The following is a 109,758-nucleotide window of genomic DNA, read 5'->3' on the forward strand; positions in this document are numbered from 1 at the left end:
GGTCGTCGAGCGACGGCTACTCCCCCTCCTCGCAGGCGATGCCGTTGCCGTTGGGGTCGAGACCGCTGCGGTAGCCGGGCGAGCCCTGGTAGATCGGCGCGGCGCCGTCCTGACGGGCGGCGTCGCAGTTCCAGTACCACCACTGGCCGCCGCCGTCGTCGTCCCTCTTGTCGTTCCCCTGCTGCTGTTGCTGCTGCAGCTGCTGCTGCTGGGCGGCCTGGTCGTCGAGCTCGGCCTGTCGGCTGACCAGCTGCGACTCCTTCTCCGCGATCTCGGACTCGCGCTCCTTGAGGGACTTCTCCCGTGCCTCGAGCTCGGCGGCACGCTCGGAGAGCGCCGCCTTGTCCTCGGTGACCTCGGCCTCCAGCGCGGCGGCCTGCTCGACCTGTCGTTCGGCGTCGGCGATGGCCTGGCGGGCGTCACCGGTCTGCACCATCGAGAACATCACGCCGACGATGACCCCGAGGGCCAGGCAGGCGACGGCGACCCCCGCGACGAGCACGGTCGCCGGACGCTGCCGCCGACCGGTGCGTGCCTCGCCCCGGTTCGTGTCGTGCCCCGGTGGGTTCGGCGGCGCGGCGGCGGGCTGCTGCGGCGGGACCGGCGTCGTGGCGCGCGCGGTGGGGTGCGGGTCGTGCACCGGCCTCGCGGACCCGTGCGCCGAGGCCCGGGTGGCCGACGGTGCGGGCGGCGGACCGGCGTCGGGTCGCACGGGTGCCATGACCGTGGTCGCCCCCGGGTCGCCCGCACCCTGGGGCGGGGCGGAGGGCACGGCTGCGGCGCGCGTCGTCGCAGCAGGCGCAGGCTGGGGCGGGGGCGGGGAGTCCTCCACCCAGTACTGCCATCCCGGAGGCGCCGGGGGCCACGAGGGGTCGGGTGCCCAGTGCGCGTCTGGCCGGAACCCTGGGGGGACCTGCCAGCCGGGCGGGGGGTTGAATCGCACGGTCATGGGTCTCCTTCGGCGTCGTGCGGCCCCACTATGGCGGAAACATCCCCTTCAGGTCCATGTCGGCGGTCGCTGGTAGACCTGGGACATGTTCCTCCTGGACGGCCCCGGTGAGCCGCGGCTCGTGCACTCGGCCAGCGACCTGGTCGTGGCGGCCGAGTGCGAGCACGCGCTCCTGCGGCGTCTCGACGAGGTCCTGGGCCGGGTGCCGGCGAAGCCCCGGGACGCCGACGAGATGCTGGCGCGCACCGTCGCGCTCGGCGAGGCGCACGAGGCGTCCGTGCTGGAGGACTTCCGGGCCCGGTTCGGCACCTCGCCCGACGACGGCGGCCCCGGCGGGGTGCTCGAGGTCCCGGCGCCGCGGCGCATGGCGTACGACGACCTCGTCGCCGCGCACTCCGCGACGCTCGCCGGGCTCGAACGCGGGGCCGACGTCGTCTACCAGGCGGCGTTCTTCGACGGGAGCTTCCACGGGCGGGCCGACTTCCTGGTGCGCGACGCCGGCCCGGGCGACGGGAGCCCCCGTTACGGCGTCTGGGACACCAAGCTCGCCCGGCGGGAGAAGGTCCGGGCCGTGCTGCAGCTCGCCGCGTACGCCGACCAGCTCCTCGCCGCCGGGATCGACCCCACCGACCACGCCCACCTGGTGCTCGGCACCGGCGAGATCACCGAGCACGCGCTCGCCGAGGTGCTGCCGGTGTTCCGGGCGCGGCGTGACCGGCTGCTCGACGTCGTCGCCCGGCACGTCGAGGAGGGAGCGCCGGTCGAGTGGGACGCCCCGGGGCACGTCGCCTGCCAGCGGCTCGGCGTCTGCCCGGACTGCGCCGAGTCCGCCGCCACGCATTCCGACGTGCTGCTGGTCGCCGGCGTCTACGCCCCGCAGCGGGCAAGGCTTGCCGGGGCCGGGATCACGACGATGAAGGACCTCGCCGGTGCCGAGCAGCCCCCGGCGGGGATGGCGGCCGACCGGTTCGCCGGCCTGCAGCAACAGGCCGGGCTGCAGCTCGGCACCGACCCGGGCGACGGCTCGGTGCTGCTCGAGACGCCCGAGGGGTCGCGTGAGCTGCGCTGGGCGCTCACCGACCCGGCGCCCGTGGAACGTCTGCCACCACCGAGCGACGGGGACGTGTTCTTCGACTTCGAGGGCGACCCGCTGTGGGCTCCCGCGGACGCGCTCACCCCGGCCGAGTCGGGGATCGACTACCTCTTCGGCTGGGTCACCCGGGACCTGGACGTCGAGGGGCGGCCGTCGTTCCACGCCCTGTGGGCGGACACCTGGGCCGAGGAGGCCGACGCCCTGGTGCGGTTCGTGGACACGATGGCCGAACGCCGTCGTCGGTGGCCCGACATGCACGTCTACCACTACGCGGCCTACGAACGGACGCACCTGCTGTCCATCGCGGCCCGGCACGGGGTGTACGAGGACGAGGTCGACGAGCTGCTGCGTTCCGGGGTGCTCGTCGACCTGTACGCGACGGTGCGGTCGGCGATCCGGATCTCCGACCGCTCCCGGTCGATCAAGAAGCTCGAACCGCTGTACATGGGCGACGAGGCTGCCCGGTCCGGCGTGACCGACGCCGCGACGTCGGTGGTCGAGTACGCCGAGTACTGCGAGCTGCTGGCCGCGGGGGAGCACGACGAGGCCGCGCAGCGCCGCGAGGAGATCCTCGACTACAACCGGTACGACTGCCTGTCCACGCTGCGGCTGCTGGACTGGCTGCGCTGGGCGCACGACGAGGTGGTCGGCCCGGTCGAGCGGCCGGTCGCCGAGCCGCTGCCCCTGGAGGAGCCCACCCCCGAGAACCCGGAGAGGGCCGCCCGGGAGGCGCTCGAGGCCGAGATCCGGGACGCCGTCGCGCACGCGCACCCCCACGAGCCCGCCGAGCGGGCGGCCGCCCGCGCACTGAGCCTGCTGGGCGCCGCGGTCGGCTACCACCGGCGCGAGGGCAAGCAGTTCTGGCAGGCGCACTTCTCCCGCATGCAGCTCCCGCCCTCCGAGTGGCCGGGTCGTCGTGCGGCCGCTGTCGTCGAGGGCGGGCGCGTCCTCCGGGGCTGGGAGGTCGAACCGGGCAAGCGGGCACCGTCGCGTCTCCTGGCCCTGACGTGTTCCGCCGTGGAGGGGAGCGAGCTGCGCGCGGGAGCGAGCGCGTTCCTGCTGTACGACGTGCCGTGCCCGCCGGTGGTCACGAACGTGGGACCGCTGGCCGAGCGGTGGTTCCACGGCAAGATGGCGATCGCCGAGGTCGAGCGGGTCGTCGACGGCGACCGTGAGCTGGACGTCTTCACCGTGCGGGAGCACGTGGGGGCCGGCCAGGAGACGCACGACGACCTGCCGTGCGCCCTGAGCGTCAACAGCCACGTCCCCGCCGGCCCGCTGGAGACGGCCACCGAGGAGGCCGGGCGGGCGGCGCTGGAGGCCTGGCGTACCGAGGAGACGGCAGGCGTGCCGATGGCGGACCGGCTGCCCGCCGGGCCGATGACCGACCTGCTCCAGCGACGTCCCGCCCGGGTCGCCGGGGGACTGCCGACACCGGCGGTGGGGCCGGACGGCGAGCCCGACGTCGTCGCGGCCGTGGAGCGGGCGGTACGGGCGCTCGACCGGTCGTACCTCGCCGTGCAGGGTCCGCCCGGCACCGGCAAGACCTACCTCGCCTCACACGTCATCGCGGCGCTGGTCGCCGACGGGTGGCGCGTCGGCGTCGTGGCGCAGTCGCACGCCGTCGTGGAGAACCTGCTGCACGGGGTGCTGAATGCCGGCGTCCCGGCCGAGCAGGTCGCCAAGAAGCTGCCCTCCGGCGTCTCACCGGCGCAGGCGGGGACCCCGTGGCAGGACGTCAGCGCCGACGGGCTGCAGGTCGTCGCCGCCGAGGCCGGCGACGCGGGCCGCGGCTGCGTCGTCGGAGGGACGGCCTGGGACTTCGCGCACGAGAGGTGGGCGCCGGAGGGCCTGGACCTGCTCGTCATCGACGAGGCCGGGCAGTTCGCGATCGCCAACACCGTCGCGGTCGCGCGGGCGGCGGCACGGCTGCTGCTGCTCGGCGATCCGCAGCAGCTGCCGCAGGTGTCCCAGGGGGCGCACCCCGACCCGGGGGTCGCCGGGTCGGCGCTCGGCTGGCTCGCCGACGGCCACGAGACGCTGCCGGAGGAGTTCGGCTACTTCCTGCCCGCGTCCCGGCGGATGCACCCGGCGCTGTGCACGGCGGTGTCCGAGCTGGCGTACTCCGGTCGGCTGCACGCCCACGCCTCGGTCCACGGGCGCTCCCTGGACCCGGTGGAGCCCGGTGTGCACGAGGTGCTCGTCGACCACGCCGGCCGGGCGGTGTCCTCGGCCGAGGAGGCCGAGGAGGTGGTCCGACAGGTGCGGGCGGTGCTGGGCCGACCCTGGGTCCGGGCTCCCGGCGCGGAGCCGCGGGACCTCGGGGCCGCGGACGTCATCGTGGTCGCGGCCTACAACGCGCAGGTGCACACGATCCGCCGCGCGCTGGCCCGGGCCGGCCTGGACGACGTGCGCGTCGGCACGGTCGACAAGTTCCAGGGCCAGGAGGCGCCCGTGGCAGTGCTGTCCATGGCCGCCTCCTCGCCGGAGGACGTGCCCCGGGGCATGGGGTTCCTGCTCAGCCGGAACCGGATCAACGTCGCGGTCTCCCGGGGGCAGTGGCGGGCGGTCGTGATCCGCTCGCCGCGGCTGACCGACTACCTGCCGACGTCGGTGACGGACCTGCAGCAGCTCGGGGCGTTCCTGCGCCTCACCGCTCGCTGAGGCGTCCCCCGACCCCGACCACCGACCCGCGAGTCAGCACACCCCTCCGCGAGTCAGGACGATCTGGGACGAGTCAGGACGATCTGCAGCGAGTCAGGACGATTTGCGACGAGTCAGGACGGGACTGCGCGAGTCAGAAGTCGAAACCGCCGCCGTCGCCACCGAAGAAGTCGCCGAGGCCGCCGCCGCTCTCGTCGCCGCCGCCGAAGAACCCACCGAACATGCCGTCGTCCCCGGCGGCCTCCGCGCCACCGGCATCCGTGCCCGCGGCCTCGGTGTCGGCACCGGCGTCCGCCCCGGCCTCGCCGGCTTCCCCCTCGCCCGCAGCGGCCGCGTCCTCGGCGACCGGCGTCGTCGGGTCGCCGAACGCAGGACCGAACATCGCGTTGGCCACGGCCGAACCGATGACGACACCGGCGACCGTGCCGAGGAGGCTGGATCCCATCATCGAGCCGAAGCTCGGGCCCCTGGCACCGGTAGCAGCCCCCGGCCCGCCGGAGCGGAACGTGTTCTCCAGGGTGCCCGGGTTGCGCATCTCGGCGCGGGTCGCCATCCGGGCCAGCGACTGCGGGTCGTCGGTGGTGGCGCGCTCGGAGGCAGGCACCGTGGCGCCGACCTCGGTGAGGACTTGGCGGCGCTGCTCCGGAGTGAGCTGGGCGAACGCCTCGGCATGGGCCTGCTCGACGGCGTCCGGCGGGGCGGTGCGCAGCAGGTAGCGGTAGCGGTCGATCGCCACGTCGTCGGGTGAACGGTGCGAGGTGGGACCCGCGCTTCGCGGGTCCGCGGACGACGGTGCGGGCGTGGCGTACCCGCGCGGGGTGCCTCCGCCCGTCATCCCGGGGATGGAGCGCTCGTCACGTGACCTGCCGAGGAGTCGGTCGAGGAATCCCATGGTGGTGGAACGGTTCGTGGTCCCCCGGGGTTCCCGGGGGAACCGGGTGGGGCGGGCGGTCCCTGGAGACGACAACGGCCCGCACCCGCCGCCGTGAGGCAGCGAGTGCGGGCCGTGCGAGTCTCGGGTGCGTGCCGCCGTCAGGAAGCACGCGGACGAGAGATCAGAGCGGGCGAACGTTCTCCGCCTGCGGACCCTTCGGGCCCTGCGTGACGTCGAACTCGACCTTCTGCTCCTCGTCCAGGCTGCGGTAGCCCTGCGTCTGGATCGCGGAGAAGTGGACGAACACGTCAGCGGTGCCGTCCTCGGGAGCGATGAAGCCGTAGCCCTTCTCGCTGTTGAACCACTTCACGGTTCCGGTGGCCATGGGTACTCCTTCAAGAGCTCGCAGTCCCCGCCTGTCGGGGACCGCGCATCACGGTGTTCGTCGTCAAACTCTTGTGGAACCAAGGTCCGCCGGTGCGCCGGGGTCAATCCTGAACGACCCCGCCTCCCGACGCAGGACGGGGGTCCGTCCGGTACGAGCAAGACACTGCAACGGCCCTAACGGTACGCGAGCGGAAGTCCTCGCACCAGCACATCGGCGAGATTCTCGGTCCGATTGTCCCGAACATCACCCGCGACGGCGTCCGGAGGCCGGTCCCGACCCCAGCTCGGGTGCCCCGTGAGTCGATCTGTACCCGGTGTGAGCTCCCGTGGTCCGGTCCCGGACGGGGCGGCCGCCTCGACGCGGGCGGTGCCGTGACGGTGGTGATGGGGAGGTCGGCAGCACCGTGACCAGGCTGTTCGCCCGGAATCCTGCGGAATCCGCCAGCCCGGCAGGCCTATCTCGCCGGGGTGAGCCAGATCACAGGTTCGTCACGATCTGTCGAGAGTGACGGATCTGACACATGTATGTCACACATGAGGACTAGTTTCAGCGCCACTACATGCGGCATTGAGTGCCGTGGCACGCCCGACCCCGAAAGGGAAACTCATGACTCGACGCATGACGGCCGCGAAGGGCCTCGCCCTCGCCGCGGCGCTCAGCCTGGGCCTGACGGCCTGCGGCTCCGACGACTCGGCCGACGAGGCCGCGGACACCTCCGAGGAGTCGATGGACGAAGGGTCGGCCGACCCCCTGACCATCGGCACCATCCTCCCGGTGACCGGGACGCTGTCCTTCCTCGGCCCGCCCGAGATCGCCGGCGTCGGTCTGGCCATCCAGGACATCAACGAGGCCGGCGGCGTGCTCGGCAACGACGTCGAGGTCGAGTGGGGCGACTCCGGTGACAACACCGACCTGACGGTCGCGAACTCGACCGCGACGGACCTCATCTCCAAGGGTGCGGACGCCGTCATCGGCGCTGCGTCGTCGTCGGTCTCCCTCGGTGTGGTCGACGTCTTCGCCGAGGCCCAGGTGATGCAGATCTCGCCGGCGAACACCGCGGCCGACCTCTCGGGCTACGGCGACTTCTACACGCGCACCGCCCCGCCGGACACCGTCCAGGGCGCCGCGCTGGGCTCGCTGATCCTCGACGGCGGACACCAGGACGTCGCCATGATCGTCCTCAACGACGCCTACGGCACCGGTCTGCGCGACCACACCCAGAGCGCGATCGAGGCCGGCGGCGGCACGGTCGTCTACGGCGCCAACGGCGCCGGCGAGGAGTTCCCGCCCGGTGAGACGAACTTCGGTTCGCAGGTCTCCGCGGCGCTGGGCACCGACCCGGACGCCCTCGTGGTCATCGCCTTCGAGGAGACCGTGGCCGCGGTGAACGAGCTCGTCGCCCAGGGCTGGGACTTCGACGGCACCACCTACTTCACGGACGGCAACCTGTCCGACTGGAGCGGTGACTTCGACGAGGGCACCCTCGCCGGCGTCCAGGGCACGCTGCCCGGTGCGCAGGCCGAGGACGACTTCAAGGAGCGCCTGAACACCTGGCACGAGGAGAACGAGGGTGCGCCCCTCGACGGCTACTCCTACGCGGCCGAGTCGTACGACGCCACCATCCTGGCGGCCCTGGCGGCCGTGCGGGGCGAGGGTACCGACGGCGTGACGATCTCCGAGAACATCGCGGCCGTCTCCGGCGCCGAGGGCGGCACCGAGGTCACGACCTTCGCCGAGGGCGTCGAGGCGCTCGAGGCCGGTGAGGAGATCGACTACACCGGTCCGTCGGGCACCGGCCCGCTGAACGAGGACAACGACCCGTCGTCCGCGTTCATCGGCATCTACGAGTACGGCGACGACAACACGTACACCTACGTGCGGCAGATCGAGGGCCAGATCGGCGGCTGACGCCCCGGTCGAGCCTGCCGGGAGGTTCCTCCCGGTCTGCTGACGACGGCCCGGTCTCCTCTGCGGAGGGGACCGGGCCGTCGTCGTCCACACGCTGTCCCTCGGCGTTCGCCCTCCGCCGCGGGTCAGGGCGCTCCGCCCGCGAATCAGGGGGCTGCCCGCCGAGTCAGGGCGCTGCCCCGCGGGTCAGGGGGCTTGCCGCCGAGGCAGGGTGCTGCCCCGCGGGTCAGGGGGCTTCCCGCCGAGTCAGGGCGCTGTGCCGCGAGTCAGGGCGCTGTGCCGCGAGTCAGGACGAGTTCCGGCCGGGCAGGAGCCCCCGGGAGCGCACGTCGCCCCTGAGCGGCCGTGCGGGCTGTCGGTCGTCCACAGCGCCGTTCGTCCACCGAAGGCCCGCACGACCCGCCCTCCGCGGGCCGTGTCGCGCGAGTCTCGTCGCATGAGCGATCCACCGCACCTCCCCGCCATCCACCGCCTCGAGCAGATCCTGTCGACGATGGCGGTGCCCGGATCACCGCTGCGCACCATGCTGTCTGCCGACCGGGCGTGCCCACCGACGGTCCCTCGAGCGGTGGACCTCTCCCGCGCGGACCGCGACCGCATCGCGGCCCAGGTGGCGCAAGGAGCACTGAGGTCGGACCGCGGTGTCGTGACACCGACCGGCCACGGCGACACCGAGCACGCCGAGGCCGTCCTGGCGGGTGTCCGGGCGCTGGTGAGCTCGTCGCGCAGCCGCATCTGGTTCAGTCATGCGACCGCCGCGATCCTGCACGGTGCGTGGAGCTATGCGACTCCTGCGCTCGTCCATGTCACGCACGTCGTGAAGCCGCGGGTCTCCCTGACGGCGGAGCCGACGGTGCGGCGGCACTTCACGTGCCTGCCGACCCGGGAACAGGACCTGATCGAGGGCGTTCCGGTGACTTCGCCCGAGCGGACGCTCGTGGACTGTCTGCGGACGTTGTCGCCGGAGGGAGCGCTCGTGGTGGCCGATTCCCTGTTTCGCCGCGGCGCCGACCCGCGGGAGGTCTCGCGGATCATGACGGCCTCGGCGGGCAAGCGAGGAATGATCCAGGCGCGCCGGCTCCTCGACGTCTGCGACCCACGATCGGGATCCCCCGGCGAGACCGTCGCGCGGTTGATCGCCATCGATGACGGCCTGCCTCGGCCCGAGTGCCAGATGGAGGTGGCGACGACGTCGGGCACGCGGTTCGTCGACTTCGGTTGGCCGGAGATCGGCGTGGGTGTCGAGTTCGACGGTGCCGTGAAGTACTCGGGAGGGTCCTTCGGTGTGCCGATCGAGGTGCTGCGGCGTCAGGAGCGACGCCACGCCGAGATCGCCGAGGCCGGTGTCGAACTGGTGCGGCTGGGCTGGGACGACCTGGCCGATCGGTACGACCCGGGAGCGTCCATGCGCGAGGCGTACTACCGACGGCTGGGACCCCGCCGGAGCGCCGCCGTCGGCCGCGCTTCTTGACGGCGGATCCGGGCGGAGACGGTCCCGGGCCGTCATGCGTCACGCCCCGCAGTCGACCGACGGGCGACCATGCGCCCCGAACACGGGTTCTCGACGGAGGACGGCGACGGCGGGCGCCCGGGTGAACCCGGACGCCCGCCGTCCTCACTCGTCCGTCAGGACTCCTGACTCGCGCGGAGGGGTCCTGACTCGCGCTGGGCTGCCCTGACTCGTGCAGGGCCGCCCTGAGTCGCCGGGGAGAGGTCCCTCCTCAGGCCTCCCCGTCCCGGGAGGCCCGCGGGGTCTCCGTGGCCGGCTCGGCGTCCTTCGTCCGCTCGGTCTCCGAGGCCGGCTCGGCGACGTCCGTGCGCTCGGCCTGGTCCGTCGCGTCGCTCTCCGGCAGCCGGTCGGCCCCCCGGGCCTGGTCCGCCTCCCGGGCCTGGTCCGCCTCCCGGGCCTGATCTGCCTCCTCGACGTCCTCGGCCAGCGTGCCCAGGTAGAGCGAGATGACCTTCGGGTCGTTGAGCAGCTCGCGCCCGGGGCCGGAGTAGGCGTCGGTGCCCTGGTCGAGCACGTAGCCGCGGTCGCAGATCTGCAGGCAGCGACGGGCGTTCTGCTCGACCATGATCACCGAGACGCCGGCCTTGTTGATCATGCGGGTGCGCAGGAACGTCTCGTCCTGGCGCACCGGCGACAGGCCGGCGGACGGCTCGTCGAGCAGCAGCACCGACGGGTTCATCATGAGCGCCCGGGCCATCGCGACCATCTGACGCTCACCACCCGACATGGCGCCGGCCCGCTGGGCGCGGCGGTCGTGCAGGACGGGGAACAGGTCGCCGATGAACTGCCAGCGCTCCGTGAAGATCTTCGGCTTGAGGAACGTGCCCATCCGCATGTTCTCCTCGACCGTCAGCGAGGGGAACACGTTGTTGTTCTGCGGCACGTACCCGACACCCTGGGCGACCAGTTTGTTGGCCTTCATCCCGGTGATGTCCTTGCCCTGCAGCGTGACGGTGCCCGAGTGGATCTTCACCAGGCCGAACAGGGCCTTGAGCAGCGTCGACTTCCCGGCGCCGTTGGGGCCGATGATCCCGACGAGCTCACCCTGACGGACCTTCAGCGAGCACTCGTTGAGGATGTTCACCCCGGGCAGGTAGCCGGCCACGAGGTTGTCGGCGTGGAGCAGGAGATCCTCCGTGGGGACGTCGTCGATCGGCGTCTCCCGCGGAGCGGTGGTGGTCTGGCTCATCGTTCCTCCTCCTCGGCCTCGTACCGGGCGAGGACCGCCGGGTCGAGCAGCGAGTCGTCACCGAGGTCGGTGTCGTGGTGGGCGCCGAGGTAGGCGTCCACCACGGCCTCGTCCTTCATCACGCTGCTGGGCGGCCCCTCGGCCACGATCCGGCCCTCGGCCATGACCACGACCCAGTCGCTGATGTGCCGGACGGCGTGCATGTCGTGCTCGACGAACAGCACGGTCATGCCCTCGTCGCGCAGCGCCTGGACGTGCCCGAGCAGGGACTGGACGAGCGCCGGGTTCACGCCCGCCATGGGCTCGTCGAGCATGATCATCGTCGGGTCGGTCATCAGCGCGCGGGCCATCTCGAGCAGCTTGCGCTGACCGCCGGACAGCGAGCCGGCGTAGTCGTTCGCCTTCGTGTCCAGCTTGAACCGGGCGAGGATCTCCATGGCCTTCTCGGTGGAGTCGGCCTCGTGCTTCTTCCACAGGAACGGCAGCCAGGACAGCCACAGGTTCTCCCCGGGGTTGTCCCGGGAGGCCAGCAGCATGTTCTGCAGCACGGTGAGCCGTCCCAGCGCCTTGGTCAGCTGGAACGTGCGGACCACACCCGCCTTGGCGACCGCGGCACCGCTCTTGCCGGACAGCGACCGTCCCTGGAAGGTCCACTCGCCGGTGTTCGGGGTGTCGAACCCGGTGAGCAGGTTGAAGAACGTGGTCTTGCCGGCACCGTTCGGCCCGATGAGGGCGGTGATGACGCCCTCCTGGACCTCCAGGTGGTCGACGTCGACCGCCGTCATGCCGCCGAACCGCCGCACGACGTGGTCGGCGACGAGGATCGGGTCGGGCTTGGCCGCCCCGGGCTCGTGGGCGACGTCCGCCAGCGACGTGCTGCGGGCCGTCGTCGTCTCGTCAACGGACATTGAACGCCAGCTCCTTCTTGTTCCCGAGGATGCCCTGTGGCCGGAAGATCACCAGGCACATCAGGGTGATGCCCACGAGCATGCCGCCGATGTACTCCACCTGGGTGGTGGAGATGACGTTACCGACGGCGGTGTCCTCGGACAGGGCGCGCATCCCGGTGCGCATGAACATGTAGGCGGTGAAGAAGATCATCGACCCGAGCACCGGACCGAAGACGGTCGCGGCACCACCGAGCAGCAGGACGGTCCAGACGAAGAACGTCATGGTGCGCCCGCCCATCGAGTCGGGGGAGATCGCCAGGGGTATCGCGTAGACCACGCCGGCCAGCGCACCGATCGCCCCGCCGAGCACGAGGGCCTGCAGCTTGTACGAGTAGACGCTCTTGCCGAGCGCCCGCACGGCGTCCTCGTCCTCACGGATGCCCTTGAGCACGCGGCCCCAGGGGCTGCGCGTGATGAGCCAGACGAAGATCAGCACCAGCGCGACGAGACCCCAGGCGAAGATGCGGGTGAACCAGGAGTCCGACCCGGTGTTGATGTACTCGAACGGGCCGAGGGCGAAGCGGCCCTCCGGCAGGAACGACAGCGCGTGGAACGGGTCCTTGTAGTAGCGGCCCTGCAGACCGGAGGCGCCGCCGGTCCACTCCTGCCAGAGGGTGGACCGGCCGAACCATCGGACGATCTCCGCGGCGGAGATGGTCACGATCGCCAGGTAGTCGCCGCGGAGCTGCAGCGTGGGCATGCCCAGCAGCAGGGCGAACACGACGCCGGCGGCGATCGCGATGAGGAACGCGAGCCAGATCGGGCCGCCGAGGGTCAGCGTGATGCCGAACCCGTAGGCGCCCAGGAGCATGAAGCCGGCCTGGCCCATGTTGAGCAGTCCGGTGTACCCGAAGTGCAGGTTGAGGCCGATCGCGGCGATCGCGAAGGCCGCCGTGGTCGGGGCGAGGATCTCGCCCGCCGACTGCGTGAGGATGCGCAGGAACTCTTCCATGGTGTGACTCCTTTCAGCCGACCCGCTCGCGGCGGCCGAGGATGCCCTGCGGCCGGAACAGGAGCACGAGGATGAGGATCACCAGGGCCGACGCGTAGCGCAGGTCGCTGGGGATGACGAGGTTCGACAGCTCGACGACCTGGCCGATGAGCAGCGATCCGACGAACGCCCCGAGCGCGGTGCCCAGGCCTCCGAGGGTGACGGCCGCGAACATGAGCAGCAGGAGCTGGATGCCGAGCTGCCAGTTGAAGGAGCCGAACGAGGTGCCCCACATCAGGCCGGCCAGCGCGGCGAACCCGGTGGCCATGACCCACACGAGGCGGATGATCTTGTCGGGGTCGATGCCGGTCGCCGAGGCCAGCGCCGGGTTGTCCGACACGGCACGGGTGGCGCGGCCGATCCGGGTCCGGGTGAGGAACCAGGCGATGCCGAGCACGCACACCAGGGCGACCAGCATGGAGATCCACGAGGCGGCGCTGAGGGTGATGCCGACGATCGTGATCGGTCGCGGGTTGGACGACAGGATCCGCTCGGAGCCACCGCCGATCAGCAGCTGGATGACGTACTGCAGCGTGATCGAGAGGCCGATCGAGACGATCATGAGCTGCATGACCGGCACGTTGCGCTTGCGCAGCGGGCGCCAGATGCCGGCGTCCTGGGCCCAGCCCGTCATGCCGCACACCGCGATCGTGAGGATGCCGCCCAGCCAGATCGGCATGCCCATCACGTTGATGGTGAGGAAGCCGAGCGCGGCGCCGAGGGCGAACTGCTCGCCGTGGGCGAAGTTCGACAACCCGGTCGTGCCGAACACGAGGTTGAGGCCGATGGAGGCCAGCGCCAGCAGGAGCCCGAACCGCAGCCCGGAGCCGATCTGCTGCCACAGCTGACCCCAGTTGAAGTCGCGCTGGGAGGCGTCGCCCTCCGGGGCGGCGCCCACGCCTTCGTCGCCGCCCTCCGGGGCCGTCCCGGCGGTCGCGGAGTCCTCGGCGGTCTCCGACGGCGCCGCAGGTGCCTCGGCACCGCTGCCGACCCGGAAGGCGGCGCGGGCCGTGGCGCCGGTCTGGGCGACGACCTCTCTCTCGAGCTCGGCGCCCTCGGGCAGCTGTTGGTCGTCGGGGAGCGTCGAGGGGTCGATGGCCACGACGTAGCGCCCGACCTCCGGCACGGCGACCGCCACGGGCCGCTCGTCCGTCGTGATCAGGTCCGCCGTGAAGCCTTCGCCGGTCACGAGCAGCTCCACCCCCGCGACGTGGTCGTTGTCGGCGGTCAGGACCATGCCGGCCACGCAGGCCGTCTCGTTGTCGGGCTGGCAGGTGGCGTCGTCGGTGCTTGCGGTCGCGGGGTGCGCGACGAGCATCGCCGGTAGCAACGCGAGAGCGACGGCGGCGATCGCGCGCCGGGTCCTCCTCGCGAGGTCGAGTCGGTCCGCTGTCATCGGACGAGTCCTCCGGTGGGTCAGGGTCGTGCGCCCGGGTCCACCCGGGACTGCGCTGCACCCCTCGACAGCCATGCAGCGGCGCTGAAGGCCCTGTTGACGATCTCGTGGTGCGAGCGTGCCGGGCAGTGTAGCCGCGTGGTGTGACCTGGATGACACTAGTAGGTCACACCGGGGCCTCCGAGGCGCCCGTGGAGGCGGGCAGAACCGCCACGACGGGCCGATTCGGCCTCGGGGAGCAGAAAAACTGTTGCCGAGACGTGATCAACCGTGTGCGGCGTGCCGACCGCCGTGGCCAAGCGATGCTGTCGGGCCCTGCACCCGTCACGGCGTCTGCGGCGGGTATCCGCGAGAGTCCGCACCGGGGACACGGCGGCCGGACCCGTACGCTGGCCGGGTGCACGACGACGCCGCCACCGCAGGCCCGCCCGAGCCCGGCACCCCGCCGGCCGCCGACCGCCGACCCACCACCCGGAGCCACCACGGCCACTCCTTCGTCGACGACTACGAGTGGTTGCGCGCCAAGGAGGACCCCGAGGTGCTCGCGCACCTGGAGGCCGAGAACTCCTGGACCCAGGACCAGCTCGCCGGGCTGCGGCCGTTGCGCGAACGCATCGTCGGCGAGATCAAGGACCGCACGCTCGAGACCGACCTGTCGGTCCCGACCCGCCTGGGCGGGCACTGGTACTACGTGCGCTTCACCGAGGGCGAGCAGTACCCGGTGCACGCGCGCGTGCCGGTGACCGACCCCGAGGACTGGACGCCGCCGGTCCTCGAGCCCGGGCAGGTGCCCGCCGGCGAGCAGGTGCTGCTCGACCAGAACGAGGCGGCGGCCGGGCACGACTTCTTCTCGCTCGGGTCGTTCGCGGTGGCCCCGCGGGGCGACCGGCTCGTCCACGCGGTCGACACCACCGGCGACGAGCGCTACACGCTGCGGGTGCGCGACCTGAGCACCGGGACCGACCTGCCGGACGAGATCGACGGAACGTTCCCGGGAGCCGTCATCACCCCCGACGGGCGGTACGTGTTCTACCCGACCGTCGACGACGCGTGGCGGCCGTGCACGATCTGGCGGCACGAGGTCGGCACCCCGGTGGCCGACGACGTCCAGGTCTTCCACGAGCCGGACGAGCGGTTCTGGGTGGGGGTGGGGCTGTCGCGCTCCCAGCAGTACCTGCAGATCGAGCTCGGCTCGAAGATGACCGGCGAGTGCTGGCTGCTCGAGACCGACGACCCGACCGGCGCGTTCCGGCCCGTCTGGCGGCGGCGCGAGGGCGTCGAGTACACGGTCGAGCACGCCGTCCTGCCCGGCCGGGGCGACGCCCTGCTGGTGCTGCACAACGACGGGGCGCAGAACTTCGAGCTGGCGGTCACGGACGTGCCGCCGCGCCACGACGGGCACGACGACGGCGGGGCCGACGGCCTGGACCCGGCGGACGCGACCGTCGTCGTGGCCCACGACCCCGGGCTCCGTCTGGAGTCGGTGGACGCGTTCGCCGACCACGTCGTGCTGGGCGTGCGCCGGGACGCGACCCCGCGGGTCGCCGTCGTCACGCTGGCGACCCTCGCGCCGGACGCCCCGTGGACGCCCCGCGAGCTGGACTTCCCCGAGGCCCTCTTCTCCGCCGCGCCGGGCGAGACGCCCGAGTTCGCGGCGCCGCTGGTCCGGGTGGAGTACACGTCGTTCGTCACGCCGGCCACGGTGCTCGACGTCGACCTGGCCACCGGGGAGCGCCTCGTGCGCCGCCAGCAGCCGGTGCTGGGCGGCTACGAGCCCACCGACTACGCGCAGCAGCGCGCGTGGGCGACCGCCGAGGACGGCACCCGTGTCCCGATCTCGCTGGTGTGGAAGCGGGACGCCGTGACGCTGGACTCCGCCGGGACCGGTGCGGACCCGGCGCCGCTGCTGCTGTACGGCTACGGCGCCTACGAGATCAGCGTCGACCCGTTCTTCTCGGTGCCGCGGCTGTCGCTGCTGGACCGGGGCGTCGTCTTCGCCGTGGCCCACGTCCGTGGCGGCGGCGAGCTGGGGCGCGCCTGGTACGAGGGCGGGCGGCTGGAGCACAAGCGCAACACGTTCACCGACTTCGTCGCCTGCGCCCGCCACCTGGTCGACGCCGGGTGGACGAGCCCGGAGCGCATGGTGGCCGACGGCGGCAGCGCCGGCGGGCTGCTCATGGGCGCGGTGACGAACCTGGCGCCGGAGCTGTTCGCCGGTGTGCTGGCGGGCGTGCCGTTCGTCGACGCGCTGACCTCGATCCTGGACCCGTCGCTGCCGCTGACGGTGGTCGAGTGGGAGGAGTGGGGCAACCCGCTGGCCGACGCCGAGGTCTACGCCTACATGCGCTCGTACAGCCCGTACGAGAACGTGCCCGACGACGCCTCCCACTACCCGCGCATCCTCGCGGTGACGTCGTTGCACGACACCCGCGTGCTGTACGTCGAGCCTGCGAAGTGGGTGGCCCGGCTGCGGGCCGCCGGCGCCCCGGCGCTGCTGAAGATCGAGATGTCCGCGGGCCACGGCGGCGTCTCGGGCCGCTACGCCCGCTGGGAGGAGATCGCCTTCGAGCACGCCTGGACGCTGGACGTCCTGGGCCTGGCCGACGACGAATGAACGGAAGATGAACACTCGGTGAACTCGGCGTCGACGGGGGCCTGAGTGGTCACGACCTGTTCACCGCGGGCGCAACCATGGGCGGCGTGACAGAGACGCTCCTTCTCGTGCTCGTCGTCGTGACCGCGCTGGCCTTCGACTTCACGAACGGATTCCACGACACCGGCAACGCGATGGCGACCTCGATCGCCACCCGGGCGCTGCGGCCCCGCACCGCCGTCCTGCTGTCCGCCGTGCTCAACATGGCCGGGGCGTTCCTGTCCCTGGCCGTGGCGGCCACCATCGCCAAGGGGCTCGTCGACGCCGGCGCGATCAGCCTCGAGGTGGTGTTCGCCGGTCTGGTCGGCGGCATCGTGTGGAACCTGGTCACGTGGTTGTTCGGGCTGCCCTCCAGCTCGTCGCACGCCCTGGTGGGCGGCGTCGTCGGGTCGGTGCTCGCCGCCGCCGGGACCGAGGGCGTGCTGTGGACCGGGGTCGTGGCCAAGGTGCTGGTCCCCGCCCTGCTGGCCCCGGTCGTCGCGATCGGCGTGGCCGCCACCGGCACCTATCTGGTGGCACGCCTGACGCGCGGCATCGACGACAAGGTCACCGGCCGGGCGTTCCGGTGGGGTCAGGTCGGCTCGGCCTCGCTGGTCTCCCTCGCCCACGGCACGAACGACGCCCAGAAGTCGATGGGCATCATCCTGCTGGCGCTCATCACGGCCGGTGCCGTGCCCGCCGACTCGAGCGTGCCGTTCTGGGTCATCTTCTCCTGCGCGTTCTTCATGGCGCTCGGCACCTACCTCGGTGGATGGCGCATCATCCGCACTCTCGGCAAGGGGCTCGTCGAGATCGACAGCCGGCAGGGGATGGCCGCCGAGACCTCGTCGGCCGCCGTGATCCTGCTGTCGAGCTACTTCGGCTTCTCGCTGTCGACGACCCACGTCGCGACCGGGTCGATCATGGGGTCGGGCGTCGGCATGCCCGGGGCGACGGTCCGCTGGGGAGTCGCCGGGCGGATGCTGTCTGCCTGGGCGCTGACGCTGCCCGCCGCCGGGATCGTCGGCGCCGCCTGCTACGGGATCCAGCACGGCGTGGGCGGTCTCCTCGGCACCCTCCTCGTCCTCGCGCTGCTGGTCGGCGCCGCCACCGCGATCTGGGTGGCCTCGCGTCGACGGCCCGTCAACCACACCAACGTCAACGAGCAGTGGGACGAGCGGCACGACGGCGGTCTGCGCCGGAGCGTGACGGCCCCCGACGCCGCGGCCCCGGACGTCACGACCGCTGACGCCGCCGGCACGGACGCCCCGAGCGAGGACGAGATCCACGCGCGCCGCGCCAACGCGCTGGCGTACACCACCGACCGACCGAGCGACGAGGAGCAGCGGTGAACGAGTACATCGAGTGGGGTGCGCTCGGCCAGGTCGTCGGCGCCGGGCTGGTCGTCGGCGCGGGGATCCCGGCGCTGTTCGCCCTCGCCCTGCGGCTGCTGGCCGGCACCACCGCCCCGCCGCAGGAGCGGCACGACGCCTCGACCGGCCCGGCCGAGGTCCCGGGTCCTGTCGTCATCGCCCGTCCGCCGCTGTGGCGCCTCGTGGGTGCCCTGCTGTGCTTCGCGGTGGTGATCGGCGCCGTCGCGAGCGGCATCGTCTTCCTGGCCGCGGGCGGGCACAGCTAGGGACCCGAACGGCGCGGTCAGTCCGCCTTGGCCGCGAGCACCCGCGCGACGGAGGCGTCGACCTGCGCGGCGAACTCCGGATCCTCGCGGGCCCGCTCCACCAGGGCGTCCGCCATCGCGGGCACGACGGAGGGGTCGGCGGAGGCCAGCACGAGGTCCACGCCGGCCTCGACGGCGGCGACGGCACGATCGGCCGGGGCCACGTCGTCCACGGCGGCCGCGGCGGAGACGTCGTCGGTCATGACGACGCCGTCGAACGCGAGGTCGTCGCGCAGGATCGCCACGACGGCGGGGGAGAACGTGGCCTGCTGGTCCGGGTCGATCCGCGAGTAGACCGCGTTGGACAGCATGACGAACCGCGCCCCGGCGTCGATCCCGGCGGCGAACACCTCGACGTCCTTCGACCCGGCGGTGATCGTGTCGTCCACGACGGACGCGGTGGTGTCGGTGTTCTCGGTGACCCGGCCCAGCCCCGGGAAGTGCTTGATCACCGGCTCGACCCCCGCGGACTGCATGCCGGCCGAGAAGGCCGTGGCCCCGTCGACCACGGACCGGGCCGTGTTGCCGTAGTTGCGCGAGAAGTAGCCGATGGGGGCGTTCGCCTGCTGGTTGCCGGCCGGGACGAGGTCCATCACCGGCGCCAGGTTGAGGTCGACCCCCGCGTCGGCGAGCTCGGTGCCCCAGCGGGTCGCGAGGCGCTCCAGCCGTGCGCGCGGCCAGGTCGCCTGCCGGGTGGCCGCCGGGATCTCGGAGAACCCGGCCCCGCGGAGCACCTGCACCGCGCCGCCCTCCTGGTCGGTCGCCACCAGCATCGGCGGGGCCGACGACGGCGCCAGCGCCCGGTAGGCGTCGACCAGCTCGCGGGTCGCGGCGAGCCCCGCCTCGCTGCGGCCGTGCAGGAACACGTTGCCGACGTGGTGGTCGACGACGGCGGTCCGCGTGGGGGCGTGCACGCCCCCCTCGGCGACCGGCGCGCCGACCACGAGCAGCTGACCGACCTTCTCCTCCAGCGGCATCCCGGCCAGGGCATCGTCGGCGTCGGTCCTGCCCTCCGCCGCGGCACCGGGCGTGCTCGACGCCGACGGCGTGGGCGACGGGCTCGGTCGGGGGCTCGCGGACGGCGTGCCGGACGGCGTCGGCCCCGCGCTCGACTCCCAGGGGCCCGCGCTGGGGGTGGGGGTCGTGCCGGGCGTGCTGCAGGCGGCCAGGGCGAGCACGGCCGTCGTCAGCACGGCCGTCGTCCACCGGGAGGTGGGGGTCATGACCCCGCTGTCGGGGCGGTGTCGCGGTGGGCGAGGGTCGCCAGCGCCTGGCACCAGTGCTGCTCGGCCCGGGTCGCGTGCTCGGCGGTGTCGATGTTCGCCTGGACCACCTCGACACGCGTGCCGCCGTCGTCGGGCTCCAGCGTGATGCGGATCTCGTGGTAGCTCTCGGGCACGTCCGGCAGGTCGCCGAGCGGGGAGTAGTGCGTGAAGTGCAGCAGCCGGGGGCGTTCGACGGCGATGATCCGGCCCGTGTCGGTGAACTGGCGGCCGAAGAAGTGCCCCTCGAAGGTGACGGGGCTGCCCGGGCGGAAGTCGGTCTCGATGTTGGCGCCCAGCATCCAGCGCGCGCCGGGGTGCATCAGCTCGGCCCAGACCCGCTCGGGGGGCTCGGCGATGTGCGTGGACGCGGTGGCGGTGTGTCCGGTGGTGCCCCCGTCGGTCATGACGCCTCCTCGGCCTGGTGTGCGGTCCGGACCGCACCGTCGCGACCCGTCGGCACGACGTTAACCCCGGTCGGTACCGGAGACGTAATCATCCGGGGTGGACCCGGACCCGTTCAGGACAGCTCGGCGGCGACGGCCGCGACGAAGGTGTCGACCGCGTCGGCCGGGGTGTCCCACGAGCACATCCACCGCACCTCGACGCGGTCCGGGGTCTCGCCGGCCGCCCAGTCGTAGAACCGGCTCCGCTCGCGCAGCCGGTCGGCGGCCTCGCGCGGCAGCGTGGCGAAGACGGCGTTCGCCTCGACCGGCCGGGTCACCCGGATCCCCTGGGGCACCACGAGCTCGTCCGGTTCGGTCCCGGCCGGTCCCGGCGTCACGTCGAGCACGTCGGCGGCCCCGAGCCCGTCCCGCAGCCGCCGGGCCATCGCGTTGGCGTGCGCCGCGTTGCGGTGCCACAGCGGTGCTGCCGACCCGTCCGCGGCGTCGACCGGCTCGCCGGGCTCGCCGAGCAGGGCCAGGAGCTGGGCGGAGACGTAGCGGGTCTTGGAGACGAGCTGCATCGTGGCCTTGCGCAGGTAGGGCACCGCGTCGGCCGCGGCGCGGCGCCGGGCTGCGCCGTCGTACCCGGACCCGGGCACCTGCGGGGCGTCCTCGGGGGCGAGGACGACGACGGCCTCCCCGATCATGCCGCCGTTCTTGGCGGCGCCGAACGAGAGGACGTCCACGCCGAGGTCACGGGTCAGGGCGCCCAACGAGCAGCCGAGGGACGCGGCGGCGTTGGCGAGCCGGGAGCCGTCCACGTGCACGGCCATGCCGAGGCCGTGGGCCGCCTCGACGAGGGCACGCGTCGCGTCGACGGAGTAGACGGTGCCGAGCTCGGTCGACTGCGTCAGCGTCAGCACGCCGGGGTGGGCGCGGTGCACGTCGTGGCGCTGTCCGGCCCAGCGGGCGACGTCGTCGGGCGTGATCCGCCCGTCCGTGGACGGGCAGGAGAGGATCTTCAGCCCGCCCACGCGTTCGGGGGCGCCGTTCTCGTCGGTGTTGGCGTGCGCGACGTCGGAGGCGACGACCCCGCCCCACCGCTCGGACAGCGCCATGAGGGACACGACGTTCGCGCCGGTCCCGTTGGTCAGCGGGAACGCGAGCGCCCCGGGGCCGAACACCTCGGCGGTGCGCTCGTCGAGTCGCGCGGTCCACGGGTCGTCGCCGTACGCGACGCTGAACCCGTCGTTGGCCGCGGCGACGGCGGCCAGCACGTCGGGGTGGGTGCCGGCGTAGTTGTCGGAGGCGAACGGCGGGAGGGCGGCGGGTGTCTCGGGCACCCGTCCAGACTACGGGTGACCGGAGAGCCCGCCGCCGGGCCGGCGCCGTCCCGACTCGCCCCGGTCTGGGTCGTTTCGTCCGCCGGTGGTGTGCGACACAGCGGCCGGGCGGAACGGCGGGCGCCGCTCGACCGTCCTACTCTCAACAACGGGTGTCCTGCGGGACGCCCCGGCCGACCGTCACGCGCCGGTCCGGTGACTTGTCGTCGTTCCGGCGTCGCGCGGGCGTCCGGATGTCTGGAGCTCGTGTGACTGGAAACGCCACCACCCGGTTCGCCGACGTCGCGCTGCTGTCCGTGACGCGCCGGCTGCCGTCCCTCGTCACGACGTCGTCCGCGATCCAGGAACGCCTGGCGCCCGCCCTGAGGCGTCTGCGGCTGCCGAGCAACCTGCTCGAGCGGGTCGCCGGGGTCGAGGAGCGGCGCAACTGGGCTCCCGGGGAGGACGCCGACTCCGCCACCGTCGCGGCGGGGCGGGAGGCCCTCGAGCTGGCCGGGGTCGAACCCGACGAGGTCGGCCTGCTCATCAACACCTCGGTGACCCGCAAGCACCTGGAGCCGTCGGTGGCCGTCGGGCTGCACCACGGCCTCGGGCTGCCGAGCTCGGCGGTGAACTTCGACGTCGCCAACGCCTGCCTCGGGTTCATCAACGGCATGTCGCTCGCCGCCGGCATGATCGAGTCGGGTCAGATCCGGTACGCCGTGATCGTCAACGGCGAGGACGCCGACGACATCCAGCGCACCACCGTCGACCGGCTGCTCACCCAGGACCGCGGTCGCGAGGGCTTCATGGAGGAGTTCGCCTCCCTGACGCTGGGGTCCGGGGCGGCCGCCGCGGTGCTCGGCCCGGCCGACGCCCATCCCGAGGGGCACCGGGTCCTCGGCGGGGTGACCCGCGCCGCCACCCAGCACCACCGCCTGTGCATCGGCAGCCCGGAGGGCATGTTCACCGACGCCGAGGGGCTGCTCGAGGGCGGCCTGGAGCTCGTCGTCGACGCCTGGAAGGACGCCATCCCCGAGTGGGACTGGGAGGCCATGGACCGCTACGTCACCCACCAGGTATCCCGGGTGCACACCCGCGCCATCGTCGAGGCCGTCGGCCTGGACCGCGCTCGGGTCCCCACCACGTACCCCACCCTCGGCAACGTGGGACCCGCCTCGGTGCCGATCACGCTCGCCCAGGAGGCGGAGACCCTCGGCGCCGGCGACCGGGTGCTGCTCATGGGGGTCGGCTCCGGCATCAACACCGCGATGCTGGAGCTGGCCTGGTGACGCCGCATCCCGCGAGCACCGTCCCGCCGGGGCTGCCCGGCCTCGCCCGGTTCAGCCACGTCCGCGGCGACTGGCACTACCTGGACAACGGCGCCGAGCTGTCCGCGCACGGCATCCGGCCGGTCGGCACCGTGCTGGCCGTGCACGGCAACCCCACCTGGTCCTACCTGTGGCGCGACCTCCTCGAGACGGTCACCGACCGGGCGATCGAGGCGGCCGCGGCGGTCGGGGAGTACCCGGACGGCGTGCAGGGCGCCTGGCGCGTCGTGGCCGTCGACCAGCTCGAGATGGGGCTGTCCGCCCGCACCGGCCGACGCCGCACCCTGGCCGACCGCGTCGCCGACCTGTCGGCCCTCACCGCCGAGCTGGACCTGGAGGGTCCGGTCGTCACCCTGGGGCACGACTGGGGCGGCGTCGTCTCCCTCGGCTGGGCGGTCGACCACCCCGACCGGCTGGCCGGCGTCGTGCTGCTCAACACCGCCGTGCACCAGCCCGACGACGCCGCGATCCCCGCTCCGCTGCGCCTCGCCCTGGCCCGGGGCGTCCACCGGTGGGGCACCCGGACCACCCGGGCGTTCCTGGAGACCACGCTCGGCCTGGCCCGCCCCCGGCTGGCCCGCGACGTCGCTGACGCCTACCGGCTGCCCTACCGCGCCGCCGACGACCGGGCCGGCATCGAGCAGTTCGTCGCCGACATCCCCGCCTCGCCGGAGCACGTCAGCCGCCCCGAGCTGGACCGCATCGCCGACGGGGTGCGCCGGCTCGACGTCCCGGCCCTGCTGCTGTGGGGAGCCCGGGACCCGGTGTTCTCCGACCGCTACCTCGACGACCTCGTCCACCGCCTGCCGCGGGCGAGCGTGCACCGGTTCGAGGACGCCGGGCACCTGATCGCCGAGGACGTCGACTACGCGCCGGTCGTCCTGCGTTGGTTGGGATCGGCGGTCTCGGGGGACGACGCGTCGGCTTCGGGTTCGACCGCCGCCGGCGTTCCAGCGTTCCGGCCGATGTGGGCCGGGCTGGACGAGCGCGCCGCGGACCCGGCGTCGCGCACGGAGCCGGCGGTCCTCGACCTGACGACCACCGGTGCGGGTCGCCGCGTGAGCTGGCGTGCGCTCGACCGGCAGGTGCGGCGCATCGCCGCCGGGCTGCACGAGATCGGGGTGCGCCGCGGCGACCGCGTCTCCCTGCTGGTCCGGCCCGGGCCCACCCTCACGGCCCTGGTGTACGCGTGCCTGCGCATCGGCGCCGTGGTCGTCGTGGCCGACGCCGGGCTGGGTGTGCGCGGGCTGACCCGGGCCCAGCGCGGCGCCTGGCCGCAGTACCTCGTCGGGGAGACGACGGGGCTCGCGGCCGCTCGCACGATGGGCTGGCCGGGGGTGCGGATCGCCGTCGACCCCCTGGACCCGGTGCGGCGCCGCGTGCTCGGGGTGGAGCACGAGCTGATCGACGTCGCGCGCACCGGCGAGGGCGTGGACCTGCCGCCCGAGCCCGGGCCGGACGACGACGCGGCGGTGCTGTTCACCTCCGGCTCCACGGGTCCGGCCAAGGGTGTACTGTACACGCACCGTCGGCTGTCCGCGCTGCGCGACGCCCTGGCCACGCACTTCGCCGTCGGCCCCGAGACCGGGCTGGTCACGGGGTTCGCGCCCTTCGCGCTGCTCGGCCCGGCGCTCGGGACGCGGTCGGTGACACCGGACATGGACGTCTCCGCCCCGCGTACGCTCACCGCCCGCGCGGTCGCCGACGCCGTGAAGGCCGCCGACGCCCGGATGGTCTTCCTGTCCCCGGCGGCGATCCTGCACGTCGTCGACACCGCGGACCGGCTCACCGCCGTCGACCGGGAGGCGCTCGGCCGCGTGCAGACGTTCCTGTCCACCGGCGCGCCGATCAGCGCCGGGCTGCTGGAGGCCGCCCGGTCGCTGATGCCGGCCGCCGAGGCGCACACCCCCTACGGGATGACCGAGTGCCTGCTGGTCACCGACATCACCCTCGACGGCATCCGCGAGGTCGCCGACGCCCCGGACGCGGGCGTGTGCGTGGGGCGGCCCGTCGGGGCCGGCCGGGTGCTGGTCAGCGCCCTGGACGACGACGGCGCGGCCACCGGGACGCCGTCGGACGCGCCGGGCGTGCTGGGCGAGGTGCTGGTCAGCGCCCCGCACCTCAAGGAGCGCTACGACCGGCGCTGGCTCACGGACGTCGCCGCCGAGCGGGACACCCCCACGGGGCACTGGCACCGCACCGGCGACGTCGGCCACCTGGACGCCGCCGGGCGGCTGTGGATCGAGGGGCGGCTCGCGCACGTGCTGACGACGCCGGCCGGACCGTTGGCGCCGGTCGGCCCGGAGCAGGCGGTCGAGCGGGCCGACGGCGTCCGGCGGGCGGCGGTCGTCGGCGTCGGGCCGACCGGGGTGCAGCAGGCCGTGGCCGTCGTCGAACCGGTCCCCGGAGCGGGGTCGGCCCGACCCGGGCGGGCCCCGGAACGGCTGGACGCCGCCGTGCGCGCGGTGTCGTCGGTCCCCCTGGCGGCGGTGCTGCTGGCGCCGGAGATGCCCACGGACGTGCGGCACAACTCCAAGATCGACCGCGCAAGGCTCGCGGACTGGGCGGCCGGGATCCTGGCGGGCGGCCGGGTGACCCTGCCGTGACGGTGCTGGTCACCGGTGCGTCCGGGCTGCTGGGGTCGGCGGTGGCGCGCGCCCTGGTCGCCCGGGGCGAGACGGTGCGCACCCTGCAGCGTCGCCCGTCCGGCGTGCCGGGCGCCGAGGACGTGGCCGGGTCCGTGACCGACCGGGCGACCGTGGCCGCCGCCGTGGACGGGGTCGACGCCGTCGTGCACCTGGCCGCGAAGGTCTCTCTGGCCGGGGACCCCGCCGAGTTCACCGCGGTGAACGTCGAGGGCACGCGCACGCTGCTGGACGCCGCCGAGCGGGCGGGGGTGCAGCGGTTCGTGCAGGTGTCCTCGCCGTCGGTGGCGCACACCGGGACGTCGCTGGTCGGCGTGGGGGCCAGGCCGGCCGACCCGGACCGGGCCCGCGGGGAGTACGCGCGGACCAAGGCCGCCTCCGAGCTGCTGGCCCTGGGACGGGACCGGGCGGGCGCCGGCGGCGGGCTGCGCGTCGTGGCGGTCCGGCCGCACATCGTCTGGGGCCCGGGGGACACCCAGCTCGTGGAGCGGGTCATCGACCGGGCGTCGTCCGGGCGCCTCCCGCTGCTCGGGCACGGGGCGGCGCTCATCGACACGACCTACCTGGACAACGCCGCCGACGGGATCGTCGCGGCCCTGGACCGGTTGGCGGACCAGCCGTCCGCGGTGCACGGACGCGCCTACGTCATCACCAACGGCGAGCCGCGTCCCGTGGCGGACCTGCTCACCGGCATCTGCCGCGCCGCCGGGGTGGAGCCGCCGCGGTGGCGGGTCTCGGCCGGGTTGGCCCGGGTCGCGGGCGGCGCGGTCGAGGCCGTGTGGCGGGTGCGTCCGGGCGACGACGAGCCGCCGATGACACGGTTCCTCGCCGAGCAGCTGTCCACCGCGCACTGGTTCGACCAGCGTGAGACCTGGGCCGACCTGCGATGGCGTCCGGCCGTCAGCCTCGACGAGGGGATGCGCCGGCTGGCCGCCCACTACGGGGGCACGGCGCGCTGAGGGCTGCGGCTGCCCACAGGGGCGGGCCGTCGCCGGGCCGGTCGCTGTCGGGTCGACGATGTCTCGCCACGGGGTGTCAGCACGCACGAAACGGCGTCACCACGGCGTGAGGCGATCACGGATGGCGTGAATCTCACGCCATCCGTGATCGCCGGGCGCTCAGCGGACGCGGATCCGGCTCCGCCGACACCCCAGGATTCGCCACCGCCCTGGGCACGTACACCTCGCGGTCCGGGCACGCACGCACCGTGCCCGGGGTACCCACACCTCGCGCTCGGGCCACGGACACCTCGCAAAACTGCGTGCGCCCCGTGGTCGCCGCCCGGCAGACTGACCCTGTGCCGATGATCCTGCGCCCGCCCCGCCCCGACGACGAAGCCGCCCTGCGCCGGATGCACGCGGAGATGGCCGCCGAGCACTTCGACGTGCTGCTGGCCGAGGGCACGTGGGACGAGATCCTCGCCGAGATCGCGCGCGAGGCGGCCGGGACGGACCTGCCCCGGGGCCGCGTGCGCGCCGACTTCCTCGTCGCCGAGGTCGACGGGGAAGTGGTCGGTCGCGTCTCGATCCGGCACTCCCTGACCCCGTTCCTGCACGACATCGGAGGGCACGTCGGCTACGGCGTGGCCCCGGAGCACCGTCGTCGCGGGTACGCCACCGAGATGCTGCGGCTCTCCGTGGAGCGGCTGGCCGGCCTGGGCGTCGAGGAGGTGCTGGTGACCTGCGACGACGACAACCTCGGGTCGGCGAAGGTCATCGAGGCGTGCGGCGGCGTCCTGGAGGACGTCCGACCCGTCCCGTACGGCGTGCCGAAGCGGCGCTACTGGATCGCCGCCCGCTGACGCGCCTGTCCCGGCTGCCCGGCCGGTGGCGGCCGGGCAGCCGGGACCGGACTCACTGCAGGCCGGGCGTGAAGGTGTACTTCACGAGCTGCCCGTCGGGCGGGACCCCGTCGCCCGACAGCACGTTGACCGTGGCGAGGAGGCCGTGCTGGGTGACGTCCACGTCGCCCGGCAGCGGAACCATGTCGAGGGTCGACCTCGCTCCGTCCCGCTCGACCATGGTGATCTTCCCGGCGAACATCTCGGCGACGTACACCGTGCCCTGACCATCGACCGAGACGCCGGTGGCGCCGAGGAACCCGGACGCGACCAGCGCGACGGCGCCGGTGCGCGGGTTCACGGTGACGACGGCGCCCCGGGCACCCAGCGACTCGTCCTCGGGACCGCCCGGCAGCAGGGACACGTAGAGCATGCCGCCGGGTCCGAACTCGACGTCGGTGGGCACCGGTTCGAACCAGTAGGTCTCGCCGACGAAGCAGTCCGGCAGGCCCTGCGCCTCGACGATCTCCTCGGTCAGGGTCGTCGGCATCGGCGGGAGCACCGCCACCGTGTGGATGTCGCCCGTGCGGCTGATCCCCAGGATCGCGTTCGCCCCGGCGTCGGCCAGGTAGGTGGTGGCTCCCCGGGTCGTCGTCGAGTACGGGTGCGAGTCCACGATCCCCGTGTACCGGCCGGGGAAGTCGGGCGGCAGCTGGCCGACGCACTCCTGCGGGGTGTCGGTGAACCCGTAGGTCACCCCGCCGTCCGGGTTCTCCGCCTCCTCGTAGGCGCCGACGTCAGCGAGCACCTTTGGGTCTCCGGCCGGACCGCCCTTGCTGTTCAGCCGCTGCGTCATGACCGTCTGTGTCTCACCGGTCTGGGTGAACGTGACCGTGCGGTTGTGGTAGCTGACACCACCGACCTCCGCGCCGCCGGAGCTGTAGAGGTCCATCGTGCTGCCGTCCTCGTCGACGGCGGTGAGCAGGCCGACGAAGTTCTGGCTGACGAACGTGGTGCCGTGCGGGCCGGCAGCGAGGCTGAGCGGGGTGATCAGACCGTCGGCGATCGTGTCCGACGGCACGTGGCTGTCCGCGACCGCCGGGGTCGCGGCGAGGACGAACGCGGCCACGGCGGCCGCGCTCACGGAGAGAACGCGCTTCATGGTGGGCTCCTGGGAGGCAGGACGGCGGTGTCGCGGCCGGGTGGCGCGACGGGGGCGCTCGCCGCGGTGCCCACCGCGGGTGCGTCGGTGCGGCCCTCGAGGGCCGGGGACGGGGCGTCGCCGCGTCCACACTGACGCGGTCTTCTCCGGCCCACTGTGCGCCCGCCTCCGGGCGCTCGCCACGGCTCCCCCGGGTGAAGTTGTCGCTCGGCTCCCGGACCGGGACTACTCGCCGTCGGCCGGGATCGCGCCCTTGCCGCTGGGGCAGTTCAGGTGCGGCACCTCGAAGGTGACGGGATAGATGACGACGTCCCCGCTCGTGGCGACGAAGAACGAGGCCGTGGTGGCCTTGGTGTTCTTCTCGCCGGAGACGACGCGCATCGCGGCGGAACCTCCGAGCGTGCCGGCGGGGATGAACCCGGAGTCGCTCTGACCCCAGACCTCCAGCGTCGGGAAGAAGTCGAAGAAGTTGACGCCCTCGTCGGTGGCGTCGAACCGCACCGCCACGGTGGCGTCGCCGTCGGGCGAGCAGGACGCCCACAGCGTCGCCGTGTTCCCCGGGGCCCACGTGGAGGAGGCCTGGTAGGTGCCGTCGGCCTGGAAGACGCCGTCGGACTCGGTCACGACGACGTCGTCGGCCTGCGCCGGGACGGCCGTCAGTCCGAGGGCGACGAGGCAGGTGGCGGTGACGGCGAGCAGGCGTCGGCGGACGGACATGACGGGTCCTTTCGGGAGCGGTCTCGACGGAACCCACTCTTTGCCGGGTCCCGAGCACTCGCCGACGGGGAGCGGGGTGAAATCGACTCAGGCTCGCTGGGCCTGCACGAACACCACCGAGTCGCCGAGCAGGGGCATGCGCTCCACGGCGCAGGCGTCCCGGAGACCTGCCTCGGTGAGGAGCTTCTCGATGCCGCCGTCGGCGTTGTCCGCGTCGTAGGCGGTGCTGCCGGGGCCGTGGCCGGGCTGGTGCTCGGCACCGCCGTGACCCCGGTGTCCCCCGCCGTGGCGGTGCCCGCGTCCTGTGCGGTGGGCGTGGCCGTGCTGCGCGTCCGCAGTCCCGCCGTCGTCCCCGTGGTCCGCGGCGTGGTCGCCGGCGAAGTCCGCGATCGTGACCCGCCCGCCGGGCCGCAGGACGCGCAGGATCTCGGCGGCGAGCTGCTGCTTCTCCTCGAGGGGCACGTGGTGCAGCGCGAGGGAGGAGACGACGTGGTCCTGGCTGGCGTCCGGCACGGGGAGGCGGTGCGCGAAGCCGCGGATCAGGGTGACCTCGCCGGAGTCGCCGCGGCGCAGCTTGCGGGCTGCGCGGCGCAGGGCGTCGCCGTCGGGGTCCAGGCCGGTCACGACGGCGTCGGGGGCGGCGCGCAGCACCTCGCGGCTGAGGTTGCCGGTGCCGCAGCCGACGTCGAGCACGTGTGCGTCGTCGACCACGCCGGCGATCTCGACGGTGCGCCGGTACATCCGGTGCACGCCCCGGACCCGGGCGACCAGGTCGTACCAGGGCAGGAGCCAGCGCTGGGGCAGACCGGGCAGGTAGTCGTGGTCGGCCTCCTCCGGGCGGACGTCGTCGCGTCGGTGGACGGGGCGGGGCATCGGACCTCCAGTCGGTGGGCGGGTCCATGGTGCCGTGCTCCTCGACGCAGGGCACCTGGGCCGGGGGTCCGCTCGCGATGCCCCCTCATCCGCACGTGCGCTCGTGGCGTCCGATAGCATGTGCTATCGGAGGTGGTTCCCGTGCAGTCGGACGAGTCGGCCGTCGAGCGCGCGTTCGCGGAGTACCTGGCGGGCCTGGGGGCTCGGGCGGACGAGCTGCGCAGGGAAGCGAGCCGGACGCTGGAGCGTGGCGCCCGCCAGGCGCGCGATCTCGGGTGGAGCCAGCGTCGGATCGCGCGGTCGCTGGGGCGCAGCCAGCCGGAGGTCAGGCGACTCCTGGGCCGCGAGGTTGGGTTCGATCATGACGATCGCCGCGAGGCGAGGCGCGGCTCCGTGCTCGACCTCGTGCTCCGCCAGCACCGGGACGAGGTCGTCGACGTGGCGGCGCGCCACGGGGTGCGCAACGTTCGTGTCTTCGGTTCCGTGGCGTCCGGGGATGACCGGCCGGACTCGGACGTCGACCTGCTGGTCGACGTCGACGACGGCGTCGGGCTGTTCGCGCTGGGCAGGCTGGAGGCCGAGCTCAAGGGAATCCTGGGGCGGCGGGTCGACGTCGTCCCGGAACGATCCCTGCGTTCCGCCGTGGGGGACACCGTGGTGGCGATCCCGCTCTGATCGGCTATCCCCGGCGCGCGGTGAGCGTCGGGGCGCCCGCGCCGGACAGCTCGGCGGCGTCCACGGGCCGCCCCGAGGCCGCCAGGAGGAGCGAGATGGCGCTGCCCCGGACTGCCGCGCCGTCGCCCAGCCGGTGGTCAGTGTCCACCGGACGCAGGCACAGCCCGGCGACACGTTCCCGGCCGCCGCCGAACGTCGCGCCGGTGCGGGTCATGTACTCCAGAGCCGTCGCCACGTGCTCCGGGGGATAGGCGGCCTCGATCCCCAGGGGGCGTCGGACGTCCTCGCCGTGCACGTACGCCTCGACCAGCCGGGTGGCCAGGGGGCCGGGCGGCGTCCGCGTGAGGTCGGTGACGGCGCGGAAGGCCTCCAGGGTCTGCCGCGGGTCGGCGGCCCGGTGCCGCTCGATCCCGGCCTCGTTGGCGCGGTCGAAGTCGCCGCGGGCGGCGAACATCTGACGCACGAACCCCCAGCGGGTCGTCGACGCCGAGTCGACGAGGTGCGCCAGCACGTCGTGCACCGACCAGCCGGGGCACAGCGACGGCACCTCCCACTGGTCCGGGGAGATCTGCGCGAGGTCGTCGGCGAGCCGGCGCCGTTCCTCGTGCACGGCGTTCCAGAGGGTGTCGCGGTCGCTCATGCCCTGCTCCTTCGGTCGGGTCGTCCACAGGCGTGGGGATGCCTGTGCGGGTCCGACCGGGACGGCTCCGCGAACTCATCGGTGCAGGTCGCGGCCCGCTCGTCGCGGACGTGACGACGGCGCCCGACCGGGTGGTCGGGCGCCGTCATCAGGTTGCGTCGCCCCGGTGCGGGGCGGGCGGTCAGGCCGCGGTGGTGACCTCGATGCGTCGCGGCGTCGTGCCGGCGAAGACGCCGGCCACGGTCACCGTCAGCACACCGGCGTCGTAGGACGCGGTGACCGCGTCGGCCTCGACGGCCTTCGGCAGCGTGACGACGCGGCGGAAGGCGCCGAAGCGCACCTCCGAGACGCGACGGCCCTCGGACTCCTCGCCGCGCTGGTCCTTGCGCTCGCCGTGCACGACGAGCTTGCGGCCCTCGATCTCGACGGTGACGTCCTCGGCTGGGTCGATCCCGGGCAGGTCGAGGCGGGCGACGAGGTCCTCGCCGTCGCGGTAGACGTCCGCGGCGGGCTTGGCGTCCGGCGTGGTGGCCGGGCGGGTGGTCCGCAGGTCGCCGAACAGCGCGTCGGTCAGCGGGGTGCGGGTCAGGGTGACAGTCATCAGGGGGCTCCTCTCGTGGGTGGTTCCGAGAGGTACAACTTGAGTCCCCCCGACTCAATTTCCAGGTTCGCCATGGGCGGACGACGGACCGGACGAGCGGTCAGGGCCGGACGTCACCGTCCACGTACCGCCACGCCCCGTCCTCGCGCACGAACCGGCTGAGCTCGTGCAGCCGGCCGCGGGTGCCGTCGTCGTCCCGGAACGTGGCGACGAACTCGACCGTGCCGGCATCGTCGAACGGTCCGCCGGCGTCGGTGGCGAGGATGTCGAGGCGGCGCCACCGGCGGCCCGGGACGAGGTCGAGCTCGGCCGGGCGGGTGCTCGGGTGCCAGGTCGCGCCCAGGTAGGCGGTGTCCTCGACGGCGAAGGCGCTGTAGCGCGAGCGCATCAGGGCCTCGGCGGTCGGTGCCGGGCGCTCGCCGCGGTGCAGCGGGCCGCAGCACTCGCCGTAGGGCAGGCCGGACAGGCAGGGGCAGCGGGTCGCGTCGTCCACGGGTCCATGGTGGCGCAACCGCTGGCCGTCAGTCGTCGCGCCAGACGGCGCCGGTGCTGACGTCGACGCGGTAGTCCACGTCGTCGTCGCCGAGGCGCACGGACACCTTCCACAGGGCGGTGCCGTCGTCCTCCTCGAGCTCGGCCTCGTCCAGGACGCCGCCGGACGTCTCGACGACGCGCACGATTGCCTGGCTGAGGCTGACCCGCGCGCTGCTGAGGGCCGCGCGGTCGTCGCCGTCGAGGTCGTCGCGCTTCGTGTCCGTCGGAGCGACGCCGGTGGTGTCCGCCTCCGCCTTCACCTTCAGCCGGTCGTCGCCCTGGGCGAGCTCCATCTTCCACTCCGTGCCGTCGTCGTTGACCTCGATCGTGAAGGCGCCCGCACCGAAGCTCGTCTCCATCGCGGCGATCGTCTGCAGAGCGCGCTCGGTGCGGGCGTCGAACGTCGGGCGGTCGGGCTCGGTGGGCATGGCGGTGACCGACGGCGTCGGGGTGGGGTCAGCCGACGGCTCGGCCGGCGGGCTGCTCGGTGCGGGGGAGGCCGCCGAGGTGGTCGGTGTGGATGCCGCGGGAGCGGCGCCGTCCGGTGCGGGTGCCTGCTCGGAGGAGCAGGCCGCGAGGGTGAGGGCGGCCGCGACGGCGACCGCGGTGGCGGGTACCCGCCGTCGGGCTGCGGGAATGCGGGGCGCAGGGTTGGGCGGCATGCGGGCCATTGTGGCGGAGTCGCCGGGCTGGTTGCGGTGCGGCAGAGATGTCCGGTAGACATCTGCGCAGTTCAAAGAGTGATCGGCGACACGTCCTCCGCGTGCCAGCCCGGAAACCGCGCTCCTCGCGCTCGTGTTCCAACAGGACGACGGGCCATGCGCCGACTGAAGTGCACAGGGCGGTCGAGGGCCCTCAGTCTCCTCATGCGTCCGGACTCCGTCGGCCGGCGCCCAAGGAACGCCGAACCTTCGTGACATCGGGGAACAGAACTGCGGAGAGCTGCCCTCAATGCTCTGACGCAGCATCGCAGCCCCACGACCTCACGGCACTAGCCTTCGGGGCGCCCGACCCTGTCGACTGTGGGTGCGAAACCTGGGTCGTCGTCGCTTGTCAACCGGATCGTCGCACCACGTGTGGGTTAGGCGAGATGGTCGACAGCGGACGTGTCGGCACCCGGCATGTCAGAGGTTCATGGGACAGTGCCGACGTGACTTCGAACATCAGCGGCGACGGCCAGCCAACCGTCATCGACCTGTTCAGCGGTGCTGGCGGCCTCGCAGAAGGCTTCCGTCAAGCTGGCTACACGATACTCGCGGGCGTTGACAACGACCCAGACGCTATTGCAACATTTCGGACAAACTTCCCCAAAGCCAGTTCGATTATCGGGGACATCCGAGATGCGGAGGTAAGGCGCAAGAGCGTTGAAGCCGGGCGCTGCGTGGATGTAGTCGTCGGAGGACCGCCTTGCCAGGCATTCTCCCAGGTCCGGAATCACTCCCGGATAATCGATGATCCGAGGAACTCGCTATACCGGGAATTTGTCCGTGTAGTTGGCGAACTTGAACCCCGTGCATTCGTGATGGAGAACGTGCAAGGCATGGCCCAGATGGGTGTCAAGGAGCAGGTGATCCATGACCTGGCTCTCGCGGGCAAGTATGAGGTCACTGCCCAGCTCCTCGATGCCGCAGACTTTGGGGTGCCTCAAACACGGAAGCGGCTCATCTTTATTGGCATCCATCGTGACACGGGAGAACTGCCACCTACAATAGAGGGCTCGGGTGCCAGTGTCGCTTTAACCCTGCTCAAGGACAGTGTCGATGACCCACGCTATCGCCTTGCCCTGCGCGACGACGTCGTTGCTGAAGAACTGTTAACACGCCTACAGGATCCAGAGGACGTTGGTATTGTCTCGGCGAGGCAGGCCATTGGTGATCTTGAATTCCTCGCGTCCGGTCGGACGGATGATACGAGCCCAACCGTCGCCTTAGGAGCACCCTTCTCGGCCTATCAGAGAAGAATGCGCGATGCCCCGATCGTTGCGAATCTCCGAGTCCCTCGCATAAATCGAGACACAGAACTTCGGCTCGACGGAATCCCAGCTGGTGGGAACTATCGCGACCTCTCGGACGCGCTCATGTCGCGCTACTTGACTGGCCAGAAATGGGGCCCTAGCACGGGTTCAGAACTTCTAGCGCGCAAACACTATTACGCCTATCGGAGGCTACATCCCGAGCTCTGGGCGTGGACGCTCAATACCAAGGCGGATGCCGTATACCACTACTCAGCATTGCGTGCGCTAAGTGTGCGCGAGTTCTGTCGACTGCAGTCTTTCCCGGATCACTATACGGTCACAACAGATCCCCGACGGGGCGAGATTCCTGGGCGCGTCCCCAACGGCGCGGCGCATAGTCGATACCGTCAGATTGGGAACGCTGTCCCTCCCCTACTGGCTAAGGCCATCGCGACGTCGATCCGCGACCTAATCCCCAGCCGATTGTCGCTGAGCGCACTGAGCTGAAAGGACGTCGAATAACAAGTGCGAGCATTTGGTGCAGAGAACCGAAAGAGATTGCTCGATCAGTACTTTGATTCTGAGACCCCTGGCGAACTCACGGCGGAATCAGCCTGGCGACACCTCTACCGGCTGCTAATGTGGATCGATCAAACGATCGGCCTTGCTCACTGCTACGAGAGCGACAAATGTCAGCCGGGTCGCCCCTGGTATGCACGGTCGTTAGTCTTCCACAAGTGGCTCTCGGCTCAGTTTGGCGTGGCGCCTCGAGCACTCGGGGATGAGATTGACTGGCTGTTCGATGCGGCCAGCGGTGACCTGGCGCGCGAGGCCGAGGGACGAGCGGCTGCTTTACAGGAGCGCTCGAAAGTTCAGCGGGAGCCGTACGTCAACGACGATATGCCGTGGCCTGGTGAAGACCCCGAGTTCGCGTCAGTTATTGAGAATGCTCTAGTTGAGGAACTAGAGCGAGCAGTCTCGCAGCCCCTAGCGCCGAAGCTTGCCGAGATTGCACGTGCTTACATGACTAGCGAGAATAAGCGCAAGAACTTGGTAGGCGAAGGATTTGAGGACGCGCTAGCTGCGATCCTTCGGCGATTGCCAAATATCGAAAGTAGATACGAAGTCTTCGTTCGACCGTCATTACATGAGCTCCCGGGGTTCAACGGGCCACGAGGCAGAGAGAAGACACGCAAGGTCGATCTTGCTCTAGTTCGCCGGACAGACCAATGGCGCATACTGGTAAGCTGTAAATGGTCGGTTCGTAGTGATCGAGAAGAGCAGTTTGCGACTGACTTCGACAATTATGCGCATCTCGAATCCCTCGGCGACTCTTTCGGATACGTTCTCATTACAAACGAGTTTGACCCTGCACGTCTTGCAGCCGCATGCGAAATGCGAAAGCTCAATAGCAGCATGTTTACTGATGTTGTTCACGTAAATCCGGCTGGCCCACGCGCCGTCTATGAAGCCCCATCCTTGGCAAGGAAGCGACCCTCAACAGGCGCCGCCAGAGCGCTAGAGTACATAGACGCGGGACGTGTTTCGAGCTTAGCCACATGGCTATCAAGCTTGGAGAGCTAGGTAGCATTGCGGTGCCTTACGGCGTGATCTGCGTGATGACGATTGGCCACTGCGAGGACTGCACCTGCGGTAGAGTATTGATCGTCGTCTTCTTCGTTTGCATTTTCTCACCGGCTTGAGGGTCGCCTTCTGCCCGATATAACGCCTGCTTCTTCGAGAAGAGAATGTCGGGGCCCTCAGGATGGCATTTCGGGCAACTCGTCCAGGTCCTGGTCGTAGTTTTCGCCAAGCTGCCATCGCGCGCGTTCGCCTGCCATGGCAGAGACTGACTCGCCGGGAAAGCTCCATATCCGCGCAACGCTACTCGCCAAATTCCGCTGTCGGCACTCAATTGATTGGGGACCCCATGCTTCATACTCGAGGAGATCTCGCGTCAGCAAGATGTCGGAGTCGGCATAGGCTTTGACCTTCTTCGTTTCGAATGCGCCATTCTTGATTGACGTGTTCAGTCGCTTGCCAAGGAGGGTAAGGTTTCCTATGCGATTAATCAACTGCGCGTGATTATCCCACTTGGGAATGATTGGGTTCTGCGGGTAAATGTGCTCAACGTGCACCCTGTCGCTCAGTTCGACTGCAACTTCCTGGGTTTCCCGTCTGGCGTGTTCGAGTTCGCGTAGTAGATATCTCGCAGTTGAGATCCGGCTAATGCTTGCATGTGAAAACTTGGCGGTGAATTCTTCTGCATCTGGCGAGAACTCGCGGAGCTTGGCGATGGCGCTACCGAACTCGCGATCTTTGCGTAGTTCGGCTGCGACAGAGTAAATTCTTGATTCGAGTGCAGTCGATTCACGGCCGCCGATCACGGTGTGCCGGACGTAGAGCGTAGTTAGGGCGCCAGCGAGCTTGCGGAGATCGCTCTTGTTGCCGCTCTGTTCGGTCACGGAATACCCCGCCAAAAGTGCGGGAAGAGTGACCTTTGCTCCAAGCATCCGAATTCCTTCTAGTAACCTTTTTAGTTCCTCGTCGTCATCGCGGGCTTTTGCGAGGTCCCGATAGAGGGGTGCCGCCTCTTCCAATTCGGCTGAGAATGCTACCGACTCGATTTGCTCCTGCGTGATAGTGCTCTTGATTTCTCGATACAGTTTCCGCGCTTTCACATCTCCCCTTTGACTGACCCAAAAGTGGCGCAGATACTCGTCAACGGAGGTCTCATCTGCTATCGAAAGAACCGTTTGCCATGCCGCTACGACGCGCTGCCTGGCCTCCGGGCCCTTGGCTCGCCTCATCAAAAGATTGCGAAGGAGGTCGGGTGTAGAAAGTCCGATTCCGCGATCATTCAATGTCTCGAATACCGTCGCGGCATTGTCTTCATCGCTCGAGTAGACAATGACTAGAGACATGTGGTTGCAGAGCACATTAGAAAGCCGCAGATTTCTTTTGAATCCTTCTTCGCCGCCGCCGGCCCGGCTCTCTTCATCGGCAACTTTCTGGGCAAAGTATTGTCGGGCTTTTCTGACGAGACCGTGAGATTTCAGTCTGGGCTTCGGTCCCGCCTCGTTGCCTACACGTTCTTCCTGTACCTCGCTTCTGAAAAAGTCCCGGTCATAGATATTGAGTGTAATTACGGGCGCTGCCTCGCCGGTGGCATCGTCGTGATCCGAAATGTACTTGCTCTGTAGTCTCGTTGCTGCGTCGGCTTTGTACTGTCGGCGGGCGTCGCGTAATGCGGACAGTAGAATTGTCGCAGTAGCAAGGCGCTGCTGGCCATCGAGGAGCAGATTTGTGGCTCCGCCAGTAACGAGTACGGCAGATCCGAGGAAGTACTCCTGGCTATCTATGTTATTGCCTGGATAGGCCTGCTCGAATCCGAGTAGATCGTGCCAGAATGCTTCGATTTCGTCTGAGCCCCACGAATATGAGCGCTGCCACTCAGGCACTTCGATGCGAGGGCTTGTGGTGCTTAGGAGCGTGCCGATGGTCTGTCGGTTGGCGTCGTAGCGTTGCTCAGGCATCTTGCCAATGTAGAGCCTGGGACTTAGCTGTGGCTAGCGACACAGCGGCCGGACTTCCTGAGAGTCGGGGAATCGGTTTCGCATCGCATCGAATGTTGCTTGCGCGTCGCGGTCAAGGAAGGAGGGGCGACGGAGCCCGGGCTGGGGGTTGGCGGCTAGCGCTTGTTGCCGGCCTGTGCTCAGCCCCGCCCGTCGTCAGCCAACGCCTCGTCGACCCCGTGCTCCACGAGCGACCCGAGCGGCGGGTTCGTCCACTCCTCGACCAGCGCCACGGCGAGCGCCAGCACGACGACGCCCGCGCCCACCAGAGGCACCGACCGCACGTCGACGAGCGCCACCAGCAGCGCGCCGAGCCCGGAGCCGCCGGCGATCCCCAGGTTGAACAGCGAGGAGGAGATCGCCTGCCCCATGTTCGTCCCGCGCGGTGACACCAGCAGCACGCGGTGGGCGAGCACGGGCGGCACGGTGGAGAACGAGCAGCCGAACAGCGCCAGGAACGCCACCGCGGCCGCGGGTGTGGTCCCGAACGCCCACAGCCCGAGCAGCGCCACGACGAGCACGCCGAGCCCGACGAGCAGCGCTCCGACGGGCCACCGGTCGAGGACCCGTCCAATGATCAGCGCGCCCACCACCCCGGCACCGCCCTGCAGCAGGAGCAGCCCCGGCAGGTCGGACTGGGTGAACCCGGCGACGTCGATGAGGAACTGGGTCACGAACGTGATGACCCCGAACGAGCCCGTCACGGCGAGCACGGTGACGACCATGACGGACACGTACCGGCGCATCGAGGGGAACGGCGCCTCGCTCGCCCCACCGGACCGCGGCGACACCGACGGGAACAGCACGATGACGACGACCATGATGAGCGCGGAGAACAGCGCGACGGCCGCGAAGGACCACCGCCACGACGTCGCTTCGCCGAGCCAGGTCCCGGCCGGCACCCCGAGCACCGGCCCCAGAGAGTTGCCGACGGCGAGCCGGGCCATCGCCTTGCCGCGCACGCCCGGCGGGAACAGCCCGGCGGTGGCGGGCACGACGGCGACCCAGAACAGTGCCTGGGCCAGCGCGGTGACGACGCGCGCCGCCAGGAGCTGCTCGTACGACGGCGTCAGCGCGGCCCAGAGGGTCGCCAGCGCCGCGAGGCCGGCACAGGCGGCGAGCACCCACCGTCGCTGCAGGTGCCGGGTCACGTGCGCCAGTGGCACGGAGGACACGAGCACGACCAGCGCGTAGACCGTCACGAGCAGCCCGATCGCGGAGGTGGTGCGGTCCAGGTCCGGCGCCATGAGGGTGAGCAGGCCCGCGGGGAGCTGTTCGACGGTGACGAACAGGAACGTCGAGGACGCCATCGCCAGCAGGATGATGGTGGCGCGGCGGGGATCGACGGTGATTCCTGCGGTAGTCATCGAATCGATTCTACGAGTGGGTGAGAAGCCCGGTCGACCGCACGGTCAGGGCGTCGGACGCGGGACGGTCAGGGACGCTGCCAGTCGGTGTCGAGCATCCCGTAGACCAGGGTGTCGGTCCACTCGCCCTTGGACCACCAGTCCGCGCGCAGGAACCCCTCGCGCTGCATCCCGACCCGCTCGCAGAGCTTCGCCGAGGCGGTGTTGCGGGCGTCGAGCTGCGCGACCACCCGGTGCATCCGGTACCGGTCGAACGCGATCCCCAGCAGCGACCGCAGCGCCTCGGTGGCGTACCCGTGGCCGGTGTACCGGGGGTTGAACGCCCACCCGACCTCGCCGCGCGAGGCCGTGTCCCCCGTCGTCCACAGGGCGATGTCGCCGACGACCGTGCCCTCGTGCTCGACCACGAGCGCCAGCGCCGACCCCGGCCCGTCGACGCCGGTGCGCAGCATCCGCCGCGCCACGTTGACCTCGGCCTCCTCGCGCGTCCACGGCTCCTCGAGCAGGAACCGCGCGACCTCGGGGTCGCTGTAGTACGCGAGCATCGGCTCGACGTCGTCCTCCCGGTAGGTGCGCAGCACCAGGCGGCTCGTCCGCACAGGCAGGACGGCTCGCGGGGGAGAGGGCGGCTCGGTCACGGTGAGGAACCCTAACCCGCGGGGGCGGCACTCACCCGACGTGTCACGACTGGTGGCGCGCGAAATTCCTTGGCGTGATCGCCACCGCCCGGTCATGGTGGAGTCATGCACTGGCGCATCGTCGAGGCCCCGCACGTGGACTCCCTCGACCACCCGGACTCCTGGGCCTACCGCGGGATCGCGGAGGTCGAGCGCCGGGTCGCGCTCGCCGACCGTGGCCTCCCCGACGGCGCACCCACCCCGGACGCGCTGCGGGCCGCCATGGCCGACCAGAGGTACCAGCGCCGGCACCGCGTCGTCGCGGTCGACGACGGTCTCGCGGCTGACGGTGCCCCGTCCGACGGCACCCCGTCCGACGGCGGTGCCCCGGAGGTGATGCAGGTCCTCGGCCACGGGCTGGTCATCTGCGACACCCACGACAACCTCGACCTCGCGTTCGTGCACGTCGCCGTGCACCCCGACCACCGCGGCCGGGGGATCGGCCCCGCGCTGGCGGACGTCGTCGTCGACCGGGCTCGCGCCGAGGGTCGCACCCGCCTCATGGCCGAGGTCGAGTTCGGCGCCGAGCCGGCTGCCGACGCCCCGGACGCCGTCGTCGCCCCGACCGGCAACGGCCGCATCTCAGGTGACCTGCCCGGCCTGCACCTCGCCGGCTCCGCCGGCCTGGACCTGAAGATGATCGCCCGGCGCTCCGTGCTCGACCTGCCCGCGGCCGACGACGTCCTCACCCGCCTCGAGCAGGAGGCGCGCGCCGCCGCGGGGTCGGAGTACCGGCTGCACGTCTGGCACGACGACATCCCTGACGAGTGGCTCGCCGGCTACGCCGCCCTCATCGAACGCCTCACCATCGACGAGCCGAACCCGGGCCTCGACCTCGAGCCCGAGCACTGGGACGCCGAGCGGCTGCGGTTCGAGATCGAGCAGGGCCGGTCGGTGGGCCACCAGTTCGTCACCACCTGCGTCGAGCACGAGCCCACCGGCGAGCTCGTCGCGGCCACCCTGCTGGACCACGACCCGCAGCACCCGGCGTACTCCGAGCAGGAGACGACCGTCGTCATGCCGGAGCATCGCGGCCACCGGCTCGGCCTGCTGGTCAAGTGCGTCAACCTGCGCGAGCACGCCCGGCGCTGGCCCGGCGTCGAACGAATCTGGACCTGGAACAACGAGGACAACCCGTACATGCTGGCGATCAACATCGCGATGGGCTTCCGCCCGGCCGGCGGGTCGGCGCTGCTGGAGGCCGACCTCGCCGACGTCCGGTCGGTCTCCGGCTGACGACCCGGGCGGCGGCCACGCAGCCCCGCCGCTACAGCCGGAACTCCGCCACGACGCCTGCGTGGTCCGAGGGCCAGAAGGGCGGCGCCCCCTGGAACGGCTGGTCACCGACGAGTTCGGCCTGGCCCCCGTCCGACCGCGCGGCCCCGCGGCCGAGGACCAGGTCGATCCGCTGGTCGAGCGTCGACACCGGGTTGTTGAGCGCCCCGGGGGCCAGCGGCGGCGTGTTCGAGCGCTGGCAGCAGGTGAAGCCCGCGCCCAGCACGTCCTCGTCCCAGGCGTCGCGGAGCTGACCCGGTGCGGTGAGCTGCTCGTAGGTCGTCGTGGTCGACCCGTCCGCGGCGGAGTTGAAGTCACCCACCGCGATGACGGTGCCACCGCGCGCCGGGCCGGCCAGGAGCTCGGCCGCCTGGGCCTGCTGGACCTCCGGGAAGGCCGCGATCTCGAGGTGGGTGGTGACGAACCGGAACGGCTGCCGGTCCAGGGTCGCGTCGATGCTGGCCCACCCCCGGTCGAAGGAGATCTCACCGGCCGGGGAGTCGAAGGAGGCCTGTGCGGCGTACTGACCGCTGCGGGGGTTGTCCCAGCGCAGACCGGGTGTCTCGTCGTTGACGAGGATCACGTCCCGGTCGTCGAGCTGCACCGTGCAGGTGATGAAGGGGGGCGTGGCGATCAGGCAGCCGGGAAGTGCCAGCGGGACCGGCCCGATCGAGGCGTTCTCCGACACCGCGGCCACGGAGTAGTCCAGGCCGCGCTGGTCGAGCGCCGTCTGGAGGATCGCCAGGAAGTCGTAACCGGGCCCTGCACCGACCCCGGTGGTGGTCCAGCGGGCGACCTCCTGCAGGCCGATGAGGTCCGGGTCCTTCGCCTCGATCTCGTCGGCGATGGCCTGGGCCCGGGCCGGGAAGTTCGTGTACTCCACCGTGGCGTACATCTGCGCCGCGGCCGTGACGAGCTGCTCCGGCGTCGTCGCGTCCAGGGCGGGGTCCAGGCTGGTTCCCACGTAGAGGTTCTGGGTCATGACCACCAGGTCGTCCCCGCCCTGCGTGGCCTGCGCGGGAGCCAGGGGGACGGCCGCGAGCAGGGCCACGCCCACGGCGGCCAGCAGCGCACGAACCCGGGGGTGCCGATGAGTCGGGATGCTCCGTCGCATCACGTCCGCCTTTCGGGGAGGCCGGCTCGCTGCGCGGGGCGGCAGGGGCTCGGCGCGATCCATTCTGCGCCCCCACCGCCGCGGTCGCAGCGGATCCGCGGATCCGCTGCGACCGCGGCTGATCGCACCGAGCCGCTCACCCCGCGCCGGGTCGGCGCGGCGGCGTCCTCAGCGGCGGTCGCTGCGTGACGCGGTGCGGTCGTCGTCGTGGTGGTCGTCGTGCCCGTGGCCGGACGCGGGGTCCGGGCCGGGCGCGCCGTCCGGGTCGGACGTGCGTCCCGACGACTCGCGGATGGCGCGGGCCCGGGCGAGGCTCTTCTCCTCCTTCGCCGCCTTCTTCGTGATGGCGGCGTCGTCGCGCAGCGGCAGCCGGATCTCCTTCTCGGCCGGGATGCCCGCCTGGAGCTGACGGCTCCGCTCGAGCTCGGCGTCGACCTCGGCGCCGAAGAGCAGCGCCAGGTTCATGATCCACAGCAGCAGCAGGAAGATGATGACGCCGGCCAGCGCGCCGTAGGTGGCCTGGTAGCTCTCACCGCCCCCTGCCCAGGAGAGGTAGAGCCCGAAGCCGACGGACGCGAGGACCGCGATGACGATCGCGATGAAGGCACCCACGCTGATCCAGCGGAACTTCGGCTGCCTCACGTTGGGGGTGAAGTGGTACAGCAGCGCGACGATGACGACGAACGCGAGGAGCAGCATGGGCCACTTCGCGATGCTCCACACCGTCAGGGCGGTCGAGCCGAGGCCGACGACCTCGCCGATGCCCTCGGCGACCGGGCCGCTGACGACCAGGAGGAGAGCGACGACGGCGACGAGCACGAGCAGGACCAGGGTGAGGAGGTACATCAGCGGGCGCAGCTTCCAGAACGGCCGGCCCTCCTCCACCCCGTAGATCCGGTTGGTCGCCCGGGAGAAGGCGTTGACGTAGTTCGACGCCGTCCACAGCGCGACGGCGAGACCGAGGACGAGTCCGAGGCCGGCGCCCTGGTTCGAGGTGAGGCTCTCCACGAACGGCCGGAGCTGTTCGAGGGCGTCCTGCGGGACGAAGGACTCCATGATGCCGAGGAGCCGGTCCGTGGTGGACTCCGCCTGACCGACGAGGCCCAGGATCGACACGAGCGCGATGAGCGCGGGGAAGATCGAGAGCACGGCGTAGTACGTCAGCGCGGCGGCGAGGTCCGGGGCCTGGTCCTGGACGAACTCCCGGCCACTCTTCGTGGCGACGTACGCCCACGACGGCTTCGTGAGGTCCGTGGGGGAGTCCGGCTTGGCGGGGTGGTCCTCGTGCGGTCGGCTCGTCGGGTCGCTCGCCATGGTCTCTCCTCGCTGCCGGGCCGGGCGTGTCTCGGTCGGTATCGCCAGGCAAGCGTGTGCCCGGCGCGGGGTTCCGGCAATCGGAGAGGCGTCGCGGATCCGCGGTCCTCGACGCGCCGGGCAGCGCGACGCGTAGCGTGGGGGCATGGCCGAACGTCTCCGCTCCGCCACGTCCCCCTACCTGAGGCAGCACGCCGACAACCCGGTCGACTGGTGGCCGTGGAGCGACGCCGCCTTCGCCGAGGCCCGCCGGCGTGACGTGCCCGTCCTGCTCTCGGTCGGCTACGCCGCCTGCCACTGGTGCCACGTCATGGCGCACGAGTCCTTCGAGGACGACGAGGTCGCCGCGGTGATCAACGCGGGCTTCGTGCCGATCAAGGTCGACCGTGAGGAGCGCCCCGACGTCGACGCCGTCTACATGGCCGCCACCACCGCCATGACCGGCCAGGGCGGCTGGCCGATGACGGCGTTCCTCACCCCCGACGGCGAGGCGTTCCACTGCGGCACCTACTTCCCCCGCGACCCGTTCCTCGAGGTGCTCGGTGCCGTGCGGGACGCCTGGGCCGACGCCCGCGACGCCGTCGCCGAACGTGCCGGCGCCGTCACCGAGGCGATCGCGCGGACCACGTCGGGGATGCCCGCCGCCCCGCTGGACGACGCCGAGCTCGCCGCCGCCGTCGAGACCTTGAGCGCCGAGGCGGACACCACGCACGGCGGGTTCGGCGGCGCGCCGAAGTTCCCGCCGTCGATGACGCTCGACCACCTGCTGCGTCACCACGCCCGCACCGGGAACCCCGAGGCGCTGGCCATGGTCGAGCGCACGGCCGAGGCGATGGCCCGCGGCGGCATCTACGACCAGCTCGGCGGCGGGTTCGCCCGCTACGCCGTCGACGCGGCCTGGGTCGTGCCGCACTTCGAGAAGATGCTGGCCGACAACGCCCAGCTCCTCGGCGTGTACGCCCGGCTGTGGCGTGCCACCGGATCCGAGCTCGCCGAACGCGTCGCCCACGAGACCGCCTCGTTCATCCTGCGGGACCTGTCCACGGCGTCCCGGGGATTCGCCTCCTCCCTGGACGCCGACACCGTCGTCGACGGGCACGGCGTCGAGGGCCTCACCTACGTCTGGACGCCCGCCCAGCTGCGCGAGGTGCTCGGGGACGACGACGGCGCCCGCGCCGCGCAGGTCCTCGGCGTCACCGAGCAGGGGACCTTCGAGCACGGCGCCTCCACGCTGCAGATGCCGGGCGACCCCGACCCCGACTGGTGGGCCGACGTCCGGGCCCGGCTGCGCGTCGCCCGCCTGGAGCGCCCGCAGCCGCACCGGGACGACAAGGTCGTCACCGCCTGGAACGGCATCGCGATCGCCACGCTCGCCGACGCCGGCGCCATGATGGACCAGCCGCTCTGGGTCGCCGCCGCCCGCCAGTGCGCGACGTACCTGCTCAGCGAGCACGTCGTCGAGGGGCGGCTCTACCGGGCCTCCCGCGGCGGGGTCGTCGGGGACGCGCTCGCCGTCGCCGCGGACCACGGCGACCTGGTGCGCGGGCTGCTGTGCCTGCACCAGGCCACCGGCGAGGCGCAGTGGCTCGAGTCCGCCGTCGACCTCCTGGACCGCGCGATCGAGCTGTTCGGCGCGGGCGAGGACGGCGGGTTCTACGACGTCGGCTCCGACGCCGAGCGTCTGGTCGTGCGGCCCCGCGACCCCAGCGACGGCGCCGAGCCGTCGGGGCAGTCGGCCATGGCCGAGGCGCTGTTCACCGCCGCCGCGCTGACCGGCTCGACGCGCTACCGCGAGCTCGCCGAGTCCACCGTGCAGGCCTCCGGCACCCTCGCCCGGCGGGCGCCCCGGTTCGCCGGCGGGGTGCTCGCCGCCGCCGAGGCGCTCGCGGACGGGCCGCGGCAGGTCGCCGTCGTCGGGGCGCGGGCCGGCGGGGACGGCGGGGTGCTGCTCGACGCCTCCCGCGTCGGCGTCGGGGCGCACCACGTGGACGACGACGGGGACTCGGGTCGGGCGGCGGAGCTGCTGCACGCCGCACGCCGTGCGCACACCGCGGGCGCCGTCGTCGTCCCGGGGATGCCGGACATGTCCGGGGTGCCGCTGCTGGCGGACCGCCCGCTCGTGGACGGCGGACCGGCGGCCTACGTGTGCCGGGGCTTCGTCTGCGACCGGCCGGTGACGACCCCCGAGGAGGTCACCGCCCTGCTGCAGCCCGACCGCTGACCACGGCCATCACGCTTGATCGCGAGGTCGTACCTGCCGTCACGTCGTCGTACCCGGCGGGTACGACCGGGAGACGGAAGGTACGACCTCGGGGGCTATGGGGTCAGTCGAGGGTGAGCGCCCGCAGCTCGGCGAGCGAGCCGTCGAACACGTTCATGTCGATGTGCTCCTCCTCGCCGTCGTAGCCGCGCAGGTGGTCCCGGTCGGAGTACTGCCAGAACTCCCAGTCGGTGCGCGGCAGGTCGGGGGTGAGGGCGACCGACCGGATCCACAACGGGTAGCGGTCGTAGTCCTCGCCCAGGTAGGAGCTGCGGATCTCCTGGGTGGTGTAGATGATCGGCGGGGCGCCGTAGTGGGCCTCCAGGTCGGCCAGCAGCGGGTCGAGGATCCCGCGCAGCTCGTCCCCGCTCGGCGGGTCGGCGATGAAGTCGCCGTAGTACTCGACGTCCACGACGGGCGGCAGGGTGCCCGGCTCGGCCGGCACCTGGGCGACGACGTGCGCCGCCTGGCTCTCGCCCGCGCTCTCGAAGCTCATGAAGTGGTAGGCGCCGACCACCAGGTCCGTGCCGCGGGCCCCGGCCCAGTTGGCGGCGAACCGTTTGTCGACGTGGCGGGAGCCCTCCGTCGCCTTCATGAACGCGAAGTCGAGGTCCTGGGCGGCCAGGACCGGCCAGTCGATCTCCCCCTGGTAGGCGGAGACGTCCACCCCGCGGACCTCGTAGTCGCCGACGAGGAACCGGTTCGGCCAGACGATCCCGTTCCAGACCAGCACGGCCAGCACGCCGGCGGCCAGCACCAGGCCGGCGAGGACCCCGGTCGTCCACCGCAGCCATCGTCTGCGTCGCCCCGCACGCACACCCATGTGCTGATCCTTGCAGGTCCTCCGGTGTGCCCGACGCCACGGAACCGGGCCTGCAGGCGGGGCGTTGTCCCGGCGACCCCAACGCTTCCCGGAAGGACCCCGCATGCCCGCCGACCGCACCACCGCGCAGCCGCTGACCGGCCTCGGCCGCCTCTTCGCCGTCGTCGCCTGGGTCGAGGCGTTCACCTGGGCCGGGCTGCTCGTGGGCATGTACCTCGAGCACGTCGCGGGTGTCACGGACCTCGGCGTCTGGCTGTTCGGCCGCCTGCACGGCGGGGCGTTCGTCGCCTACGGCCTCGTCACCCTGGTCGTCGCCGTGCGGTACCGGTGGGGCGTCCCGCGCACCCTCGTGGCGCTCGCGGCCGCCGTGCCGCCGCTGACGACGGTGCTCGCCGAGCGATGGCTGCGCCGCACCGGGCACCTGCACGCGCCGCAGGACCGTGCCGAGCCTGCGGCGCGCACCGAGCCCGCGGCGCCCACCAGCTCCGAGCCCGAGCCCGAGCCGGTGGCGGGAGACGCCCCGCGCGGCTGACACCGGTCGATCAGGTGTTTGCCTGATCGTTACTCCCCGGGTGTTCACATGTCGGACTCCGTGGCTAGGGTGACGTCACCCACACCTTCCAGGGAGATCACACCCATGCTCACTGCTCGCAAGCGAGTGGCCGGGTTCGCCGCCTTCGGGTTGGCAGCCACGGGTGTCGCCACCGTCGGCGCACTGCCCGCGCAGGCCGCCGACCCGGTCGACGTCCAGATCCTCGCCACCAACGACTTCCACGGTCGCATCCTTCCGAACTCCTACAGCGGCGACGCCGGGGCGGCCGTGCTGGCCGGCGCGGTCGACCAGCTGCGCACGGAGAACCCGAACACGGTCTTCGCGGCCGCGGGTGACCTCATCGGGGCGTCGACCTTCGAGTCGTTCATCCAGCACGACCGGCCGACCATCCAGGCCATGAACGAGGCCGGCCTCGACGTCTCCGCCGTGGGCAACCACGAGCTGGACGGCGGGTACTCCGACCTGGTCGACCGTGTGATGGCGGACTACGACCCGGTGACGAACCCGTTCGGCGGTGCCGAGTGGGAGTACGTCGCCGCGAACCTCAAGATGCGCGCGACCGGCGACGACGCCGTGCCCGCCTCCTGGCTCACCGAGCGCGGCGGGGTCGAGATCGGCTTCGTCGGCGCCGTCACCGAGGACCTGCCGTTCCTCGTGAGCCCGGCGGGGATCGAGGACATCGAGGTCACCGACATCGTCGACGCCGCGAACGCCGAGGCGGACGCGCTGCGGGCCGAGGGTGCCGACCTGGTGGTCCTGCTCGTGCACGAGGGGGCGACCTCCACCGACTGCGCGGACATCACCGACGGTGCCTTCGGCGAGATCGTCACCGGTCTCGACGGCGACACCGACGCGATCGTCTCCGGGCACACCCACCTGGCCTACGACTGCCGCGTCCCGGTCGCCGAGTGGTCCGGCCGTGCCGTCACCGAGCGTCCCGTGGTCTCCGCCGGTCAGTACGGCGTGAACCTCAACCAGCTCGAGTTCTCCGTCGACCCGGACTCCGGCGACGTCACCGGGCTGCGGACCGACGTGCTGCCCCTGTTCGGCAACTACCCGGCCGACCCCGAGGTCCAGGCGATCGTCGACGAGGCCGTCGAGGTCGCCGACGAGCTGGGTGCCGAGCCGCTGGGCGAGGTCGCCGACGTGCTCAACCGCGCCAAGCGCTGGACGGTCGACGCCGACACCGGTGAGGACGTCCTCGTCGAGAACCGTGGTGGCGAGTCCACCCTCGGCAACCTCGTGGCCGAGGTGCAGCGCTGGGCCACCTCCTCGGAGGAGTCCGGCAGCGCCGAGATCGCCTTCATGAACCCGGGCGGCCTGCGGGCCGACCTGACCGGTGACCCGGCCGCGGACTTCCCGCGGACGATCACCTACAAGGAGGCCGCCGTCGTCCAGCCGTTCGCCAACACCCTGGTGAACATGGACCTCACGGGCGAGCAGATCAAGACCGCCCTGGAGCAGCAGTGGCAGCGCGACGACGAGGGCGACGTGCCCTCGCGGCCGTTCCTGCGTCTCGGCGCCTCCGACGGTTTCGAGTACACCTACGACGACTCGCGTCCCGAGGGTGACCGGATCACCGGCATGTGGCTGCACGGCGAGGCGATCGACCCGACCACCGCCTACTCGGTGACGGTCAACTCCTTCCTCGCCGCCGGCGGTGACAACTTCCGCGTCTTCGCCGAGGGCGCCGACGCCAGCGACACCGGCAAGATCGACCTGTCGGCGTTCGTCGACTACATGGCCGAGTTCGCCGGGGACACCCCGCTCGAGGCCGACCCGAGCCAGCGGGCCGTGGGCGTGTCGTTCACCGAGAACGCCGACCTCCGGGCCGGCAAGCAGACCGCGTTCGACGTCTCCTCGTGGTCGATGTCCACCGCGGCGGACACCAAGGACGACGAGCTGGTCGTGATGCTGGACGGCGAGAAGGTCGGGTCGTTCCCGGTCGACAACACCGTCACCGACAGCGTCTACGACGTCACCGGCACCGCGTCGGTCAGCCTGGAGCTGCCGAAGAAGACCGAGGGCACCCTCACGCTGGTCGGCATGTCGACCGGCACGGAGGTCGTCGTCGGCGAGGTCACCGCGCCGGGCAAGCCGGCGGGGCTCCCTGGCCCGCCGTCGTGGGTCCCGGCCCCGTTCAACGGCTGAGTCCGGACGGCCTGACCGTCCGACGCACACTGACGGGCGCGGCCCCCGGTCCGTCCCACCCCCGAGCGGGGCGGGGACGGGCCGGGGGCCGCGCCCGTCGTGCTGCGGTCAGGGGACGGTGAGCTCCTCGCCGACGGCGGGCCGCACGGCGCGGGTGACGCCCTCGCGCTCGAGCGAGGCCAGCACGCGGTCGGCGATCGACAGGCCCGTGTCGTTGAGCAGCCCGTCGTGCACGCCGACCACGGTGCGCGGCGCGACCTGGCGGACGTACCGGATCAGGTCGACGGCGCGCAGCCAGGGGGCGTCGACGGGGGTGACCAGCACCGGCACCTGCCCGTCCCACGGCGTGTGCCGGTCACCGCTGACGAGCACCGTCCCGGCCACCAGGTAGCTGAGGTTCTCGGGGCCGGGCACGTCGGGGTGCATCTCCGCGTGCGGGCCCCCGCCGACGACGACGTCGAGGCCGACCACGTCGACACGGTCACCGGGGGAGAGGGTGCGCCACCCCGGCGCGCCCGGGTCGTCGAACGCGTCGCCGAGCGTGTCACGGACGGAGGCGGGGCCGTACATCGGGATGCCCCGGTCCAGGGCGGCGGACAGCACCGCGGGGTCGGCGTGGTCGGGGTGCTCGTGGGTGACGAGCACCGCGTCGACACCGTCGAGGTCCGGCGCCGGGCCGAGGCTGCCCGGGTCGAGGAGGATCCGGCCTCCGTCGGCGACGAGCTCGACGCAGGCGTGGTGGTGCTTGACGATCCGCAGCGCTCGGTCGGTCATTCCCCGACCCTAGGCGTTCAGGCGGCGTCAAGCATCGCCCGGAGCACCTGGACCACGCCGTGGTCGGCGTTGCTCGGGGCGGTGTGCGCGGCGTGCGCGAGCACCTCGGGATGAGCGCCGGCCATGGCGTAGGACCAGGTGGCGGCACTCATCATCTCGAGGTCGTTGAGGTAGTCCCCGAACACCATCGTCTGCGCCGCGTCGATCCCGAGCGCGGACTGCAGGCGGCGCAGCGCGACGCCCTTGTTCACCCCGTGGTTCATGACGTCGACCCAGTGCGGGCTGGACACCACGACCTGCAGGTCGTCGCGCAGGTGCTCGAGCGCGGGGTAGGGCCCCGTGGCGGAGTCGAGGTGGTCGTACACCGCCACCTTGAGCACCTGGTCGTCGACGGCCAGCAGGTCGTCCACGACGGTGAGGTCGGTGTAGTAGGGCCCGACCCGGTCGAGGAACTCCGCGTCGGAGCGCTCGACGTAGGCGGACCGGAGGCCGGCGACGACGGCACCGCCGTCGCGCGTGGCGCGCAGGCCGCGGACGGCGTGCACGATCGCGGCCACCGACGCCGGTTCGACGGCGTCGGTGGCGATCGTGGTCCCGCCCCGGGTCACGTAGGTGCCGTTCTCGGCGATGACCACGAGGTCCTCGTGCCCGGGGGTGCGGTCGGCCGGGAAGGCGGCGGTGATGGTCGCGTGCTGCCGCCCGGACGCCGGGACGAGGAGGACGCCGGCCTCGTGCAGCCGGGCGAGCAGCGGCCACAGGCCGTCGGGCACGTGACCGTCGGCGTCGAGCAGGGTGCCGTCCATGTCCGTGACGACCAGGCGTACGTCGTCCAGGTGCGGAACCGGGGGGAGGGTCATGGCTCCAGGATCTCCGATCGGCGGGACGGGGGCGGCGGCAGGTCGCCCTGCGAGACGTTACCGACCGCATGGTAGCAATTCGTGCTACGGTCCCGGCAGGACCAGATCGAAGGGATCACCATGGCTGTCGACACCATCGCGACGACACCGCTCGCCGTCGCCGACGTCCCCCGGCTCGTGGCCGGGCTGACGCTCGAGGAGAAGGCTTCCCTGTGCTCCGGGCAGGACTTCTGGAACACCCAGGCCGTCGACCGGCTCGGGATCCCGGCCGTCATGGTCACCGACGGGCCGCACGGGCTGCGCAAGCAGGCCGGCGCCGCCGACCACGTCGGGCTGCACGACTCCGTCCCGGCGACGTGCTTCCCCACCGCCGCCGGGCTCGCCTCCACCTGGGACCGCGACGTGGTCCGCCGGGTGGGCGAGGCGCTCGGTGTCGAGACCCGCGCGCACGACGTCGGCGTGCTGCTCGGCCCGGGCGTCAACATGAAGCGCAGCCCCCTGTGCGGCCGCAACTTCGAGTACTTCAGCGAGGACCCGCACCTCGCCGGCGAGCTCGCCGCCGACCTCGTGGACGGCATCCAGTCCCAGGGCGTGGGCACCTCCCTCAAGCACTTCGCCGCCAACAACCAGGAGACCGACCGCATGCGCGTCAGCGCCGAGGTCGACGAGCGCACCCTGCGCGAGATCTACCTGCCGGCGTTCGAGACGGTCGTCACCCGCGCCCAGCCGTGGACGGTGATGTGCGCCTACAACAAGGTCAACGGCGTCTACGCCTCCCAGGACCCCTGGCTGCTCACCGAGGTGCTGCGGGACGAGTGGGGGTTCGAGGGTCTCGTCGTCTCCGACTGGGGCGCCGTGGACGACCGCGTCGAGGCGGTCGCCGCCGGCCTCGACCTCGAGATGCCGTCCTCCGCCGGGATCAACGACGCCCGCATCGTCGCCGCCGTCCGTGCCGGCGAGCTCGACGAGGCGCTCGTGGACCAGGCCGCCACCCGCGTCCTGACGGTGGTCGCCCGTGCCCTGGAGGCCGCGGCCGACCCGGGCACGTTCGACGCCGCCACCCACCACGCCCTGGCCCACGAGGTCGCCACCCGCACCGCCGTGCTGCTGAAGAACGACGGCGACGTCCTGCCCCTCGACCCGGCGGCCGCCGACGACCTCGTCGTCGTCGGCGAGATGGCCCGCACCCCCCGCTACCAGGGCGCCGGCTCGTCGCAGGTGAACCCCACCCGCCTGGTCAGCGCGCTCGACGCGTTCGCCGAGCGGGGTCTCGACGTGCCGTTCCACCCCGGCTACGTCCTGGCCGAGGCGGCCGGGCGGCCGGGCCAGGACCGCGACGACGCCGAGCTGCGCGCCGAGGCCGTCACCGCCGCCGCGGGACGCACCGCGGTCGTGTTCGCCGGCCTGCCCGCGGTCGACGAGTCCGAGGGATACGACCGCGAGCACATGGAGCTCCCCGCGAGCCACCTCGCCATCCTCCGCGAGGTGTCCGCCGTCGCCCGGCGCACCGTCGTCGTGCTCTCCAACGGGTCGGCCGTGACCGTCTCCGGCTGGGAGGACTCCGTCGACGCGATCCTGGAGACGTGGCTCGGCGGCCAGGCCGCCGGCTCCGCCGCCGTCGCGCTGCTGCTCGGCGAGGCCGCGCCCTCCGGCCGTCTGGCCGAGTCGATCCCGGTGGCGCTCGCCGACGTGCCCGCCCAGCTCAACTTCCCCGGCGAGAACGGCAGCGTCCGGTACGGCGAGGGCCTGTTCATCGGCTACCGCGGCCTGGACGCCACCGGGGCCGACGTCTCATACCCCTTCGGGCACGGCCTGACCTACACCTCGTTCGAGCACACCGACCTGACGGTCGAGTCCGACGACGTCACGGCGGACACGGCGCCGGGCGACGTCGTCGTCCGCGTGGGGTTCACCGTGACCAACACGGGGCCCCGCGAGGGGGTCGCGGTGCCGCAGCTCTACGTGGGCCGGCCCGGCTCCGCCGTGACCCGCGCCCCGCGCGAGCTGCGCGGCTTCGAGGCGGTGACGCTGCAGCCCGGCGACTCCCGCCGCGTCGAGCTGACCCTGACCCGGCGGGACCTGTCCCACTGGGACACGGCCACGCACGCGTGGGTCGTCGAGCCGGGTGCCCTCGAGGTCGCCGTCGGCGCCTCCTCCCGGGACCTGCCGCTGACCGCCACGGTCGACGTCGTCGCCCCGGAGCCGGTGGCCCCGCTGCACCGGTACTCCACCATCGACGAGTGGCGCCGTCACCCCGAGGCGTGGGCCGCCCTGGTCGACGCCATGGGGGACGCCGCCCAGATGTTCGACACCGAGGCCGACCCTGCCATGGCGGCCATGCTGTCCGCGATCCCGGGCATCAAGGTCACCACGATGGGCTTCTCCGACGGGCTCACCCCCGAGCGGTTCGAGGAGCTGCTCACCCGGTACGGACAGGCCTGACCGCCGGGGCCGGCCCTTCCCTACACTGAGCCCGTGCCCTCCCCGCAGCAGACGCCGCCCGCCCCGCCCGTCGTCGACCCGGTCGCGCTGACCGACCTCGACCCCGGCGAGGCGGGCGAGCTCGTCGCCGGCGCCGATCTCGAGGGGCGTGAGCACACGGCCGTCGAGGCCGACCGCCTCGAGCTCCGCGGGGCGCAGGTGCACTCCTCGCGGCTGCGCGGGCTGCAGGCCCGCGAGGCCGACCTGCGCAACCTCACGCTCACCGAGGTCGTCATGGAGCAGGTGGACGTCCCCGTCGTGCAGGGCATCCGGGGCCGGTGGCGCGACGTGGAGCTGCGCGACGCCCGGATCGGGTCGGCCGAGCTGTACGAGTCGACGTGGCAGTCCGTCCGCTTCGTCGGCTGCAAGCTCGGGTACGTGAACCTGCGCGGCGCCACCCTGCAGGACGTCGTGTTCACCGACTGCCAGATCGACGAGCTGGACCTCGTCCAGGTCCGCGCCACCCGGGTCGCGTTCGAGGGCACCGCCGTCCGCCGGCTCGACGTGCAGGCCTCGACGCTGCAGCACGTCGACCTGCGGGGGGCGGACCTGACCGAGCTGGTCGGCACCGACGCGCTGCGCGGCACCACGATCACGAGCGTGCAGCTCGCCCACCTCGCGCCGCTGCTCGCGGCCAACCTCGGCATCACGGTCGTCGAGTGAGCGAGGAGCCCGCGGCGACCGGCCGCTCCGGCGACGCCGCCGCCACCGGTGACGCCCCCGGCGCCGGACGGGCGACGCCCTGGCAGGTCTGGCTCGTCCGCGTCCTCGCCGTCGCGGGCCTCGGCGTCGTGGCCTGGGCGTGCGCGACCGCGTGGGGCGCCGTCGTGCACGGGCACCCGGCCTACGCCGTGCTGCTCGGCCTGACCGCGGTGGGCAGCGCCGTCGTGCTGTGGCGTTCCCGCCGTCCGACGCCTCCGCGCACCCGCGCGCGGGGCGTGCTGCGCGTCCTGGCGACGGTCGCCGCGGTCGCCTGGCTCGCGGCCGTCGCCTGGCTGCGACCGTTCGTCGCCGTCGAGCCGGCCCTGGACGCGATGAAGTCCGACGACGCCGTCACCGTCACCACCTCCGCCACCCGGGTGGTGCTCACGCCCACCGGGGAGCCGGACGGCACGGCGGTGTTCTTCCAGCCGGGCGCCAAGGTCGAGGCCCGCGCCTACGCCGCCGTGCTGCGCCCCCTGGCCGAGGCCGGGCACACCGTCGTGATCGCCCAGCAGCCGCTGGGGATCGGGTTCCTCGCCACCGGGGCCTTCGACGACGCCCGGGACGCGCACCCCGAGGCCGAGCGGTGGGTGCTCGGCGGGCACTCCCTGGGCGGTGTCGTCGCCTCCACGCAGGCCGACGCCGCCGACGAGGACGAGGTCGCGCCCGCCGCGGGGCTGCTGCTGTACGCCTCCTACCCGGCCGGCGACGTGAGCACGTCGCTGACCGCGGCGGTCGAGTCCGTCTCCGGCTCGCGGGACGGGCTGTCCACCCCGGAGTCGATCGAGGCGTCGCGCGCGGACCTCCCGCCCGGCGCCGGGTTCACCGTCGTCGACGGCGCCGTGCACGCGTTCTTCGGCGACTACGGTCCCCAGCCCGGCGACGGGACGCCGACGATCAGCCACGACGGCGCCCGGGAGCAGATCGCCGCGGCCTCCGTGGCGTTCGTCGACCGCGTGGGCTGACCCGCGACGTCACCCGCTGACGCTCTGGCGGCGTCGGCTCACGCTCGGCTACGGTCAGGTCCGTGCAGCTGCTGGTGGTGGAGGACAACGAGCACGTCGCCGGAGCGCTGGTCTCCGTCCTCGGCAAGCACGGGTACGAGGTGATCCGCGCCGCCGACGGCGCGACGGCGCTCGCCGAGCTGAACCCGCGCACCGACCTGGTGCTCCTCGACCTCGCCCTGCCGGACATGGACGGCTTCGAGGTCTGCCGCCGCATCCGCAAGGTGGCGGACACGCCGATCATCATGGTCACGGCCCGGACGCAGCTCGACGCCCGGGTCCGCGGTCTCGAGCTGGGCGCCGACGACTACGTCACCAAGCCGTACGACGTCCGCGAGGTGCTGGCGCGCATCGACGCGGTGCTGCGCCGGGGCCGCGCCCGCGAGTGGGACGGCCGGCAGGAGGCCGCGCGGGTCGCCGTCGCCGGGATGCAGATCGACCTCGCCGCCCGGGAGGTGCGCCGCACCGACGACTCCCTGGTCTCGCTGACCCGCAAGGAGTACGACCTGCTGGCCCTGCTCGTCCGGCACCGGGGCACGGCCCTGGCCCGCGAGCGCATCCTGCGCGAGGTCTGGGGGTCGAGCTGGAAGGGGCTGGGCCGCACCCTGGAGGTGCACGTCGCCTCGCTGCGCCGCAAGCTCGGGGCCCCCGCCGTCGTGGAGACGGTCCGCGGGGTCGGCTACCGCGTCGCCGGGCCGGCGTGAGGGCGCGGCTGACGGCGCTGGTCTACGTGCCGATCGCCCTGGTGCTGCTCCTGGTCGGCCTGCTGTACGCCGCGAGCGTCACCCGCGCGCAGCAGCAGGACGTCTTCCTCGACCGGCTGCGGGACGTCTCCTACCTCTCCCTCACCGCCCGGCAGGCGATCCTGGCCGACGACCCGGCCATCGTCGCCGTCGACCTGGAGCGGTACCGCGAGGTGTACGGCGTGCGGTCCGCCGTCGTCGACCAGGCCGGGGTGACGCTCGCCTCCGCCGGGCTCGACGTCGAGGACTACCCGGAGCGGCACACGGCCGTGGCCGGGCGGCGGTCGGAGATGGCGGCGAGCTTCTGGCCGTGGGACGTGGACGAGATCGTCGTCGCCGAACCCGTCTTCGACGGCGAGGACGTCGTCGGGGCGCTGGTGTCGGTGTCGGACACCCGCGCGCTGGAGCGCAGCATCTGGCTGAGCTGGGGGCTGCTCACCGCGGGCGGTGTCGCCGTGGCCCTGCTGGCCGTGCTCATCGCCGACCGCACCGCCGGCTGGGTGCTGCGGCCCGTGCGGGTCGTGGACGCCGCCATGGAACGCATGGGCTCGGGCCGCCTCGACGAACGCATCCCGCCGTCGACCGGGCCGCCCGAGCTGCGGGAGGTGGTCACGCGGTTCAACGAGATGGCCGAACGGGTCGAGCACCTCATGCGGCGTCAGCAGGAGTTCGTGGCCAACGCCTCCCACGAGCTGCGCAACCCGCTCAACGCCCTGATGCTGCGCATCGAGGGGCTCGCCCTGACCGTGCCGTGCGAGCAGGTCGAGGACGTCGAGCACGTGCGTGCCGAGGCGGTGCGGATGGCGCAGATCCTCGACGCCCTGCTGCTGCTCGCCGAGGACGGGAGCAGCGGGACGGCCCAGCCGGTGGACCTGGTCGAGCTCGCGGCCCGACGGATCGAGGGGTGGCGGCTGCTCGAGGACGGCCGGACGGTCCGGCTGGCCACGCCGGACCGTCCGGTGTGGGCCGCCATCGACCCGACGGCCCTGGGCACCGCGCTCGACACCATCGTGGACAACGCGCTGAAGTTCTCCCCGGCCTCCGAACCGCTCGAGATCACGGTCGCGGACGCCGAGGGCCGGTGCGAGATCGTCGTCCGCGACCACGGTCCCGGCGTCGCCCCCGACCAGCTCGAACGGCTGACCGAGCGGTTCTGGCGCAGCCCCGGCCACAGCAACGTCCGGGGGTCCGGGCTCGGGCTGGCGATCGCCTCCGAGCTGCTGGCCTCGGCCGGCGGGGGGCTCCGTCTCGAGCTCCCGGACGACGGCGGGCTGCGCGCCCACCTGCAGGTCCGTCCGTGGGACGAGGAGCGGCCGTGAACCGACGGGTGGGGAGGTCGCTGACGGCCGCGGTGCTGACCCTCGTGGTCCTGGCCGGGTGCTTCGTCACCGACGACACCTCCGGGGCGGGCCGCCTGCCGGACCGGATCACCATCGCCACGGGCGGCACGACGGGCATCTACCACGCGTACGGCCGCGCGCTGGCCGAGGTGCTGGAGGACCGGCACGGCGTCGAGACCGAGGTGCTGACCACCGGCGGCTCGGTGGAGAACCTGGAGCTGCTCGCCGTCGGCGAGGCGCAGGTGGCGTTCAGCGCCGCCGACGCCGTCACCGACGCCGTGCACGGGACGGGGTCGTTCGACGAACCCGTCGACCTGCGGGCCCTGGGCCGGGTCTACGACGACTTCGCGCACCTCGTGGTCCCCGCGGACTCGCCGGTGCGCGAGCTGGCCGACCTGCGCGGCCTGCGGGTCTCCGTCGGGGCCCCCCGGTCGGGGACGTCGCTCATCGCCCGGCGCGTGCTCACGGCCGGGGAGGTCCCGGAGTCCGACCTGCGCGTCCTCGAGCTGGGGATCACCGAGTCGTTGGACGCGCTGGGCACCGGGCGGATCGACGCCTTCTTCTGGTCCGGCGGGTTGCGCACGCCCGGTCTGGTCCAGCTCGCCGAGGAGACGCCCGTCCGTCTGGTGCCCCTGGACGGCGTCGTGGACGAGCTGCGCGAGCAGTTCGGTCAGGGCTACCGCCACGGCACGGTCCCGGAGGGCATCTACGGCCTGGACGCCGACGTCGAGACGTTGGCCGTGCCCAACGTCCTGGTGGTCCCGGCGTCGCTGCCCGAGGAGGCCGCCTACGCGCTGGTCGCGACGCTGTTCGCGGCCCGCTCGGAGCTGGCCGAGCAGGTCGCCTCCGCGGCGATGCTGGACCGGACCCGGGTCATCTACACCGAGCCCGCCGCCCTGCACGCCGGGGCGCTGCGGTACTACCGCGACGTCAAGGACTGACCGGCCCCGAGGGTCGCCCCGCCGCCGGGGCCGCCGCGTCCGGCAGCGGGGGGACGGTCCGCAGCCGGTGCCCCACCCCGCCCCGCCAGGGGGTCTCCGGCGTCACGGTGGGCGGGTAGCCGTCCGGGTTCGCGAGCTGCCAGCGCCAGTGGTCGCCGCAGATCTCCTCCAGACCGCGCCGGGCGTGCCAGCCCAGGGCGTGCGCGGCGCGCCGGGGGTCGGCCACGAGGCGGGCCGCCGTCGAGGGGGCCGCCCCGACGACCTGGTGCGGCACCGCGCGTCCGGTGACCCGCTCGAACGTCCGGATCACCTCCAGCACGCTGGTGGCGCGGCCGGAACCGAGGTTCCAGGTCGTGAACCCTCCGGGCGCGGACTCCAGCGCCTCCAGCGCGGCCACGTGGCCCGCCGCGGCGTCGACCACGTGCACGACGTCGCGCACGGGTGTGCCGTCCGCGGTGGCGTGCTCCCCGCCGAGCACCTCGACGACGGGCCGCCGCCCGGCCGCGACCTGACCGATCCGGGTCAGCAGGCCGGGCGCCGCGTGCGCGGTGTGCTCCCCGAGACGGCCCGAGGGGTGGGCCCCGGCGGTGGTGAAGCAGCGCACCACGGCGACCCGCAGGGTCGGGTCCTGGCCGACGAGGTCCCGCAGCAGGTGCTCGTTCGTGGCGAGGCTGCGGCCCAGGGGGGAGACCGGCGCGAGCGGCGACTCCTCGTCCAGCGCGTCGCCGTCGTCGGACGGGCCGTAGACGGCGGCCGAGGACGACAGCACGAGGCGGTGCACCTCGTACCAGGTCATGCAGCGCAGCAGGGTGAACAGGCTCGACAGGTTCGTCTCGTAGGTGTCCAGCACGCGGCGGTCACCGAGCCGGCCGGACCGCTGCCCGGCGAGGTGCACGACGGCGTCGAACCGCGCCGTCGCGAAGATCCGCTCCATCGCGTCGATGTCGGCCACGTCGGCGGCGTGCGTCGTGACCTGCCGGCCGGCGACGCCCTCGGCGCGCGCCAGCGCGGCCGGGCTGCCGCCGACGAAGCTCTCCACGACGTCCACGTCGTGTCCCGCCTCGAGCAGCGACAGCACGACGTGGGAACCCAGGTAGCCGGCCCCACCGGTGACCAGGACCCGCATCTGACGTGACCCCCGAACCTCTCGACGTGGTGCACATGCTGGTGGTCGGTCACCGCCCCGGCCCAGGGGGGTTGAGGGAATCCTGAGCATCTCGCGCGACCTGTGGTGATCTGTGCCACTCTGCCGTCATGGTCCGACTCCTCGCTCGTACGGCCGTCTTCCTCCTCGCGGCGGCGATCGGTGTGGTCCTGACGGACGTCCTGTTCGCGGCCTTCGACTGGCAGACGTTCGACGTCGTGTGGGACGACCCGCTGGGCTTCGTGGTGGCCGTCGTGCTCTTCGCGGTGGTGCAGGCGGTGATGTCCCCGTTCTTCGCCCAGCTCGCCCGTCGCAACGCCCCGACGCTGGTCGGCGCGGTGGGGCTGATCAGCACCTACGTCGCCCTGCTGGTGGCCTCGCTCGTCTCCGACGGGCTGGAGATCTCCGGCTGGCAGGGGTGGGTGATCGGCCCGGTGATCGTGTGGCTCGTGACGATGCTCGCCACGTTCCTGCTGCCGGCCTTCATCCTCAAGCAGGCCGTCGAGGAGCGCCGCGACGACCGCGCCTGACGCCCGTCCCGACCGGCCCGACGGGTCGGCCGGCCTCGACGACGGCACCGAGCCCCTGCCCCCGGGCGGTGCGCGCCGTCGCCTGGTGGCCGCGGCCCTGCTGACCCTGGCCCCCGGCGTCGCCCTCGGGCTCGTCGACCCGGTGCTGGTGATGCCCTGGCTGCTCGGGCTGCTGCCCCCGCTGACCGCGGCGGCCGCCTCCCCGCGTCGTCCCGTCCTGGTCGCGGTCGCCACCGGCGTCCTCGTCCTCCTCGCCCCCCTCGCGGGCGCGCACGCGGGGACCGCCACGGTGTTCATGACGGCCGTCGCGGCGACGGTGGGGCTCGCCGCGGCGTACGGCCGGACCGCGGGGGGCACCGTGCTGGCGACGACGGTCGCGGTCTACACGATCGCGCCGCCGGCCCTGACCGACGTCGACCCCCGCACGCTGGCGGGTGCCTGGCCCGCGGCGCTGACCGTGCTCCTGGCCGGCCTGTGGACGGCACTGCTGGTCGCGGTGCTGACCGGCGGGCTGCCCCGACGCGAGAGTCCGCGCGTGACCCGGGCCGAGAGCGCGTTCTACGCGGGCGCGCTCGTGGTCCTGACCGCGGCCGGCACGTGGTGGGCCGTCACCTACTACCCGGACACCCACTCGTGGTGGCTGCTGCTCACCTTCTACGTGGTGCTCGTGCCGCGCGCCGGCGAGATCGCGGCCCGCGCGGTCGCCCGGGCCGGCGGGACCGTCCTCGGCGGTGTCCTCGCCGCCGGCCTGGTGGCGCTCGACCTGCCCGGGCCCGTGCTGACCGTCGTCACCGTGCTCGCCCTCGTGGCGACGGTCGTCGCCACGGCCGCGGCCCCGCTGTGGGTGCTCGCCGCCCTGCTGACGGTCAGCGTCGTGCTGACCAGCCCGGAGGGGCCGGAGACGGCCGCCTGGGTGCGTGTCGTGCTGACGCTGGTCGGGGCCGGCTCGGCGCTCGGGGTGCTGCTGCTCGCGCGGTGGCTGCGGTCAGACCACGCCGGCGCTGCCCAGCAGCGACCCGACGGCGAACGTGGCGCCGAGCGCGAGCGCGCCCCCGACGACCACCCGCAGGACGGCCCGCCCGATCCGGGCGCCGCCGATCCAGGCGCCGACCCCACCGGTCAGGGCCAGCGCGACGAGGACGGCGACGAAGGTCGCGGCGACCTTGGCGGGTTCGGGCACGAGGAGCACCGTCGCGAAGGGCAGCAGGCCCCCGATGGCGAACGCGACGAACGAGGCGAAGGCGGCGTGCCACGGTGAGACGACGTCGTCGGCGTCGATGTGCAGCTCCACGGTCAGGTGGGCGCGCAGGGCGTCGTGCTCGGTGAGCTCGACGGCGACCTGCCGCGCGGTCTCCTCGGACAGGCCGCGGTCACGGTAGATCCCGGCGAGCTCCTCCAGCTCCGCCTCGGGCATCGTGGCGAGCTCGTGCTTCTCCTTGGCGATGAGCGCCTTCTCGGTGTCCGACTGGGAGGACACGGAGACGTATTCGCCCAGCGCCATCGAGATGGCCCCGCCGACGAGGGCGGCGAGGCCGGCGGTCAGCAGCGCCGCCTGCTCGCTGGTCGCCGCGGCGACGCCGACGACGACGGCCGCGACCGAGACGATGCCGTCGTTCGCCCCCAGGACGCCCGCGCGCAGCCAGTTGAGTCGCTGCGCGAGCCCCGTCCGGTGGGGTTCGTCGGCGTGGGTGCGCACCTCGGGTCCGCTGCTCATGCCACCAGGTAAGCACTCCCGAGCAGGCCTCGCCAGCAAGGCAAGGCTGGCCGAATCCTGCCCTTCCCGGCCGCTCGGCCCCGGGCTGTGCGGGGCGCCGCGGCCTCAGTCGTGCGTCGGGTGCTCGTGCTCGGGGTGGGTCTCGGGTTCGACCTGGAACGTCGTGTGCTCGATGCCGAAGTGGTCGCGGACGCAGTCCTGCAGCTCGTCGAGGATCGCCCCGGCGTGGCCGTCCCGGAAGCACTCCGCCTCGACGACGACGTGCGCCGAGAGCTGCGGCAGCCCGGTGGCGATGAGCGAGGCGTGCACGTCGTGGATCTCGTGCACGTGCTCGACCCCGAGCAGGTGGCTGCGGACCTCGTCCAGGTCGACACCCGGCGGCGTGGACTCGAGCAGCACGGCGGTGGTGTCGCGCAGCAGCAGCACGGCGCGCGGCAGGATCAGGGCGCCGATGAGCAGCGCCGCGACCGAGTCGGCCTGCTGCCAGCCGGTCGTGGCGATGACGACCGCCGCCACGACGACGGCCAGCGATCCCAGCGCGTCGTTGAGCACCTCGAGGAACGCGGCCCGCAGGTTGAGGTTCGCGCTGCGGCGCCCGACGAGGACGGCCAGGGCCGCGAGGTTGCCGACCAGGCCGATCACGCCGAAGACGACGAGCTCCGTCCCGGGGATCTCGGGCGGGTCCTGCAGCCGCTGCACCGCCTCGACGACCACGAACACGCCGACGCCGAGGAGCAGCGCGGCCTGGGCGAGGGCGGCGAGCACCTCGGCCCGCCGCAGTCCCCAGGTACGCCGCGGGGTGGCCGGGCGCGTCGCGGCGTGGGCGGCCAGGAGCGCCATCCCCAGCCCCGCGGCGTCGGTGAGCAGGTGCGCCGTGTCGACCAGCAGGGCGAGGCTGCCGGTGACCACCGCGCCGACGACCTGGGCCACGACGATGCCCGCCGTGATGCCGAAGGCCAGGCCGAGACGGCCGCGGTGGGTGCCGGGCCCGGAGTGGTCGTGCGCCATGGTCGGAACCTCAGCGCACGCGCGGCGGGTGGGTCCGGGGCGGTGCGCCCGGGGCGGGGGCCACCCGGACGGACGCCTCGGTGTGCGACGCGGTGGTGGCCATGGGGGCGACGATACAGGCACGGCCGTGCCGTTCCGGGCCGTGCCGTCACTCGCCCAGGCGTGCCGGCAGCTCCGCGGTGACGACCAGGCCGCCGTCGGTCCCGGACCCGACGTCGAGCGTGCCCCCGAGCAGCGCCGCCCGGTGGCGGACGGCGGCGAGTCCGGGGTCCTCGCCGAAGCCGGAGGCGAGGCTCCGTCCGTCGTCGGCGACGACGATGCGCAGCCGGCCCGCGGCGACGACCAGGCGGACCTGCACGCGGCGTCCCCCGGTGGCGTCCCGCACGTCCCGCAGCACCTCCTGCACGATCCGGAAGGCCGCGGCGTCGACCATCGCGTCGATCGAGCCGCGGGGCACGTCGACCCGCGTCGACACGTCGACACCGGCGGCGAGGACGGGCTGGACGAGTGCGGCCAGGCCGGCCGGTCCGGTGGCCGCGGGCAGGTGCTCCCGCGCCGCGGTGTCCGCGTCGTGACCCGCCCGCGCCGGGTCGAGCGCGCCCCGCAGCAGCAGGGTCGTCGCCCGCAGCTCGTGCACGGTGGCCGATGTCGCCTCGCGCACGTGGCGCAGCGCCGTGCCGGCCGCGTCGTCGTCGCGGCCCATCGCGCCGGCCGCCACGTCGGTGTGCAGGGCCACGAGCGACAGGTTGTGGCCGACGACCTCCTGCAGGTCCAGTGCGACCCGCAGCAGCTCCTGCTGGCGGCGGTGCCGGGCGTCGTCCTCGGGTCCGTCCGGCGCTTCCGGCGCTTCCGGTGGGTGCAGGGCGCTCGGTGCGGTCGCGGTGGAGGGTGCCGCCGGCGTGGGGGGCTCGTCCGGTCCGAGCGTCCCGGCCCCCGCCACGGCCGACGGCGCAGCCGACTGCGCGGTACGTCGCCACCGGAGCAGCAGGCCGAGGCACACGGCCGCCGTCACCAGCGCCGCGCCGAGGACCAGCTCCACGAGCGAGTCGGAGGCGAGACCCGTCCCGGGCGGTCCGAGGGCCGGTGCCGCGACGACCAGCGCCGCGCCGGCCCCGGCCGCCCAGCGCTCGTGCCCCTGCGCGGTGGCCGCGCAGAGCGCCGTCACCGCGGCCAGCGGCGTCCCCAGCGCACCGAGCCCCTCCGCGGCGCACACGAGGACGCCGACGGAGGTCAGCACCACCATCAGGACCGGGGCGGGCCGCCGCAGCAGCACCAGGAGGCCGAAGCCGACCGCGGCGAGGACACCGAGGAGCCCCGCGTGCCGACCGACCAGGACGGCGCCGGTGAGCACCAGCATCGTCCCCAGCGCCGCCGCGACGTCGACCAACCAGGGCGCCGGGCGCGGGGCAGGAGCGACGGTGGCGTCGTCGACGTCGACGACACCTCCGGGGACCGGCAGGGCGGGCACGTCGACAGCGTAGGGCCGACTCCCCGCCCGTGCAGTCGGGAGGCCGGAGGTCCGGTCCGGCGCGACGATGGAACCATGAGCGGACCGTCGGCACCGACCGGTGCCGGATCGGACGGGGTGCGGCGCACACGGCTGCGGTGGTTCGTGCAGCGCTACCCCTGGGTGGCGGCATCCCTGCTGGTGCTGGTCGTCGTGCTCGGGCTGCTGGCCGGCGGCCAGGAGACGACGGCGCGCTGGGTCGGGTCCGCCTGGGCGCTGGTCGTGGGCCTGCGCGTCGCCGGGCACATGGTCCGTGACGTCCTCGCCGGGCACTGGGGCGTCGACCTGCTCGCGCTGACCGCGATCGTCGCGACGGTCGTCGTCGGCGAGTACGTGGCGTCGCTGGTCGTCGTGCTCATGCTAACCGGTGGGCAGGCGCTGGAGGACTTCGCCGCGCACCGGGCGCGCCAGGAGCTGCGCGCGCTGCTGGAACGCGCACCCACCCGTGCCCACCGGCTGGGACCCGACGGCACGATTACCGACGTCGACGTCGCCGACCTCGGTCCCGGCGACCTCGTCCTCGTCCGCCCCGCCGAGGTGGTGCCGGTGGACGCCGAGCTGGTGGGGCCGGAGACCGACTTCGACGAGTCCTCGCTCACCGGCGAGAGCCTGCCGGTCACCCGGCACGTCGGGGACCCGGTGCTCTCCGGCGCGCTGAACACCGAGCAGGCCGTGACCCTGCGGGCCACGGCGGCCGCGGCGGACAGCCAGTACGCCCGCATCGTGGCCATGGTCCGCGAGGCCGCCGAGTCCCGGGCGCCGGTGGTGCGCCTCGCGGACCGGTACGCCGTGCCCTTCACCCTCTTCGCCTTCCTCGTGGCGGGGGCCGCGTGGGTGTACCACCGCGACCCCACCGTGGTGGCCGAGGTGCTCGTGGTCGCCACCCCGTGCCCGCTGCTCATCGCCGCCCCGGTGGCGTTCCTCGGCGGCATGAGCCGGGCGGCCCGGCACGGCCTCATCGTCAAGGACGCCGGCACCCTGGAGCAGCTGTCCGCGGTGCGGTCCGTCGCCTTCGACAAGACCGGCACCATCACCCTCGGCCGTCCCACGCTGCTGGCCGTCCACCCCCGCCCCCCGTGGAGCGCGGACGACCTGCTGCGGCTCGCGGCGTCGGCCGAGCAGTACTCCTCGCACGTGCTGGCCACCACGATCCAGGACGCCGCCACGCGGCGCGGGCTGGACCTGCTCGGCGCCCGGAGCGCCCGGGAGGAGGCGACGCACGGTGTCGCGGCCGACGTCGGCGGCCACGACGTCGTCGTCGGCAAGCGGCAGCGGGTCGCCTCCGCCGCGCCCGACGTCGAGGAGCAGAACCTGGGGCCGGGCGAGCTCGCCGTCTACGTGGCCGTCGACGGCCGCTTCGCCGGCACGCTGGTGATGAGCGACCCCGCCCGCTCCGACGCCCGGCGAACGATGGACGAGCTCGCCGGTCTCGGGATCACGCGCACGATGATGCTCAGCGGCGACTCCCGCTCCACCGCCGAGCACATCGCCGCGGCGGTGGGCATCGCCCAGGTGGACGCCGAGTGCCTGCCCGAGGACAAGGTGCGCATCGTCCGCGACCTGCCCGACCGGCCCGTGATGATGGTCGGGGACGGGGTCAACGACGCCCCGGTCCTGGCCGCCGCCGAGGTCGGCGTGGCGATGGGGGCGCGGGGTTCGACGGCGGCCAGCGAGTCCGCGGACGTGGTCATCCTCACCGAGGACCTCGTCCGGACGGCCACCGCCGTGCGCGTCGGACGACGGACCATGACCGTCGCGCTGCAGAGCATCTGGCTGGGGATCGCGCTGTCCGTGGTCCTCATGGGGATCGCCGCCACCGGCGTGATCCCGGCCGTCGTCGGAGCCCTGAGCCAGGAGGTCGTCGACCTGCTCGCGATCCTCAACGCGTTGCGCGCCCTGCAGGACGACCGTCACGAACGGGTACGCCGTCCGGCGCGGGCCGTCCCGGCCGAGGGGGCGCGCGCCCGCTGAGGGGCGGCGCTACCGTGGCGGCATGGGTCTGGTCACCCGCATGCTGCGCACCCGCTGGCTGGTCCGCGCACCGATCTGGCTGTACCGCGCCGGCCTCGGAGCGCTGCTCGGCGACCGGCTGCTGATGCTGCAGCACCGGGGGCGCACGACGGGCGAGGCCCGCTTCGTGGTGCTCGAGGTCGTCGGGCGGCCCTCCGCGGACCGGCTGGTGGTGGCCTCGGGGCTCGGCCCCCGTCCCCAGTGGTACCGCAACATCGTGGTCGAGCCCCGGGTGCTGGTCTCCGTGGGCCGGCGGCGCGACGTGCGTGCCGTCGCCGAACCGCTCGACCCCGACGCCGGTGTGGCGCGGCTCGAGGAGTACGCCGCACAGCATCCCGCCGCCTGGGCGGCGCTGCGGCCGGTCGTGTCCGAGTGGGCCGAACCCCTGGGCGCCGCCCGGGGCGAGCCCGACTGGCGGCGCGTCGTCCCGGTGGTCGAGCTGCGGCTCCTGGACGGCTGACCGGCGCGGTCGCCGCGTCGGCGCTCGCGGGCGCGTCCGGCCCGGACCCGGTCTCGGGCGGGTCGGCGCACACGGCCGCCGCGACCCGGTCGACCAGGGCGTCGATCGTGAGGTCCGGCGGCACGTCGGCACCGACCGGTGCCCGCGTCGCCACGAGGACGAGCGCCTCGCACGCCACGGTCGCGACGGCGGTCACGCGCCACCGTGCTCCCGTGCGGTCGGTCTCGACGCCGGTGAGGCCGGTCACGGCCGGCGCCGGTCCGTCCGCCGGGCCGGGCCCCGTCAGCGGGCGCACCGCCGTCAGCGACGCACCGCCGCGCCGGGCCGTGTCCTGCAGGCGTTCGCGCCGGCCGGGCCGGTGGACCCGGTCGTGCATCTCGTCGCGGCGGAACGCCGCCGCCCCGGGGCCGGCCTCCACCGAGGCCACCACGCTCGTGTAGACCTCCACGTCCCCCTGGCGGACCCCGGCCGTCGCGGTCACCGTGTCCTCCTCGACCACGAGCCGCAGCGGCCTGCCGTCGGCGAGATAACGCTGGCCCGGCAGCAGGTACGGCGCCGGGTCGTGCGGCGGGACCGCGGACACCCACCGCGCCTCGACCGGGACCGCCTCCGTGCTCCCGGCGGGGAAGTCGTCCGGCGTCAGCGCCCAGGTACCCGGGTGCCACCGCTGCTGCAGGGCGGCGCGCAGCGGCGGGCCGCCGACCAGCACCGCGACGAGCAGCGCGAAGAGCACCGCCGTCGCGACGGGCACGACGATCTCTCCCCGCCAGCCGCGGGTCGGCGCCGTGTGGCCGGCCGTCACGACCGCTCTCCCAGCCGCCGCCCCAGGCCCGAGTGCACGTCGAACGAGTCGCGGAAGGTGATGGTCATGGTCTGCGAGTCCGCCGCCCAGCGTCGTGCGGCGTCGTCGATCGCGTCGGGCGGCAGACCCCGGTCGGCGAGCTCCCGGCGCCACGCGGTCTCGAAGGGCGTCACGACCCGTTCCCGCAGGGTGTCCTCGGTCGCGAGCACCTCCTCGCGGGCGGCACCGACGTGGTCGGGCCCCAGCGGCGGCAGGAGCGTGCCGAGCCCGAGCAGGCCGAGCGATGTCCGCGCCCCGACCGGCGTCGTGGCCAGGTTCAGCCCGGTCGAGTACAGCAGCGCGTCCTCGGCGGCGGCGTCCTGGGCGACGGAGATCGTGCCCGAGGCGATGGAGCCGACGACGGCGGCCCCGTCCGCGACGCCGGCCTGCGCGAGCGCTTCCGCGTCGGCGGCCCCGACACCCTCCGCCGTCGCCGTGGCGGCGGCCGCGGCCACCGCGATGTCGACCTGCCGCAACCAGTGACCGGAGGCGGTCTCCGTGGTCGAGGTCGCGGCGACGACGTCCCGGAGCGCGAACGCGTCCAGCCGGGGCTGCACGACCTCCGGCACCGGCTCGGCGCCCTCTGCCAGCGGGGGCAGCCCCCGGACGCCCGGCGCGGGCGGCGAGCCGTCGGCCGACGGGTGCCACGCGGCGTCGTCGGCCGAGACGAGGTACGGCGCGTACGCCGCCGCGACGTGCCGGCTCGCGGCGTCGGACACCGGGTACGCCCCCGCGAGCAGACCCCCGGGTGCGACGAGCGCCGTCGTGGCCGCGGAGCTCGCCAGGGCCGCCCGGACCTGCTGCGGGGCGTCGGCACCGGGGTGCGTCCCGGCGCCGATGGCGGCGGCGAGCAGGCCGGTGACGGCGGTGCCGCCGTCGGGCCAGCCGTCCGGTGGTGCCACGCCGAACCAGGCGTGCGCGCGGTCGGTCACGTCGGCGGCGGTGGTGCCGGGCGGTGCCAGGTGGCGCAGTGCGGCGTCCGGGTCGGCAGCCAGGCCGGTGGCGACCGCCACGGTGAGGGTGCCGGTCGCGGCGGTGTCGGCCTCGCTGCTTCCGGTCGCACCGTGGCGCTCGACGAGGGCGTCCGCGGCACCGCGGTGGACGTCGGCCGGCAGGGCAGGGCGCAGCAGCGCGGCGGCGAGGTCGGCCCGGTCGCCGAGCTCGTGGAAGCCAGGAGGTAGCGCGGAGACCAGGGCGTTCCCCAGCGCGTACCGCTCGGTCGGCGTGGCGTGCCGCGCCCAGGCGGCCAGCCCGGTGGCCAGCGCCTCCCGGGTCGGCCCGGCGACGGCCCCGACGCCCAGCGCGGCGTAGAGCTCCGCGGGCCCGACCCGTTCCCACAGGGCCGTCCACAGCACCGGGTCGTCGCCGGCCGCGGCCAGGGCGGCGACCGTCCCCTCGCGGAGCTCCTGGCGCTCCGCGGGGTCGGCGCCGGCGACCGCCCCCGCCGACAGCCGCTCCGCGAGCCGCACGCCGTCGGCCCAGCGGCTGCCGAGGTCCGCCAGGGTCGTGCCGTCGGCGACCGCCCACCGCACGAGGTCCGGGTGCCCGAGCCCGCCGAGCCGGCGGGCGGCGACCCGGGAGCTGGTCTCCTTGGTCTCCCGCACGCGGTACCACCGGCGCTCGGCGTCGAGGACGTCGTCGTGGGCGGCGTCCCGGCGTGCCCGTGCCTCCGCGGCGAGCCGTGCCGCGTCCAGGTGGCGCAGGTCCGCCGTGTCGAGACCCAGCTGCCAGGCCGCGGCCTCGTCGGCCTCGGCCCGGCGCACCCGCGTCCACGCCTCCTCGCGCTGCGCGATCGCCTGGAGAGCCTCGTGCTGCTCGCGGGCCAGCCCCGCCGCGCGGTCGGCCAGCACGCGCGCCGTCTCGCGCAGCACCCGGTCGCTCAGCCGGACCCGAGCCATCAGGTCGTCCAGCGCCGTCCGGGCCGTGTCGACGGCGGCCGACCGCTGGCGCGTCATGGTCGTGTCCAGGCCCACCAGGTCGGAGTGCACCGTGGACAGGGCGGCGGACGCGCGCGAGGCGCCGCTCGCCAGGGAGTCCAGGACCTCGGGCGACCCGCTCAGGGGCTCGAACGGCCGGTCCACCGTCATCCGGCACCGTCCGTGCGGACCACCGGGGCGGGCGTCACGGCGGCGGCGGCGACGCGTTGCGCCGTCGTGCCCTCGGCGGTGTCGAAGGTGGCGGCGGTCCGCGCGAGCCGGTCCCCGAGACCCTCCAGGGTCGCGGCGAGCGTGGCCCGGAGCGGTCCCCATGCCGCCGTCAGGTCGTCGATCGCGGCGCCGAGCGCGGGGTCGCCGGCCGCCGCACCGGCACCGGTCCCGGTGAGATCGTCGGCCATCGCGGCAGGGTCCAGCCGGTCCGCGGCCGCGTGCGCCCGCCGTCCGGCCGCGGCGAGGTCGTCGGTGTCCAGGTCGAGGTGCGCCATGCGGCCGGACGCTAGTGCGCCGACGTGCCGGCACACCGGCGTCGTCCACAGGCTGTGGACGCCTCAGTCCCACCAGAGCCGGTACCAGTGCTCGGCCGGGCCGTCCGGCGACAGGTCACCGGGCCGGCCCCACCAGCGGGTGACCTCGTGCGGCGGGACGCGGGCGTCGTCCACCCCGAGGGAGGCGACGAACCGCTCCAGCTCGTCGCACTGGCACCCGGGGCCGTGATGGTCACCGAGCACGAAGGCGTGGTCGGTGCGCACCAGCACCCCCTCGACCGTCACGCGTTCGTCGCAGCGGCCCGGGCCCACCACGTAGCCGTGCGCGCGCAACCGGTCGGGATGGCGGACGACGGCACGCAGCACGGTGCCGATGGTCGGGCCGTCGTTCTGCCGTTCGACGGCGAGGTAGTCGTCGTCGAGCCGGTCGAGCAGGGCGGCCGCCACCGGCTGGTCCAGCTCGGCGAACCGGTAGAAGGACGACGCGCCGGCGCTGTCGGGCACCAGGACGGGTTCGAGCACCTCGTGCAGACCCGCGCGCAGCAACCAGCCGTGCCGGTCGGGGCACCAGTGGTGCGGTCGGTCGGGGTCGCCCGCGAGCCGTTCCTCGGCCCGCCAGGCGGTCGCCAGGTCGACCGGCTCGGGGTGGACGAAGCGGCGGCCGGGCCGGGTGGGACGTCCGGTCGGTCCGGCGGGCGGCAGGGTCGGGGTCGGCAACGGGGCTCCTCGGTTCCGGGGGCGGTGTGCAGGCCACGGTGCCGTGCCGTCGGGGCCGTCGTCGGGTCGTCGCGGCGGGTCGGTGTCCCGCTGTGGAGGCCGGGGTCGGTGGGTGGGCGTCACGCGTTGCGCCAGGGGAGAACCGGCGTGACAAGTCGCCGCCGACGGCGCATGCTCGGAACTGATGTCTGACTCCACCACGCGACCCGTGCCGCGCACCTACCCGCCGACTCCGACGAGCGAACCGGTCAGCGACGAGCTTCTCGTGGTCCACCTCAAGGGTCGAGACACGGAGTACTTCCGGCGTCCCGAGCTCATCAGCCACGAGGTCGGCGACGGCGTGCTCACGGTCACGCTCGCCGGCACCGGCGACACCCCGCGCCGCACCCGCCACTTCCCGCTCGGGGAGGTCCTCGAGTACGTCGTCGAGGCTCCCAGCGCCGCCTACGAGACGGCGTTCGACGCCTGGACGCGCGCCGAGTTCGGTGTCGACGCCGAGACCTACCGGTCGATGCGGGACACCTCCGAGGGCGTGGCGATGGCCGAGAAGATGCGACGGCAGATCGCCGAGGGCCTCGGCGTCGACCCGGACCAGGTGCACTTCGGCGGCTCCTTCACGATCGACGAGGACGACGACTGGGACTCCTCGCCCGACGACGACCAGTAGCCGCGCGGGCCGGCCGATGAGTTCCGGCCCCCCGTCCCGTCGCTACCGGTATGGCCACGACGACCCGCACGCTCGACCTGCCCGGCGCGACGGTGACCTACGACGTCCGGGAACCGGCGCACGACGGCGGGCACGCCCCGCTGCTCGTGGTCGGCAACCCGATGGCGGCCGACGGCTTCGACCAGCTCGTCCCCGCGCTGGACGACCGCCTCGTGGTCACCTACGACCCCCGTGGCACCGGACGGTCGCGCCCCGTCGCCGCCGACGCCCAGCTCACCGTCGACCGGCACGGTGAGGACCTGCACGCCGTCGCCCGGGCCGTCGGGCCCGGGCCGTTCGACGTCTTCGGGAGCTCGGGCGGCGCCGCGGCCGCCCTGGCCTGGGCGGCCGGGCACCCGGGCGAGGTGCGGCGGCTGGTCGCCCACGAGCCCCCGCTGACCGCGCTGCTCGCCGACCGCGACGTCGCGGTCCGTGCCCAGGCCGACATCGTGGACACCTACCGTCGCGCCGGGTTCGGCCCCGCGATGGCCAAGTTCCTGCGGCTGGTGTTCGCGACGGAACCGCTCACCGAGGACTTCCTCGACCAGCCCGACCCGGACCCGGCGGAGTTCGGCCTGCCCACCGAGGACGACGGCCGGCGCGACGACCTGCTCCTGGGGACGTCGCTGGCCGTCATGCCCGTGTGGGAGCCGCCCCTGGAGTCCCTCCGGGCGGCCACCCGCGCCGGCGGTCTGCAGGTGCTGCCCGCCGTCGGCGCCGGGTCCCCGCCCGGTGAGATGGCGTACCGGGGTGCGGTCGCGCTGGCCGAGGCCCTCGACGTCCCGGTCGTCGTCTTCCCCGGGGACCACGGCGGTTTCGCCCGGCACGAGTGGGCCCCGGACAACGACCCGGCCGCGTTCGCGACCCGGCTGCGCGAGGTCCTGGCCTGCTGACGAGCGGCGAGGCAACGCCGCCGTCACAATCGTGCGCGATCATGGGGGCGGACGGTCCGTCGGCCCGTCCGTCCTGCTCACGCATCCTGGAGGCCCGAGGCATGACCTCGATCGTGGTCGTCGGCTCCGTCAACGCCGACCTCGTCGCGCGCGTCCCCGCGCTGCCCGTCACGGGGGAGACGGTGCTCGCCGACTCCATGACCGTGATCCCCGGGGGCAAGGGGGCCAACCAGGCGGTCGTGGCCGCCCGGCTCGGCGGCGACGTCGCGCTGCTCGGGGCCATCGGCTCCGACGCCTTCGCCGACATCGCGCTCGTCGGGCTGCGTGACGCCGGCGTGGACCTGGACGGGGTCGAGACGGTCGAGGGACCCACCGGTGTGGCGCAGATCTGGGTGGACGACGACGGCGAGAACTCGATCGTCGTCGTCCCGGGCGCCAACCGTGCCGTCGACGCGGACGTCGTCGCCCGCCACCACGACCTCGTGGCCGGTGCTGACGTCGTCGTGCTGCAGGGGGAGATCCCGCTGCGGGGGTCCGAGGCCGCGGCCCGTGCCGGCCGGGGCCGGGTGCTGCTCAACCTCGCGCCCGTCGTGCCGGTCGCCACCGACGTGCTGGCGCTGGCCGACCCGCTGGTGGTGAACCACGCGGAGGCCGAACGGCTGCTGGAGGAGTCCGAGCGGCCGGTGCCCGAGTCGCCGTTCGCCGTCATCGCCGAGCTGCACGGCCTCGGTCCGCGGTCGGTGGTGCTCACCCTCGGCCCCGCCGGTGCCGTGGTGCTCGAGCCCGCCGCCGGGGTGGGCGAACCGGTCGTCGTGCCGACGCCGCACGTCGAGGCCGTGGACACCACGGGCGCTGGCGACGCGTTCGTCGGGGCCCTGGCCTACCGCGTCAGCCAGGGCGACACGCTCGTCGACGCGGCCCGGACGGCCGTGCGGGTCGGCGCGTTCTCCGTCGCGACCCACGGTGCCCAGCCGTCCTTCCCGACGGCCGACGACGTGCTGCCGTCCGTGCGTGCCTGATGCCACCGCTGCCCGGCGCTCAGTGCCGGGCCACGTAGTAGGCGTTGACGAAGTCGTCGGGGACGGACGCCACGCTCACGTCCGAGAAGCCCGCGTCGGCGAGCATCCGCTGCGCGGTCTGCCGTCCCCAGACGGTGCCCAGACCCTCTCCTCCCTGCGCGAGCGAGACCGTCAGGCAGTGCATCGTCGAGACGGTGTAGAGGAACGGCGCCCAGGGGACGTCGATGTTGTCGTCCACGGTGCTGGAGGCGTCCATGTCCACCATGAGGAAGGTGCCGTCGGCGTCGAGGTGCTCGGCGACCTGGGCCAGCACCCGTGCCGGGTACGCCTGGTCGTGGACGGCGTCGAAGGCGGTGATCAGGCCGAAGGTACCGGTGCCGGACAGGTCGGCGACGTCGCGGACCTCGACGTGCACGTTGCCCAGCCCGAACGCGTCGGCCTCGCCGCGGGCAGCCGCGACGGCGTCGGGCAGGAAGTCGTATCCGTGGAAGTCGCTCTCGGGGTAGGCGTGCGCCAGCAGGTTGAGCGCGTGGCCCTGACCGCACCCGATGTCCGCGACCCGGATCCCGGTACGCAGGCGGTCGTCCAGCCCGTCCACGAGCGGGACGATGCGGTCCAGCAGCGCGGCGTCGTTGGTCTGGGCGCTCTGCTCGGCCATGAGCCGGTCGAACCGGGCGAACGCGTCGTAGCCCAGCCCGCCACCCTCGGCGAAGCAGCGCACGATGCCCTCCTCGACCTGGGCGAGCATCGGGATGAACTGCAGCTGTGAGGCGAGGTTGTCCGGGCCCGCCGCGCGGGTCAGCAGCGCGGCGTGCTCGACGGGGAGCCGGTACGTGTCGGCGGCCCGGTCGTGGACGACGACGTGCGAGACCGTCATCGCTCCGAGCCACTCGCGTACGTAGCGCTCGTGCAGGCCGGCCGCGGCCGCGATCTCGTGGCTGCTCGCCGGCGCCATCCCGGCGATCGTGTCGAAGAGTCCTGTGCGGTGCCCGATGCTGACCATCAGGGCTGTGGCTCCGCGGGCGAGCGTCTCGAGCATCTCGCCGGCGAAGTCCGCCACCCGGTCGGGGTCGGGCGCGGGGCCGGTCGGGGCGGGGCCGGGCGTGGTCGTCGTCGTGGTGGTCATCGGTCTGCCCTCCGTCGGTTCGTCCTCGACGCTACGGGCGGCCGGGGGTGCGGCACATCGGCAGGATCGTGCAGATCGCCGAGGGTGTGCAGCACCGTGTGCACGGCCCGGAGCACGGCGAGCCGCGCGATCAGAGCAGGGCGTGCTCCCGCGCCCAGCTCACCGCCGCCGTCCGCGACGGCGTGCCGAGCTTGAGGTAGATGTTGGCCAGGTGCCGGGCGACGGTGCGCTCGCTGATGTGCAGCCGGTGCCCGACCTCGCGGTTCGTCCCGCCGTCCGCGACGGCGACGAGCACCTCGACCTCCCGCGGCGACAGGCCGTCCGTCCGGCGACGGCGCGGGTGGCGCGCCGTGCGCCGCGCGATCTCGTGCGTCGCGCCGAGCTCTTCCAGTTCCGCGGTCGCCAGCTCCCGCTCGGCACGCGCCGACTCGTGGTCGCCGAGACCGTCCAGGACGTCGGCGGCCTCGTGGCGGACGCAGGCCGTCTCGTGCGGTGCGCCGATCTGCTGCCACCGTTCCTGGGCCTCGCGCAGCTCCCGCAGCGCCGCCACCTCGTCACCGTGCGCTGCGAGCAGCACGCCGCGCCCCCGGCACGCCACGGCGCGCCACACCGGGGAGGCGTGCCGGTCCGCGATCTCGGAGAGCTCCTCGACCAGCTCGTCCGGAGTGCCACCGGCGGAGTCCAGACCGACCTCGATCGCGGCCGCCAGCAACGGTGCCCGCGTGAGAGGGTCCGTCGTCGCGTCCAGCGCGGCGCCCAGCATGGTCGCCGCCCGGCCCCGGTGCCCCGCGTCCAGGTGCAGCAGCGCCAGCCCCGGCTGCGGGTCCCGGCCGAGCCCGCGGGACCGGTCGTAGGCCTCGCGGGCCGCGTCGAGCTCGCCCCGGAGCCGGTGCAGCTCACCGACGCGGTAGTGCGCCTCGGCGGCGGCGGTGACGTCGAGCCCCGTCAGGTCCGCGGCGGCCCGCTCCGCCTCCTCGAGCGCCTGCGGCCACTGCCCGTGCACCTGCAGGAGCTGGACACGGTGCACCCGGCAGATGCCGCTGAAGAGCGTGGCCGGCGCCCACCCGCGGCACCACCGCTCCGTGACCTCGGTCCAGTGCTGGGCGCGCGGCAGGTCGCCGAGCTCGTGGCAGACCTGCATCATCCGGCAGTACAGGTCACCGGCCCACTGCGGAGCCGTCCGTCCGCCCAGCACGGGCACCATGGCCTCGTCCAGCAGTCGACGGGCCTCCGCCACCCGGCCGCGGCGCAGCGCGCACCGTCCCCGCAGGAACAGACCGTGCGCCTGGAGGGTGGGTTCGGCGTGCCGGTCACCGAGGTCGAGCACCTGCGCGGCCAGCCGGTCGGCGCCGGCCACGTCGCCCGCGTCCAGCGCGTCGTGCGCGTCCAGCAGCAGCAGGTAGCCGTGCTCGACGGCGTCGGGGACGTCGGCGAGCAGGCGCCGCGCCCGGGCGAGCCATCCGGCACCGGCGGCGACGTGGCCGCGCACGAGCTCCGGCACCCCCACCTCGAGCGCGGCCATGCCGGCACCTGCCGCGTCACCGGCCGCCATCCGCTGGTCCACCACCTCGGCGGCCGTCGCGACGTACTCGTCCATCAGGCCCAGCCACCAGCAGCAGTCGGCGAGCGCCGCGAGGTCGTCGACCTCGAGCGGCCCCTCGGCACGCAGCCGGACGTACAGGGCACGGGCCGTCGCCCACTCCCGCTCGGCGCAGGCGCGTCGTGCGGCGTCGAGCCGGTCGTCGTCGACGGTCACGGCGGGTCACCGGTGCCCTGGACGGCTCGCACTAGGCCGCGGCCAGCCGCAGCAGGCCCCGCATGCCGGGCTCGGTCGATGCGCGCAGACGGGCCTGGGCGGCCTGCACCTCGGGGCGGTCGCGGTCCTGCGGTGTCACGCGGCTCGGGTTGAGGGTCGTCCCGTGCGACCAGCGGGCGAGGTCCGGGTCGGCCATGAAGGCCGCGGTCGCCAGCGCCCCGGCGGCCTGCCCGGCGACCCACTCCCGCGGGGTGGAGAAGTACGGGGTGGACGGGCACACCGCGTTGCGCTCGTCGTCCGCGCGTTCGCCCTGGGTGGCTTCCACGTAGCCGATGAGCGCGGCCCCGAAGCAGGGGAACCCGGCCCGCACCGGCTGGACGACGATCCGTCCGGGCGACCAGATCGGCACGGCGGGCCGCAGCCGGAGCCCTTCGGCGGCGCAGTGCACGACGACGGCGTCCCGGGGCACCGGCACGTCCCCCTCGTCCAGCCGGAGCGTCCCCGGGGACACCCGGCGCAGGTGCCCGCGGCGCACGACGCGCTCGACCGAGCGCAGCAGCTCCAGCTCCCAGCGGGCGAGCGTGGGGACGCGGGCCATCGTGGGCACGACGTCGGGGTCCAGGCGGAGCATCACTCCGGCGCCCTCGAGGCGCAGGAAGAAGTCGTCCACGGTCGGGGCCGCCGCCGCGGCCTCCATGAGCTCGGCCACCATGGTCCGGATCACCGCGGCGTCCGGCTGGACGGCGGCGCGGTCAAGCATCCACGGGTCCCGCGGGCGGACCCAGGTGATCGCGTCCGGGGAGGTGCCACGACCGAGCAGCCACACGACGGCGTCGGTGGCGGTCTTGCCGGACCCGACGACGACGAACGACCCGGCCTCGTCCGCGACGGTGGGGAGCTCGCCCACTGGAACCCACCGTGCACCCTCGTCCACGGCGAACGGCGGCGGGGTCAGCGCCGGGATCGACGGGGCGAGGTAGTGCGCGTCCACGACCCGACGGCGCACGCGGATCTCCCGCGTCTCGCCGGTGTCGAGCGCGACGACCGAGCCGTCGTCGGCCATCTCGTGCCCGCCGAGGAACGTCGCCCGTCCGGACGCCAGGAACCGGTCGGCCAGCACCCGGTCGTAGTAGCCGCAGACCTCGGCGCCCGTGGCGCGCACGTGCAGACCGGCCTCGGGGCCGGAGGTCTGGATGCCGCCGTCGAGGGAGGTGGACGCCACGCCGTAGAAGGAGGAGGCCTGGTGCAGCCGCACGAACGGGTAGGCGTCGCGCCAGTGCCCGCCGGCGGCCTCGCGGCGGTCGACGATCGTCACGTGGGCGTCGGAATGGTCCAGCAGCGTGTCCGCGAACGCCATCCCGGTCGCACCCGCGCCGACGACGAGGTAGTCCGTCTCCAGGACCTGGCCCATCTGTTCATCATGGCACGGTCGTCACGTCCGCCACGTGGCGGGCGTGGGCCCGGTCACGGACTTAGCGTGAAGGGACAGGCGCCGACGAGGGAGTGGTCCGCGATGACGTTCGAGGGCAAGGTGGCGCTGGTGACCGGCGCCGGGTCAGGGCTCGGCGAGGCGATCAGCAAGCAGCTGGCTGCCCGTGGAGCCAAGGTCGTCGGGACGGACATCCGGCTCGACGCGGCGCAGCGTGTCGCCGACGAGATCAAGGCCGCAGGTGGTGAGGCGACGGCCGTGCAGCAGGACACGGCGAGCTTCGACGACGCGGTGCGGGTGGTCGACACCGCGAAGCAGGCCTACGGCGCGCTCCACTACGCGGTCAACAACGCGGGGATCGGAGGCAACGCGGCGCCGGCGGGCGAGCTCGACGTGGAGGACTGGAAGCGTGTCATCGACATCAACCTCCACGGTGTCCTGTTCGGCATGCGCGCTCAGATCCCGGCGATGCTCGAGCAGGACCCGTCCGGGTGCGCCATCGTGAACATGGCGTCCATCCACGGCACCGTGGCCGCGATCGGCAACGGGGCGTACACGGCCTCCAAGCACGGCGTCGTCGGGATCACGAAGAACGCGGCGGCCGAGTACGGCCCGGCCGGCCTGCGGATCAACTGCGTCGGACCCGGATACATCCGCACGCCGCTGCTCGAGGGGGTCCTGACCCCCGAGCTGGAGGAGGTGCTGGTCTCCAAGCACATGCTCGGTCGGCTCGGCGAGGCGGACGAGGTCGCGAGCGTCGTGCGGTTCCTCCTGTCCGAGGAGGCGTCCTTCGTCACCGGTGCCTACTGGCTCATCGACGGCGGGTACACGGCGGTCTGACGCCCCGGCCGCGCGTGCACCCGGAGTTCACCTGATCGACGGGTGATGGTCATCTCGCTGCCGTGCCGCCGCCACGGCGAGGCAGCACGATGAGGCGTGCCGCGGGGTCGTCGGGTCGTCGGAACCGGTCTTCCGGGCGACGGACATCAGCCTTGGGGGAGGCCACATGCCGGTCCGCATCGAGCAGCGCACGCCGTTCGGCACGGTCGACCGTGCCTGGCAGGCCGAGGCTCTCGGCGCGGACGAGTGGGGGGACTGGTTCGCGGTGCCGGACCACGGACTGCTGCTGCTGCCGGTGGCGGACCCCTGGGTCGCGTGGTTCCGGCACGACGGCTCGGTGCGTGTGGACGTCGCCACCGAGGTGTCCGTCGCGTCGCTGCTGAGCTCGTTCGTCGGGCTGGGTCTGGACGTCGTGCGGGACGCCGACGGCACGGTGCGGGCACCGGAGCGTGCGGGGTTCGTCCGCCGTTCACCGTCGTACCCCCGGGCCTGGGTCGACCTGGCGTGGGAGGCCCGCGAGGACGTGCGGCGGGACGTCGCCCGCGCGGCCGAGCCGTTCGGGAGGGCACCGGACGCCTGGCTCGACCGGGCGCCGCGCCCGACGACCCGCGGCCTGTCCGCCTGACCTGACCAGTACGCCGACGAGAGGAGACCGCCGTGGACCTGCCGGCCGTCCTCGACCTCGGGCTGCGGCTCGCGGTCCTGGGCCTGGTGCTCGGTGCGATGGTCGTGCACGCCTACCGGACCCGGGGCGACCGCCCTTCCGAGCGCGAGGTCGCGGCGACGGCGCGGACCGTGCCGGTCGTGGCGCTCGCACGCGCCCTCGGGGCCTTCGTGGCGCTGGGACTGTTCGGGTTCGCGCTGGAGAGCTTCACCGGCAGCGGTCCGGGTCTGTGGATCCCGCTGCTGGTCGGGATGCCGGCGGTCGGGCTGCTGCGGGTCACCGTCGTGCCGCTGCTGCGCGACGTCGCCGACGCCGTCCACCCGCGCGTCGTGGTCGGCACGGTCACCGACCGCCGCCGTCGTGTGGAGCGGGCCGCGGGCCAGGACGGGCCGCTGGGGCAGGCGGCCTTCTACGTCACGGTGGTCGACGACGCCGGGGCGATCCGGGAGTACCGGCTCCGGCGGGAGGCGTACCGGCAGGTCGCGCGCGGGGACCAGGTGCGGGTCGCGACGTCCGGGCTGCGCGGCAGCGACACCCACTCCCTGGTTCCGCTGCCCGCACCGGCCGTCGCCGGTGCGGGCGCCGGTCCCCGCGCCCGCTGAGCGACCGGCTCAGTCCCTCGCGGCCGGGCCGCCCGGACGCAGGTCGAGACGCCGCAGGAGCTGGGCGTTGAGCGCCACGACCACGGTCGAGGCGGACATCAGCAGGGCGCCCACCGACATCGGCAGGACGAACCCGACCGGTGCCAGGACGCCGGCGGCCAGCGGCACGGCCAGCAGGTTGTAGCCCGCCGCCCACCAGAGGTTCTCCTTCATCTTGCGGTAGGTCGCCCGGGACAGCTCGATGACGGACAGCACCGAGCGCGGGTCGTCGCTGGCCAGGATGACGCCGGCGGAGGCGATCGCGACGTCGGTCCCGGCGCCGATCGCGATCCCGACGTCGGCCTGGGCGAGGGCGGGGGCGTCGTTGACGCCGTCGCCGACCATCGCGACCTTGCGTCCTTCGCGCTGCAGCTCGGCCACGCGGTCGGACTTGTCCTCGGGCCGCACCCCGGCGAACCAGCGGTCGATGCCGAGCTCCTCGGCCACCGACCGCGCCACGGCCTCGGCGTCGCCGGTGATCATGACGACCTGGACACCCTGCGCGTGCAGGGCTCGGACCGCCTGCGCGGACTCCGGGCGCACCTCGTCGGCGAGCTCGAGCGCACCGACGACGCGGCCGTCGCGCAGCACGTGCAGGACGGTCGCCCCGTGGTCGCGCCACGCCGCGGCCTCCGGGGCCTCGTCGGCGCCGGTCTCCTGCAGGAGCCGCGGTCCGCCGACCCGGACCTCGCGGCCCTCCACGGTCGCCGTGACGCCGAGCCCGGGCTCGGAGGAGAAGTCGCCCGCCCGGGGGACGTCGAGGCCGCGGTCGGCCGCCGCGGCCACGATCGCGCGGGCCAGCGGGTGCTCGCTGTCGGCCTCGGCCGCGGCGGCCAGCGCCAGCACGGCGTCCTCGTCGAGGTCACCGGTCGCTGCGACGTCGCCCAGCGCGGGCTCGCCGCGCGTCAGGGTGCCGGTCTTGTCGAACAGGACCGTGTCGACCGTCCGCATGCTCTCCAGAGCGAGGCGGTCCTTGACCAGCACGCCGCCGCGGGCCGCCCGCTCGGTGGCGATGGAGACGACGAGCGGGATCGCCAGGCCGAGAGCGTGCGGGCAGGCGATGACGAGCACGGTGATCGTGCGCACGACGGCCTCGTCGGGGCTGCCGGTCGCGGTCCAGACGGCCGCGGTGACCACGGCCGCACCCAGGGCGTACCAGAACAGCCAGGCCGCGGCGCGGTCGGCCAGCCGCTGCGCCCGGGAGGACGACGACTGCGCCTCGCTCACCAGGCGCTGGATCCCGGCCAGGGTCGTGTCGTCGCCGGTCGCGGTGACCTCGACGCGCAGCGCCGAGTCGGTGGCCACGGTGCCGGCGGTGACCTGGTCGCCGTCGGTGCGCGTCACGGTGCGGGACTCGCCGGTGACCATGGACTCGTCCATCTCGGCGCGGCCGTCCACGACCCGGCCGTCGGCCGGGACGCTGCCGCCGGGGCGGACCAGGACGACGTCCCCGGTGTGCAGGTCCGTCGGGGAGACCGTCTCGGTGCCCGACTCGGTGACGCGTTCCGCCTCGTCGGGGAGCAGGGCGGCCAGCGAGTCGAGCGCGGAGGTGGTCCGCGCCAGCGACCGCATCTCCACCCAGTGGCCGAGCAGCATGATCACCACCAGCAGGGCGAGCTCCCACCAGAAGTCGAGGCCGCCGTCGAGCACACCGAGGCTCGCCCCGAGCGACGCGAGGAAGGCGACGGTGATCGCCAGGCCGATGAGCAGCATCATCCCGGGGGTCCGCGAGCGCAGCTCGCTCCAGGCCCCGGTGAGGAACGGGCGGCCGCCCCAGAGGTAGATCACGGTGCCCAGGACGGGGGAGACCCACGGGACCCAGCCGGCGTCGGGCAGGTCGTAGCCGAGCAGCATCGCGAAGGTGCTCGACATCGCGACCGTCGGGACGGCCAGTACCAGCATGATCCAGAACAGCTGCCGGAACTGGGCGACGTGGTCCCCGTGGCCCGCGTGGTCCCCGTGGCCCGCGTGGTCCTCGTGGCTCCCGGTGTGCTCGGTCTGGTCCGTGTGCTCGGCGTGCTCCGTGCGCTCGGCGTGCCCGGTGTGGTCCGTGTGCGACGTGGCCATGGATCTCCTTCCGTCTCCGTCCACCGTATACCCACCAGGGGTATCCATCCATCGGCGGTTCGGGCGCGTGACGTGGGGCAGGACGAGAAAGATCGTCGGCGCGGTGACACGCTGAACCGATGGACAACTCGTCACCCTCCGGGCAGGTCGCCCGCCTGTGGAACGACCGGCTCGGGCGGCCCGCGATCCGCGCGGCCCAGGTGCTCCTGCTGCTCGCGCTGGCCGCCTGCGTGGTCTTCGCCCTGACCCGGCTGTCGCTGCTGGTGATCCCGGTGCTCATCGCCATGGTCGTCGCCGCGGCCCTGGCCCCGCTGGTCGGTTTCCTGCGTCGCCGGGGGTGGCCGGCGCTGCTGGCGACGTGGACCACGCTCCTGGCGGGCCTCGTCCTGCTCGGGCTGGTGGTGTGGCTCGTGACCCTGGCGTTCCAGGACGAGTGGCCGAACCTCGTCGAGGAGGCCGGCCGCGGGATCGACGAGCTCGAGGCCTTCCTCACCGACGGGCCGCTGGGGATCAGCCCGGATCAGATCGAGTCCGTGCGGCAGTCGGCGGTGGACGCGCTGTCGAGCGAGCAGGTGCAGTCCGGGGCCATCCGCGGGGCGACCGCGGCGGCGGAGGCCGTCGCGAGCCTGCTGCTCGGCGTCGTCGTGCTGTTCTTCCTCCTCAAGGACGGCCGCAGCATGTTCGCGTTCCTCATCACCCCGCTGCGCGAGGCCACGCGGCAGCGGGCCCAGCGGGTCGGGGAGCGTTCGGTCGAGGTGCTCGGCGGGTACCTGCGCGGCACGGCGATCGTCGCGACGGTCGACGCCGTCTTCATCGGTGTCGGCCTGCTGATCATCGGTGTCCCGCTGGCGCTGCCGCTGGCGGCGGTCGTCTTCCTCGGCGCGTTCATCCCGCTCCTCGGCGCGGTCCTCGCGGGTGCCCTGGCGGCACTCGTGGCCCTGGTGACGAACGGTCTGTTGGCGGCCCTCGTCGTGGTCGCGCTCGTGGTCGCCGTGAACCAGCTCGAGGGCGACCTGCTCGCCCCGGTCGTCATGGGCAAGGTCCTGTCGCTGCACCCGCTCGTCGTGCTCTCGGCCCTGACGGCCGGCACGATCCTCGCCGGCATCGTCGGTGCGCTGCTGGCGGTGCCGATCACGGCCGTCGCCTGGGCGGCGGTCAAGGAGTGGAACGCCACGGCGCCGCCGGGGAAGCAGCTGGTGCCGGACCGCGCGTCGGAGACGGACGGTCCCTCCTCGGAGGCGGAGCCGGCCGGCGCCGAGTCCTCGACCACGGACGGCTGACGACCCCTTGCTGTTGACGCAGCGTCAACCTCTAGCGTCGGCGCCATGAGCCGTTCCATCCAGGACGTCGCCCGCCTCGCGGGGGTCTCGAGCCGCACCCTGCGGCACTACGACCGCATCGGCCTGCTGCCGCCGTCGGGCACCGGGCACGGTGGGCTACGCCGCTACGACGACGCCGCCATCCGGCGCCTGCAGCGCATCCTGCTGCTGCGTGAGCTCGGGCTCCCGCTCGCCCGGATCGCCGAGGTCCTGGACACCGGCACCGACGAGGCCACCGCCCTGCGCGGTCATCTCGCGGTGCTGCACGACGAGCGCGGCCGGATCGACCGGCAGATCGCCTCGGTGGAACGCACGCTCGCCGCACTGACCGAGAGGAGGCCGATCATGGCCGAGGAGATGCTGGACGGGTTCGACCACACGCAGTACGCCGACGAGGTGACCGAGCGCTGGGGCGCAGATGCCTACCGCGAGTCCGACGCCTGGTGGCGCGGTCTCGGCGTCGAGGGGCAGGCCGACTTCCGTGAGAAGGCCGAGGCGCTGGGCCGCGCCTGGATCGACGCCGCGCAGCGGGGCGTCGACCCGGCCTCGCCCGAGGCGCAGACGCTCGCCGCCCGCCACGTCGAGTGGCTCGGCTCGATCCCCGGGACGCCCGGGGCCGACGTCGGGCACCCGCCGAAGGAGTACGTCGTGGGGCTCGCCGAGATGTACGTCGCCGACGAGCGGTTCGCCGCGCACTACGGCGGCGCCGACGGGGCGACCTTCGTGCGCGACGCCCTGCGGGCCCACGCCGAGCGGGAGCTCTGACCGGGCGTCGCCGGCACGTCGCCCACCTCGTGACGTCGTATCTCCCGGCACGTCGCCCACCGCCCATCGCGGAGTCGTACCTCCCGTCGCGCGGTCGTACCCGCCCGGTACGACGGCGCGACGGGAGGTACGACCTGGCGGGGAGATGCCGACGGGCTGCGAAGGGGCGGGCTGCGCCCTGGCGGGGCTGCGTACGGGTGGCCGTGTGAGACTGGCCGGGTGAGTGACGACTGGGCCCGGCAGCGCACCGAGGCCGCCCACGAGCACGCCGCCCGGCTGGCCGCCCGGCAGGACGCCGAGCACCGCCGCGCCGAGGAGCTCCTCGGCCGGTTCGTCGCGGCGGCCCGCGAGGTCGGGCCGGACCCCGAGCCGCTGCAGGTCAAGGGCTACGGCGGTCGCGGCACCGCCCGGACACCGCTGCAGGGCTGGTACCTGCGCGCCGACCGCACCGCCGCCGTCTCCACGGACGCTGAGTTCTACGTGCTCACCGCGCCGCTGACCCTGCTCGACCGGGTGCGCGGGGTGCGCCCGGCGGCGACGCGTCCGCCGCTCGTGCTCGGTGCCGGGGGCAAGGACGGGGACTCGATCGACCTCGTCGACGCGCTCGAGCGGCTGGTGCCCGGCTGGCGGGACCGCACGCCGTAGCAGCCGGTGCGCCTGCGAGCTCAGGGAGGGCAGGCGCCCTCGGTCCCGGGACGCGCGGGCCGCACGGCGGTCAGCGCCTCGGCGACCAGCGCCCCGACCTCGGGGGCGGCCAGGTAGCCCGCCGGGCGGCCGTCCAGCAGGCTCGCGGCCGCGTGGTGCCCCGGGACCGGGTTGTCGACGTGCGCGTTCTCGATCGTCCGGGGTCCCGGGACCGGGAACGCTGCCGGGTCCAGGTCGTTCAGCGTCAGCAGGTCGCGCGGGTCGCGCAACGCGACCCACCGCTGCACCGGCTCCGGCCAGGTGAGGGGCGCGAGCGCACGCACGGCGTCGAGCACCGCGGTGATGGCCAGGGGGGAGCCGAGCGTGACCAGCAGCGGGACGTCGTCGGCCCCGGGAACCGCCGAGCGCAGCACCTGGTAGGCGATCACCGATCCCAGCGAGTGGGCGACGACGACGGCCGGCCCGTCCCCGGCGAACGCCGCGGCCACGCCGGTGTCGATCGTCGACCGCGCCTCGTCGTCGGTGAGGTAGACGTAGACGTCGCGGACGAACAGCAGCAGGATCGCGCTGCTCAGCCCCGGCACCCACCGGTCGACCGCGGCCAGCGCCGCCGACAGCGCGGCCCACAACGACCCGCCGGACAACGACGTGGGCTCGAGGGACGGCGTGGCCGTCAGCACCCCGGAGCCGCTGAGCACCTCCCGCGCCACCGACAGCGCGAACCGCGCGGCGTCCTCGGACAGCCCGGGCAGGCCGTGCGTGGTGATCGGCGGCGGCTCGTCCCCGCCGGTGACGGCCGCCAGCGTGTCACCGTAGAAGACGAACGTGGCGTCGTCGTCGCGCAGCCGCAGCTCCGCACCGGCGTCGGCGAGCCCGGTGTTCAGCGCGGCCAGCCAGCCGGCCTCGATGCGCTCGGGGTCGAGCCCGCCGGTGTCGCGGCCGTGCAGCAGGATCAGCCGGGTCATGCGGCCACCGCGTCCTGGACGAGGGAGCGCACGTCGTCGGCGCAGCCCCAGCTCGCCGTGACGCCCGCCCCGCCGTGGCCGTAGCAGTGCACCACGCGGCCCTCCCGCTCGACGCGGACCTCCGGGCGCGCCGGCCGCAGCCCGACGGCGTGCCGCAGCACGCGCGCCTCCGCGACCGCGGGCACGAGGCGGGCGGCCCGCTCGAGGATGTCCAGGCCCGTCCGCGGCGAGGGGTCGAGGGTGTCGTCGTCGGCCTCGTGCGTGCCGCCGACCACCACCTCGTCGGTCCGGGGCACGACGTACGTCGGTCCGCTCGCGTCCAGCCACCACCGGTCCAGGCCCCACTGCGCCAGGACGACGACCTGGCCACGCACCGGGTGCACCGACGGGTCGTCGGCGAGCTCGCGGGCTCCCAGCCCGGTGGTGTTGACGACGACGTCGGCGTCGCCGGGCCACGAGGCCACCGTCCGACGGGTGATCGCGCCGCCGAGTGCGGTGACCCGGCCGGCCAGCCAGCCGAGGTACCGCGGCATGTCCGCCACCGGCGACGCGAAGGTCCAGCCCGCCGCGTACGACGACGGCACCTCGGTCGTCCGGGTCAGCGCGGGGACGGCGTCGCGCCACCACGGCTCGGCCGGCTGCTCGCCGAAGACCTCCGTCCCGGAGCGCATCGTCACCCCGGCCCCCGGGTCCGTCGCGGCCAGGTCGGCGAGGACCTCGAAGGACCGGGCCGACCACCGGGTGACGCGGTCCTGCGGGGAGGCGAGGTACGGGTACCACAGCGCCGCGGCGACGGCCGAGGTGGTGTCCCGGGGCAGGTCCCGGGCGACGACCGTGACCCGGTGCCCCTCTTCCAGGAGGCGGACGGCGCAGGTCAGCCCCATCACCCCAGCTCCGACCACCGTGACGTCTGCCATGGCGCGGAGTCTGCCAGAGCCCGGGGCAACCGACCACGCCCGGTCGCGCTGCCCGGGCCCGCGGTGCGGCCGTTCCTTCGTCGAGCGAGCCGGCTGTTCAGTCGAGCGGATGCAGGACCTGGTGCAGGAACCGACGGGTCCGCTCCTCGCGAGGGGCCGAGAACATCGTCGACGGCGCCCCCCGCTCGACCACCGCGCCGTCGTCGAGGAACAGCACCTCGTCGGCCACCGCGCGGGCGAACTGCAGCTCGTGGGTGACCACCACCATCGTCCAGCCCTCCTCGGCGAGCTCCTTCATCACCGTCAGCACCTCGCCGACGAGCTCGGGGTCGAGGGCGGAGGTCGGCTCGTCGAACAGCAGCAGGTCCGGCTGCAGGGCCAGGGCCCGCACGATCCCGACGCGCTGCTGCTGCCCGCCGGACAGCTCGCGGGGGTAGGCGTCGCGCTTGTCGGCGAGCCCGACCCGCTCCAGCAGACCCAGCGCCCGTGACTCGGCCTCGGCCCGCGGCACGCAGCGGGTCTGGACGGGCCCCTCGGTGACGTTCTGCAGCACCGTCAGGTGCGGGAACAGGTGGTGGTGCTGGAACACCATCGCCGACCGGTCGCGCAGCGCGTCCCGGGCGGCCTGTGCCCGGCGCCCGGCCCGGCCCCACGCGCGGCGGGGACCGCCGTCGAACGTGACGGACGGGCCGCCGTCGAACGCGACGGTGCCGGCATCGGGTGCGGCCAGGCCGTTGAGGGAGCGCAGCAGCGTGGTCTTGCCGGACCCGGACGGCCCGATGAGGGCCACGACCTCGCCCCGTCGCACCTCCAGGTCGATGCCGCGCAGCACGTGGTTGTCACCGAAGGACAGGTGCAGTCCGGTGGCGGTGAGCAGGGGAGCCTCAGACATACTGCTCCAGCTTCCTCTCGAGCCGCGTCTGCCCGAAGGACAGCACGGTGCAGAAGATCCAGTAGATGATCCCGGCCTCGACGTACAGCAGCATGAACTCGCTGGTGAACGCGGCGATCTCCTGCGCCTCGCGGAACAGCTCGGTCACCAGGATCAGCGAGGCCAGCGAGGTGTCCTTGACCAGGGAGATGAACGTGTTCGACAGCGGCGGCACGGAGACGCGGGTGGCCTGCGGCAGGACGATCCGCCGCAGGGTGCGGGTGCGGGACATGCCCACGACGTAGCCGGCCTCCCACTGGCCGGTCGGCACGGACAGGATCGCGGCGCGGATCACCTCGGCGGCGTACCCGCCGACGTTGAGGGAGAACGCGATGACGGCGCTCGGCCACGGGTCGATCGTCAGCCCCAGGGACGGCAGCCCGTAGAAGATGACGAAGAGCTGGACCAGCAGCGGCGTGCCGCGGATCGCCGAGACGTACGCCCGGCCCACCCCGGAGAGCACGGGGTGGGCCGCCAGGCGCAGCATCGCGACGCCGAGGGCGAGGACGAGCCCGATCGCGAACGAGACGAGCGCGAGCGGGATCGTCCCCGTCAGCCCCCCGAGGACGAGGGGCCACCAGGAGTCGGTGAAGAGCTGGACGTCCATCAGCTCGTGACGTCGGCCCCGAAGTACTTCTCCGAGAGTTCCGTGAGCGTCCCGTCCTCACGCAGCGTGTCCAGCGCGCCGTCGATGGCCTCGGCGAGCGCGGCGCGCTCCGGGGTGACGACGAACCCCATCTCGGAGGTCTCCTCGGTCTCGGCGGCGATCTCGATCGGGGCGTCGGGGTGCTCGGCCTGGTGGTCGAGCACCGTCAGCGAGTCGTTGATCGTGGCGTCGACGCGGCCGGTGCCGAGCAGCTCGACGGACTGGGCCCAGCCCTCGACGGCCTCGATCTCGGCGCCGGACTCCTCGGCGAGCGCCCGCCAGTTGCTGGTCAGCGACTGCGCGGCGACCTTGCCGTCGAGGTCGTCGAAGCTCGTGATCGAGGTGTCGCCCTCGGCCACGACGACGGCGCCGCGGGAGACGGTGTACGGCTGCGAGAACTCGTAGGACTCGAGCCGCTCCGGGGTCATCGACACCTGGTTGGCGATGGTGTCGAACCGGCCGGCGTCCAGCCCGGCGAAGATCGCGTCCCACTGGGTCTCGGCGAACTCGATCTCCAGACCGAGCTCGTCGGCGACCGCCTCGGCCACCTCGACGTCGTACCCGACGAGCTCGCCGGAGGCGTCGTGGTAGGTGAACGGCCGGTAGGTGCCCTCGGTGGCCACGGTCAGGGTGCCGTCGGAGACGAGGTTCAGCTCGCCGGAGCCCTCGGCGGCGTCCGCGCCCCCGGTGGTCCCGCCGTCGGTGCCGCAGGCCGTCAGCGCCAGCGCGGTCAGGGCGGCCGTGGCGGTGGCGAGGAGGGCGGGCGTGCGTCGCATGAGGGTTCTCCCGGGTGGTGCGTGGGCCCGGCGGCGGGGTGCCCCGGGCGGACGTGACGATCGATCAATGGTGTCGATGGGTCGCATCGACCGGCGTGATGCCACGAGCGCCAACAGGGCGGCGCTCCGGCCGTATTCCCGCTGTGAGCGACGCCACCCGGGCGCGGTGCGCGGCGCGGTCCGGCCGGACAGGTCGGGGCGGACGTGCCACGCTGGGGCGCATGAGCACCGACGACGTCGCCGCCCTGGTCGCCGAGGCCGAGGCCGCCGAGCACGAGCTCGTGCTGGCCCGGTTCACCCATGACGACGCGTGGCGGCTCGGCTGCCTGCTCGTCGAGCTCGCGGCCGAACGGGACCTGGCCGTGACGATCGACGTGCGCAAGGGGGACCAGCAGGTCTTCCACGCGGCGCGAGAGGGGACGGCGCCGGACAACGACTCGTGGGTCGAGCGCAAGGTGCGGGTCGTGCACCGGTTCGGCGCGTCGTCGTACCTCGTCGGGCTGCGCGCCCGCGCGCGCGGACGGGACTTCAACGAGACGCACCAGCTGCCCCTGCAGGAGTACGCGGCCCACGGCGGTGCGTTCCCGGTCCGTGTCGAGGGTGTCGGGATCGTGGGGGTCGTGACGGTCTCGGGGCTCGCCCAGGCGGACGACCACGCGCTCGTGGTGGAGGCCCTGCGCACGGTCGTCGCCGCGAGCGCCTGACCAGCCTCTTCGCGGCCGATCCGCCTCCCGGCCTGCCCGGCGCGGGGTGGACGTCATACGGTGTGCGCGTGACCGTCCTGCACCTCGTGAACGCCCGCCTCGCCGGGCGCCCCGACCGGCCGGTGGACGTGCTGCTCGCCGACGGCCACGTCGCCGCCGTCGTCCCCACGGGCGCACCCCTGCCCGGTGACCTCGACGTCGGGTACACCGGGCCCGAACGCGTCGACCTGGACGGCCGCACCGTGATCCCCGGGTTGTGGGACGCGCACACGCACCTGACGCAGTGGGCGATGGTGCGCCGCCGCCTGGACGTCTCGACGGCGACCGGTCCCGCGCACGCCGCCGCCCTGGTCGGTGCCGCGCTCACCGACGAACGGCGCCACCCGGCCCCGGGCCGGCCCTTCGTCGGGTTCGGGTTCCGCTGGGCCACGTGGGACGACGAGCCGACCTCGGAGGTGCTGGACTACGTGGCCGGCGAGGTCCCGGTCATCCTGATCTCCGGGGACCTGCACTCGGCCTGGGCGTCGACCGCCGGGCTGCGGTACCTGGGCATCGAGCACCACCCCACGGGTCTGCTGCGCGAGGAGGAGTGGATGCCGGCCTCCCCCGAGATCGTCACGGTCTCGGCGGCCGACGCCGACGAGCTGCTCGCCGACGCCGCCCGGGCCGCCGCCGAACGCGGTGTCGTGGGCGTCGTCGACTTCGAGGTGGACGACAACCTCACCGCGTGGCGTCGCCGGGCCATGGCCGGCTGGGACCTGCTGCGCGTCCGGGCCGCCGTGTGGGAGCAGCACCTGGACGCCGTCGTCGACGCGGGCCTGCACACCGGTGACGTGCTCGCCCCGGGGTCCGGGCCGGCCGCCGACCTCATCACCCAGGGCCCCCTGAAGGTCATCTCGGACGGCTCGCTCAACACCCTCACGGCGTTCTGCTTCGACGACTACGCCGGGTTCGCCGGGCCGGACGCGCACGGCATCCTCAACGTCGCCACCGACCAGCTCGTGCCGCTCATGACGCACGCCCACGCCTCGGGGCTGCGCTGCGCCATCCACGCGATCGGCGACCACGCCAACGCCCTCGCGCTGGACGCCTTCGAGGCCTCCCGGGCGCGAGGGTCCGTGGAGCACGCGCAGATGCTGCAGGCCGAGGACGTCGCGCGGTTCGCGGCGCTCGGCATCACCGCCAGCGTGCAGCCCGAGCACGCCATGGACGACCGGGACGCCTCCGACGAGCTGTGGGTCGGCCGCACCGAGCGGGCGTTCCGCCTCGCCGACCTGCACGCCGCCGGGGTGCCGCTGGTCCTCGGCTCCGACGCGCCGGTGGCACCCCTCGACCCGTGGTTCGCGATCGCCTCGGCCGTCACCCGGTCCCGCGACGGCCGCGACCCGTGGCACCCCGAGCAGCGCATCGACGTGGCGACGGCGCTCGCGGCCTCGACCGACGGTCGCGGGGTGCGGGTGCGGCCCGGCGACCCGGCCGACCTGGCGGTGCTGGAGCTCGACCCCCTCACGCTGTCCGACGACGGCACCCCGACGGGAGCGGCCGTTCTCGCCGAGGTGCTGCGCGAGCTGCCCGTGGCGGGCACCCTCGTGGCCGGCCGGTGGACCTACCGGGGGTTCTGAGGTGGTGACGCCCGATCCGGTGGCCCGGCTGCGTGAGCGGCTGGGGCTGACCGAGGACCGCATCGCCCGGCAGCGCGCCGTCGTCGACGGGATCGTCGCCTCGGTGCGGTCCGAGAACGTCGACGACGAGCACGACCCGGAGGGTGCGACGCTCGCCTGGGAACGGCAGCAGGCGGCGGCGCTGCTCGCCGAGGCCGAGCAGGAGCGCGACGCCCTCCGCGCAGCCCTCGACCGGGTGGCTGCCGGGACCTACGGCGTGTGCGAGGAGTGCGGTCGGGCGATCCCCGCCGGCCGGCTGGAGGCCCGGCCGGCGACGACCCGCTGCGTCGAGCACGCGGGCTCGACCCGCTAGCTCGAGCCGGTAGCACCAGCCGCGCCCGGTCGCCGCTGCGAGACTGGACCGCGTGCACGCCGAGCCCACGACCCCGGACGCCGTGGTGACCCGTGTCGTCGACCTCGTGCTGTCCCGTCCGGCCGACCGCCCGGTGCGGCTCGTCGTCGACGGGCACCCGTCCACCCGCCCCGAGGTGCTCGCCGACGCCCTGGTCGGTCCGCTGGAGGTCGCCGGGCGCCCGGTCGCCCGGGTGCGGGTCCGGGACTTCTGGCGTCCGGCCTCGTTGCGGCTGGAGCAGGGGCGCCGGGACCCGGACGCCCTGCTGGACGACTGGATCGACGTCGGCGGTCTCAACCGCGAGGTCCTGACCTCGGTGGTCCACCGAGGCCGCTGGCTGCCCTCGCTCCGGGACCCCGTGACGGACCGCCCGACCCGGGCGGACCGGGTCGAGGCGGCACCCGGGACCGTCGTCGTGCTGGACGGATCGCTCACCCTCGGCCGCGGTCTCGACGTCGACCTGTCGGTGCACCTCGCGCTGCGGCCGGCCACCGAGACCCGGAACACCCCGCTCGACGAGGCGTGGCGGCTCGCCGCCTACACGCGCTACCGCCGCGAGGTCGCGCCCGAGCGGCGGGCCGACGTCGTGGTGCGGGTCGACCACCCCGACCGGCCGGCGCTGCTGGTGCGCTGAGCCTCCGCCGGCGCTGCGGTCCTCAGAACCGGCACAGGCAGAACGGGTGCCCCGCCGGGTCGGCGAAGACCCGGAACATCTCGCCCTGTCCGGGCAGCCGGGTCGCACCTGCCGCCAGCGCGCGTGCCTCCGCCTCGTCCTGGGTCTGCGGGCCGATCGCCAGGTCCAGGTGGCCCTGCTGGGGCGCCGCCGGGTCCGGCCAGCGCGGCGGGTTGTAGCCCTCGACCTGCTGGAAGAGCAGGGGCCGCGACCCGGAGAGCATCGCCGTGCCGTCCGCGTCGTGGACGACCTCCTCGCCGAGGATCCGGGCCCAGAACGCCGCGGCGGCCGAGGCGTCGGGGACGTCGAACATCACCCCCATGACGCTCAGGGCGTCGACGTCCTCGGCGAGGCAGAGATCGAACGGGTGACCCGCCGGGTCGGCGAGCGTCGTCCACCGCTCGTTCTCTCGCAGCACCGTCGCCCCCAGGCTCTCCGCCCGGGCCACGGCGGCAGCGACGTCGGGCACCAGCAGGTCCAGGTGGAGCTGCTGGGGGTGTTCCTGCCCCGGCCACCGCGCCAGCACCAGGTCCGGCGCCGGTTGGAAGGCGAGGGACCAGCCCCCGGGCAGGGCCAACGTGATCCAGCCGTCGGCGTCCTCCTGCTCGACGGTCCCGCCGGTCAGCTCGCGCCAGAACGTCGCCGAGGCCCGCGGGTCCGGGGCGTCCAGCACGAGGGCGTCGATCATCGCCACGGGGGACGCGGCGGGGGGTGCGGTGTCTGCCATGACGGGGCTCCTGTCGGATCGGGGATCGGCGCGCCCAGTGTGACGTGCGCCACCGACACGGGGGAGGATCGGAGGGCGGGCGGCTCACACGCCCGCAACATGGCTGCGGCACAATGCACGAGATCTGCCGTGCGCACCAGGGGGTCGACATGATCGTCGCACCGTTCGGACGCTTCACCGAGGGCCGGGTCCCCGACCCGGGCATCGCCGCGCTGTTCACGCGCGAGAACCGCTGGCAGGCCCGGCTCGACGTCGAGGCCGCGCTGGCCCTGGCGGAAGCCGACGCCGGCGTCATCCCGAAGGAGTCCGCCCGGGCGATCGCGCTGACCGCCCGCATCGAGAAGCTCGACATCAAGCGGGTGCTCGCCGGGACGGCGGAGGCCAGCCACCCGCTGGTACCGCTCATCGAGGAGTTCGCCCGCGTCGTCGGGTCCAAGCACGGCGGCTGGGTGCACTGGGGTGCGACGACGCAGAACATCACCCAGACCGCCGACGTGCTGGTGCTGCGCGACGCCCACCGCGTGCTGCTGCGCCAGCTCGGCGGCACGCTCCGGGCCGCCGCGGCCCTGGCCGAGGGGGCGGCCGACCTCCCCATGGCGGGCCGCACCCACTCCCAGCACGCCGTGCCCGTCACCTTCGGGTTCAAGGTCGCGGTGTGGATCGACCAGCTCGTCGCGCACACCGAACGCCTCGAACGGCTCGACGACCGCCTGTTCTGCGTCCTCATGGGTGGTGCCGCCGGCACGTTCGCGTCCTTCGGGGACGCCGGGCGCGTCATCGAGGCCGGTGTCGCCCAGCGGCTCTCGCTGCACCCGATGCGGGTGCCGTCCCGCTCGGTCAACGACGGCATCGTCGAGCTCGTGCTGGTCCTCGCCCAGCTCGCGGGCACGATCGGCAAGATCGGTCGCGACGTGTACGCGCTCATGCAGCCGGAGTTCGCCGAGGCCTTCGAGCCGGTCCCCGAGGGGACGGTCGGGTCGTCGACGATGCCGCACAAGCGCAACCCCCAGCTCGCCCTGGACCTGTTGACGATGTCGTCCGAGCTGCGGGCCCTGGCGACCCCCGCGCTGGAGTCGATGCTGCACGACCAGGAGGCCAACGGGGCGATGACCGCGCTGCTCGAGGACGTCTCGGCGTCGGCGGCGGTGCTGGCCGGCGACATGCTGGCCCGGCTGCAGGTCATCCTGGCCGGCCTCGAGCTCGACCCGGCCCGGATGCGCGAGAACATCAAGCTGTCCGAGGGCATGATCGGCTCCGAGGCGCTCATGCTCGCCCTGGGGGAGAAGATCGGTCGGCAGAAGGCGCACGACGTCGTCTTCGAGGTCGCCCAGGCGGCCGCCACGCAGGACACGCCGTTCCTGGAGCTGCTGCAGGCCGACCCGCTGGTGGGCGGGTCGTTCGCGCCGGACGAGCTGCACGAGCTCGTCGACCCGGCCGGCTACCTCGGGTTGTCGGCCGAGATCGCCACGGAGCTCGCCGAGTGCGCGATCTCCACGGCCGACCGCCTCGACCGCCTCCCGGAGCGGGCGTCCGTCATCACGCGGTGAGCGGCCCCGCGGCGCACAGCCCGTGGGCCGACGACCGGCAGCCTGTCAGAGGCTGCCCAGCGCCGCGGCCGTCCGGTCGAGCGCGCCGGGGGCCACCGCGTAGTAGGCCCACCGCCCCCGCTGGCTGCGGGTCAGCAGCCCGGCGTCGACGAGCACCTTGAGGTGGTGGCTGACGGTCGGCTGGCTCAGGCCGACGGGTTCGGTGAGGTCGCAGACGCACGCCTCGTGGCCCTGCTGGGCCGCGACGATCGAGAGCAGGCGCACCCGAGCGGGCTCGCCGAGGGCCTTGAACACGCGGGCCAGCTCCTGGGCCCGTGCGGCGTCGACGCCCGCGGCGGCCGGTTCGACGCAGCAGGAGCCCGCCGGTGCGTCGGTGGCGGGCGTCTCGGTCGTCGTCATGGCCTCCATCTTGCCACGTATCGATGGATGTGGATATGTTGTCCGCGGACGCATCGACGATGATCGATATGGAGGCAGTCATGGGGACGACGACGGAGTACCCGGTGGTGGTGATCGGCGCGGGCCCGACCGGGCTCGCAGCGGCGGCGCACCTGCTCGCACGCGGGCTCGACCCGCTCGTGCTGGAGGCCGGGGAGGGCCCCGGCGCGGCGGTGGCCCAGTGGGGGCACGTGCGGCTGTTCTCGCCGTGGCGGTACTGCGTCGACCCGGCCTCCCGCCGTCTGCTCGAGGCCACCGGCACATGGCGGGAGCCGGACCTCGAGGCGCTCCCCACGGGCGCGGACCTCGTCCACGACTACCTCGAGCCGCTGGCCACCACCGACGCCCTGCGCGACCGCATCGCGTACGGCACCCGGGTCACCGCCGTCGTCCGCGACGGGGCCGACCGCACCCGGTCGCTGGGCCGCGAGCGCCGTGCCTACCGCGTGCGGACCGTCGGGGCCGACGGCGGCACCCGGGACGTGCTTGCCCGGGCCGTCGTCGACGCCTCCGGCACCTGGACCCGCCCCAACCCCGTCGGTGCGCACGGCCTCCCCGCGGTGGGCGAGGAGGCGGCGCGGACCTTCGTCACGGGGCCCCTGCCGGACGTCCTCGGCGCCGACCGGGACCGGTTCGCCGGCCGGCACAGCCTCGTCGTGGGGACGGGGCACTCGGCCGCCAACACGCTGCTCGCGCTCCTCGCCCTGGCCGACGAGGAGCCCGGCACCCTGGTCACGTGGGCGATCCGCGGCAGCTCGGCGCGCCGGCTGTTCGGCGGTGGTGCCGACGACCAGCTCCCGGCCCGCGGGTTGCTCGGCAGCCGGCTGCGCGACGCCGTCGACGCCGGCCGCCTCGAGCTGATCACCCGCGCCGCGGTCGACGAGCTCGTGCCCGACGGTGACGTCGTCCACGTGCGGGGGACCGGGCGCCGTGCCGGGGTCGACGGCCCGCTCGACCTCGCCGTCCACCAGGTCGTCGGGGCCACCGGGTTCCGGCCCGACCTCGACCTGCTGCGCGAGATCCGCCTCGACCTCGACCCCGTCGTCGAGGCGCCGTCCCGGCTCGCCCCGCTCATCGACCCGAACCTGCACTCGTGCGGGTCCGTCGAACCGCACGGCGAGTCCGTGCTCAGCCACCCCGACGCCGGCTTCTACCTGGCCGGGATGAAGTCCTACGGCCGAGCGCCGACGTTCCTGCTCGCCACCGGGTACGAGCAGGTCCGGTCGATCGCCGCGGCACTGGCGGGCGACCGGGCGGCCGCCGACGCCGTCCACCTGGAGCTGCCGACCACGGGGGTCTGCTCGACGGACCTGGCGGAGCCGGACGGCGGCGACGGCTGTTGCGGGACGACGGCGGAGCCCGGACCCCGGCCGGTCGCGCTGTCGTCGGCGCCGCGGTAGGTTCGGCGGCACCGGGTGCGGGCCGCCGCCGTCGCGCGACGGCCCGCACCCGGTGCCACGCTGGACGCATGACCAGCCGCTCCCGCCGTCTGGTGACGGCCGCCGCCGTCGTCCTCGTGCTCACCCTGCTCTCGGCCTGCGCGGCCGGGGCGAACCCCGCGCTCGACACCGCCCCCGCCGGCGCCGAGGACCCGGCCGGGTTCTGGTACGGGCTCTGGCAGGGCATGATCCTGCCGGTCACGTTCGTGGTGTCGCTGTTCACCGACACCGTCTCGATCTACGAGGTCCACAACAGCGGCAACTGGTACGACTTCGGCTACGTGCTGGGGATCTCGTTCGTGTTCGGCGGGCCGTTCGGCGCCAGCCGGGCCCGGCGCTGACTCGTCGCCGACCGGTCCTGACTCGCGAAGAACTGTCCTGACTCGCGCGGTGTCGTCCTGACTCGCGGAGCGGGGGTCGCGTCAGGGTCTGGCGCCGCAGCAGTCGTCGCCGCCGCAGCAGTCGTCGCCGCCGCAGCAGTCGTCGCCGGCGTGGTCCCCGTCCTCGTGGCCGACCATCGCCGCGACCGGTGTGCAGCAGGCGTCCCCACGCCACGCCTCGAGGCCCTCGCGGACGGCGAACCCGGCGATGACGAGCGCCGCCAGCGGGTCGGCCCACGTCCAGCCGAGGGTCGCGTTGAGCACCAGGCCGACGAGCAGCACGGCCGACAGGTAGCTGCAGATCAGCGTCTGCTTCGAGTCGGAGACGGCGGAGGCCGAGCCGAGCTCCCGGCCCGTGCGGCGTTCGAACCAGGACAGCAGCGGCATGACGGCGAGGCTGACCGCGGCGAGCGCGATCCCGACGGTCGAGTGGTCGGGTTCCACCGCCCCGAGCAGGGTCCGCACGGCCTCGACGGTGACGAACGCGGCCAGCCCGAAGAACGAGAACGCGATCAGGCGCAGCGCCACCCGTTCACGCCGGTGCGGGTCGGGGGGCGGCGAACTGCCAGGCCACCGCGGCGGCGGAGAGCACCTCGACGACCGAGTCGAGCCCGAACCCGACCAAGGCCGCCGAGGAGGCCAGGTGGCCGGCGGTGAGCGCCACCACGGCTTCGACGACGTTGTAGGCGATCGTCGCGGTGACGATCCAGCGCACCCGGCGTTCGAGCACGGCCCGGCGCGCGGCCGGGAGCGGGCGGGGCTGGGTGCCGACGGACGTCATCCCTCCCACGGTATCGACCCCCGCCGGTCCTAGGACGTCGAGCCCGTGCGGGACCGCCGCTGCCGGACCCACCGGACGAGCACCCCGACGGCGAACACGCCGGCCCCGGTCAGCACCGCGCCGACGGGCAGCGTCACCACGAGCACGAGGCACGCGACCAGGCCGAACCCCTGCAGCACGCGCGGGTACAGCCGGTGCTCGGCGGTCTGCGTCCAGGCGCTGGCGTTGGCGACCGCGTAGTACAGCAGCACGCCGACGCTCGAGAAGCCGATCGCCCCGCGCAGGTCGACGGTCAGCACGAGCGCCACCACGACCACGGCCAGCGCCACCTCGGCCCGGTGCGGCACCCCGAAGCGGGGGTGCACCGCCGACAGCCACCGCGGCAGGTCGCCCTCGCGCGCCATCGCCAACGACGTCCGCCCGATGCCGGCCACGAGCGCCAGCAGTGCGCCCAGCGAGGCAGCCGCCGCCCCGACCCGCACGACGATCCCGGCCCAGGGTGAGCCGTCGACCGCGGCGGCCAGCGGCGCCGTCGTGCCGGCGATGCCGTCCAGCCCCAGGGACCCGAGCAGCGTGAGGGCCACCACCGTGTACACGACGACGGCGCCGCCGAGCGCCAGCAGCACCGCCCGGGGGATCGTGCGGCGCGGGTCGCGCACCTCCTCGCCCATGGTGGCGATGCGGGCGTACCCGGCGAAGGCGAAGAACAGCAGACCCGCGGCCTGCAGGACCCCGTAGGCCACCGCCCAGCCGCCGTCCGTCGGGGTGACGACGCCGGTCCCGAGCGACGGGGCGGCCGCACCCGACCACACCACGGCGGTCCAGGTCGCCAGCACGAGCAGCACCAGGGCGACGATCCAGCGGGTCAGCCGGGCCGTGCGGGTCACCCCGCGGTAGTTCACGGACGCCAGCGCGACCACCGCCACCGCGGCGACCGGGCGCTCCCAGCCAGGCGGGGCGGCGTAGGCGGCGAAGGTGAGGGCCATGGCCGCGCAGCTCGCCGTCTTGCCGACGACGAACCCCCAGCCGGCCAGGTAGCCCCACCACTCGCCGAGGCGTTCGCGGCCGTAGACGTACGTGCCGCCGGCCACCGGGTACTGGGCGGCGAGCTGGGCCGAGCTGGTCGCGTTGGCGTACGCCACGAGGGCGGCCAGTGCGAGGGCCCCGAGCAGCGCCCAGCCGGTGCCGGCGGGCAGCACGGCACGGGCGGCCGGGGCGAACGCGGCGAAGACGCCGGCGCCGATCATGGATCCGAGTCCGATCGCGACGGCGTCCTTCGTGCCGAGGCGGCGGGCGAGCCGGGTCACGCCTGCCTCCCCGACCGGCCGCGGGCGCGCAGCCCCTCCAGCGCCATCCCCGCGTAGTGCACCGGGTCCTTGGTCGTGGAGAACGGCGGGGCGTAGGCGAGGTCGAGGTGGAACAGGTCCCCGGTCCGCGCACCGAACGTGATCGCGGTGGCGAGCACGTCCACCCGCTTGTCCACACCCGCCGGCCCGACGACCTGCGCACCGAGGAGGCGGCCGGTACCGCGGTCCGCGACGGCCTTGACCAGCATCTGCTGCCCGCCGAGGTACGGCGGGCGGTCCGGCTTCTCGGTGTGCACGACGACGGGGTCGAACCCGGCCTCGCGCGCCCGGCCCTCGTTCAGCCCGGTCTGGCCCACGGCGAGGTCGAAGACCCGCACGATGGACGTCCCCAGGATCCCGCGGTGCTCCAGGTCCCCGCCGGTGAGGGCGTCCCCGGCGATCCGGCCCATCTTGTTGGCCGTCGAACCGAGCGGCACCCACAGGGGTTCGCCGGTGATCAGGTCGAAGCTCTCGGCCACGTCCCCGATGGCCCACACGTGCTCGACGGACGTGCGGCCGCTGCGGTCGACGGCGATCGCCCCGGTCTCCCCGACGCGGACCCCGGCAGCCTCGGCCAGCTCGAGGTTCGGCCGGACGCCGACGGCGAGGATCACCACGCCGGTCTCTACGGACCACTCGTCCTCGCCATCGTCCGCCGTGACGGTGACGGCCTGCGCCGCGCCGTCGTCCGCCGTCCCGATCGCCGTCACCCGCGTCCTGGTGAGCAGGTCGACCCCGTGCTCGCGCAGCTCGCCGTCGACGCGCTCGGCGACGTCGGCGTCGAGCAGCGGCATGGAGTGCTCCTCCATCTCGACCACGGTGACCTCGAGACCGCGCCCGACGAGCTGCTCGGCGGTCTCCAGCCCGATGTATCCGGCGCCGACGACCACGGCCCGTCCGACGCCGCGGGACTCGATCCACTCCCGGACCGCCGTGGCGTCGGTCGGCGTCCGCAGCACGAAGACACCGTCGGCGTCCACGCCCGGCAGGGGCGGGACGACGGGCGAGACGCCGGTGGCGAGCACGAGCTCGTCGTAGCCGTCGGTGAAGGTCTCCCCGGTGGACAGGTTCCGGACGGTGACGGTGCGGGCCGAGGCGTCGACGTCGGTGACCTCGTGGCCGGTGCGCACGTCGATCCCGTAGGTCTCGGCGAACCAGCCGGCGTCGCGGGGGACGAGCTCGTCGATCGACCCGACGTTCCGCCCGATGTAGTAGGGCAGGCCGCAGCCGACGTAGGAGATGTCGTGGTCCCGCTCGTAGACGATGATCTCGGCGTCCTCCGACCCGCGCCGTGCCTTCGCGGCCGCCGTCGTGCCGGCGGCCACGGCTCCGACGACGACGATCCTCATCGAGCGACCACCTCGACGTCGAGCGAGGCGAGCAGCTCCCGCACCCGGCGCTCGATCTCGTCGCGGATCGGTCGGACGGCCTCGATGCCCTGGCCGGCCGGGTCGTCGAGCTGCCAGTCCTCGTACCGCTTGCCGGGGTAGATGGGGCAGGCGTCGCCGCAGCCCATGGTGATGACGACGTCGGAGGCCTGGACGGCGTCGGTCGTGAGCACCTTGGGCTGCTCGGCGCGGATGTCGACGCCCTGCTCCAGCATCGCCTCGACGGCGACGGGGTTGATCGAGTCCTTCGGGGCGGACCCGGCGGAGCGGACCTCGACGGCGTCGCCGCCGAGCGCGCGCAGGAACCCGGCGGCCATCTGGGAGCGGCCGGCGTTGTGGACGCAGACGAACAGCACGGAGGGGGTGGGCATGTCGGTCGTTCCTCTCAGAGAAGGGTGTCGAGCAGGCGGTGGACGCGGGCGTCGAGCTCGTCGCGGATGGCCCGGACGCCCGCCGGCGAGGCCAGGGCGGGATCCCCGACGACCCAGTCCTCGTACCGCTTGCCGGGCAGCACGGGCACGGAGTCCCCGCAGCCCATGGTGACGACCACGTCGGCGGCGCGCACGGCGTCGTCGGTCAGCGGCTTGGGGAAGAAGACGTCGTCGGGCGCGCCGAGGTCCTCCAGGACGGGCCGGACGACGTCGTGCACGTCGCCGGCCGGCACCGACCCGGCCGAGCGGACCACGACCCGGTCGCCGGCGCTGCGGGCCAGCAGCGCCGCGGCCAGCTGGGAGCGGCCGGCGTTGCCGACGCAGACGAAGAGCACCTGCGGCGGGTGGTCGGTGGCGGGCCCGGGCGCCTCGACCGTGCGGTTCTTGGCGGCGTCCGCGAGGCGCTGACGGGCGAAGTGCTCGGTGAGCGCGACGAGGTGGACGGGGATGCCGCCGCGGCGGGCCAGGGCCGTGTACGACTCGCGCACGACCCGCAGCGCCTCGTCCTCGGTGGTGCCCGGGATACGGGCCGCCAGGGACTCGGCGAGCCGGCCGAGCTCGCGGTCGACGTCGGCCAGGCCGTGGAGCTCGGTCCACCGCCCGGCGCCGGGGTCCTCCGGTGTGGCGACCCGTCCGGAGTCCGCGACGGCGGGGGCGAACCGGTCCAGCAGCGTGGTCACGGCGGTGCGGTACACCGGGGCCACCCGGTAGAACACCGAGGTGCCGCGCCGGTCGGCGCTCAGCACGCCGACGTCCCGCAGCACCTTGAGGTGGTGGGACACCGTGGGCTGGGAGACCTCGGCCAGCGCGGCGAGGTCGCCCACGTGGGCCTCGCCGCCCGGGGCGGTGGCGATGGCGGACAGCATGCGCAGGCGCAGCGGGTCGGCGAGCGCCTTGAGCACACCCGCGACCGAGACGGCGACGTCGGGGCCGAGGGCGCGGCCGTCGGCGGGGACGGGTGCCGGTCCGGCGGTCTGGTCGGCAGATCCGCCGGGGGACTGGTCGGGTGACGGTGCGACGGTCATGCGCGGACCTCCGTGTCCGAGGGCGCGGTCACGGCGGCCTCGGTGCCGCCGGGAGCCACGAGCGGGTCGACGCCGAACCAGCGGCGTCCGACCCACAGGGTGACGTGGACGAGGCCCACGAGCACGGGGACCTCGATGAGCGGCCCGACGACGCCGGCGAGCGCCTCGCCGGACGTGGCGCCGAAGGTCGCGACGGCGACGGCGATGGCGAGCTCGAAGTTGTTGCCGGCCGCGGTGAACGCGAGCGTCGTGGTGCGGGCGTAGCCCAGGTCGAGGGCCCTGCCGGCGATCATGCCGAGGCCCCACATGATCGCGAAGTACGCCAGCAGCGGCAGCGCGATCCGTGCGACGTCGCCCGGGTTGTCGCTGATCTGCTCACCCTGCAGGGCGAACAGCAGCACGATCGTGAACAGCAGGCCGTACAGGGCCCAGGGGCCGATGCGCGGGACGAACCGCTCCTCGTACCAGTCGCGCCCCCGGGTGCGCTCGCCGATCGCCCGGGAGGCGAAGCCGGCCGCGAGCGGGATGCCGAGGAAGACGAGCACGTTCAGCGCGATCTGCCCCATCGAGACGTCCAGGCCCGCGGTGTCCAGGCCCAGCCACCCGGGCAGCACCGTGAGGTAGAAGTACCCGAGCACGGAGAACATCACGACCTGGAAGACCGAGTTGACCGCGACGAGCACGGCCGCGGCCTCGCGGTCGCCGCAGGCCAGGTCGTTCCAGATGACGACCATGGCGATGCAGCGGGCGAGCCCCACGATGATCAGCCCGGTGCGGTACGCGGGCAGGTCGGGCAGGAAGATCCACGCGAGGGCGAACATCAGGGCCGGCCCGACGAGCCAGTTGAGCACCAGCGAGCTGACGAGCAGGGCCTTGTCCCCGGTGACGGCGGCGACCCGGTCGTAGCGGACTCCTGCGAGCACCGGGTACATCATCACCAGCAGGCCGAGCGCGATGGGCAGGGAGATGCCGCCGACCTCCATCGCCTCGAGGCCGTCGCCGAGCACGGGGACGAACCGTCCCAGCGCCAGGCCGGCCACCATCGCCAGGCCGATCCACAGCGGCAGCCAGCGGTCGAGGGTGGACAGGCGGGCGCGGACCGGGCCGGCCGCGGCGGTGAGGGGCACGACGTCTCCTTGCTGATTCGACTCCCGTCAATATAGACGAACTTCGAAGCAAGCGCAGCGACGAGCGCCTCTTGTCAGCAGGCTGAACACGTGTTTAATCTGGTGAACATGAGTTCAGCCCTCGCCGCCGACGCCGATCCGGGCCCGTCCTCGGCCGGTGCGTCCGGGTCGACCCGGGACCGCATCCGGGACGCGGCCGTGCTGCGGTTCGCCCGGTCCGGGTTCGGCACGTCGGTGCGCACCATCGCCGCGGACGCGGGGGTGAGCCCGGCGCTGGTGATCCACCACTTCGGCTCCAAGGACGCGCTGCACGCCGCCTGCGACGAGCACGTGCTGGCCGGGATCGTCGAGTCCAAGCGGCAGAACATGGGCCGGGCCACCGGAGGGCAGCTCCTGCAGGTGCTCGCCGAGGTCGACGAGTACGCGCCCCTGCTCGGCTACGTGGTGCGCTCCCTGCAGGCGGGCGGCGACGTCGCCCGGGCGTTCGTGGAGCACATGATCGAGGACGCCCGCGGCTACACCCGCGAGGCCGTGGCCGCCGGGATCGCCAAGCCCAGCGTCGACGAGGACGCCCGGGTCCGGTACCTCACGCTGTCCTCGCTGGGCACCCTCTCGCTCGCCCTCACCCTGAACCCGCCGGAGGACCCGGAGGACGTCGGGGCCACCGTGCGCACCTTCCTGGCCGAGCACTACCTGCCGATGATCGAGCTCTACGCCCAGGGCTTCCTCACCAGCCGTCGCATGCTCGACGACTACCTGCTGTACGTCTCCGACCCTCCGACGGGCGGCGAGTCCGACGACGCACCTGCCCCCGAGACCACGAACGAGGAACCATGACCAGCATCCCGAGCGCCGGCGCGCTCCCCATCGAGATCCACGACCTGCACAAGCACTTCGGCCCCACCCGCGCCCTGGACGGTCTCGACCTGTCCGTCGCCGAGGGTGAGGTGGCCGGGTTCCTCGGGCCCAACGGCTCCGGGAAGTCCACCACCATCCGCGTGCTGCTCGGGCTGCTGCGCGCGACGGCCGGCTCCGCGCGGCTGTTCGGTGCCGACCCCTGGCGCGACGCCGTCGAGCTGCACCGCCGCCTCGCCTACGTCCCCGGCGACGTGACGCTGTGGCCCCACCTGACCGGCGGGGAGGCCATCGACTTCCTCTCCCGGCTGCGCGGCAAGCCCGACCCGCGGCGCAAGGCCGAGCTGCTGGAGGCCTTCGAGCTCGACCCCTCCAAGAAGGCCCGCACCTACTCCAAGGGCAACCGGCAGAAGGTCGCCCTCGTGGCCGCCTTTGCGACCGAGGTGCCCCTGCTCATCCTCGACGAGCCCACCGCCGGCCTCGACCCGCTCATGGAGGCGGTGTTCACCGAGCGCGTGCGCGAGGCCGCGGCGCAGGGCACCTCGGTGCTGCTCAGCAGCCACATCCTGTCCGAGGTCGAGAAGGTCTGCGACACCGTGACGATCATCCGCGCCGGACGCGCGGTCGAGTCCGGCACCCTCGACGAGCTGCGGCACCTGACGCGCTCCAACGTCACGGCCGTCGTGGCGGGCGACCCGGCACGGGTCGCCGCGCTCGACGGGGTGCACGACCTGCAGACCCACGAGGACCCCGAGGGGACGCGGATCTCCTTCGACGTCGACAACACGGCCATGGGCAGCGTGCTCACCGCGCTCTCCGGCCTCGACGTGCGCTCCTTCACCGCCGCGCCGCCGTCGCTGGAGGAGCTGTTCCTGCGGCACTACGGCGACGACGTGTCCGCCGACGGCGAGTCGACCGACGGGACCGGGAACGCCCCGGGGCGGCACGCGGCCGCCCCGACGACGAGCGAGGCGGGAGCACGATGAGCACCGCCGTCGCCCCGCCCGCCGTCCGGACCGCCGAGCCCGCCCGTGGGGCCACCCTGACCGGCACCGGCGCGCTCGTGCGCTTCATGCTGCGCCAGGACCGGGTGCGCCTGACCGTGTGGACGGCCTCGGTCGTGTTCTTCTACACCTACTTCACGTTCGCCCTGAACCTGTTCTTCGACGACCCCGCCGCGATGCAGGGGCGGGCCGCCCTGATGGAGACGCCCGCCGGCATCGTCATGGGCGGCCCCGGGTACGGCCTGGACGACTACTCGACCGGGGTCGCCATGTCGAACGAGGGCATCACGTGGATGGTGCTCGCGCTCGCGATCCTGTCGATCCTGCACATGGTGCGCCACACCCGCGCCGAGGAGGAGTCGAACCGCTCGGAGCTGGTGCGGGCCGCCGTCGTCGGCCGGCACGCCCCGGCCGTGGCCGCGATCATCACCCTCGTGCTCGTGCAGGCGGTCATCGCCGTGCTGTCGGCACTGGCCATGGTGGCCGTGGGCGACCTCGCCGTGGCGGACTCGTTCGCCATGACGATCGGTTCCGGGCTCAGCGCGCTCGTGTTCGGCGCCGTCGCGCTCGTCGTGTGCCAGGTGGTCGGTCACGCCCGCACCGCGACCGGGGTGAGCCTGGCCGTCTTCGCCGTCGCGTTCGTCGTCCGGGCTGTCGGGGACATCCGCGAGCTCGGCGGGTCCACCCTGTCCTGGTTCTCGCCGATCGCCTGGGCCCAGCAGATGCGTGCCTTCGTCGACCTGCGCTGGTGGCCCGTCGCGCTGAGCGTCGTCGCGATCGTCGCCCTCCTCGTGCTGGCGGCGGTGCTCGCCTCCCGCCGGGACTTCGGCGGGAGCCTCGTCGAGACCCGTGCCGGCCGGCCCGACGCCGCCGTCACGCTGCGCGGACCGCTGGCGATGGCCTGGCTGCAGCAGCGCTGGGCCCTGCTGTGGAGCTGCCTCGGGCTCGGGCTGATGTGGTTCGCCTCCGGCACCATGCTGCCGGGCATCGGCGACATGATCGGCGACATGGTCGTGGACAACCCGGTGCTGGCCCAGCTGTTCGGCGACGACCCGTCCCAGCTCGCCGTCGGGTTCATCAGCGTGCTCGTGCTGTACGCCGCCGTCTGCTGCGCCGCCTACGCCGTCGTCATGGCCCAGCGTCCCAAGGTCGAGGAGTCCTCGGGCCGTGCCGAGGTCGTCTTCTCCCACCCCGTGTCCCGGCACCGCTGGCTCGGGGCGCAGCTCGCCGTCGCCGGGCTCGGCACGGCGGTGCTGCTCGCCGTCAGCGTCTACGGGCTCTGGGCCGGTGCCGCGATCGCCGGGTGGGAGGACCAGGGGTTCGGCGACTACAGCGTGGTCGTGTGGACCCACCTGCCGGCGCTCGCGGTGTTCCTCGGGCTCGTCGCCGCGCTGTACGGCTGGGCACCGCGGCTGACGGGGCTCGGCTGGGCGCTGGTGGCCTACACGTTCGTCGTCGGGATGTTCGGCCAGGTCCTCGACCTGCCGGACTGGGTCTACCGGGTCTCGCCGTTCGACGGGGTGCCGGAGGTGTTCTCCGAGGAGTCGTACGCCGGCGACCTCGCGCTGCTGTGGGGTGTCGCCGTGGTGCTCACGGTGCTCGGGTTCGTGGGCTTCCGGCGCCGCGACCTGGTCACCGGCTGACGGGCCGGGTCCGCGCGGTACAGACCGTGCGGACCCGGCCGTCGGCCGTCAGCCGCCCGTCACGCGGGAGACCGCCGCGAGCACGAGCCGGCGGGGCAGCACGTTCACCAGGGCGGCGGCCAGGGCGTTCGCCCGGCCGGACACCACGGTCGCGCGGGGCCGACGGCGGTCCAGCGCTCGGAACAGCGTGTCGGCGACCTGGTCGGCCGTCTGGAAGCGGCCCACCGCCGGCTCCTCGGACCCGACGACGTCGAAGAACTCCGTGCGCGTCGCACCCGGGCAGAGCGCGATCGCGTGGACGCCCGTCCCCCGCAGCTCGACCGACAGCGCCTCGGTGAAGCTGAGGACGTAGGCCTTGGTCGCGCCGTAGACGGCCATCCGCGGCAGCGGCTGGAACGCCGCGGTGCTGGCCACGTTGACGACCGCGCCGGAGGCGTGGGCGAGCAGGTCGGGCAGCAGCGCGCGGGTGAGGTTGGTCAGTGCCGTCACGTTGAGGGCGACCTCGTCGTCGACGCGCTGCGGGTCCTCCTCGACGAAGGGGCCGTGCGTGCCGAACCCGGCGTTGTTGACCAGGGTGCCGACGGGACGGTCGGCGGCGCGGGCGGCCTTGACGACCTCGGTGACACCGTCCGGGGTGGTGAGGTCGGCGGGCACGACGTCGACCGCGACGCCGTGCTCCGCGCGCAGCCGGGCCGCGAGCTCCTCGAGGCGGTCCGTGCGGCGGGCGACCAGCACGAGGTCGGCTCCTCGGGCCGCGAGCCGCGCCGCGACGACGGCGCCGATGCCGGAGCTCGCGCCGGTCACGACGGCGGACGATCCGTGCAGGTCGAGGGTCATGGAGCGCTCCAGGGGTCGAGGGACGGACGTCGCCACTGTAGGCCGGGTTTCGGCACCGGCCCGGAGGGCGGGCTAGCGTGACCCGGTGACGACGACATCCGGCGACGGCCCCGACGAGGCCGTCACGGCCCCCGCAGAACCCCTCGCCCACGGCCTGCGGCCCCGGCACCTGACGATGATGGGGCTCGGCTCCGCGATCGGGGCCGGGCTGTTCCTGGGGTCTGGCGAGGCGATCTCGACGGCGGGCCCGGCGGTGCTGATCAGCTACGCCATCGCCGGGGCGATCGTCGTGGCCGTCATGCGGATGCTCGCCGAGATGGCCTCCGCCCTGCCGGCCTCCGGGTCGTTCTCCGTGTACGCCGAGGTGGCGCTCGGCCGGTGGGCCGGCTTCCTGCTCGGGTGGCTCTACTGGTTCATGCTGATCATGGTCCTCGGCGTGGAGGTCACCGGCGTCGCCGAGATCGCCACCGCCTGGTGGCCGGCCGTCCCGCAGTGGGTGGTCGCCGGCGTCGTCGTCACCGTCTTCGGCGGCATCAACCTGATCGGGGTGCGGCAGTTCGGCGAGGCCGAGTTCTGGTTCGCCCTGGTCAAGGTCGCCGCCATCGTGGCCTTCCTCGCCGTCGGACTGCTCGTCGTCGTCGGCGTGATCCCCGTGGCGGGCGGCGTGCTGGGCGACTGGGCGGCGCACGGCGGCTTCGCGCCGGCCGGGGTGCCGGGGATCGCCGCCGGTCTGCTCGCCGTCGCCTTCGCGTTCGGCGGGATCGAGATCGTGGCGATCGCCGCGGCCGAGGCCCGCGACCCGCGCGACGCCGTCGCCCGCGCCACCCGCACGATCCTGTGGCGGATCCTGGTCTTCTACCTCGGGTCCGTCGCGATCATCGTCGCGCTGGTGCCGTGGGACGACGCCGACGCGCTCACCTCGCCGTTCGTGGCGGTCCTGGAGCTGGCCGGGTTCGACGGCGCCGCGCGGCTCATGGAGGTCGTGGTCGTCCTGGCGCTGCTGAGCGCCTTCAACGCCCAGGTGTACGGCACCTCGCGGATGCTGTTCTCCCTCGGGGAGCGGCGTGACGCGCCGGCGGTGGCGACGCGCATCTCCCGGCGGGAGGTCCCGTGGGTGGCGGTCTCGGTGTCGGTGTTCTTCGGCGTCGTCGCGGTCGTGCTGAACCGGGTGCTCCCGGAGACGTTGCTGTCCGTCCTGCTCAACGCCGTCGGCTCCGCCCTGTTCGTGGTCTGGCTGCTCATCGCCGTCTCGCAGCTGCGGCTGCGGCCACGTCTGGAGGCCGAGGCGCGCCGCACGGGGGTGCCGATGCGGCTGCGGATGTGGGCCTTCCCGTGGCTGACCTGGCTCACCCTGGCCGCGCTCGTCGCCCTGGCCGCGCTCATGCTGTCCGACGACGCGGCACGCGCCCAGCTCGTCGCCACCGCGGGACTCGTGGCCGTCATCCTCGCGGCGTACGGGCTGCTCGGGTGGCGACGTCGGGCCCGCGGCGGTGCGGAACAGTGGCAGCATGACGTCCATGGCTGAACTCGTCGCGGTCTGTCGCGTGCACCAGCTCCTGCCGGACGCGGGGACCGTCGGCGTCACGGCGATCGACAAGCGCGCGGTCGCCGGGCGGGTGAAGGCCGGCACCCACGGCCTGTACGCCGACGTCCAGGCGGACCGGGTGCACCACGGCGGACCGGAGCAGGCCGTCTACGCCTACGCCGAGGAGGACGCCCGCTTCTGGGCCGCCGAGCTGGGCCGGGAGATCACCCCGGGTCTGTTCGGCGAGAACCTGCGCACCCGCGGCCTGGACGTGGGCGGTGCGCTGATCGGCGAGCGGTGGCGGGTCGGGTCGGCCGTGCTCGAGGTGACCCAGCCCCGCACGCCGTGCGCCACCTTCGCCCGCCGCCTGGGGTCGCCGGAGCGCTGGGTGCGACGGTTCACCGAGGCGAACCGCACCGGTGCCTACCTGCGGGTGGTGGAGACCGGTGAGCTCGGCGCCGGCGACGCCGTGGAGGTCGTGTCACGGCCGACGCACGGTGTGTCGGTCGCCGACTGGTTCGGGGCCTGGAACGCTGGCCCCGAGGGTTTCGCGGAGGCGGCCCGCCTGGCCAGCGCGCTGCGCCGGGCGGCCGACGACGGCGAGCTCCGACCGAGCGAGGACATGGACACCCGGATGACGAAGGCGATGAACCGATGAGCACCACGCACGTCCCCACCACCGCCGACCACGTCGTCCTGTGCGACGACGCCGGCGAGCGGACCGGCACGTTCCCACGGGCCGATGTCCACACCACCGACACGCCCCTGCACCTGGCGTTCTCGTGCTACCTGCTGGACGGAGCCGACAACCTGCTGATCACGCGGCGCGCCCTGGTCAAGCGCACCTGGCCGGGGGTGTGGACCAACTCGTTCTGCGGGCACCTGCGCTGGACGGAGGCGGTGGAGGACTCGATCGTCCGGCACGCCGAGCACGAGCTGGGTGCCACCGTCACCGGCGTCGACGTGGTGCTGCCCGAGTTCCGCTACCGCGCCGTGGACGCCTCGGGCGTGGTCGAGCACGAGATCTGCCCGGTGTACGTCGCCCGCGTCGACGGGGACCTGACGCCGAACCCGGACGAGGTCTCCGAGCACGTGTGGGCGCCGGCGCACGAGGTCCGTGCGGCGGTCCAGGCGACGCCGTGGGCGTTCAGCCCGTGGATGGGGTGGCAGCTCGAGGCGATCGCGGCGGTGCCGGCGGACGAGCGGACCCCGGGTGCGCGCGTGCTGGCCGGGGCGCTCGGTCTCGCCTGACACGGGACCCACCTGTTGCCGTCGCGGCGACGGGAGGCTAGTCTCGAACACACGTTCGAGGCGACGCTTCCCGCCCGGTGCGGCACGCCGCCGGCTCGTCGTCCCCGGACC

The 109,758-nt window shown here is 73.6% G+C and carries 95 protein-coding genes and 3 pseudogenes; 48 read left to right on the plus strand and 50 right to left on the minus strand.

Going from position 1 to position 109,758, the window contains the following annotated elements; all coding sequences use genetic code 11:
• Positions 1–16 precede the first annotated feature (16 nt).
• Positions 17–721: an excalibur calcium-binding domain-containing protein gene (locus tag HLI28_RS03290; protein ID WP_171246084.1), complete on the minus strand. Its 705-nt coding sequence runs from the start codon at positions 719–721 to the stop codon at positions 17–19.
• A 313-nt stretch (positions 722–1,034) separates the two neighbouring features.
• On the opposite strand from HLI28_RS03290, the gene HLI28_RS03295 reads away from it, so the two are divergent.
• Positions 1,035–4,706, plus strand: a complete 3,672-nt coding sequence (locus HLI28_RS03295; RefSeq protein ID WP_171246085.1) for a TM0106 family RecB-like putative nuclease — start codon at positions 1,035–1,037, stop codon at positions 4,704–4,706.
• Between the two features lie 133 nt (positions 4,707–4,839).
• Here HLI28_RS03295 and HLI28_RS03300 read toward each other — a convergent pair whose 3' ends face one another.
• Together HLI28_RS03300 and cspE are read right to left on the minus strand one after the other, a co-directional pair.
• A complete protein-coding gene (locus HLI28_RS03300) occupies positions 4,840–5,442 on the minus strand; it encodes a hypothetical protein (protein ID WP_343035615.1) in 603 nt (200 codons plus the stop codon).
• Positions 5,443–5,761: 319 nt separating this feature from the next.
• Positions 5,762–5,965, minus strand: a complete 204-nt coding sequence (gene cspE, locus HLI28_RS03305) for a transcription antiterminator/RNA stability regulator CspE (RefSeq protein ID WP_171246087.1) — start codon at positions 5,963–5,965, stop codon at positions 5,762–5,764.
• Between the two features lie 609 nt (positions 5,966–6,574).
• Between cspE and HLI28_RS03310 the strand changes: the two genes are divergently transcribed.
• Both HLI28_RS03310 and HLI28_RS03315 read left to right on the plus strand, forming a co-directional pair.
• A complete protein-coding gene (locus HLI28_RS03310) occupies positions 6,575–7,876 on the plus strand; it encodes an ABC transporter substrate-binding protein (RefSeq protein WP_171246088.1) in 1,302 nt (433 codons plus the stop codon).
• 436 nt (positions 7,877–8,312) lie between these two features.
• Positions 8,313–9,347 carry a hypothetical protein gene (locus HLI28_RS03315; RefSeq protein WP_171246089.1) on the plus strand — a complete coding sequence of 345 codons (1,035 nt, stop codon included), beginning with the start codon at positions 8,313–8,315 and terminating at the stop codon, positions 9,345–9,347.
• Between the two features lie 451 nt (positions 9,348–9,798).
• Here the strand turns inward: HLI28_RS03315 and HLI28_RS03320 are convergent.
• The 4 genes and pseudogenes from HLI28_RS03320 to HLI28_RS03335 all read right to left on the minus strand — a co-directional run.
• Positions 9,799–10,575: pseudogene (locus HLI28_RS03320) on the minus strand (ABC transporter ATP-binding protein); the annotation flags it as partial.
• Positions 10,572–11,483, minus strand: a complete 912-nt coding sequence (locus HLI28_RS03325) for an ABC transporter ATP-binding protein (RefSeq protein ID WP_171246090.1) — start codon at positions 11,481–11,483, stop codon at positions 10,572–10,574. The gene HLI28_RS03325 and the pseudogene HLI28_RS03320, both read right to left, overlap by 4 nt.
• On the minus strand, positions 11,473–12,477 hold the full coding sequence (locus tag HLI28_RS03330) for a branched-chain amino acid ABC transporter permease (RefSeq protein ID WP_171246091.1): 1,005 nt from the start codon (positions 12,475–12,477) through the stop codon (positions 11,473–11,475). The genes HLI28_RS03325 and HLI28_RS03330 overlap by 11 nt, the downstream gene beginning before the upstream one ends.
• Positions 12,478–12,490: 13 nt before the next feature.
• Complete coding sequence (locus HLI28_RS03335; protein ID WP_171246092.1) at positions 12,491–13,912, minus strand: branched-chain amino acid ABC transporter permease; 1,422 nt, start codon at positions 13,910–13,912, stop codon at positions 12,491–12,493.
• Between the two features lie 397 nt (positions 13,913–14,309).
• Here HLI28_RS03335 and HLI28_RS03340 point away from each other — a divergent pair, with 397 nt between their 5' ends.
• The 3 genes from HLI28_RS03340 to HLI28_RS03350 all read left to right on the plus strand — a co-directional run bounded on the left by HLI28_RS03340 (position 14,310) and on the right by HLI28_RS03350 (position 18,183).
• Positions 14,310–16,526: a prolyl oligopeptidase family serine peptidase gene (locus HLI28_RS03340; protein WP_171246093.1), complete on the plus strand. Its 2,217-nt coding sequence runs from the start codon at positions 14,310–14,312 to the stop codon at positions 16,524–16,526.
• Between the two features lie 77 nt (positions 16,527–16,603).
• Positions 16,604–17,896 carry an inorganic phosphate transporter gene (locus HLI28_RS03345; protein ID WP_171246094.1) on the plus strand — a complete coding sequence of 431 codons (1,293 nt, stop codon included), beginning with the start codon at positions 16,604–16,606 and terminating at the stop codon, positions 17,894–17,896.
• The gene (locus HLI28_RS03350; RefSeq protein WP_171246095.1) at positions 17,893–18,183 is read left to right on the plus strand and encodes a hypothetical protein; all 291 of its coding nucleotides are present in this window, start codon (positions 17,893–17,895) and stop codon (positions 18,181–18,183) included. The genes HLI28_RS03345 and HLI28_RS03350 overlap by 4 nt, the downstream gene beginning before the upstream one ends.
• Positions 18,184–18,200: 17 nt before the next feature.
• Here HLI28_RS03350 and HLI28_RS03355 read toward each other — a convergent pair whose 3' ends face one another.
• The 3 genes from HLI28_RS03355 to HLI28_RS03365 all read right to left on the minus strand — a co-directional run bounded on the left by HLI28_RS03355 (position 18,201) and on the right by HLI28_RS03365 (position 21,213).
• Positions 18,201–19,445, minus strand: a complete 1,245-nt coding sequence (locus HLI28_RS03355; protein WP_171246096.1) for a glycoside hydrolase family 3 protein — start codon at positions 19,443–19,445, stop codon at positions 18,201–18,203.
• Positions 19,442–19,891: an SRPBCC family protein gene (locus HLI28_RS03360; RefSeq protein ID WP_171246097.1), complete on the minus strand. Its 450-nt coding sequence runs from the start codon at positions 19,889–19,891 to the stop codon at positions 19,442–19,444. The genes HLI28_RS03355 and HLI28_RS03360 overlap by 4 nt, the downstream gene beginning before the upstream one ends.
• A 113-nt stretch (positions 19,892–20,004) precedes the next feature.
• Positions 20,005–21,213: a beta-eliminating lyase-related protein gene (locus HLI28_RS03365; protein WP_171246098.1), complete on the minus strand. Its 1,209-nt coding sequence runs from the start codon at positions 21,211–21,213 to the stop codon at positions 20,005–20,007.
• Positions 21,214–21,461: 248 nt separating this feature from the next.
• On the opposite strand from HLI28_RS03365, the gene HLI28_RS03370 reads away from it, so the two are divergent.
• The 4 genes from HLI28_RS03370 to HLI28_RS03385 all read left to right on the plus strand — a co-directional run bounded on the left by HLI28_RS03370 (position 21,462) and on the right by HLI28_RS03385 (position 26,969).
• Complete coding sequence (locus HLI28_RS03370; protein ID WP_343035621.1) at positions 21,462–22,484, plus strand: 3-oxoacyl-ACP synthase III; 1,023 nt, start codon at positions 21,462–21,464, stop codon at positions 22,482–22,484.
• Complete coding sequence (locus HLI28_RS03375; RefSeq protein WP_425483380.1) at positions 22,481–25,129, plus strand: alpha/beta fold hydrolase; 2,649 nt, start codon at positions 22,481–22,483, stop codon at positions 25,127–25,129. Before HLI28_RS03370 ends, HLI28_RS03375 begins: the two co-directional genes overlap by 4 nt.
• Positions 25,126–26,127 (plus strand): NAD-dependent epimerase/dehydratase family protein, encoded by a 1,002-nt coding sequence (locus HLI28_RS03380; protein WP_171246100.1) that lies wholly within the window; start codon positions 25,126–25,128, stop codon positions 26,125–26,127. The genes HLI28_RS03375 and HLI28_RS03380 overlap by 4 nt, the downstream gene beginning before the upstream one ends.
• A gap of 344 nt (positions 26,128–26,471) precedes the next feature.
• Positions 26,472–26,969: a GNAT family N-acetyltransferase gene (locus tag HLI28_RS03385; RefSeq protein WP_171246101.1), complete on the plus strand. Its 498-nt coding sequence runs from the start codon at positions 26,472–26,474 to the stop codon at positions 26,967–26,969.
• Positions 26,970–27,021: 52 nt separating this feature from the next.
• Here HLI28_RS03385 and HLI28_RS03390 read toward each other — a convergent pair whose 3' ends face one another.
• From HLI28_RS03390 to HLI28_RS03400, 3 genes are all read right to left on the minus strand, one after another.
• A complete protein-coding gene (locus tag HLI28_RS03390; RefSeq protein WP_171246102.1) occupies positions 27,022–28,110 on the minus strand; it encodes a ScyD/ScyE family protein in 1,089 nt (362 codons plus the stop codon).
• A gap of 225 nt (positions 28,111–28,335) precedes the next feature.
• Positions 28,336–28,827: a hypothetical protein gene (locus tag HLI28_RS03395; RefSeq protein WP_171246103.1), complete on the minus strand. Its 492-nt coding sequence runs from the start codon at positions 28,825–28,827 to the stop codon at positions 28,336–28,338.
• A gap of 87 nt (positions 28,828–28,914) precedes the next feature.
• Positions 28,915–29,700: a class I SAM-dependent methyltransferase gene (locus HLI28_RS03400; protein WP_171246104.1), complete on the minus strand. Its 786-nt coding sequence runs from the start codon at positions 29,698–29,700 to the stop codon at positions 28,915–28,917.
• Positions 29,701–29,841: 141 nt separating this feature from the next.
• Here HLI28_RS03400 and HLI28_RS15875 point away from each other — a divergent pair, with 141 nt between their 5' ends.
• Entirely contained in the window at positions 29,842–30,375 is a 534-nt protein-coding gene (locus HLI28_RS15875; protein ID WP_343035622.1) for a nucleotidyltransferase family protein, read from the plus strand.
• A 4-nt stretch (positions 30,376–30,379) separates the two neighbouring features.
• On the opposite strand, the gene HLI28_RS03410 is transcribed toward HLI28_RS15875, so the two are convergent.
• The 4 genes from HLI28_RS03410 to HLI28_RS03425 all read right to left on the minus strand — a co-directional run bounded on the left by HLI28_RS03410 (position 30,380) and on the right by HLI28_RS03425 (position 32,812).
• Positions 30,380–31,015 (minus strand): maleylpyruvate isomerase family mycothiol-dependent enzyme, encoded by a 636-nt coding sequence (locus tag HLI28_RS03410; RefSeq protein WP_171246105.1) that lies wholly within the window; start codon positions 31,013–31,015, stop codon positions 30,380–30,382.
• A 181-nt stretch (positions 31,016–31,196) separates the two neighbouring features.
• The gene (locus HLI28_RS03415) at positions 31,197–31,616 is read right to left on the minus strand and encodes an Hsp20/alpha crystallin family protein (RefSeq protein ID WP_171246106.1); all 420 of its coding nucleotides are present in this window, start codon (positions 31,614–31,616) and stop codon (positions 31,197–31,199) included.
• A gap of 100 nt (positions 31,617–31,716) precedes the next feature.
• On the minus strand, positions 31,717–32,109 hold the full coding sequence (locus HLI28_RS03420; protein WP_171246107.1) for a YchJ family metal-binding protein: 393 nt from the start codon (positions 32,107–32,109) through the stop codon (positions 31,717–31,719).
• A gap of 28 nt (positions 32,110–32,137) precedes the next feature.
• Entirely contained in the window at positions 32,138–32,812 is a 675-nt protein-coding gene (locus tag HLI28_RS03425; protein WP_171246108.1) for a PepSY domain-containing protein, read from the minus strand.
• A 488-nt stretch (positions 32,813–33,300) separates the two neighbouring features.
• Here HLI28_RS03425 and HLI28_RS03430 point away from each other — a divergent pair, with 488 nt between their 5' ends.
• Complete coding sequence (locus HLI28_RS03430) at positions 33,301–34,611, plus strand: DNA cytosine methyltransferase (protein ID WP_216077336.1); 1,311 nt, start codon at positions 33,301–33,303, stop codon at positions 34,609–34,611.
• 1,253 nt (positions 34,612–35,864) lie between these two features.
• Here HLI28_RS03430 and HLI28_RS03435 read toward each other — a convergent pair.
• The 3 genes from HLI28_RS03435 to HLI28_RS03445 all read right to left on the minus strand — a co-directional run bounded on the left by HLI28_RS03435 (position 35,865) and on the right by HLI28_RS03445 (position 39,684).
• The gene (locus tag HLI28_RS03435) at positions 35,865–37,640 is read right to left on the minus strand and encodes a DUF262 domain-containing protein (protein WP_171246110.1); all 1,776 of its coding nucleotides are present in this window, start codon (positions 37,638–37,640) and stop codon (positions 35,865–35,867) included.
• Between the two features lie 179 nt (positions 37,641–37,819).
• Complete coding sequence (locus HLI28_RS03440; protein WP_171246111.1) at positions 37,820–39,046, minus strand: MFS transporter; 1,227 nt, start codon at positions 39,044–39,046, stop codon at positions 37,820–37,822.
• Positions 39,047–39,114: 68 nt separating this feature from the next.
• A complete protein-coding gene (locus HLI28_RS03445; RefSeq protein ID WP_343035624.1) occupies positions 39,115–39,684 on the minus strand; it encodes a GNAT family N-acetyltransferase in 570 nt (189 codons plus the stop codon).
• Between the two features lie 105 nt (positions 39,685–39,789).
• Between HLI28_RS03445 and HLI28_RS03450 the strand changes: the two genes are divergently transcribed.
• Positions 39,790–40,959, plus strand: coding sequence for a GNAT family N-acetyltransferase (locus HLI28_RS03450; RefSeq protein ID WP_171246112.1), 1,170 nt, complete (start codon positions 39,790–39,792; stop codon positions 40,957–40,959).
• Between the two features lie 31 nt (positions 40,960–40,990).
• On the opposite strand, the gene HLI28_RS03455 is transcribed toward HLI28_RS03450, so the two are convergent.
• Both HLI28_RS03455 and HLI28_RS03460 read right to left on the minus strand, forming a co-directional pair.
• Positions 40,991–42,112, minus strand: a complete 1,122-nt coding sequence (locus HLI28_RS03455; RefSeq protein WP_171246113.1) for an endonuclease/exonuclease/phosphatase family protein — start codon at positions 42,110–42,112, stop codon at positions 40,991–40,993.
• A 168-nt stretch (positions 42,113–42,280) separates the two neighbouring features.
• Positions 42,281–43,426 carry a YihY/virulence factor BrkB family protein gene (locus HLI28_RS03460; RefSeq protein WP_216077337.1) on the minus strand — a complete coding sequence of 382 codons (1,146 nt, stop codon included), beginning with the start codon at positions 43,424–43,426 and terminating at the stop codon, positions 42,281–42,283.
• A 145-nt stretch (positions 43,427–43,571) separates the two neighbouring features.
• Between HLI28_RS03460 and HLI28_RS03465 the strand changes: the two genes are divergently transcribed.
• Positions 43,572–45,647 carry a thioredoxin domain-containing protein gene (locus HLI28_RS03465; RefSeq protein WP_171246114.1) on the plus strand — a complete coding sequence of 692 codons (2,076 nt, stop codon included), beginning with the start codon at positions 43,572–43,574 and terminating at the stop codon, positions 45,645–45,647.
• Between the two features lie 103 nt (positions 45,648–45,750).
• On the opposite strand, the gene HLI28_RS03470 is transcribed toward HLI28_RS03465, so the two are convergent.
• Entirely contained in the window at positions 45,751–46,509 is a 759-nt protein-coding gene (locus HLI28_RS03470; RefSeq protein ID WP_171246115.1) for a GH25 family lysozyme, read from the minus strand.
• 103 nt (positions 46,510–46,612) lie between these two features.
• On the opposite strand from HLI28_RS03470, the gene HLI28_RS03475 reads away from it, so the two are divergent.
• Together HLI28_RS03475 and HLI28_RS03480 are read left to right on the plus strand one after the other, a co-directional pair.
• Positions 46,613–47,041 (plus strand): DUF3817 domain-containing protein, encoded by a 429-nt coding sequence (locus tag HLI28_RS03475; protein WP_171246116.1) that lies wholly within the window; start codon positions 46,613–46,615, stop codon positions 47,039–47,041.
• A gap of 105 nt (positions 47,042–47,146) precedes the next feature.
• Positions 47,147–49,213 (plus strand): bifunctional metallophosphatase/5'-nucleotidase, encoded by a 2,067-nt coding sequence (locus HLI28_RS03480; protein ID WP_171246117.1) that lies wholly within the window; start codon positions 47,147–47,149, stop codon positions 49,211–49,213.
• Between the two features lie 108 nt (positions 49,214–49,321).
• On the opposite strand, the gene HLI28_RS03485 is transcribed toward HLI28_RS03480, so the two are convergent.
• Together HLI28_RS03485 and HLI28_RS03490 are read right to left on the minus strand one after the other, a co-directional pair.
• Positions 49,322–49,987 carry an MBL fold metallo-hydrolase gene (locus HLI28_RS03485; RefSeq protein WP_171246118.1) on the minus strand — a complete coding sequence of 222 codons (666 nt, stop codon included), beginning with the start codon at positions 49,985–49,987 and terminating at the stop codon, positions 49,322–49,324.
• 17 nt (positions 49,988–50,004) lie between these two features.
• Entirely contained in the window at positions 50,005–50,844 is an 840-nt protein-coding gene (locus HLI28_RS03490) for an HAD family hydrolase (protein ID WP_171246119.1), read from the minus strand.
• A gap of 120 nt (positions 50,845–50,964) precedes the next feature.
• On the opposite strand from HLI28_RS03490, the gene HLI28_RS03495 reads away from it, so the two are divergent.
• From HLI28_RS03495 to HLI28_RS03520, 6 genes are all read left to right on the plus strand, one after another.
• Positions 50,965–53,286, plus strand: a complete 2,322-nt coding sequence (locus HLI28_RS03495; protein WP_171246120.1) for a glycoside hydrolase family 3 N-terminal domain-containing protein — start codon at positions 50,965–50,967, stop codon at positions 53,284–53,286.
• Between the two features lie 33 nt (positions 53,287–53,319).
• Positions 53,320–53,988 (plus strand): pentapeptide repeat-containing protein, encoded by a 669-nt coding sequence (locus HLI28_RS15880; protein ID WP_171246121.1) that lies wholly within the window; start codon positions 53,320–53,322, stop codon positions 53,986–53,988.
• Positions 53,985–54,992, plus strand: coding sequence for an alpha/beta hydrolase (locus tag HLI28_RS15885; RefSeq protein WP_171246122.1), 1,008 nt, complete (start codon positions 53,985–53,987; stop codon positions 54,990–54,992). The genes HLI28_RS15880 and HLI28_RS15885 overlap by 4 nt, the downstream gene beginning before the upstream one ends.
• Positions 54,993–55,054: 62 nt before the next feature.
• Entirely contained in the window at positions 55,055–55,735 is a 681-nt protein-coding gene (locus HLI28_RS03510; protein WP_171246123.1) for a response regulator transcription factor, read from the plus strand.
• The gene (locus tag HLI28_RS15405; RefSeq protein ID WP_171246124.1) at positions 55,732–57,093 is read left to right on the plus strand and encodes an ATP-binding protein; all 1,362 of its coding nucleotides are present in this window, start codon (positions 55,732–55,734) and stop codon (positions 57,091–57,093) included. The genes HLI28_RS03510 and HLI28_RS15405 overlap by 4 nt, the downstream gene beginning before the upstream one ends.
• Complete coding sequence (locus HLI28_RS03520; RefSeq protein ID WP_171246125.1) at positions 57,090–58,055, plus strand: TAXI family TRAP transporter solute-binding subunit; 966 nt, start codon at positions 57,090–57,092, stop codon at positions 58,053–58,055. The genes HLI28_RS15405 and HLI28_RS03520 overlap by 4 nt, the downstream gene beginning before the upstream one ends.
• Here HLI28_RS03520 and galE read toward each other — a convergent pair.
• Complete coding sequence (galE, locus tag HLI28_RS03525) at positions 58,045–59,181, minus strand: UDP-glucose 4-epimerase GalE (RefSeq protein ID WP_171246126.1); 1,137 nt, start codon at positions 59,179–59,181, stop codon at positions 58,045–58,047. The two genes, HLI28_RS03520 and galE, sit on opposite strands and share 11 nt — an antisense overlap.
• Before the next feature lie 128 nt (positions 59,182–59,309).
• Between galE and HLI28_RS03530 the strand changes: the two genes are divergently transcribed.
• On the plus strand, positions 59,310–59,729 hold the full coding sequence (locus HLI28_RS03530; protein ID WP_171246127.1) for a phage holin family protein: 420 nt from the start codon (positions 59,310–59,312) through the stop codon (positions 59,727–59,729).
• Between the two features lie 295 nt (positions 59,730–60,024).
• A pseudogene (locus HLI28_RS15410) lies at positions 60,025–60,672 on the plus strand (FUSC family protein); the annotation flags it as partial.
• 42 nt (positions 60,673–60,714) lie between these two features.
• On the opposite strand, the gene HLI28_RS03535 reads toward HLI28_RS15410, so the two are convergent.
• The 3 genes from HLI28_RS03535 to HLI28_RS03545 all read right to left on the minus strand — a co-directional run bounded on the left by HLI28_RS03535 (position 60,715) and on the right by HLI28_RS03545 (position 63,919).
• Complete coding sequence (locus tag HLI28_RS03535; RefSeq protein ID WP_171246128.1) at positions 60,715–61,443, minus strand: VIT1/CCC1 transporter family protein; 729 nt, start codon at positions 61,441–61,443, stop codon at positions 60,715–60,717.
• Between the two features lie 105 nt (positions 61,444–61,548).
• Positions 61,549–62,451, minus strand: coding sequence for a cation diffusion facilitator family transporter (locus tag HLI28_RS03540; RefSeq protein ID WP_171246129.1), 903 nt, complete (start codon positions 62,449–62,451; stop codon positions 61,549–61,551).
• Between the two features lie 148 nt (positions 62,452–62,599).
• Entirely contained in the window at positions 62,600–63,919 is a 1,320-nt protein-coding gene (locus HLI28_RS03545; RefSeq protein ID WP_171246130.1) for a histidine kinase, read from the minus strand.
• Positions 63,920–63,994: 75 nt separating this feature from the next.
• Here HLI28_RS03545 and HLI28_RS03550 point away from each other — a divergent pair, with 75 nt between their 5' ends.
• Together HLI28_RS03550 and HLI28_RS03555 are read left to right on the plus strand one after the other, a co-directional pair.
• On the plus strand, positions 63,995–65,929 hold the full coding sequence (locus tag HLI28_RS03550) for a heavy metal translocating P-type ATPase (protein WP_171246131.1): 1,935 nt from the start codon (positions 63,995–63,997) through the stop codon (positions 65,927–65,929).
• 22 nt (positions 65,930–65,951) lie between these two features.
• Complete coding sequence (locus HLI28_RS03555; RefSeq protein ID WP_171246132.1) at positions 65,952–66,428, plus strand: nitroreductase family deazaflavin-dependent oxidoreductase; 477 nt, start codon at positions 65,952–65,954, stop codon at positions 66,426–66,428.
• Between the two features lie 798 nt (positions 66,429–67,226).
• Here the strand turns inward: HLI28_RS03555 and HLI28_RS03560 are convergent.
• From HLI28_RS03560 to HLI28_RS03570, 3 genes are all read right to left on the minus strand, one after another.
• Positions 67,227–69,356 carry a hypothetical protein gene (locus HLI28_RS03560; RefSeq protein ID WP_171246133.1) on the minus strand — a complete coding sequence of 710 codons (2,130 nt, stop codon included), beginning with the start codon at positions 69,354–69,356 and terminating at the stop codon, positions 67,227–67,229.
• Positions 69,353–69,691 carry a hypothetical protein gene (locus tag HLI28_RS03565; protein WP_171246134.1) on the minus strand — a complete coding sequence of 113 codons (339 nt, stop codon included), beginning with the start codon at positions 69,689–69,691 and terminating at the stop codon, positions 69,353–69,355. Before HLI28_RS03565 ends, HLI28_RS03560 begins: the two co-directional genes overlap by 4 nt.
• A gap of 63 nt (positions 69,692–69,754) precedes the next feature.
• Complete coding sequence (locus HLI28_RS03570) at positions 69,755–70,408, minus strand: hypothetical protein (protein WP_171246135.1); 654 nt, start codon at positions 70,406–70,408, stop codon at positions 69,755–69,757.
• 184 nt (positions 70,409–70,592) lie between these two features.
• On the opposite strand from HLI28_RS03570, the gene HLI28_RS03575 reads away from it, so the two are divergent.
• The 3 genes from HLI28_RS03575 to HLI28_RS03585 all read left to right on the plus strand — a co-directional run bounded on the left by HLI28_RS03575 (position 70,593) and on the right by HLI28_RS03585 (position 73,026).
• Positions 70,593–71,075 (plus strand): hypothetical protein, encoded by a 483-nt coding sequence (locus HLI28_RS03575; RefSeq protein ID WP_171246136.1) that lies wholly within the window; start codon positions 70,593–70,595, stop codon positions 71,073–71,075.
• A gap of 50 nt (positions 71,076–71,125) precedes the next feature.
• Positions 71,126–72,007, plus strand: coding sequence for an alpha/beta fold hydrolase (locus HLI28_RS03580; RefSeq protein ID WP_171246137.1), 882 nt, complete (start codon positions 71,126–71,128; stop codon positions 72,005–72,007).
• Between the two features lie 101 nt (positions 72,008–72,108).
• Positions 72,109–73,026 carry a ribokinase gene (locus HLI28_RS03585; protein ID WP_171246138.1) on the plus strand — a complete coding sequence of 306 codons (918 nt, stop codon included), beginning with the start codon at positions 72,109–72,111 and terminating at the stop codon, positions 73,024–73,026.
• 19 nt (positions 73,027–73,045) lie between these two features.
• On the opposite strand, the gene HLI28_RS03590 is transcribed toward HLI28_RS03585, so the two are convergent.
• The 3 genes from HLI28_RS03590 to HLI28_RS03600 form a co-directional block, all read right to left on the minus strand.
• Complete coding sequence (locus HLI28_RS03590) at positions 73,046–74,152, minus strand: class I SAM-dependent methyltransferase (RefSeq protein WP_171246139.1); 1,107 nt, start codon at positions 74,150–74,152, stop codon at positions 73,046–73,048.
• A 130-nt stretch (positions 74,153–74,282) separates the two neighbouring features.
• Positions 74,283–75,908 (minus strand): LuxR C-terminal-related transcriptional regulator, encoded by a 1,626-nt coding sequence (locus HLI28_RS03595; protein ID WP_171246140.1) that lies wholly within the window; start codon positions 75,906–75,908, stop codon positions 74,283–74,285.
• A gap of 31 nt (positions 75,909–75,939) precedes the next feature.
• Positions 75,940–77,319 (minus strand): NAD(P)-binding protein, encoded by a 1,380-nt coding sequence (locus HLI28_RS03600; RefSeq protein ID WP_171246141.1) that lies wholly within the window; start codon positions 77,317–77,319, stop codon positions 75,940–75,942.
• A gap of 102 nt (positions 77,320–77,421) precedes the next feature.
• On the opposite strand from HLI28_RS03600, the gene HLI28_RS03605 reads away from it, so the two are divergent.
• The 3 genes from HLI28_RS03605 (at position 77,422) to HLI28_RS03615 (ending at position 79,443) form a co-directional block, all read left to right on the plus strand.
• The gene (locus HLI28_RS03605; protein ID WP_171246142.1) at positions 77,422–78,177 is read left to right on the plus strand and encodes an SDR family NAD(P)-dependent oxidoreductase; all 756 of its coding nucleotides are present in this window, start codon (positions 77,422–77,424) and stop codon (positions 78,175–78,177) included.
• A 166-nt stretch (positions 78,178–78,343) separates the two neighbouring features.
• The gene (locus HLI28_RS03610) at positions 78,344–78,802 is read left to right on the plus strand and encodes a hypothetical protein (protein WP_171246143.1); all 459 of its coding nucleotides are present in this window, start codon (positions 78,344–78,346) and stop codon (positions 78,800–78,802) included.
• Positions 78,803–78,834: 32 nt separating this feature from the next.
• Positions 78,835–79,443: a hypothetical protein gene (locus HLI28_RS03615; protein WP_171246144.1), complete on the plus strand. Its 609-nt coding sequence runs from the start codon at positions 78,835–78,837 to the stop codon at positions 79,441–79,443.
• A 9-nt stretch (positions 79,444–79,452) separates the two neighbouring features.
• Here HLI28_RS03615 and HLI28_RS03620 read toward each other — a convergent pair whose 3' ends face one another.
• Positions 79,453–81,549 (minus strand): heavy metal translocating P-type ATPase, encoded by a 2,097-nt coding sequence (locus tag HLI28_RS03620; RefSeq protein WP_171246145.1) that lies wholly within the window; start codon positions 81,547–81,549, stop codon positions 79,453–79,455.
• Positions 81,550–81,668: 119 nt separating this feature from the next.
• Here HLI28_RS03620 and HLI28_RS03625 point away from each other — a divergent pair, with 119 nt between their 5' ends.
• The 3 genes from HLI28_RS03625 to HLI28_RS03635 all read left to right on the plus strand — a co-directional run bounded on the left by HLI28_RS03625 (position 81,669) and on the right by HLI28_RS03635 (position 84,278).
• Positions 81,669–82,829: an AI-2E family transporter gene (locus HLI28_RS03625; protein ID WP_171246146.1), complete on the plus strand. Its 1,161-nt coding sequence runs from the start codon at positions 81,669–81,671 to the stop codon at positions 82,827–82,829.
• Positions 82,830–82,874: 45 nt separating this feature from the next.
• The gene (locus HLI28_RS03630; RefSeq protein WP_171246147.1) at positions 82,875–83,633 is read left to right on the plus strand and encodes a MerR family transcriptional regulator; all 759 of its coding nucleotides are present in this window, start codon (positions 82,875–82,877) and stop codon (positions 83,631–83,633) included.
• Positions 83,634–83,852: 219 nt separating this feature from the next.
• Positions 83,853–84,278, plus strand: a complete 426-nt coding sequence (locus HLI28_RS03635) for a hypothetical protein (protein WP_171246148.1) — start codon at positions 83,853–83,855, stop codon at positions 84,276–84,278.
• A 20-nt stretch (positions 84,279–84,298) separates the two neighbouring features.
• Here HLI28_RS03635 and HLI28_RS03640 read toward each other — a convergent pair whose 3' ends face one another.
• The 5 genes from HLI28_RS03640 to HLI28_RS03660 form a co-directional block, all read right to left on the minus strand.
• Positions 84,299–85,243, minus strand: a complete 945-nt coding sequence (locus HLI28_RS03640) for a hypothetical protein (protein WP_171246149.1) — start codon at positions 85,241–85,243, stop codon at positions 84,299–84,301.
• On the minus strand, positions 85,240–86,160 hold the full coding sequence (locus HLI28_RS03645) for an FAD-dependent oxidoreductase (RefSeq protein ID WP_171246150.1): 921 nt from the start codon (positions 86,158–86,160) through the stop codon (positions 85,240–85,242). Before HLI28_RS03645 ends, HLI28_RS03640 begins: the two co-directional genes overlap by 4 nt.
• Positions 86,161–86,257: 97 nt before the next feature.
• Positions 86,258–87,052 (minus strand): amino acid ABC transporter ATP-binding protein, encoded by a 795-nt coding sequence (locus HLI28_RS03650; protein ID WP_171246151.1) that lies wholly within the window; start codon positions 87,050–87,052, stop codon positions 86,258–86,260.
• Positions 87,045–87,698: an amino acid ABC transporter permease gene (locus HLI28_RS03655; RefSeq protein ID WP_171246152.1), complete on the minus strand. Its 654-nt coding sequence runs from the start codon at positions 87,696–87,698 to the stop codon at positions 87,045–87,047. The genes HLI28_RS03650 and HLI28_RS03655 overlap by 8 nt, the downstream gene beginning before the upstream one ends.
• On the minus strand, positions 87,698–88,513 hold the full coding sequence (locus HLI28_RS03660; protein WP_171246153.1) for an amino acid ABC transporter substrate-binding protein: 816 nt from the start codon (positions 88,511–88,513) through the stop codon (positions 87,698–87,700). Before HLI28_RS03660 ends, HLI28_RS03655 begins: the two co-directional genes overlap by 1 nt.
• A 221-nt stretch (positions 88,514–88,734) precedes the next feature.
• Between HLI28_RS03660 and HLI28_RS03665 the strand changes: the two genes are divergently transcribed.
• The 4 genes from HLI28_RS03665 to HLI28_RS03680 all read left to right on the plus strand — a co-directional run bounded on the left by HLI28_RS03665 (position 88,735) and on the right by HLI28_RS03680 (position 91,864).
• The gene (locus tag HLI28_RS03665; protein ID WP_171246154.1) at positions 88,735–89,217 is read left to right on the plus strand and encodes a heme-degrading domain-containing protein; all 483 of its coding nucleotides are present in this window, start codon (positions 88,735–88,737) and stop codon (positions 89,215–89,217) included.
• Positions 89,218–89,285: 68 nt separating this feature from the next.
• Complete coding sequence (locus HLI28_RS03670) at positions 89,286–90,839, plus strand: amidohydrolase (protein ID WP_425483381.1); 1,554 nt, start codon at positions 89,286–89,288, stop codon at positions 90,837–90,839.
• 4 nt (positions 90,840–90,843) lie between these two features.
• Positions 90,844–91,191, plus strand: a complete 348-nt coding sequence (locus HLI28_RS03675) for a TraR/DksA family transcriptional regulator (protein WP_171246156.1) — start codon at positions 90,844–90,846, stop codon at positions 91,189–91,191.
• 52 nt (positions 91,192–91,243) lie between these two features.
• Positions 91,244–91,864: a nucleoside/nucleotide kinase family protein gene (locus HLI28_RS03680; RefSeq protein WP_171246157.1), complete on the plus strand. Its 621-nt coding sequence runs from the start codon at positions 91,244–91,246 to the stop codon at positions 91,862–91,864.
• A gap of 22 nt (positions 91,865–91,886) precedes the next feature.
• Here the strand turns inward: HLI28_RS03680 and HLI28_RS03685 are convergent, their stop codons facing one another.
• Complete coding sequence (locus tag HLI28_RS03685; RefSeq protein WP_171246158.1) at positions 91,887–92,630, minus strand: VOC family protein; 744 nt, start codon at positions 92,628–92,630, stop codon at positions 91,887–91,889.
• A 149-nt stretch (positions 92,631–92,779) separates the two neighbouring features.
• Between HLI28_RS03685 and HLI28_RS03690 the strand changes: the two genes are divergently transcribed.
• Positions 92,780–94,177 (plus strand): class-II fumarase/aspartase family protein, encoded by a 1,398-nt coding sequence (locus HLI28_RS03690; RefSeq protein ID WP_171246159.1) that lies wholly within the window; start codon positions 92,780–92,782, stop codon positions 94,175–94,177.
• 45 nt (positions 94,178–94,222) lie between these two features.
• On the opposite strand, the gene HLI28_RS03695 is transcribed toward HLI28_RS03690, so the two are convergent.
• Positions 94,223–94,576 (minus strand): ArsR/SmtB family transcription factor, encoded by a 354-nt coding sequence (locus HLI28_RS03695; RefSeq protein WP_171246160.1) that lies wholly within the window; start codon positions 94,574–94,576, stop codon positions 94,223–94,225.
• Positions 94,577–94,656: 80 nt separating this feature from the next.
• Between HLI28_RS03695 and HLI28_RS03700 the strand changes: the two genes are divergently transcribed.
• Both HLI28_RS03700 and HLI28_RS03705 read left to right on the plus strand, forming a co-directional pair.
• Positions 94,657–96,015, plus strand: coding sequence for an FAD-dependent oxidoreductase (locus tag HLI28_RS03700; protein WP_171246161.1), 1,359 nt, complete (start codon positions 94,657–94,659; stop codon positions 96,013–96,015).
• Between the two features lie 68 nt (positions 96,016–96,083).
• A complete protein-coding gene (locus HLI28_RS03705; protein WP_171246162.1) occupies positions 96,084–96,395 on the plus strand; it encodes a hypothetical protein in 312 nt (103 codons plus the stop codon).
• A gap of 81 nt (positions 96,396–96,476) precedes the next feature.
• Here the strand turns inward: HLI28_RS03705 and HLI28_RS03710 are convergent.
• The 6 genes and pseudogenes from HLI28_RS03710 to arsB form a co-directional block, all read right to left on the minus strand.
• A pseudogene (locus tag HLI28_RS03710) lies at positions 96,477–97,215 on the minus strand (cation diffusion facilitator family transporter).
• A gap of 29 nt (positions 97,216–97,244) precedes the next feature.
• Positions 97,245–98,522 carry an amino acid permease gene (locus HLI28_RS03715; protein WP_171246163.1) on the minus strand — a complete coding sequence of 426 codons (1,278 nt, stop codon included), beginning with the start codon at positions 98,520–98,522 and terminating at the stop codon, positions 97,245–97,247.
• Positions 98,519–99,910 (minus strand): FAD-dependent oxidoreductase, encoded by a 1,392-nt coding sequence (locus HLI28_RS03720; protein ID WP_171246164.1) that lies wholly within the window; start codon positions 99,908–99,910, stop codon positions 98,519–98,521. The genes HLI28_RS03715 and HLI28_RS03720 overlap by 4 nt, the downstream gene beginning before the upstream one ends.
• On the minus strand, positions 99,907–100,320 hold the full coding sequence (locus HLI28_RS03725) for an arsenate reductase ArsC (protein WP_171246165.1): 414 nt from the start codon (positions 100,318–100,320) through the stop codon (positions 99,907–99,909). The genes HLI28_RS03720 and HLI28_RS03725 overlap by 4 nt, the downstream gene beginning before the upstream one ends.
• A gap of 14 nt (positions 100,321–100,334) precedes the next feature.
• Entirely contained in the window at positions 100,335–101,405 is a 1,071-nt protein-coding gene (locus tag HLI28_RS03730) for a metalloregulator ArsR/SmtB family transcription factor (protein WP_171246166.1), read from the minus strand.
• Positions 101,402–102,532 carry an ACR3 family arsenite efflux transporter gene (arsB, locus tag HLI28_RS03735; protein ID WP_343035630.1) on the minus strand — a complete coding sequence of 377 codons (1,131 nt, stop codon included), beginning with the start codon at positions 102,530–102,532 and terminating at the stop codon, positions 101,402–101,404. The genes HLI28_RS03730 and arsB overlap by 4 nt, the downstream gene beginning before the upstream one ends.
• Positions 102,533–102,640: 108 nt before the next feature.
• On the opposite strand from arsB, the gene HLI28_RS03740 reads away from it, so the two are divergent.
• The 3 genes from HLI28_RS03740 to HLI28_RS03750 are packed head-to-tail and all read left to right on the plus strand — an operon-like array spanning position 102,641 to position 106,034.
• Positions 102,641–103,369, plus strand: coding sequence for a TetR/AcrR family transcriptional regulator (locus HLI28_RS03740; RefSeq protein WP_171246167.1), 729 nt, complete (start codon positions 102,641–102,643; stop codon positions 103,367–103,369).
• Positions 103,366–104,373: an ABC transporter ATP-binding protein gene (locus tag HLI28_RS03745; RefSeq protein WP_171246168.1), complete on the plus strand. Its 1,008-nt coding sequence runs from the start codon at positions 103,366–103,368 to the stop codon at positions 104,371–104,373. Before HLI28_RS03740 ends, HLI28_RS03745 begins: the two co-directional genes overlap by 4 nt.
• Positions 104,370–106,034, plus strand: coding sequence for an ABC transporter permease (locus HLI28_RS03750; protein WP_171246169.1), 1,665 nt, complete (start codon positions 104,370–104,372; stop codon positions 106,032–106,034). Before HLI28_RS03745 ends, HLI28_RS03750 begins: the two co-directional genes overlap by 4 nt.
• Before the next feature lie 48 nt (positions 106,035–106,082).
• Here HLI28_RS03750 and HLI28_RS03755 read toward each other — a convergent pair whose 3' ends face one another.
• Positions 106,083–106,871 (minus strand): SDR family NAD(P)-dependent oxidoreductase, encoded by a 789-nt coding sequence (locus HLI28_RS03755; RefSeq protein ID WP_171246170.1) that lies wholly within the window; start codon positions 106,869–106,871, stop codon positions 106,083–106,085.
• A 175-nt stretch (positions 106,872–107,046) separates the two neighbouring features.
• Between HLI28_RS03755 and HLI28_RS03760 the strand changes: the two genes are divergently transcribed.
• The 3 genes from HLI28_RS03760 to idi are packed head-to-tail and all read left to right on the plus strand — an operon-like array spanning position 107,047 to position 109,647.
• Positions 107,047–108,396, plus strand: coding sequence for an amino acid permease (locus HLI28_RS03760; RefSeq protein WP_171246177.1), 1,350 nt, complete (start codon positions 107,047–107,049; stop codon positions 108,394–108,396).
• Complete coding sequence (locus HLI28_RS03765; RefSeq protein WP_171246171.1) at positions 108,389–109,054, plus strand: MOSC domain-containing protein; 666 nt, start codon at positions 108,389–108,391, stop codon at positions 109,052–109,054. Before HLI28_RS03760 ends, HLI28_RS03765 begins: the two co-directional genes overlap by 8 nt.
• Positions 109,051–109,647 (plus strand): isopentenyl-diphosphate Delta-isomerase, encoded by a 597-nt coding sequence (idi, locus tag HLI28_RS03770; protein ID WP_171246172.1) that lies wholly within the window; start codon positions 109,051–109,053, stop codon positions 109,645–109,647. The genes HLI28_RS03765 and idi overlap by 4 nt, the downstream gene beginning before the upstream one ends.
• Positions 109,648–109,758 lie beyond the last annotated feature (111 nt).

The sequence above is a fragment of the Isoptericola sediminis genome (assembly GCF_013085345.1).
Taxonomy (GTDB): Bacteria; Actinomycetota; Actinomycetes; order Actinomycetales; family Cellulomonadaceae; genus Isoptericola; species Isoptericola sediminis.

Excerpts from the sequence above, each read along its gene's own strand:
- HLI28_RS03610 (WP_171246143.1), top strand. The coding sequence starts at position 78,344 with ATGCCGGTCCGCATCGAGCAGCGCACGCCGTTCGGCACGGTCGACCGT.
- HLI28_RS03495 (WP_171246120.1), top strand. The coding sequence starts at position 50,965 with ATGGCTGTCGACACCATCGCGACGACACCGCTCGCCGTCGCCGACGTC.
- HLI28_RS03760 (WP_171246177.1), top strand. The coding sequence starts at position 107,047 with ATGATGGGGCTCGGCTCCGCGATCGGGGCCGGGCTGTTCCTGGGGTCT.
- HLI28_RS03695 (WP_171246160.1), bottom strand. The coding sequence starts at position 94,576 with ATGACGACGACCGAGACGCCCGCCACCGACGCACCGGCGGGCTCCTGC.
- HLI28_RS03450 (WP_171246112.1), top strand. The coding sequence starts at position 39,790 with ATGCACTGGCGCATCGTCGAGGCCCCGCACGTGGACTCCCTCGACCAC.
- HLI28_RS03355 (WP_171246096.1), bottom strand. The coding sequence starts at position 19,445 with ATGACCCCCACCTCCCGGTGGACGACGGCCGTGCTGACGACGGCCGTG.
- HLI28_RS03750 (WP_171246169.1), top strand. The coding sequence starts at position 104,370 with ATGAGCACCGCCGTCGCCCCGCCCGCCGTCCGGACCGCCGAGCCCGCC.
- HLI28_RS03745 (WP_171246168.1), top strand. The coding sequence starts at position 103,366 with ATGACCAGCATCCCGAGCGCCGGCGCGCTCCCCATCGAGATCCACGAC.
- HLI28_RS03725 (WP_171246165.1), bottom strand. The coding sequence starts at position 100,320 with ATGCCCACCCCCTCCGTGCTGTTCGTCTGCGTCCACAACGCCGGCCGC.
- HLI28_RS03740 (WP_171246167.1), top strand. The coding sequence starts at position 102,641 with ATGAGTTCAGCCCTCGCCGCCGACGCCGATCCGGGCCCGTCCTCGGCC.
- HLI28_RS03640 (WP_171246149.1), bottom strand. The coding sequence starts at position 85,243 with ATGACCCGGCTGATCCTGCTGCACGGCCGCGACACCGGCGGGCTCGAC.
- galE (WP_171246126.1), bottom strand. The coding sequence starts at position 59,181 with ATGCGGGTCCTGGTCACCGGTGGGGCCGGCTACCTGGGTTCCCACGTC.
- HLI28_RS03335 (WP_171246092.1), bottom strand. The coding sequence starts at position 13,912 with ATGACAGCGGACCGACTCGACCTCGCGAGGAGGACCCGGCGCGCGATC.
- HLI28_RS03440 (WP_171246111.1), bottom strand. The coding sequence starts at position 39,046 with ATGACTACCGCAGGAATCACCGTCGATCCCCGCCGCGCCACCATCATC.
- HLI28_RS03330 (WP_171246091.1), bottom strand. The coding sequence starts at position 12,477 with ATGGAAGAGTTCCTGCGCATCCTCACGCAGTCGGCGGGCGAGATCCTC.
- HLI28_RS03535 (WP_171246128.1), bottom strand. The coding sequence starts at position 61,443 with ATGAGCAGCGGACCCGAGGTGCGCACCCACGCCGACGAACCCCACCGG.
- HLI28_RS03625 (WP_171246146.1), top strand. The coding sequence starts at position 81,669 with ATGGACAACTCGTCACCCTCCGGGCAGGTCGCCCGCCTGTGGAACGAC.
- HLI28_RS03655 (WP_171246152.1), bottom strand. The coding sequence starts at position 87,698 with ATGGACGTCCAGCTCTTCACCGACTCCTGGTGGCCCCTCGTCCTCGGG.
- HLI28_RS03465 (WP_171246114.1), top strand. The coding sequence starts at position 43,572 with ATGGCCGAACGTCTCCGCTCCGCCACGTCCCCCTACCTGAGGCAGCAC.
- HLI28_RS03490 (WP_171246119.1), bottom strand. The coding sequence starts at position 50,844 with ATGACCCTCCCCCCGGTTCCGCACCTGGACGACGTACGCCTGGTCGTC.
- HLI28_RS03395 (WP_171246103.1), bottom strand. The coding sequence starts at position 28,827 with ATGTCCGTCCGCCGACGCCTGCTCGCCGTCACCGCCACCTGCCTCGTC.
- cspE (WP_171246087.1), bottom strand. The coding sequence starts at position 5,965 with ATGGCCACCGGAACCGTGAAGTGGTTCAACAGCGAGAAGGGCTACGGC.
- HLI28_RS03605 (WP_171246142.1), top strand. The coding sequence starts at position 77,422 with ATGACGTTCGAGGGCAAGGTGGCGCTGGTGACCGGCGCCGGGTCAGGG.
- HLI28_RS03390 (WP_171246102.1), bottom strand. The coding sequence starts at position 28,110 with ATGAAGCGCGTTCTCTCCGTGAGCGCGGCCGCCGTGGCCGCGTTCGTC.
- HLI28_RS03590 (WP_171246139.1), bottom strand. The coding sequence starts at position 74,152 with ATGACCACCACGACGACGACCACGCCCGGCCCCGCCCCGACCGGCCCC.
- HLI28_RS03585 (WP_171246138.1), top strand. The coding sequence starts at position 72,109 with ATGACCTCGATCGTGGTCGTCGGCTCCGTCAACGCCGACCTCGTCGCG.
- HLI28_RS03435 (WP_171246110.1), bottom strand. The coding sequence starts at position 37,640 with ATGCCTGAGCAACGCTACGACGCCAACCGACAGACCATCGGCACGCTC.
- HLI28_RS03530 (WP_171246127.1), top strand. The coding sequence starts at position 59,310 with ATGGTCCGACTCCTCGCTCGTACGGCCGTCTTCCTCCTCGCGGCGGCG.
- HLI28_RS03580 (WP_171246137.1), top strand. The coding sequence starts at position 71,126 with ATGGCCACGACGACCCGCACGCTCGACCTGCCCGGCGCGACGGTGACC.
- HLI28_RS03600 (WP_171246141.1), bottom strand. The coding sequence starts at position 77,319 with ATGGGCCAGGTCCTGGAGACGGACTACCTCGTCGTCGGCGCGGGTGCG.
- HLI28_RS03290 (WP_171246084.1), bottom strand. The coding sequence starts at position 721 with ATGGCACCCGTGCGACCCGACGCCGGTCCGCCGCCCGCACCGTCGGCC.
- HLI28_RS03360 (WP_171246097.1), bottom strand. The coding sequence starts at position 19,891 with ATGACCGACGGGGGCACCACCGGACACACCGCCACCGCGTCCACGCAC.
- HLI28_RS03685 (WP_171246158.1), bottom strand. The coding sequence starts at position 92,630 with ATGGCAGACACCGCACCCCCCGCCGCGTCCCCCGTGGCGATGATCGAC.
- HLI28_RS03295 (WP_171246085.1), top strand. The coding sequence starts at position 1,035 with ATGTTCCTCCTGGACGGCCCCGGTGAGCCGCGGCTCGTGCACTCGGCC.
- HLI28_RS03560 (WP_171246133.1), bottom strand. The coding sequence starts at position 69,356 with ATGACGGTGGACCGGCCGTTCGAGCCCCTGAGCGGGTCGCCCGAGGTC.
- HLI28_RS03475 (WP_171246116.1), top strand. The coding sequence starts at position 46,613 with ATGCCCGCCGACCGCACCACCGCGCAGCCGCTGACCGGCCTCGGCCGC.
- HLI28_RS03630 (WP_171246147.1), top strand. The coding sequence starts at position 82,875 with ATGAGCCGTTCCATCCAGGACGTCGCCCGCCTCGCGGGGGTCTCGAGC.
- HLI28_RS03385 (WP_171246101.1), top strand. The coding sequence starts at position 26,472 with ATGATCCTGCGCCCGCCCCGCCCCGACGACGAAGCCGCCCTGCGCCGG.
- HLI28_RS03310 (WP_171246088.1), top strand. The coding sequence starts at position 6,575 with ATGACTCGACGCATGACGGCCGCGAAGGGCCTCGCCCTCGCCGCGGCG.
- HLI28_RS03565 (WP_171246134.1), bottom strand. The coding sequence starts at position 69,691 with ATGGCGCACCTCGACCTGGACACCGACGACCTCGCCGCGGCCGGACGG.
- HLI28_RS03415 (WP_171246106.1), bottom strand. The coding sequence starts at position 31,616 with ATGACTGTCACCCTGACCCGCACCCCGCTGACCGACGCGCTGTTCGGC.
- HLI28_RS03705 (WP_171246162.1), top strand. The coding sequence starts at position 96,084 with ATGACCAGCCGCTCCCGCCGTCTGGTGACGGCCGCCGCCGTCGTCCTC.
- HLI28_RS03470 (WP_171246115.1), bottom strand. The coding sequence starts at position 46,509 with ATGGGTGTGCGTGCGGGGCGACGCAGACGATGGCTGCGGTGGACGACC.
- HLI28_RS03345 (WP_171246094.1), top strand. The coding sequence starts at position 16,604 with ATGGGCGGCGTGACAGAGACGCTCCTTCTCGTGCTCGTCGTCGTGACC.
- idi (WP_171246172.1), top strand. The coding sequence starts at position 109,051 with ATGAGCACCACGCACGTCCCCACCACCGCCGACCACGTCGTCCTGTGC.
- HLI28_RS03455 (WP_171246113.1), bottom strand. The coding sequence starts at position 42,112 with ATGCGACGGAGCATCCCGACTCATCGGCACCCCCGGGTTCGTGCGCTG.
- HLI28_RS03700 (WP_171246161.1), top strand. The coding sequence starts at position 94,657 with ATGGGGACGACGACGGAGTACCCGGTGGTGGTGATCGGCGCGGGCCCG.
- HLI28_RS03315 (WP_171246089.1), top strand. The coding sequence starts at position 8,313 with ATGAGCGATCCACCGCACCTCCCCGCCATCCACCGCCTCGAGCAGATC.
- HLI28_RS03425 (WP_171246108.1), bottom strand. The coding sequence starts at position 32,812 with ATGCCGCCCAACCCTGCGCCCCGCATTCCCGCAGCCCGACGGCGGGTA.
- HLI28_RS03325 (WP_171246090.1), bottom strand. The coding sequence starts at position 11,483 with ATGTCCGTTGACGAGACGACGACGGCCCGCAGCACGTCGCTGGCGGAC.
- HLI28_RS03400 (WP_171246104.1), bottom strand. The coding sequence starts at position 29,700 with ATGCCCCGCCCCGTCCACCGACGCGACGACGTCCGCCCGGAGGAGGCC.
- HLI28_RS03485 (WP_171246118.1), bottom strand. The coding sequence starts at position 49,987 with ATGACCGACCGAGCGCTGCGGATCGTCAAGCACCACCACGCCTGCGTC.
- HLI28_RS03460 (WP_216077337.1), bottom strand. The coding sequence starts at position 43,426 with ATGGCGAGCGACCCGACGAGCCGACCGCACGAGGACCACCCCGCCAAG.
- HLI28_RS03660 (WP_171246153.1), bottom strand. The coding sequence starts at position 88,513 with ATGCGACGCACGCCCGCCCTCCTCGCCACCGCCACGGCCGCCCTGACC.
- HLI28_RS03540 (WP_171246129.1), bottom strand. The coding sequence starts at position 62,451 with ATGGCGCACGACCACTCCGGGCCCGGCACCCACCGCGGCCGTCTCGGC.
- HLI28_RS03555 (WP_171246132.1), top strand. The coding sequence starts at position 65,952 with ATGGGTCTGGTCACCCGCATGCTGCGCACCCGCTGGCTGGTCCGCGCA.
- HLI28_RS03550 (WP_171246131.1), top strand. The coding sequence starts at position 63,995 with ATGAGCGGACCGTCGGCACCGACCGGTGCCGGATCGGACGGGGTGCGG.
- HLI28_RS03620 (WP_171246145.1), bottom strand. The coding sequence starts at position 81,549 with ATGGCCACGTCGCACACGGACCACACCGGGCACGCCGAGCGCACGGAG.
- HLI28_RS03650 (WP_171246151.1), bottom strand. The coding sequence starts at position 87,052 with ATGTCTGAGGCTCCCCTGCTCACCGCCACCGGACTGCACCTGTCCTTC.
- HLI28_RS03720 (WP_171246164.1), bottom strand. The coding sequence starts at position 99,910 with ATGAGGATCGTCGTCGTCGGAGCCGTGGCCGCCGGCACGACGGCGGCC.
- HLI28_RS03765 (WP_171246171.1), top strand. The coding sequence starts at position 108,389 with ATGGCTGAACTCGTCGCGGTCTGTCGCGTGCACCAGCTCCTGCCGGAC.
- HLI28_RS03480 (WP_171246117.1), top strand. The coding sequence starts at position 47,147 with ATGCTCACTGCTCGCAAGCGAGTGGCCGGGTTCGCCGCCTTCGGGTTG.
- HLI28_RS03690 (WP_171246159.1), top strand. The coding sequence starts at position 92,780 with ATGATCGTCGCACCGTTCGGACGCTTCACCGAGGGCCGGGTCCCCGAC.
- HLI28_RS03755 (WP_171246170.1), bottom strand. The coding sequence starts at position 106,871 with ATGACCCTCGACCTGCACGGATCGTCCGCCGTCGTGACCGGCGCGAGC.
- HLI28_RS03575 (WP_171246136.1), top strand. The coding sequence starts at position 70,593 with ATGTCTGACTCCACCACGCGACCCGTGCCGCGCACCTACCCGCCGACT.
- HLI28_RS03410 (WP_171246105.1), bottom strand. The coding sequence starts at position 31,015 with ATGAGCGACCGCGACACCCTCTGGAACGCCGTGCACGAGGAACGGCGC.
- HLI28_RS03730 (WP_171246166.1), bottom strand. The coding sequence starts at position 101,405 with ATGACCGTCGCACCGTCACCCGACCAGTCCCCCGGCGGATCTGCCGAC.
- HLI28_RS03645 (WP_171246150.1), bottom strand. The coding sequence starts at position 86,160 with ATGGCAGACGTCACGGTGGTCGGAGCTGGGGTGATGGGGCTGACCTGC.
- HLI28_RS03665 (WP_171246154.1), top strand. The coding sequence starts at position 88,735 with ATGAGCACCGACGACGTCGCCGCCCTGGTCGCCGAGGCCGAGGCCGCC.